The sequence below is a fragment of the Acinetobacter sp. YH12145 genome, from assembly GCF_013418335.1.
Classification (GTDB): domain Bacteria; phylum Pseudomonadota; class Gammaproteobacteria; order Pseudomonadales; family Moraxellaceae; genus Acinetobacter; species Acinetobacter amyesii.
Genome location: NZ_VPCE01000008.1, coordinates 115,344 through 230,686 on the forward strand (window position 1 = coordinate 115,344; position 115,343 = coordinate 230,686).

Consider the following 115,343-nt stretch of genomic DNA (forward strand, 5'->3'; position numbering starts at 1 on the left):
TTCTGCCATTTTCTGAATACGAGCTTGGCTTTCAGCAGAGCGAGCTGCCAATAACTCTTGTAAACTTTTAGCCATGTTAGGAATCTCCTAAACTCTTTAAATGCAAAGTATATTGCTCATCAGCAATTGCCAGCATTTCTGTATAAAAACGCTTTTTACCGCTTTTATCACCAATGCATAACACAATCGCTTGTCTTAATGGATCAAAAGCAAAGAAAGCTCGAATCGGTTTGCCACGGTGTTGCACACGAAGTTCTTTCATATTGGTATATTTAGAATCATATACAGTGTCCACCAAAGGTCGACCTAAGCTTGGCCCTTGTGATTGCAACACCACCAAAGCTGCCAAGACCTTTTCGTGTGTCGAATCGTCTTGCTGAGCAAGCCATTCATTAAATACATCTGTGGTCAATACTGCCCACATAGCACAACCAAAATATAGACTATAAGCTATATCATAATTTAATCGAGTAAACACTGCAAATAAAAAACCGCCCTCACGGACGGTCTTAAAATTGCCTCCTTTTTTAAAGGAGGGTTAGTGAGGATTTTTTATGCCACTGGCGACAACGTAAACAACACTTGCCCTGTTTTCACTGTTTGCCCTTTCTCAATAGTAATTTCAGAAACCATCATCCGCTCAGGTGCAATAATGGGGATTTCGATTTTCATAGCTTCAATTACAGCTAAGGTTGCACCTTCTTCCACAATATCACCTGACTTGCATTCAATTTTCCAAATACTGCCCGGCATGTGCGATTCCACAGCACAGCCACCATCAGGTATTTGAATATCGCTATCATCGGTTACAGCATCTAAGCTTTCAGAAACATATTCTGCAAGTCCGGCTTCATGCCAACGACGACGTTCTTCATCAAAATTGGCTTGTTGGACAGATTTAAATGCAGAGATTGATTCGGCATTTTCAGTCAAAAAGTCATTGTATTCTTTGAGGTTCAGTACACCTTCTTCTACACGCAGTTTTAAGCGACCCGCTTTAAAGTCCTCTCGCATTTGCATAAGTTCAGTTTCAGACACTTCATAGAATTTAATTTGGTCAAAGAAGCGCAATAACCACGGCTTGCCTTGTTCAAAGTCGGCATTTTTACGGTAGCGTGACCACATTTGCGTGGTACGACCAACAAACTGATAGCCCCCCGGACCTTCCATGCCGTAGACACACATATATGCACCGCCAATACCCACGGCATTTTCAGGTGTCCAAGTTCGTGCAGGATTATATTTGGTGGTGACTAAACGCTGACGCGGATCAAGTGGCGTTGCCACAGGTGCGCCTAAGTACACATCGCCCAAGCCCATGACCAAATAACTTGCGTCATAAACCACATCTTTGACCGCTTGTTTGTCTTTTAAACCATTAATACGACGGATAAACTCAATATTATCAGGACACCATGGTGCATCTGGACGTACCGTTTGCATATAACGCTCTGTCGCTAGCTGGGTTTGTGAATCTTCCCAAGCGAGTGGTAAATACACAGTCCGTGACGGTACTTGCATCTCAGTCACATCAGGCAGTTCAGCTTCAGCGACTTGCAGTAAACGAAGTAAATCAATTTGATCAAGCTTGATCGAATCAAAATGAATTTGCAGCGAACGAATCCCCGGTGTGAGATCAATAATCCCTGTGATATTTTGCTTTTGAACCCATTGCATGAGTGCATGAATACGGAAGCGTAAGTTTAGATCAAGCACCAACTCACCATATTCCACCAACATGTAGTTGTTTCCGGCAGGACGATACACCACATCAGGCGCACCATTTTCACCTTTTAAGGTATCAAGCACGGCATTTTTTAAGGTTGCGAGTTCAGGATAGAACGACTCATCAAATGCGACAGCTTGGGTATCTGAAGCTTCTAGTTGCGCATGATATTTTTCATTCAGCATTTTGGCTTGGTAATAGCTCACAGGCACAAATTTAACTTTGTCACCGGCTTTCAATTGACCTAATTTCCATAGCTCAGAATGAATCACCACCGCAGGACAAACGAAACCACCGAGACTTGGACCATCTGGACCCAAGATAATCGGCATATCACCAGTGAAATCAATCGCACCAATGGCATAAGCATTGTCATGAATATTGGATGGATGCAGACCTGCTTCACCACCATCCTCACGTGCCCATTCCGGTTTTGGCCCGATTAAACGAATACCGGTACGGCTTGAGTTAAAGTGAATCTCAAAAGTATTGGCAAAGAAAGTATCAATGTCATTTTTGGTAAAGAAATCAGGCGCACCATGTGGGCCATACATCACCGCAATTTCCCATTCATGGCTAAATGAAGGCACTTGTTCAGGTGCAAGAGCTTTAATTTCATCGCTTGTGAATGCTGTAATTGGGAGCATATCGCCAATCAGTAAGTTACGCCCGGCATGACCACCAAACTGCCCCAAGGTAAAAGTCGCTTGTGAGCCGAGATATTCAGGCACATTCAGACCACCTTTGATGCCGATATAAGTACGGCAACCTGTCGCGATTTTGCCACATTTTAAAATCTGACCTTTACACACATTGACGGTTTGCCACATTGGCACAGACTGACCATCTAAAGTCGACGGCATATCACCGCCGGCAAGTACGATTTGGCTGTCACAATGGAATTTTAAGGTTGGCCCTTGTAGGGTACATTCAAGCCCTGCAGTGTTATAGGCATTACCAAGCAACTGGTTTGCAACATTCAGTGATAATGGATCTATCGCACCTGAGGGTGGCACACCGACATCCCAGTACCCCAAACGACCTGTCACATCTTGCACAGAAGTTTGAATGCCTGATTGCAACACTTCAATTTTTTGAGTTTTCCACTCGAATGTATTTAAGAAACGTGTGGTTTGCGTACCGGCTTTAAATACATCGCAGTCGATAATATTTTGTAGATATTCAAGATTGGTTTCGATGCCTGCAACCGATGTTTTGGCAAGTGTTTCGGTCATGGCTTGAATTGCTGAATCGCGGTCATCTGCCTTGACAATGATTTTGGCAATCATCGGGTCATAAAATGACGATACATTGGAACCTGTTTCCACCCAAGTTTCATTGCGGGCATGGCTATCAAACTCGACATGTGTAAGTAAACCTGCATTTGGCTGGAAGTTCTTGATCGGGTCTTCGGCATATAAACGTACTTGAATCGAATGACCTCTCGATTCAAGTTCTGCTGTTGGTGCAATCCAATCGCCACTACCGAGAGTCACCATCCATTCCACAAGGTCTACACCAAAGACTTGCTCTGTCACACCGTGTTCAACTTGCAGGCGTGTATTCACTTCTAAGAAATAGAATTCCTGTGTGTCGGTATCCATGACAAATTCAACCGTACCCGCAGAACGGTACTTCACCGACTGCATCAATTGAATTGCGACATTTTGGATATAAGCACGTTGTTCATCATTGATATGCGGTGCCGGGGTTTCCTCAATTACTTTTTGGTTACGGCGCTGTACCGAACAATCACGCTCACCCAGTGCAATCACTTGACCTTTGCCATCACCAAAAATTTGTACTTCGATGTGACGGGCATTTTGCACGAATTTTTCGAGGTACAAGCCTGCATCTTTAAAGTTGGCTTGGGCAAGATATGAAACCGTAGAATAAGCATCTTTCAGCTCTTCTTCATTCCACACCAAACGCATGCCAATACCGCCACCGCCTGCGGTACTTTTCAGCATGACTGGATAGCCAATGCGTGCTGCTTCAACTAACGCTTCTGCTTCATCTGCCAAAAGCTGACTGCCCGGCAATAAAGGCACATTGGCTTGAATCGCAAGTTCTCGCGCCGTATGTTTTAAGCCAAAGGATTTCATTTGCGCCGAATTTGGCCCTAAAAATACTATGCCTTGAGCTTCACAGAGATCACAAAATTCTGCATTTTCAGACAAGAAACCATAGCCCGGATGAATCGCTTCTGCACCTGTTTGTTTTGCGACTTCTAAAATTTTATCGACATTTAAATAGCTTTGGCTGGCAGGACTATCACCAATAAATACTGCTTCATCCGCCAAGGTCACATGCAAAGAATCACGGTCTGCTTCGGAATACACAGCAACAGATTGAATGCCTAATTTTTTGAGTGTACGGATCACTCGACACGCGATTGCACCACGGTTGGCAATGAGGACTTTATTGAACATGGTATTACTCCTCACCGTCACGGATGATCAATTGAATTTTTGTTGGGTTATAGGCATTACATGGGTTATTCAGTTGCGGACAATTGGAAATGAGGACAATGAGATCCATTTCAGCTTTAATTTCAACATATTTACCCGGTGCAGAAATACCGTCATCAAATTTCAAATGACCATCCGCAGTCACAGGTACATTCATAAAGAAGTTAATGTTTGGGCCAATATGGCGGACATTTAAGCCATGTTTTTTGGCAATCGGATGCTGAGATAACGCAATCATGAAATTGTTACGGCAACTGTGCATTGGATATTTGTCATTTGCATAACGAACGGTGTTGCTTTCACATGAACATGCACCACCTAAAGTGTCATGACGACCGCAGTTATCATCATGAATGGTGGCAATTTTATTGCCAAAGTTGGTGTATAAAGCTGTGCCTTTTTCTAAATAGATTTGTTGATTAATCGCTAAGGTATCAGTTGCGCTATAACGCTCTTCAGGATTTTGGCTAGAGATAAAAAGCGTATCAACCGCTTGATTGCCTTCGAGGTCAACGATACGGAAATACTGCCCTTTTTTGACTTCGCACATCCATGCTTCACCGGCAGAACATACTTCGCTTAACACTGATTTTTCAGAATGTTGTGTTGGATTTACTAATGCAGTCATAATCATTCCCCTCAAGCCGTTAAAGCGTAATAGCGTTTATTATTTTGAAAAGCACGTTGATTTTGCGGGCAAGAATCACGGCAAAAATCGGTGTCTGCCAAAGGCAACGCCTTAAATAAACTTAGTTGTACGTCAGCAGGGTTATATTCTTCTGCTTGAGATAATCCATGTGGTGCACTGGATAAAAACACCAAACAATCCATTTCAAAGCGCAGTTCAATAATTTGATCGGTGTTATCGGAGTCGATATAAGACAAGTTACCTGTATCATCAGGCGCAACCTTAGAGAAGAGATTAAGTGTTGAACTTAAGTCGGTTGCAGATAAACCAAACTTGGTCATTTCAAGCAATAAGCTATCTTTGCCGTTGCGGTACATATCATTACGGGCATCTTGGAAAGTTTTACTGCCAAATTGGTTTTCAATTTGTGATGCGGTACTTGGTGCACAAAACGCATCATTCCAAGCATGATCGTCTTTGACTATCGAGATCATGGCACGGCCTAAATCCGACGCCAAAATATGCCCTGTACTTAAATACGCCGTGTGTTGCCCTTTGAGGCTATCTGGCATGTTGTAGCGCTCAAGCTTATCTTCACTGTTTACACAGTACAGCGACACATTGGCATTTTGCCCAAGTGATTTAAGCTGTAATACTGCCCCACGCTGAATACGCGCTGACCAGTGGTGTCCACCCGGTAAAAGTTCAGTCCATAGTGCTTTATCATCATGATAATGTGTTGTGCTCATTGCAGCCTCTGCCTAATTCTTAACTGTTTACCTCCCGGGCTTTTATCCCTCCGTGCAGCTTTGCTTTGAATTAAAACGAAGCCGTGAACTCTCGGTCGCGGTCATACATAGAAATGTATCGGAACCCTAGATCACTTTATGATGTATGTAGAAATGCAAAGGCTGTGCCAATTTAGTATTACGGTTTGAATAAAACGTATTACTAAGGTTTTAGGGTTCGTTTTGATCCTTAAGCTACAGTATTGGTTTTAAATTGCGCTATTTTTGAACTGTGCATCTGCTTAGGTATGCATCATCCTTGTGCATGTGCGATCATGGTTAAGTATTTTTGAATTTATCTTTTTTAGATTTCTTCAAAATAAAAAGCCCAATTTTAGTATTGGGCCTTTCCTGTGATGTTTGCAAACAGCTACTTTCGCTTTTAACTTGCTGCTTTATAAAATGGTACCGAGCCATTCACAGTTGCACGATGCATAATGCGGTGCGCATCGCCATAGTCAAACAGCGCTTTGTGCTGCGTACAGCGGTTGTCCCAAATAGCGACATCACCTTCTTGCCATTTCCAGCGTAAGTGAAATTCTTCCTTCACCGCATGTTCAAACAAGAATGTCAGCAGCTTATCGCTCTCATGTGCATTCAGTTCGTTAATCTTCGTCGTAAAACCTTCATTCACAAACAACACTTCAGCACCAGTTTCAGGGTGTGTACGTACGACAGGATGCACCACTGGCGGATTTTTACGGAAACTATTTACAAGGCGTTCGCGGTCTGCTGCTGTTGTGCCAAAGCGCTCTAATGGAAAAGACTTACGTATATCATGTGTCGCTGTCAAACCGCGTAGTTGCTGTTTTAAATCTTCACTGAGCGCATTAAAAGCAGCTGTACCGCTGGCCCAGAGCGTATCCCCACCAAACTCAGGGATTTTAATCGCTTGCAGCACACAGCCCAACGGTGGTGTTTGACTAAAAGTCACATCGGTATGCCAAAGATCATTGTCTCTTAAATCTTGTCTGTGGCTATCCAGTACAATCACTTCCGGTGCATCATCCATCGCAGGGTAAATCGGATGAATATGCAAAGTACCAAAGGTTTTTGCCAACCTCACTTGCGACTGTGCGCTAAGCGCCTGCTTTCTAAAAAAGATCACTTGATGCTGCAATAGTGCTTGTTTTATTTCCAGCAGCACCGGTGTATCGGCATGGTTTAAATCGATACCTTCAATAACGGCGCCAATGTTTGGGTTAATTTGCTTCGCTTGCAATGACATAATTAAATCTTCTTCAATCTCTAAATCTATTTACAGCTGTTGGCCATACCAAGGCGCCAACTGCTTTTGCAGCCAACGTAAAAATAACTCAAAACTTACTGCGACAATCGCGATCACAATAATTCCAAGAATCACAGTATCTGTAATTAAGAACTGAGCAGCTGACTGCACCATAAAACCAATCCCACGATCAGCAGCAACCAGCTCTGCAGCCACCAGTGTTGACCAGCCCACGCCCAAGCCAATGCGCACACCCGTTAATATGTGCGGCAAAGCTGTTGGTAAAATCACATATTGCAAAACCTGCAAGCGCGTTGCGCCTAAAGATAATGCTGCGCGTTCACGGTTTTTTTGGTGGCTGATCACACCATGAGCACTGCTGATAATAATTGGCGCCAAAATAGAAAAGAAAATCAGCAGTACTTTGGTGGTTTCACCAATACCAAACCAAATCACCAATAGCGGTAAGTATGCAAGCGGTGGAATGGGACGGAGCAGCTCCACTAGTGGATCAAATACAGCACGTACCCATTTGTTGAGTCCCATCCATAAACCTAAAGGCACACCAATTACAATAGCAGCAATAAGTGCGCTAAACACACGGCCAATACTTTCAGCCAAATGCTGCCAAAGCGTGGCTTTCATAAAACCTTGCTGGCTGACTTCAATAAACTTCTGCCATACCGCTGCTGGACTTGGTAAAAAAAGCTCAGGAATAATTTTCAAAGTGGTTACGACAAACCAAAGCACCAGCAAGCTCAGCACGCTGCCGATGCTTACAATAAGTGGTAAATTTTTTCTAAATATAGAAGTAGAGGAACTTCTGTTTAATGTTGCTGCTTCTGCACGATTTTCGCTGAGATGAGCCTTATTTAATTTTTGAATTTGCGTATTCATATTAAGACTCCACCGCATGTAATTTTTGCGCTTTTAAGCGTTCAAACAACATTTCACGCAGCTGAATAAACTGCGGATCAGACTTAATCGCTCGTATAGATTCGCCTTTAAGGTAGCGCTCAGCAAAATCCAGCTTGAGCATTTCAACAATCGTACCCGGACGCGCTGTCATCAGTACCAATTGATTGCTTAATAAAAGCGCCTCTTCAATATCATGGGTAATGAGGAAGAAACCTTTTTTCTCTTTAATCCATAAATTGAGCACAAACTCCTGCATACTTTCTCGGGTAAATGCATCGAGTGCTGCAAAGGGTTCATCCAGCAAAATAAATGGTGCATGACTAATCAAGGCACGTGCAATACCAACGCGCTGTTTCATCCCGCCTGAAAGTTCCCAGATATTGGCATTTGACACATGCGAAAGCCCGACGGTATTTAAAATAGATGCAACTTGTGACTTTATCTCCGTACTTTTTAAGCCTTTTAATTTCAAGGAAAATGCCACGTTATCTGACACATTGAGCCAAGGCAGTAAGGCATGTTCTTGGAAGACCACAGCACGTCTTGCATCTGGGCCAGTTAGAACTTCATCATCGATTTTGACGTGGCCAGCGCTCACCGGTTGAAAACCCGCCAGAATATTTAAAAGCGTCGTTTTGCCGCAGCCAGACTCGCCAAGTACAACCGTTAAAGTCGATTCAGGCACGTCCAAATTGATATTTTTTAGTACAGCCACCTCATGTTCAGGATAGGTCAGGCTAATATTTTCCGCTTTTAAGATACTCATTTTCACATCCTTAAGGCTGAACAAATAAGGCTGTTACATTGTCCTTGTAATCAGCTTTAACTTTATCTACTTTGCCTTGGGCTTTTAAAAAGGTCGCTGTATCTAAAATATTCTTGGCAAAATCTGTGCTGAAACTTTGAGCTTGCTGCTGCTGGTTCAAATAAATATTGCCAGATAGCAGCAATGGAATATCTTTCGCATCAGAACCGGTTAATTGCGCAATGCTATTGATATAAGCAGTATTCGCTTCAAACGCTTTCGGATCTTGATTGTATTCATCTATTTTCTTTAAAGAAGTTTGAACGAAAGATTTTAAAAACTCTGGATTTTGCTCTGCAAAGTCTTTACGAACCACCCATACATCAAAGGTTGGTGCGCCCCATTCTGCAACTTGCTTAGAATCGGTCAGAACTTTACCTGTGGCACTCGCCTTGCTTAAAGCGGGTTCCCATACATAAGTCGCGTCAATATCACCACGTTCCCACGCTGCTGAGATTTCAGGCGGGCGCAAATTAATAATTTTGACCTCAGCCTCAGATAAATTCCAATGCTTTAATACAGAAAGCAGGCTGTAATGTGCTGTAGAAACAAAAGGGACAGCAATGGTTTTACCCTTTAAGTCTTCAGGTTTTTGAATGCCTGATTTATTGCTCACCACTAAGGCTTCTGAAGCACCCAGTTTTGCTGCGATAAAAAACACTTCAATAGGTAAATCACGGCTGGCGGCAGCAGCTAAAGGACTGGTACCAATATTGCCAATACTGACATCACCTGATGCCAAAGCATTTACAACGTCTGCGCCCGTATCAAATTTTTTCCACTCAATTTTTTGTTGGCTGTCTTTTTCATAATCGCCATTGGCCTGCGCCACTTTGCTCGGATCAACACCAGTTTGATAGGCAATAACTACCGCTTTCTGATCTTTTTGCGCAATTGCAGCCGTTGAAGTGTCAGGAGTAGATTTTTTAGCTTGGAAATATACGAAAGCAGCGATCGCCACAATGACGATCGCCGTAATAATTAAAGGTTTAGATTTGCCGCTCATATTTTTTTCATAAAAAGTGATAACTAATTCACATACTAATCAGTCAGCTTTATGATGAAAAATAAGTTAATTGACAATATTTATCACAAAATTGCATTTATCGATTAGTGGAATACTTATGCTTTTATTCACTAAACGTCTAGCAATCAATTTTCTACATGAGATCTTTTAATGGTATTTTTTACTTCACTAAGATTTCATGGAACATATGACGTAGCCATTGATGGCTAGTTTTATGATGGCAAGACATATGCCAATATTGCTTTACGCCATAGGTTGGAAATGCAATCGGTGCATCAAATATTTTTAAGTTACCGCGTGAAAGCAATACTTCACTCAAGTAATACGGCACAGTAGCAATCGCATCAGTGTCTTGCACAACCAAGCCCACACCTAAATAACTAGGTAAACGCATCAAAATATCACGTTTTAAATCAAGGTTAAGCAGTTCATTTTCAATATGGTAGTGCCCCATACCTGCATCAATATCAATATGTGACTCTGATAAATATTGCTCAGTTGTAATGGTGTCACCCGTTAATCGTGGATGATCCTTAGCTGCAATCACCACATAATATTGCTCAAACAGTTTTTGCTGATAAAAGCCGCTTTCCAAATGCGGTAAAAACCCCAGTGCTAAATCAATTTCACCATTCGCCATTTGATAACTGGTTTCAGTGGTAATCGGGCGTACATTCAGACGTATTTGTGGCGCGTGTTTTTTTAGATATTGGCTGATTTTAGGCAATAAAACCAAATGCGAAACATCGGTCATGGCCAAAGTAAATTGTTGATCTGAAATGGCTTGATCAAAATTAATCGTAAAATTATTAATGGCTTCAACTTTACTCAAGGCTTCGCTAACTAAAGGAAATAATTGACGCGATAACTCCGTAGGCACCATTTCATTGCCGATACGTAAAAATAAGGGGTCGTTATAATGCTGTCGTATTTTATTTAAAATATTACTGACTGTAGGCTGACTCATCTGCAAGTGTTCAGCAGCTTGTGACACATTTTTGTACTTATAAACATGAAAAAAAATGCTAAGAAGTTTACAGTCCAATTCAAACACGAAAGATTTAATCCCTAATTAAATATTGCAAGTTATGCTGTGCATCATCTGCTGAATTATACAAAAAGCCAATAACGAAATATTACTTTTATTGCAGATGAAACGCCAGTTTAGCCTGCTCAGTTGCATTTGGCTTTTCAACACTCCAATCCGTCCGCATAATAGACACAGCTCGAATTTGGATATCAACATGCTTCAAGGAAAAAAACTGGTTTGTTTTGATTTAGATGGCACACTTATCGACTCTGTTGGCGTGTGGAATCAGGTCGACGCAGATTTGATTCAACAGTTAACTGGACAAACCATCCAACTGGGTTTAATTCAACGTGAACGTGACATTCAGCTGCAATTATTTAAAAATACACCAGACCCTTACTTAATGTACTGTAACTATCTAAAAGATACTTATAAGATTGAACAACACACAGCAGATCAAATCAAACAGCAACGATATGCCATTTCACAGCATTTTTTAGAACATATCATCTTGCTTAAACCACATGCAGCGTTATTTGTTCAACAGCTCATTCAGCAAGGCATTCAGGTGGCAATTACCACCACGACCAGCCTGCAAAATATTTATCGATATCAAAAAAATATTAACATCTATCCAATGCTGCATTTTGAAAATAGCTTTGATCTGATCCTGACCCGTGAAAGTGTCAAAAATATTAAGCCGCATCCTGAAGTCTATTTACAGGCGATTGAACATTTTGCAGTTCGACCTGAAGAATGTTTAATTTTTGAAGATTCACTCATTGGTGTAGAAGCTGCAAATGCAGCAGGCATTGAAGTGGTTGCCGTGTATGATGCATATTCAGAGCACGAAATTGAGCAAATCAAAAATAAAGCGGATTATTTTATCCATGATTTCTCTTCGGTTCTGAACTGAGTTAAAGCAAATAAACATTCGCTTTAAAGTTAAAAAAGCAGCCCAATTTAGAGGCTGCTTTTGATATTTTTGCATCAATAGATAATTGATCTATTTTACTTTTTTATAAATGGATCCAGACCCGACTAAATTTCCCGTTTTTTCGTCAATCGCAAATTCAACAGCACCTGTCCCAGAGTTTACAGCCAGTAACCCAGATTCAGCGACAGATGCAGGTACAGGATTTTTCTTTTCAGATTTACCACTTTTTTTATCTTTTAAAGTATTGGTAATGAAATAGTTTTCACCATTTTTACTAATAATCAGCGCATTTTCAAGTTGCGGATCTACTGCGGTATTTTGCCATGTTCCAGCATAATCAGGCGCTGGACTTTGTTTACATGCAGTGAGGAGAACTGCGAACAACATCGCAGAAAATAATTGAATCTTTTTCAAAATACTGACCTTCTTTGTCAATGAATTTTGCATTATAGAAAGCCTTGAAGAGAACTTTAGACCGTTCGTGTTGTGCAAAAGTTGCAAACCAAGTCCTGCTGTTTTTCTTTTGTCATGTTTTGAAACATTTGTAGTCTTTCATAATAAATAAGCCCACTTGATTGTGGGCTTATTTAAATATTTTCAATCTTTAGATTTATACGATTTGACGCATTGAACCAGTTTCTTCAAAAGTGGCATGCCAAGATAAAGCCTCTTTTAAAATATGCGGCGTTTGACCACCACGCTCACATGCGCGTTCAAAGTAGCTCAACAATGCTGCGCGATAATCTGGATGTGCACAGATTTCAATGACTTTACGTGCACGCTCACGTGGTGAAAGACCACGTAAATCTGCCAAGCCCTGCTCTGTAACTACGATGTCAACGTCGTGGTCAGTGTGGTCGGTATGACTCACCATTGGCACGACAGATGAAATCGCACCACCTTTTGCAATCGACTTAGTCACGAAAATGGCAATGTGCGCATGACGAGTAAAGTCTCCTGAACCACCGATACCGTTCATCATTTTCGTACCCGTCACATGGGTCGAATTTACGTTTCCGTAAATATCAAACTCAAGCGCCGTATTAATCGCAATAATGCCTAAACGTCGAATGATTTCAGGGTTATTAGATAGCTCTTGTGGACGTAACACAATTTTGTCTTTGTACTGATCAAAATTGTTCATCACATGCTGTGCACAAGGCTCAGACAGCGTCATTGAACAGCCTGAGGCAAATTTCATTTTTCCAGAATCAATTAGCTGGAAAGTACAGTCTTGTAGTACTTCTGAATACATTTCCAAATCATGAAAATTCGAATGCTCAAAACCTGCGAATACAGCATTTGCAATCGAACCCACACCTGACTGTAGCGGGCCTAAATTTTCAGGCAAACGCCCTGCTGCCACTTCACCTTCAAAGAAATCAATCAGATGCTGAGCAATCGCTAGGGTTTCAGCATCAGGTTCATCCATTTTAAACTGGGTATCTGGCAGATCATTCAACACAATAGCTGAAATCTTATCGGGGCTGACATTGATCCCAATCGTACCAATACGTTCACCAACCTGAGTCAGTGGAATTGGCCCACGGTTTGGTCGCGCTTTAGGCACATAAATATCATGTACACCTTCGAGCACTGGGTTAATCGTATTATCAATTTCAATAATCACATGATCTGCCATTTCAATGAAATTGGCTGAGTTACCACATGAACCTGTCGGAATAACTTGACCATCTTCTGTAATTGCAGTCGCTGCAATAACGGCCACATTAATGCGCGGTAAATTATGATGACGAATATTATCGGCCATTTCAGACAAGTGTTGGTCAATATACATGACCTCGCCAGCGTTAATGGCTTTACGTAAACCAGGATCTGCTTGATACGGATAACGACGTTCTATCGCATGCGCCGCATTGAGGCGACCATCGATACTATTTCCTAAACTAGCACCCGTTGCCAACGTGATACGAAGAGGATGTGAAACTGCATGATCTGCAAGTGCCAATGGAACCGTCTTTGCCTCACCTGCACCACCAAAACCACTTAAACCAACCACTGAACCATCTTGAATTAACTCAATCGCTTTTTCAGCAGACATTACTTTGTCGCGAAGGGAGAGTAAGCGAATGCGATCTAAACCATTCATAATTAAATCTCAAAAAATAAATATCTCAAAATAAACATCTTTTTTCGCCATCCCAGCGAACTGAGATAGCGTTTGTTATTGCTTATCTAAAAACGTACTTATCTAAAAGCTTACTTATATAAATTGAGGCAAATTAAATCAGTTCAACCGCAATTGCAGTTGCTTCACCGCCACCAATACACAGTGCTGCGACACCTTTTTTACCGCCAGTGCGTTTTAAGGCATGAATCAGCGTCACAATAATACGTGAACCTGATGAACCTAGTGGGTGACCAAGTGAGCAAGCACCACCATGAATGTTCACTTTTGCTTCATCTAAGTTAAATCCATCAATCGCCAGCATTGTAACCATGGCAAATGCTTCATTGACTTCCCACAGGTCAACTTCTTGTGCATCCCAACCGGCTTGTGCAAGTACTTTCTCAATAGCACCGACTGGAGCAATCGTGAACTCTGACGGATGCTGTGAATTTGTAGCATAAGCAACGACTTTTGCCAGTGGTGTTAAACCACGTGCTTGAGCCGTTTCTTCTGATGTAACCACCAAAGCAGATGCACCGTCAGAAATTGAGCTAGCATTGGCAGCTGTGATCGTGCCGTCTTTTTTGAATGCAGGACGCAGTGTTGGGATTTTTTCAGGCTTAGCACTTAATGGCTGTTCATCTGTGTCAACAACGACGTCACCTTTACGGCTTTTAACAGTAACTGGCACGATTTCATTTTTGAAGAAACCGCCTTGAATCGCTGCAACGGCTTTATTGAGTGAGTTGATGGCAAAAGCATCCTGCTGTTCACGGGTATAGCCTTTTTTATCTGCCATATCTTGTGCCAGAATACCCATCGATAAACCTGTCTCAGCATCTTCTAAGCCTTCTTGGAACATGTGGTCTGTGGTTTTACCATGACCCATACGATAGCCTGAACGCGCTTTTTCAAGTAAATATGGCGCATTTGACATCGACTCCATACCACCTGCAACCACAATATTGGCCGAACCGGCTTTAATCGCATCAGCTGCTTGCATCACTGCCTTCATGCCTGAACCACAAATTTTATTAATCGTGGTGGCACCCGTTGTATCTGGTAAGCCTGCTTGACGCATCGCTTGGCGTGCAGGACCTTGTTTAAGACCAGCCGGTAATACACAGCCAAAAATAACTTCGTCAATATCTGTAGGTTCTAAACCTGCACGTGCAACAACAGCCTGAATCGCTGCAGCACCTAAGTCTGGGGCTGTACAAGATGAAAGTGAACCCTGAAAACCACCCATCGCTGTACGTACGCCATCTACAATTACAATCATTTCTTATTTCATCCTGTTTTAAATCTTTTAACCCCAAGGAACCATGACTGGTTCCTCAGATTTTCCATCTTAATGTTTTTCACAGTGGTTTCGATGAAACCTTAAGATTGAGCGGTGAAGTATTCTTCAGATAGCTGCATGATAAGTTCAGAACCTGCTTTAATACGTTGAGCACGGGCAGCAAGGTCAGGTAGAACTTTCTCAACATAGAAATCTGCGAGTACCAGTTTGTTTTGGAAGAAGCTCTCTGGTTTTGCAGCCGCAGCTTTGCTAATACGTGCAAACATATAAACGAAGCTGAGTAAACCAACAGCGTGCAGGTAATCGACTGCCACCGAACTGCTAAAGTCTGGGGTGGTCTTAGATTGTTCTACAATGAATTGCGTTAATGCTTCAACTTCGTCAGAAACTTGCAATGCTGCAGATTTAACTTTTGAATCTGCCATGGTTGCAGCAAAATCACGAATTTCAGCAATGTATTCGGCAATAAATGCACCATTACATTTCGTGGTTTTGCGTCCAATTAAATCAATCGCTTGTACGCCATTTGTGCCTTCGTAAATCTGTGAAATACGTAAGTCACGAATGCATTGCTCCATACCCCATTCACGGATATAGCCATGACCACCAAAGCACATTTGCGCTTCTAAAGTAGCTTGTAGGGCTGTATCTGTTAGGTAGGCTTTTGCAATAGGTGTCAATAAAGCCACGCGGTCATTGGCTTTTTTCACAGCAGCTTCGTCAGTTGAATATTTTGTAATATCCAGTTGCTGGCCAACATACACAGCAAATGCACGAGATGCTTCGTTGTTGGCGCGTACATTCAACAACATACGACGTACATCACCATGTACTAAAATAGAGTCTGCTGGTTTTTCAGGAGATTTCACACCTGTCGCAGAACGACCTTGTAGACGATCAGTCGCATACTGTGCAGCATTTTGGTAAGCAAATTCTGCAGCGCCAATCCCTTGGATACCCATCGATAAACGTTCATAGTTCATCATGACAAACATCGCCGCAAGACCTTCGTTTTCTTTACCAACGATATAACCTTTGGCACCATCAAAGTTCATAACACACGTTGCAGAACCTTTAATACCCATCTTGTGTTCAATTGAACCCGCTGAAACAGCATTACGTTCACCGACTGAGCCATCGGCATTGACATGGAATTTTGGAACGATAAACAATGAAATACCACGTGAACCCGCAGGTGCATTTGGCGTTTTTGCTAACACAAGATGGATGATGTTTTCACACAGATCATGTTCACCACTGGTGATGAAAATTTTCGTGCCTGTAATATTAAATGAACCATCTTCATTCGGCTCTGCTTTGGTTTTAATGATCCCCAAATCAGTCCCTGAATGTGGTTCAGTTAAACACATAGTGCCTGACCATTCACCCGTATAAAATTTTGGAAGATAGGTTTCTTTTTGCTCTTGCGAAGCACGGTCATTAATCGCCATACCTGCACCCACAGTCAGTAGTGGATACAACATAAATGATGGATTGGTACTCCAAATCATTTCGTCAGCAAGTACTGTCAACATTTTCGGCATGTTTTGGCCGCCCCATTCTTCAGAAGCGCCTAAACCAACCCAACCACCTTCAGCGAATTGTTTAAAAGCGTCTTTAAACCCTGTAGGCGTAGTAACAACACCATTACTAAACTGCGCACCACCTTCTTCATCTGCAGTACGGTTCAAGTCTAGAATAACGTTTTTAGAAAACTTAGCCATTTCTTCTAAAATGGCATTTGCAGTCGCCATATCAATATGAGCTAAGTTTTCATTTGACTGCCAGAACTCATCTGCATTGAATACATCATTTAAGATGAAGTCCATGTCCTTTAACGGCGCATTGTATATTGGCATTGTACTTTCCTTTTCTACAGGCTTTGTCAGCGTCTTTGACAAAGTACTTTTTTAAAGTTGCACGCTCCCGCACAAAATCATCAAATCAATTTTGTGTGGATTTTTTAAAGATCTGTTTTTTCAGATAGATATCTAAAATGGATATAGATAATGTGTTTTTACCGACAAGTGGAAAATAACCACCTGATATTTTGAGCAGCATTATTTTATTACAATTAAATAAATTTATTGAATTGACTAAATTTATAATTGGTAATTGATTAAAACCAAACATAATAGTACCTATAATCATGTTTAATTTAGGTTGTATTAATAACATAACAACCAAGACCGTTTTGTTAAATGCTGCTTTTGTTGTAAAAGCGAAAAGACAATAAATTAAAAAAAATAAAAATGGAATTTTATTTCAAAAAAATGACCTCAAGGGTTCAGTTTTATTGACATTAATTTTATGCTATGAATTCTATATGTTTTACGCACTCTACTAATGTGTTTATTTTTAAACCAATTTATGTAATATTTGAGACCATAGTGGAATGTAAGATTCACAAGATTTAGCTTAAGCTAGGCTTGTTCACCCTCAAGATGTTTATGGAACAGTTATCATGAGTTCAGTACGCCAACAAAATTTTATCCTTCGCAAGGAAAAAATTTTAGCCATGGCAGAAACCCTGCTATTAGATAATAATCAAGACATCACCTTAAGTGAGTTAGCTTGTGAACTAGATATTGCCAAAGGCACGATTTATAAACATTTTAAAAGTAAAAACCAATTATATTTAGAACTGATTATCTTAAATGAAAAACGATTATTAGAAATTTCAAAAAAATATAATCATGATATTAAAACTTATGTTTCACAATATATGCTTTATAATATGTTGAATTCTAATAGAACTATATTATTACATGTCATTGAAGAACGCTTAACCAATAATGAACGTAAATTAAAAGAGTTATTTGAAGAGCTCTATCGTGTTCGTGAAGAACGTATTATTGAAATTAAGGATATGACCAGTGATTATCTAAAATCACTTGAAAGCGCAATGTCGATACGTGATTATTTATCTTATATTTGGACGGTCACTTATGGTGCATCCCTACTCCTCAATTCAACGCATTATCAAAAATCAATCGGTTCACGTGAACGCTTAATCAAGCTATATATTAATCAGGCGCTGATGACGCCAGATAAAATTTCAGCCGTATAGAATTGATTTATAAATAAAAAAGCCGAACAATTGTTCGGCTTTTTTTCATTAAACAATATCTAGGTTATGCAATCACAGGTGGGAAGCCATCTTCGGTTAAAGCGCTAATCAATTGCTCTGCACTGGCACTAGATTCAACGTCAACTAATTTTGTAGCTACATCAATAGTGACCGTTGCATTTTCGTCTAAGTCTTTAATCGTTGCTGTTACGCTACGGGCACAACCACCGCATGTCATATTATCAATACGAAATTTCATGATATTCATCCTTCTTTTCTAATAACAACACTATAAACCTTGCCACGATTGTAAGGTCAAGCGGATTTAAATCTTTGCTGTATGGCAGCACTCAGCCATGCCCGTTTCGATTTGATTTAAAATCGTACAATCGGCTTGATCATTACCGGCACAGCCATCTACAGATTGTTGCAAGATCTCAACCATGGCCTGTAAGTCTGCGATTTTTTGATTTAAGGTCTGGATATGTTTTAACGCCAATGCTTTAACTTCTACACTTTGCCGACTTTGATTTTTCCAAAGCCCAAGTAAATCTTTCATTTGTTCAGAAGAAAAACCTAAATCACGCGCATGTCTTAAGAAACTCAAGGTTTTAATATCGGCTTCCGAGTAAATTCGATAGCCTGCATCGGTGCGCTGCGCATTATTTAACAGCCCAATCGATTCATAATAGCGGATCATTTTTGCAGAAATGCCCGATGCTTTCGCTGCTTGTCCAATATTCATCTCAAGACTCCTGAAAAACTGGCCCTTTAAATGCTTTTAAACGTAAGGCATTTGACACAACAAACACCGATGAAAGTGCCATTGCACCTGCGGCGAACATAGGTGAAAGCAATATGCCAAAGAATGGATATAACACACCTGCAGCGACGGGAATCAATGCTGCATTGTAAATAAATGCCCAAAATAGATTTTGGCGAATATTATTCATCGTCGCAGTACTCAGTGCGATTGCTGTCGGTACCATTTGTAAATTACCCGACATAAGCACAACGTCCGCAGCCTCTATCGCCACATCTGTCCCTGTACCAATCGCCATGCCCACATCTGCTTGCGCAAGTGCAGGCGCATCATTAATGCCATCGCCGACAAAACAAACAACACCATGTTCTTTTTGCAATTGTTGTACAGATTGCACTTTTTGGTCTGGCATTACTTCAGCGATCACATGATCAATCTTCAACTGTCGTGCTATGGCAGTGGCAGTATGTCGGTTATCGCCTGTAATCATGGCCACTTTCAGCCCTAAATCATGCAAAGCTTGAATGGCTGCGAAGGTTGTAGCTTTGATCGGGTCGGCTACAGCAACAATGGCAGCAAGCTGTTGATCGATCGATACATAGAGCGGGGTTTTCCCTTCATTGCCCATGCGTTTCGCCAGTGATGAAAAGATTTGTGTATCTAAACCAAGTTTATGCATCAAATGATCTGCACCGATAAAAATGCTTTGTCCTTCAACAACGGCCTGAATCCCAGCACCAGTCACGGAATCAAAATGCTCAACCTCTAAAAGTTGCACTTGCATCTCTTTTGCAGCTTGAACAATGGCATAGGCAATCGGATGCTCAGATTTCTGCTCTACAGAGACCAATAACTGAAATACGCGATCTTTATCAAAAGCTTCAGTGACTTCAAAATCTGTCAGTTTCGGTTTACCTTCCGTCAATGTCCCTGTTTTATCGACTGCAACCACTTGAGTATTTTTGAGTTGTTGTAAGGCTTCACCTTTACGGAACAATACTCCAAGCTCTGCACCTCGCCCTGTACCGACCATAATAGACGTTGGTGTTGCCAAACCCATTGCACATGGACATGCGATAATCAGTACTGCTACAGCATTGACTAAGGCATAGGTTAAACTCGGTTCAGGTCCAACTACATACCAAACTAAAAAGGTGATCAACGCCAACGCCATTACCACCGGTACAAACCATAACGTGACTTTATCCACCAAAGCTTGAATCGGTAATTTTGAACCCTGAGCCTGTTCAACCATATGAATAATTTGTGCCAAAACAGAATCTTGACCTACCGCAGTGGCTAGTATTTTCAATGCCCCATTTTGGTTAATCGTACCACCGACAACTTGATCACCGGCTTTTTTCTCGACAGGAATTGGCTCGCCACTGATCATGGATTCATCAATATAACTGTTCCCAGACACCACGGTGCCATCGACTGGGCAACGTTCACCAGGCCGTATTTCAATCAACATACCTGTTTCAACATCACTAATCGGCAAATCTATATAGCTACTAGATTGCTCAACACGTGCTGTTTTGGGTTGCATGCCGACTAAGTATTGAATAGCTTGCGAGGTTTTACCTTTGGCTTTCGCCTCCATAAAACGACCCAAAAGAATCAACGCCACAATTACTGCGGCTGCTTCAAAGTACACATGAACCGTACCTTGCGGTAATAATTGCGGAGCAAATGTTGCAACACAAGAAAAACTATAAGCAGATAAAGTCCCAACTGCGACCAAAGAATTCATATCTGGGGCAAGTCGCGCAAGTGCTGGTATGCCGTGCTGATAAAAGCGTCTTCCGGGTAGGATTAACACCAAAGTGGTTAATATAAACTGAATATACCAACTATTTTGTGTCCCTAAATTATGTGCAATAAAATGATGAAAAGCTGGAATCATGTGTGATCCCATCTCCAAGATAAAAACAGGAACAGCGAGTACCAATGCGATGATTAAATCACGTTTGAGCAACCGAGCTTCATCGGCTTTTTTTTCTGCCATTGTCGGTTGTAGTTGTGTAGCAACGGTCGCACTGTATCCCGCTTTTTTAACTGCCGCGATCAATTCCTGTGTTTTTGAAACTGGCGCCTGAACAAAAGCTTTTTCACTGGCTAAATTTACAGTTGCTTTACTAACACCGTCTACAGCGTTTAGGGCTTTTTCAACCCGTGCCACACATGAAGCACAGGTCATTCCATCAATATTTAATTCAATATTGGGCTGTGCAATATGAAAACCAGCTTTTTCTACGGACTTCGCCAATGCAGAATTTTCAACAGATGCCAATGCCGTAATCGTAGCTTTTTCAGTTGCCAAATTCACTTTTGCATCGATGACTTCTGGAACTGTTTTTAATGCTTTTTCAACACGTGCCACACACGATGCGCAAGTCATCCCTTCAATTTCAAGTTCAATCTGCTTTTGTGCAACGCCAAAACCTGCCTTTTCAACGGCCTGAATTACAGCAGAATAATCCACATTTTTATCACTCTGAACATGTGCTGTTTCAGTGGCTAAATTCACTTGAGCATCAGTGATGCCATCGACTTTTTTTAAGGCTTTTTCCACCCGTGCCACACAAGAAGCACAGGTCATCCCTTCAATAGCAAGTGTGCCATCAAAAAGTTTGTGTTCTGTCGAATCTGTCATGGCAACATCCCAATCATATGTGCTTGTTTTAGGCTATAGCTTAAACTTTACCACAATGGGAAGGTCAAGTTTTTCTGACTCACAGCAAGGCTTTTTTTTACGATATAAAAAATTGCGAATATTCAAAAATATAATCAATAATATTGAATAATCATTATTCAATTAGTTTGTTTTTCTGATATTAAAACTACACCTTTCCTCATTATTCAGTAAGATAAAGATTCGTGACCACCAAACGAATTACTCTCTTTCGCATGTACAAACTGTCGAACATTTGCTTTAACTGCGCATATTTGTGTGCTTTTTTATTTTTAATTTTAAGTTGGAGTCTAGATCATATTGATGTTTGGCTCACTCAAGTGGTTATCCCTGCTGTCACGATATGCATACTCTTAGGCTTCCTGTTTAAATACATCGCTCGAAAGTTAGGACATGAACCGCCTAAACGAAAAATAAAACAACAAAATCCCAAAAACGATGATCAAGACCCGGCTTAAGATACTTATAAATAACGAAATCATCAATAAAAAAGCCCATTCAATTGAACGGGCTTTTTTTCATGTCTGAATTATTAGTCAGCACTAATATCTTCAAATAAAACTGAAGAAAGATAACGTTCACCACCATCCGGTAAAATGACCACAATGGTTTTGCCTGCATTCTCAGGACGTGCAGCAAGTTTTGCCGCAGCTGCCATTGCCGCGCCACTAGAGATACCCACTAAAATACCGTCATGAGTAGCCGTTTTACGCGCCCACTCAATTGCTTCAGCACTTTCAATACCGATCACTTCATCAACAAGGTCTAGATCTAAGTTACCCGGAATAAAGTTAGCGCCAATCCCCTGAATTTTATGTGGCCCAGGAGTCAGTGTTTCGCCTTTTTTCGCTTGGGCAATAATCGGAGATTCAGCCGGTTCTACCGCAACAGAATAAAGCGGCTGATTTTTCACTTTTTCAAAATAGCTTGAAATGCCTGAAATCGTACCGCCTGTACCTACACCTGAAACTAAAATATCCACTTTACCACCGGTCGCTTCCCAAATTTCTGGGCCAGTGGTCAATTCATGAATTTTAGGGTTTGCAGGGTTTTCAAACTGTTGTGGTAAATAATACGTTTCAGGATGTTCGGCAACGAGGCGCTGTGCTTCTTCGACCGCACCTTTCATGCCTTTAGCAGGTTCAGTCAATACGAGATTTGCACCAAAAGACTTCAACACCTTACGGCGTTCAATACTCATACTTGCTGGCATGGTTAATGTAATTGCATAACCTTTCGCAGCTGCAACAAATGCCAAAGCAATCCCTGTATTACCACTTGTAGGTTCTACAATATGCATACCCGGTTTTAATAAACCTTTTTCTTCTGCATCAGCAATGAGAGCTGCACCTACACGACATTTCACTGAAAATGCTGGGTTACGGCTTTCTACTTTCGCCAAGACCGTTGCTTCTGACTGAATCGCACGATTAATACGAACTAAAGGTGTATTACCAATCGCTTCAGCGTTATTACTATATACTGCGATACCTAAATTACTCGTTGCTGGAAAAGCTGAATCTGTTGTCATGACTATTTATCCCTTGTGTATTTATTGAATACGATCTTTAGATGATACAATTATTTTCAAAGTGTGCATGATTTTTTAAGCTAATGTCTTATATTTATGTGCATTTTGTGAAAGCTTGCACTAAAATCAAGCAATAAATTTAACTGATTAACTAAATTTAAACTTATAAAAATTAATGATATTTGATTTCATAAAAAACCATAGAAATTGTCTTATTTATTCAATGTATTAAGCCGTGATATCCGTATACTTGAGCTGTTGTTAATCGTATGGACATATCCAATGAATACCGATCTGGAAATCACTACTATGCGTGATTCTGCCGAATTAGTCGTGGGCGTTTTAAAGTCGCTGGCAAATACGGATCGTCTACTAATTTTATGTCATCTAGCACAGCAAGAATTGAATGTGTCTCAGATTGAAGAAATCACTAATATTAAACAGCCAACCCTCTCACAACAACTGATGATGTTACGTAAAAGTGATGTTGTGACTACGCGTCGTGATGGTAAGCAAATTTATTATTCAATTAAAGATGCAAATTTAGTTCAAGTTCTCAATACTCTTTACCAATTGTATTGCAACCAATCTTATAAATAACATTCAGTTATTTTAAAATTTCAAGCCAGACATGCTGTTCTTGCACCACTATAGATGAATTATCGCAATGGACAGCAATTCAATACCTTAATTTACCCTCCAGACTTCTTTTAAATATCAATAATTATTTCGAATATCCTAAGCTTTAAAACAGCTTATCCTTTTCATTAATTCATTTAAAATGATGGCTTCTTAAATATCCCCTTAAATTTCCTGCAATATTGTACGGTCAAAATTTATTGCACAAGACTTCTTAGCATTTTTTATGCATAATATATATGAAATTGTGATTTAGATAAATTTATGTCAGATTTAAAACCCCATTTCTTACAGAAATTTCCTGCTTGGCAGTGGTTACAACACTACAGCCCCGTGAAATTTAAATCTGATGTACTTGCTTCGCTGATCGTGATTGCCATGTTGGTTCCTCAAGGTATGGCCTATTCCATGCTGGCAGGTTTACCTCCAATCATGGGTTTATATGCCAGTATTTTACCGATGATTGTTTACGCCCTCATTGGTGGAAGCTCAACCTTATCGATAGGCCCTGTGGCAATCATTTCGATGATGACCTTCGCCACGCTCAATCCGCTGTTTGAAGTCGGTTCGCCTGTTTATATTGAAGCAGCGACACTTTTGGCCTTAATGGTCGGGCTGATTTCTCTGCTGCTAGGTGTATTACGTTTCGGTTTTTTAATTCAGTTGATCAGTCATCCTGTCATTAAAAGCTTCATTATTGCTTCGGCTCTGCTCATTGCACTAGGTCAGTTTAAGTTTCTCGTCGATGTCCCGCTAAAAGCCAACAACATCCCTGAGTTTGTTTTAAGTCTGTGGGAATACCTGAGTTTAACTCACTTTGCTTCACTCATCTTTGGTGTGCTGGCCATACTGTTTTTAATCTATGTACCAAAAATGTTGGCCACTCAATCGATCCAATCTCGATTCGGCTCTACTGCCTTTCTAAGTAAAGCACTTCCATTGATACTAGTGGTGATCTCAATTGCATCGGTGATGTTATTTGACCTGCAAAATGTCGGCATTAAAACCGTCGGTGAAATTCCTTCAGGATTTCCACCCTTAAGCTTTCCACATTGGAACTGGGAACTGGTACAAACCTTACTGCCCGGTGCAACAATGATTGCCATGATCAGTTTTGTTGAGTCACTGTCTATTGCCCAAGCCACTGCCTTACAACAACGCAGCCAACTCAATAGTAACCAAGAGTTGATCGCTTTAGGTTTAGCCAATCTAAGCGCTGGGGTTAGCTCTGCCTTTCCAGTGACGGGTAGCTTATCTCGTACAGTGGTTAACGCAGATGCAGGTGCAAAAACACCGATGGCTGGCGTGTTGTCGTCATTGCTGATTATCGTTGTCAGTCTCTACTTCACTGGTTTTTTCCAAGACTTACCTTTAGTGATCTTGGCGGCCACGATTATTGTTTCCATTTGGAAATTAGTCGACTTTAAACCTTTTGTGGATACATGGCGTTATTCAAAAGCTGACGGGATTGCGATGTGGGTGACCTTTTTCGGTGTGGTGTGTATCGATATTTCTACAGGTCTCATTATTGGCATCATTTCTACTTTTATTCTGTTGTTATGGCGCATCAGTCGTCCACACATTGCGGTGATCGGTTTGGTTGAGGGCACACAGCATTTCCGTAATGTACAGCGCCATCATGTCTATACCGCACCACATATTCTCTCGCTCCGTATAGATGAAAATATCTCGTTTTTAAATGCCAATACGCTTAAAGGTTTCCTGATCAATGAAGTCAGTGAAAATATTGATCTAGAGCATGTTGTTATCAACTGCTCAAGCGTCAGTTCAATTGACCTCAGTGCCTTAGAAATGTTGGAAGATTTAAATGCTGAATTATCAAAATTAGATATTCGACTGCATTTTTCCGAGGTCAAAGGTCCTGTCATGGACAAATTGCAGCACTCAAAATTACTCACGCATTTGAGTGGTCAAATTTTTCTCACCCACTATCAAGCCGTTACTGAGCTTGCGACAGCCAGTTCTGAGTACCAAATTTAAAGGCCTATTAGCTCACTGTTTAATCAATGCGAATTTGATAAACTGTGAGTTTTGAAGGGTTTACATTTTAATACACAAAAATAGATTATAAAAAACAAAGGTTTATTTTTAAATTAAATTATTTTTTAAGCATTCCACATTTTCGTATAAAATACAGGGCTAATTTTCATCATTTTGTCATTGTAATTCTGACAAGGCTCTCCTATGTTTTCAGCATTTACACGCTTGAGTTTAGTAACCCGAATTATTATCGCCATTATTTTAGGTGTATTGGTTGCTGTCGTCGCTCCGGGCGTTGCACCCTATTTAAGTTTGCTTGGTGATTTATTCATTAAGGCATTGAAATCCGTAGCACCGATACTGGTCTTTGTACTTGTACTGTCATCCATTGCAAATTTCAAAGTGGGCAGCAGTAATTCTTACATTAAACCGATTATGTTGATGTACGCTATTGGTATGTTCCTTGCTGCTTTAAGTTCAGTAGTAGCAAGCCTTTTATTCCCAAGTACATTAATTCTTGATGTTGCTGCAGACAACCTTGTGCCGCCAGGCAGTCTTGCTGAAATATTGAAAAACTTATTATTAAGTTTTGTCGCAAACCCTGTTACAGCAATTTCTGAAGCAAATTTCATTGGTATTTTGGCTTGGGCTGTTGCCTTAGGTATTGCATTTCGTCATGCATCAGAGAACACCAAAGTCTTTTTATCTGACGCTGCTGATGCAGTGAATAAAGTGATCCGTTTAGTGATTAACTTTGCACCTATTGGTATCTTCGGTTTGGTTGCTGTTACATTTGCCGACTCAGGTCTAAAAACGCTTGTTAGTTATGCGCACTTACTTGCTGTATTACTCGGTACCATGTTTTTTGTAGCTTTGGTCATTAACCCACTAATGGTGGCATTTATGACTCGCTCAAACCCGTTCCCATTGGTTTTCCAATGCCTACGCGAAAGTGGTATCACTGCATTCTTTACACGTAGTTCAGCTGCAAACATCCCAGTTAACCTAGACCTTGCAAAGCGTCTTGGTGTCCCCGAATCAACTGCAAGTGTAGCAATTCCTTTAGGTGCAACTGTCAATATGGCAGGTGCATCAGTCACAATTACAGTCCTCACTCTAGCAGCAGTTCATACTTTGGGCATTTCTGTTGATTTCAGCACCATGTTGATTTTATCAGTCGTTGCTACCGTTTCTGCATGTGGTGCTTCAGGTGTTGCTGGTGGTTCATTGCTGCTTATTCCAGTGGCTTGTGGCCTGTTTGGTATTTCAAGCGATATCGCGATGCAAGTTGTTGCCATTGGTATGGTCATTAGTGTACTTCAAGATTCAACTGAAACAGCTTTAAACTCTTCGACTGACGTATTATTTACAGCTGCAGTAGACCGTGGTTTAAGATAATATCCTGATATTGGATACTTTTTAAGGCGAGGCCATGCCTTTTCAAACTTTACCGCTTTGGATACAACTGGGTGCTTTTTTTCTCGCAGTGAATGCAGGAATGATTAATGTACTCGGGCTGGTGACGATCTTGCACCAGTCGGTATCTCACATGACGGGTAATGTCAGTATGTTAGCCATGGCCTTCATTGCATGGCAGCCAGCTACGATTATTTATTTGATTTTAGTCTTGCTCTGTTATGTGATTGGCTCATTATATAGTGGGCTTATTCTTGGAAATAGTCACTTTAGCTTAACGCGACGTTATGGCGTCCCATTAAGCTTGGTGGCTTTTTTTATTGTCCTGTGTTGGCTGCTATTACCCTATTTTCCACGTTATGCTTTGCTTTGGGCATGCGTGGCGATGGGGGTACAAAATGCAATGGTCAGCCACTATAAAGGCACCATTATTCGTACCACACACCTCTCTGGTGTTTTGACGGACTTAGGTTTGGCTTTGGGCTATAAAGCTCGCGGATTGCCTGTTGAGTCTAAACGTGTGGTTTTACATGTATTAATTTTGGTTGGATTTATCGTTGGTGGCATACTTGCCAGTTGGCTTTATCCTTATTTAAAATTAAACGCATTCCTAATTCCTGCCGCACTCAGTGTAGTTATGAGCGCAGTATATTGGATCATCTATTTTCATTATCGACATATACACGATTAGTTGGAACGTACTATGGTTAAAAATGCATTACAGGCGCAACTGCTTAAAGCAGGTCTGGTCGATAATAAAAAGGCAAAAAAATTGTCTAAACAAGCCGTACATGAAAAACGTACTGGTGAAAGTAAAGATGCTGAAATCAAAGCGAAAATTGAGCAAGATCAGCAACAGAAAATGGCCAAAGATCAGGCTTTAGAACAAAGTAAAAAAGCGCTATTACATGAAAAAGAATTGAAAGCTGCCATCATGCAAATGATTAATCAGCATAAAATTCGTGATACCGATGGTGAATCGACCTATCAATTTATTGATGATGCGAAGATCAAAAAGCTTTATATCAATCAGCAAATTTATAATGCCCTTGTTGCTGGCAGTTTGGTGATTGCACGTGAAAATGCAAATTATGCCTTTCTTCCAAAAGCTTTAGCCGACCGTATTAATGCAAAAATGGAAGGCTTTATCATTGTGAATAATTCTGAAGTCAATGAGCAAACCACGGATGAAGAAGATCCGTATGCAGCTTATGTGATTCCTGATGATTTAATGTGGTAAGCACTTCAAATCGCCAATGAAGCTCCCAATTTGGGAGCTTTTTTTTAGCTCAACGTTCATCCATTTCAGTCCATGAAATTAGTTATACCTTCAAAAAATCATTCCTTTGCACCCAATAAGTAACATTATGGAATATACATGTCGTAACTCCGTAAAGTTTTCGAGTATAAAATTGCTTAAATAAGCATCATAATTACAATAGTTTGATCATTAACCCTTGCATTTACATCAATAAGAGTAGGACTATTTTGGAAAAAATTCAGTTCATTAAAAATATTCAAGATTGGTCAGATCAATATCCATGGCTAGAAATGCTGACTTCGCTCAGTCTTATTATTATTTTTGCCATTATCGCAAATTTTATCGCCAAGCAAATTGTGGTACGTGGTATTCGTAAACTCGTGTCTAAAATGGCCTTTAGCCACAGTCAAATTTTGTCAGAACATAGCGTAATTAAACGCTTTGCCAACATTGTTCCAGCAATTGTAATCTTAAATGGCATAACCACAGTCCCGCATTTATCTGTGAAATTTATCTCAATCGTGCAAATGGCCTGTCAGGCCTTTATCTTCCTGACCATTGCTTTAGCCATTTCTGAATTACTGAATATTTTTAATCTGATTTATCAACGTAATCCAAAATCTAGAAACAAACCAATTAAAGGCTATTTGCAGTTGGTCAAATTGATCATTTTTTTGGTTTGTGGCCTAATGATCTTGGGTACTTTCCTGAAAAAAGATGTATTTACATTACTCGCAGGCTTTGGTGCTATGGCGGCTGTACTAATGTTGGTCTTCCAAAATACCATTTTGTCACTGGTCGCTTCGGTACAAATTTCTTCTTATGATATGGTGCGAATTGGTGACTGGATTGAAATGCCGTCGCTCAATGCGGATGGCGATGTCATTGATATGTCATTACATACCATTACTGTACAGAACTTTGATAAGACCTTTACCACGATTCCAACCAATAAACTGGTGACAGACACCTTTAAAAACTGGCGTGGTATGGCACAGTCCGGTGTACGCCGCATCAAACGCTCACTTTATATCGATCAAAGCTCTATTCATTTTATGACTCAGGATGAGCAAAACAAACTCAAAGAATTTTTATTATTAGATCAGTACCTTGATCATAAGCATGAAGAGCTTGCTCAGTTTAATCAGCAGCTTTCAAATCAGTCGCAATATAATCAGCGTCGTTTAACCAATTTGGGGACCTTTCGTGCCTACGTAGAATTCTATTTACAACAGCATTCGGGCATTGCCCAACACCAAACGATTTTGGTGCGTCAGTTACAACCCACGAGTGAAGGTATTCCTTTAGAGATTTATGCTTTTAGTAAAACAATTGCATGGAAAGATTATGAAGCGATTCAATCTGATATCTTTGACCATCTGATTGCAATCACACCTGAGTTTGGTCTTAAAATCTATCAAGCCCCTTCTAGTGCCGATTTTAAAGACCTCGTTCAACCAAATGCCGATAAAAGTTAAGAGCTAAACTTTCCTCTCCCCATGTATATTCAAAGAAGAAATTCTGCAAATTAAAAAAGTCACAATGGCTTTTGAATATACATGGGGCTATCGGTTACCCCCCTCTACTTCCGCAATTACTTTAGATCATGCGATATAAGGAATAAAAGCGAATCAGATAAATGCGCTAATCGCTCGATTCCTTAAAAATATAATTCATCCGAAACAACTAAATATAATTAAAAAATCAGAACAAATACTATACAAATGTAGACATTTTTAGATACTATTTGTTAACAGTTGCATAAAAACGCTTCTAAAATAGGAACTTGATCATGGAAGGCCCCAATCAACCTTCTCGGAAATCAGTTAAAAACGAATCACAATTACTCATAGAATCGATGAATCGCACTTCTGCCAAACATACGCTCATACAGGCAGAAGCATGTGACCTAGAGAATCGTGTCCGTATTGAGCGTGCTTTATCCGACCCGATTGCACGTATTCCGGCACAGTTTAAAAATGCTTATTACAAATTTTTGTACTACAACCAGAAAGACTATTTAAAGCAGGTCAACTATTTCGCTCAATTGGCTTTTTTAATCTATTTTTGGGCAGATCGCTATGTCCTGCCAGACGTAGAAATGCTTTCAGGTGTAATTCGTATCATTGCCATTATTGGTGCATTTAGTCTGAATTATATTCTGTTTAAATATATCAAACAGATTAAATTGCTCGATTTAATATTACCACTAGCGACTTGCCTTTCTGCAATCCTCTGGTTTGAGATATTACTTCAGTCGAAAAATGAACTGGTTCATAGCTATCAATATGCTGCCATTATTTTGATTGTATTGGGTAATTTAAGTATTCATGTGCATTTTCGCCCTTCGATCATCACCTCTGCCATGATCTCGGCAGCGATCCTTTTTGGCGCATGGCGCATTAATGATTTTGGTGATTTTACAATATTTTTATTGGTGTACGTTCCTGTGCTGCTGTTCAGTATGTATATCTGCTGGAACTCTACGCTCAACTCTCGTAAAACGTTTCTAAGAGCGCTGCTAGATGACTGGAACTTTCATACCCTGCGCAAAATTGCCCATACGGATGAATTAACCCAGTTAAGCAATCGTCGCCAATTTGTACATGCTGCAAATAAAAAAATCCAAGAAACCCCGATGACGGTCTGTACCAGTCTTTTGATTTTTGATGTCGATCATTTTAAAGCGATTAATGATCAATACGGACATGATGTCGGCGATCAAGTATTATGCCAAATTGCTGAAATTGCACGGAAAGAAATGCGTTTTTACGATATATTGGCGCGTTTCGGGGGGGAAGAATTTATTGTACTTTTGCCTTATACCGTCCCAGAAGATGCATTAAAAATTGCTGAACGGTTAAGACATAAAATGGAACAATACCAGTTTTATATAGATGGTCAATTGCTGAAATTTTCGATCTCCATTGGTGTTTCCAAAATTGACCCTGACCACGCCAAACTTGATCAGTTAATTAAACAGGCCGATATTGCTCTATACGAAGCAAAACGCCAAGGTCGTAATCGGGTTGTACATTTTAATTCTATGAACTTTTGCAGCCAAGCTTTTAAGTAAATAAACAAATCAAAATGGAGAAAAACCAGCGAATCCATTACACTCAGAGCTGAAGAAAGAAAGATTAATTACAGCAAAATTCTCAGGTTATCTGCATGCTTAAATGGTTTGAAAATTTAGTTGACGCTTATCCTGAACAGGACTTGAATAAACCATTGCCGACAAAATTTTTCCCCTTTGTATGGCAAGCTGCGACTGGCGTAAAAAAATACCTATTGTTATTGGTACTCTGTACAGCTGGTGTAGCGAGTTTTGAAGCATTGCTTTATTCCAAAATTGGCGATTTAGTCAATTGGATCAGTAAGTCTCAACCTGAAACCTTTTTACAGCAGCACCAGACCAATCTGAGCATTTTGAGCTTTATTTTATTGGCAAATATCTTCTTTTCTTGCCTTCAAACCATTATTAAACATCAGATTCTATATAGCACCTTTCCAATGCGCCTACGTTGGAGATTTCATAACTTATTACTGAAACAAAGTTTAGATTTCTTCCACAACGACTTTGCAGGTCGTTTATCTGCCAAAGTCATGCAAACTTCACTGGCTGTACGTGAGTTTTGGATTATTCTTGGTGACATGTTGGCCTATGTCTTCATTTACCTGATTTCGATCACCGTGATTTTAGGTGCTATATCGCCACTGTTGATTGTTCCATTATTACTTTGGCTGGCTTTATTTATTGGTTCTGCATGCTATTTCATCCCAAAATTAAGCAAAATTTCAAATGAACAAGCCAATGCACGCGCAGTAATGACTGGTCGTGTCACCGATGCGTACACCAATATTCAAACGGTGAAATTGTTTGCCCATGCAGGACGCGAAAGCCAATATGCTAAAGCCTCTATGAAAGAGTTTATGGTGACGGTGTATAAGCAAATGCGACTTGCTGCAAAATACAACATCGCGACGAATTTGCTGATCATTGTTTTATATGGTGGCGTACTTGGAACAGCCGTTTGGCTCTGGATGGATGGTCAAGCTGAGCTTGGGGTCATTGCAGCAGCGACCGCCATGATTTTAAAACTCAGTAGTATTTCCGAGTTTATGATGTGGCAAACATCTGCCCTATTTGAAAATGTCGGGACCATTCAAGATGGGATGAAAACCATGGGCCGCCCGATTCATATTCAAGACAAAGCTAATGCAACCGACTTAAAAGTACAGCAAGGCGAAATTAAATTTGAAGATGTCAGTTTTGCTTATAATGATAAAAAGGTCATCAATCAATTTAATTTAACCATTCGACCAGGTGAAAAAATCGGTATAGTCGGGCGTTCAGGTGCCGGAAAATCGACATTAATTCAACTTTTACTCCACTTTTACGATATCAACCATGGTCGTATTTCGATTGATGGCCAAAATATAGAAGATATTACCCAAGATAGCTTAAGAAAAAATATTGCTTTGGTGACCCAAGACACCTCGTTATTGCATCGCACGGTTGAAGAAAATATTAAATATGGCCGTCCGAATGCGACTGATGAAGAAATGTATGATGCAGTACGCAAAGCGAAAGCTGATGAATTCATTCCTCAATTGATCGATTTACGTGGTCAACGTGGCTATGACGCATTTGTTGGTGAACGTGGCGTAAAATTATCAGGTGGTCAGCGTCAACGTATTGCGATTGCTCGGGTATTTTTAAAAGATGCACCGATTTTAATTTTAGATGAAGCCACAAGTGCGCTCGATTCAGAAGTCGAAGCCGCGATTCAATCGAGTTTAGATGATTTGATGCAAGGCAAAACTGTGATTGCCATTGCGCATCGACTTTCAACCATTGCGCAAATGGATCGATTGATTGTTTTGGATCAAGGACGTATTGCTGAGCAAGGCACTCATGAAGAGCTTGTCGCTTTGAATGGTATTTATGCACACTTGTGGCAGCGTCAAACCGGCGGATTTTTAATAGAACAACATAAAGTAGAATCAAAGGAAGATGAAAATGCTGTATCTTGAAGACCTTAAAGTTGGTGATCACTTTAGCAGTCGTGAATATGAAATGACCGTTGAAGAAATCAAAAAATTTGCCAACGCTTATGATCCTCAGGAATTTCATACAGATGAAGTCAAAGCCCAACAACACCCGATCTTTCAAGGGCTAGCGGCAAGTGGTTGGCATACTGCTGCTGTAACAATGCGCTTATGGACTGAATGTTTCCCTGTGGCTTATGGCTTAATTGGCTCAGAGTCAAGTCTGCGTTGGCCGCGCCCAACACGTCCGGGGGATAAAATTCGTGTAGAAGTTGAGATATCAGCAATTACTCCATCGAAAAGTAAGACAGACCGCGGCATTGTGACCTATGTTACGCAAGCGCTCAATCAGCACAATGACGTTCTGTATATGTCTACGACCAAAATTGTGGTCTTTTCCAAAGATTTTAAACCGAATTAATCCTTAACGGCCTACTTTACAACGCTAAGGTAGGCCGCTATAAATAGTTGAGCCTAGTCAGTTTGTCCAACAATTTTTGTGGGATACAACACAGAATCATGCCAATATAAGCTTGAACAGAAGAAAAACCCGCATTGCAACGGAACGCTATGAAAACAATTAATTCCCGTCAGGATCAGGGTATTCCCGGAGTATATGGATTGCTCCTTTTAGATGTGGTCTCTCGATGGGGCTACACTGCAGAGACATTATTTAGTCCCTTCGGATTAAACAGCGAACAATTGGCTGAACCAGATTTCCGTATTCCAACACCCATCGCCAATCAATTGGTAGAGCACGCACTACGTTTAACTGGTGAGCCAACATTAGGTTTTCATTTAGGCAACCAAATGCGCATCTCGATACATGGTTTTATTGGCTATGCCATCATGACGGCGAAGGACATAACCGATGCCTTAGTCTTGGCAAACCGTTTTATTCAGTTACGCATGCCCTTTTTACAGCTTTTTTTCTCGACATTTGGAACCAAAGCGACTGTTCAACTACAAACCGACGTTACGATTGAGCCTTTACGTACTGAGATTTCAATTGCCTTAATTTTTGGCATGATCAGCATGGGCAAAGCAATTACCGGTGTGGATTATTCTGCGGGAGAAATTGATTTTGATTTCCCTCAACCTGAAGGTTTTGAGCGGTTTATTGCCAAATATCCACGACACCAATTTAGATTTGATCAGCCACATCTCTTACTTAGTTTTGATAAGCAATATTTAACCAATAAATTGGTCCATGCAGACCCGATTGCCAGTCAAATCGCGATTAATCAATGTGAAGCTGAACTCTCCGCTTTGGGCGAACGTCACCGTATTGCCATGCGCGTTCGTGACATTTTAACCAACTCCGAGCAGCACTATTTAAGTATCGAAAGTGTTGCTGAACGGCTACACATGTCCGATCGAACCCTTAAACGCCAACTTGCTGCTGAAGGGACTTCATTTTCAACTTTGGTCGACGAAGTTCGCTACCGCCATGCTACTTCGCTTCTATCACGGACTGACTTTACCTTAGAGCAAATTGCTGATGAATTGGGCTATAGCGATGTTGCCAATTTCAGCCGTGCATTTAAACGCTGGAGTGGTCGTAGCCCAAGCAATTGGCGTAAAGATCCGTACTTATAAGTCTTTTGTTTTACGTAAAAAGCATGTATAACTCATGCCAAAAATGAATTTAATGGATTTAAGGAGTTATCAATGAATCATCCTTCAGATTTAAAGTACGCAAGTACACATGAATGGGTGCGAATTGAAGGTGACCTTGTTGTTACAGGCATTTCTGATCATGCACAAGACGCATTGGGTGATTTAGTTTATGTTGAAGCACCAGATGTGGGTCAACATATCACAGCTGGCGAACAAGCGGGTGTGGTTGAGTCGGTAAAAACTGCTTCTGATATTCATGCTCCAGTTTCTGGTGTGGTTGTTGAAGTCAATCCGGACCTTGAAGATGATCCTGATTTTGTAAATGATGCACCTTATAGCAAAGGTTGGATTTATAAAATTAAACCAGACAATATGGCTGATGTAGATGCTTTATTGACCAGCGAACAATACGAAGCTGGTCTGTAAATATTTCTAATATCTAAAAAATCAGCCATCAGGCTGATTTTTTTATTTCAATATGATGGCTGAATTGGCTTATATAACATTTGCATGAATATGCAGCTTATATTTCTTCCGAAGCTTCGGTACTTTCAGGTTCTTCTTTCTTTTCTTCAACCATACTAAAGGATTGCGCAGCCGCTGAAGTACCATTTGCACGTGAACTTTTCAGTTTAATTTGCAAACGTAATTCATTAGTTGAATCGGCATTTCTTAAAGCTTCTTCATAAGAAATAGCGCCGTCATTATATAAATCAAATAAAGCTTGGTCGAAAGTTTGCATCCCAAGTTCTCGAGATTTTGCCATGATCGCTTTTAGTTCATGAAACTCACCTTTCAAAATCAAATCTGAAATGAGCGGTGTGTTTAACATAATTTCAACGGCTGCACGGCGTCCTTTACCATCTTCAGTCCGGATTAAACGCTGCGAAACAATCGCTTTCATATTGCTCGATAAATCCATAAGCAATTGATTTCTTCGCTCTTCTGGGAAGAAGTTAATGATTCGATCTAGGGTTTGATTGGCGTTATTTGAATGTAGCGTACCTAAACATAAATGTCCTGTTTCAGCAAAGGCAATTGCATGTTCCATAGTCTCGGTGTCACGAATTTCACCAATTAAAATCACGTCTGGTGCTTGTCGCAAGGTATTTTTTAAAGCGTTATGCCACGAATGACTGTCTACACCGACTTCACGATGCGTAATCATTGATTTTTTATGCTTATGCACATATTCCACTGGGTCTTCAACAGTGATGATATGCCCTGCGCTGTTTTCATTTCGATAATCAATCAGCGCCGCTAAAGAGGTTGATTTTCCTGAACCTGTACCTCCAACCACTAAAACTAAACCACGTTTTTCCATAATCACGTGCTTAAGCGAAGCCGGTAATTTAAGCTTTTCAAAATTTGGAATTTCTGCCGTAATGGTACGAATGACCATACCCACATGTAACTGTTGCTGAAATACATTGACACGAAAACGCGAAACGTTTGGCACACTAATCGCAAAGTTACATTCTAGTTCTGTTTCAAACTCTTTGCGCTGCTTCTCATTCATCAAACTATAGGCGAAAAGCTTTGTTTTCTCAGCATCAAGTTCTTGCTGCCCAAAGGGTTTCATCATGCCTTGATGTTTAATACTTGGTGGAAAATCTGCCGTAATAAATAAATCAGAACCACCATATTCAACCACTTTGGTTAACATGTGGAACATAAAACGGCGTGCTTCTTCCAGCAATTCAGCAGTGTACATCAACTTCCCCAATATAAAATTTCAAACACCCAAGCACAGATTGTCATTATTTCTGGCGCTGTATTGAGCTTAGACATTATTGTGCATAAAAAATTTGATTCACTCAAACATAAAACACTGAATTATCAGTATATATTTTAAAATATAGGCCATATTTCAATTTTTATATTGAAGTAAGCAACAAAGGATTTTTCAAAATAAAAGCCTTAGAACAATCAATGTTCTAAGGCTTAGCGGTTAATCAATTCAGACTAAGTATGCTGTTGATTGTTAAGCACTACGTTTGATTTGTGATGCACGAAGCTCATTCGCAACCTGTTGAATCAAATCAATGGTTTTGTCCCAACCTAAGCATCCATCTGTTACAGATTGACCATAAGTCATGTCACAACTAATTTTTTGATTACCGTCCACCAAATGACTTTCCAACATCACGCCACGCACTTGGGTATGCTCACGCTCTGCTACAATTGTGCGTAATACTTCAGGTTGCTTCATTGGGTCTTTATGGCTATTGCCATGACTACAATCGATCACTAAAGCTGGTAAATCGCCTTTTGCTTTGCTGCGAATTTTGTCTATTTCAGCCAAACTATAATTTGGACCTGTATTTGAGCCACGTAAAATTAAATGTGCTTGCGGGTTGCCAACAGATTCTAAAATACACGGTAAGCCGGCTTGACTCATACCTAAGAACTGGTGTGGATGGGATGCAGATTGAATGGCATCTAGAGCAATTTGGATTGAGCCATCTGTTCCGTTTTTGAAACCAATACTGTATGGCATATGACTCGAGATTTCACGATGAATTTGTGATTCGCTGGTACGCGCACCGATTGCACCCCAAGCCAAAAGGTCATCAAAATAACCCGTCGCCATTGGGCTTAAAATTTCAGAGGCAATTGGCAAACCCATTTCAATAATTTGTAAGTACAGCTCACGTGATTTTTCTAAGCCCAACTGCATATTAGATAAACCATCTAAACTTGGGTCATACATATAGCCTTTCCAGCCCACTGTAGTACGTGGTTTCTCAATGTATGCGCGCATCACAAGAAAAATTTGATCTGAAACTTGTGTCTGTAATTGTTTTAATTTTTCGGCATATTCCAAAGCAGCAATTGGATCATGAATTGAACATGGGCCTGTAATAATCATTAGACGCGGATCTTGACCCGTCAAAATATTTTGAATCGTTACACGATGTGCAGCAATTTGTTCCGCTGATTGAGCAGATAAAGGTAATTGTTGTTTCAGTTGATGAGGCAAGCTCAAAAGTATTTCTTTCGACTGCGTAGATTTCTGTTGAATTTCTGAATTTTGAGTTTGTTGTAAAGCTGTATTTAGCGCATTCATTGGTTTTATTCCTTTGGACTGTGTACACAAACAGTCCGATCTTTTATCTGAGCGTTATGGGACTTTGGGACTTCAAGGCTTTAGACATAGACTGACTAAAGTAAAACCAATAACCGTTGCTAAAATATGAATTTTTTACTGTAAACATGAGATTTCTCCAAAAATATTATAAAAATCAAGACATAAAAAAACCTGATCAGGGTTGCCGATCAGGTATAAACTTGGTGGGCAACCTTTTTCATGCCCGAACGCGTTCAGGCAATTATCTAAACTGCCAAAAGTAATAATATGCGTTTGAGATTAAAGGTTGCTTTAACATCTTGATTTCATCAAAAAGTATCTATCTGAAAACCAAAATACGCTGTATTCATCGGTTTGACAATAGTTTTTTGCTATTTTGTTGTATTAAATAACTCTGCTGTCAATTATTGCGACCTATTTTTAAAATTTGATGTATTGATTAATAAATAAACATTTATTAGACTGCACAACATTAGGCTGTCTTAAGATTTTTTCCATTTATTTTTAATTCGAGTATTTGCCAATGAAGTAAGCCCTGTTTTTTTCATCATCAAATCCATTTTTTGATGTGCAAACACATGGCTAATGACTTCGACTGCATTTTCTCAAATATTGTCTTTTTTATAGAATAAAATTAGTTATTTGTATTGCGCATCTTTGCTATCGCAAGGTGCATCTATGACTCAAACAGCTTGTACAATTTCCAAACTAAGCTTGGAATTTCCTTCTAAAACACTTTTTAAAAACCTGAAATTTAACCTCAATCAACAACAGCTTTCGGCATGTATTGGTCGCAATGGGTTAGGAAAGTCCTGCCTCCTTAAAATCTTACATGAGCAAAATCTGAAAGATCTCCCCTATGAAGGTGAAATTTTATGGAATGTACCACATGCTTATTTATCACAATTTTCTCGACTTGAAGCTGACACGATTGCTTCTGCACTCAGTGTGGAAGATTTATATAACGCATTTCAACGTATCGAAATAGGCAATGCCAGTTTTGAAGACTTTGAGCTGACTGAAAACCAATGGCACCGTCCTGCACTATGGCAGCAACAACTTAAGCAGGCTTCACTTCCAACAGATTTAAATTTCCCAGTCGCTCAGCTGAGTGAAGGTCAAAAAACCAAATTGGCTTTGTGTGCATTATTTTTAAAAACTGGCCATTATTTACTTTTGGATGAACCTAGTAACCATTTAGATGCATCCTCACGCTTATGGCTCATCGATCGTTTAAAAAACCATCCTGCGGGTGCATTCGTCGTCAGTCATGATCGAGAGTTGCTGCAACATGTAGAGCATATCTATGCTTTAAATGAGTTTGGACTCAGTCGTGTTACTGGCAACTATAAAGACTACGTTCAACAAAATGATCTGCAAAATAAAGCCTTACAGCGTAATGCTTTACAGCAGCAGCGTGAGTTAAAACAACTCAAATTACAACAACACGAAACACAAATGAAAGCACAAAAACGAGAACAACAAGGTCATGCACTACGCAAGTCAGGCTCCCAAGCTAAAGTTTTACTCGATTTTAAAAAAGAGCAAGCCGGTCAAAGCCTCGCGACAGTTCAAACGCAACAGCAGAAGCAATTGGAAGAAAAGAGAACCCAACTGCTTCAATCACAGCAACAACTTGAGCATATCAAAGAGCAGCAATTTGTTTTTCAACATCGCACTGAAAAAACAGGAGAAATCTTAAGAGTTAAAGATTTTCATAGCAAAACATCTCAGCACCTACCTTTCGACTTGGCCTTACAAGCAGGTGACAAAATTCATTTAAAAGGAAAAAATGGTATTGGTAAATCTACATTTCTAAAGTATCTGAGTCAGACCACATCACAGTCTAGCCATGAAATATTTTTGTCTGTGAATACCCTGTATTTAGACCAAAACTTGAGTGATTTATCACCTGAACTGAGTGTTTTGGACAATCTAGCAAAGTTTAATCGTGATGTTTCCTCAACGGAATGGCGTAATCAACTTGGTCAACTTAGAATCCGTGGTCAAAAAGCGGAACTGCCATTTCACTGTTTAAGTGGTGGTGAACGTTTAAAAGTGACCTTGTTAGGCTTAAATTATTTAACGCCAAATATAGAGCTTTTATTGTTAGATGAACCTGAAAATCACTTAGATATAGAATCTAGAGCGTTATTGGCTCAAGCCATTCAGCATTATACAGGTGCGGTGATCCTCGTTTCACATGATGCTTATTTTGTAGAATCTTGTGGCATTCAGAGTAGCGTCCAATTAGTTGAATAGCTCTTACTCTTTAGAAAGATCTAAAAAAGCCAAAGTAGATGAACGCTACTTTGGCGAATTTACTGCTTTAGAAATCGTTCTTATTTAACTGATATTACGCACGTAAAAGTAATTTCGCATTTTTAAAATGCTTTTTCAGTCTATTCGACGGAGTCTTACATCTAGGGTTTAGATAAAGAGATTAGCCTTCGGCTGGAGGTACTCTTACGAAACGATGTTTCTCATTAGGCAAAATGAGAAGCAAAGCTTCGCAAGGAAACCATCTTGCGGTGCAATGCACCTCACCGACTAAACTCGTTCACTAGCGTCAAATTATTCAAAGTATCGCAAAAACATTTTTGATGAGAAGTAGTCCTGTCTCAAACAGTTGCGGATGACATTACCGTGTATCGTTCTTTTATTTGAATCAAATTACGTTTCTGATGTTAATACGTAGCTTCAGCTTCTAATTTAAGATCTCTTAGGACAATATTGCTAAACAATACTGTGTTTTAACGCCCGATTTTCTTCATGATTTTTTGTTTAACATGCTGTTGAAGTGATGCTGAACGTTCCTTGATTTCGGCTCTCCAGTCATTCGGCACTGAGCATTTCGCGAGGCGAACCCAAACGCTTGCAAATTGTTTGATAAAACTGGCTTCGTTATAGTGAATACCATATTCGTCACAAAGTGCTTTAATTTTAGGTGCGGCTTCTGCATAGCGATTCGCAGGCATATCTGGAAATAAATGGTGTTCAATTTGGTGACTCAAATTACCACTGAGTATATGCAACCATTGTGTTCCACTAAAATTACTTGAGCCACGAATTTGACGGAGATACCACTCTGCTCGAGTTTCGTTTTCGGTATTGTCCATTTCGAAGTTTTCCGCATCTTCAGTAAAATGGCCATTAAAGATGACAGCGGAAGCCCATAAGCTACGAATCACGTTGGCTACAGCATTTCCTGCAAAGACAGGAATCGCATTGGGACCTGCAATAAGCGGAAAAAACACATAATCTTTAATCACTTGGCGCTTAATTTTCTGACGTACATCGGCCGCTTCATGCCATACATCTTTCCAAGTTTTGGTTTTATACGCAATAACATCTTCTAAATGTAAACGTTGAATGCCGACATACCACTCAAAGAAAACCATGAGTTGAGCAGCCAGTGGAATATTAAATAGGAAGCGTGGCTCCCACTTTTGCGATTCGCTCACACGGATCAAACCATAACCGACATCATGGTCCATACCCACAATATTGGTATAGGTATGATGCACATAGTTATGGGTATATTTCCAGTCTTGACCCGTGGCAATAGTATCCCAGTCATAGTTAGCACCATTTAAACTCGGGTCATTTAACCAATCAAACTGACCATGCATCACATTGTGTCCGAGTTCCATGTTCTCTACGATTTTAGAAATACCCAATAAGCCTGTGCCGAGTAACCACACTGGTGGAATCCAGCCTGCAAACATCAACATGCCACGAGATGCGATCTCGCTATAACGGACAAAATTGCGAATTTTATAAATATACGCTGCATCTTTTTCACCCACACTCTGGATGATTTCACGGCGAATTTGCTCAACTTTTTCGCCAAATTCAGCAGTTTGTTCGGGTGATAAATAACGTGACTTACTATTCGGACTAATATATATCGATTGATTCATGATGACGCCCCTGATTTGTTTTTATGCGGCTTGGGTTAGAGTTGAATGCGTACGGGTGAAATTGCCTGAGAGACACATAATTTGATTTGTGTGTTATTCGCATGATCCATTTCGCCAGTGAGTAAGTTTTTCACTGAACCCTGTAATTTGGTACACGAACAGGTATTACAAATACCCATCCGACAGCCATGCGCAGGTTTTAAACCGGCTTTTTCAGCACTTTCCAGTAAATTTCCCTCTGCCAAAAAATCTTGCTGGGCTAAACTAAAAGTAACAGGTTGAGCAGGTACTGAATCATCAGCAATCATCTGAAAATATTCAGTATTTAAATATTCTGAAAGCCTTAACTCACGATACAATTGCTCAATGCTTTGCATCATTTGCGTTGCACCACAGGCATAGCAATCTCGCAGCTTAAAATCAGGAACCATGTGATTTAGCACCTCTGGTGAGATATGCAATTTGGTTTTCAGCGTATTAATCGCATGTAAATGTACATGGTTAGATTGCTTCGCTAGTTGAATCAATTCATCCAAATAAGCATCATCTCGATTGAAGTAAATCAGGTCAACTGTACGTCCAAGCTGAATGGCTTGTTTAAACAAAGCCATGATTGAGGTAATACCACTCCCTGAAGCAAGCAGTAAAATTGGGCGATCCGAATTTAGCTTTAGGCCAAACTCACCTTGCGGTTGCGATAATTCAACAACATCACCTGTTTTTAATTGCGTCAGGCAATTGGACACTTTGCCTTGCTGTTTAACTGCAATCACCACATGACCAGATGTATTAATTTCGACGACGCTATAGCTACGTTGATGACGTACACCATCTTTGACAACTGTCACCAGAACACATTGGCCTGGTCGATAATTTGCTGCTTTAAAGTTGTGATTCGCTAAAAAACTCAGTTCATAAAACCCGATCCCCACACAACGTGATTTGACCAATTGTGCTTTTACACGTTTGTAAGCCCAAATTGCATCAAATTTTTCTGCAATAAAATCAATAAAATCTTCCCGAATCCACTCAGGCTTGTAACTTGTAGTTGTCATTTTTTGCCTCGGATAATGCATTAATATACATTTGTTTTTAAATTATGCTTACCTTATGTTTAGTGCTAATTTCCCACCATGTGAATTCGGGACAAAATCTATCATTTGGCATTTTTTATCATTTTATGTCTAACAATCTGTCACTTTTTGCAAATCCTAATTTGAAGTTTTGATTTGTTATAACGACACAAAAAAAACTAGGCCGAAGCCTAGTTTTAAAACAGTGAAAATTAACGTATTAATATTTACATCAATGCTTAATCTTCAAAATGTACAACAGAGCGAATTGATTTACCTTCATGCATTAAATCAAAAGCTTCATTGATTTTATCTAGCCCCATGGTGTGGGTCACGAATGGTTCAAGTTTAATCTCGCCTGACATGGCTTCTTCTACCATACCCGGTAATTGTGAACGACCTTTAACACCACCGAAAGCAGTGCCTTTCCAAGTACGACCAGTAACCAATTGGAATGGACGGGTTGAAATTTCTTGACCTGCACCTGCCACACCAATAATCACAGATTGACCCCAACCACGGTGAGCACATTCCAAAGCAGAGCGCATCACATTGGTATTGCCAATACATTCAAATGAATGGTCGACGCCCCAACCCGTCATTTCTACAATCACTTCTTGAACTGGACGATCATAATCTTTTGGATTAACAAAATCTGTAGCGCCAAATTCTTCAGCCAATTTGAATTTGTCAGGATTGGTATCTACCGCAATGATACGACCTGCTTTAGCTTTTTTAGCACCTTGTACTACAGCCAAACCAATACCACCTAAACCAAAGACTGCAACTGAATCACCTTCCTGAACTTTAGCGGTATTTTTAACTGCACCAAGGCCTGTTGTTACGCCGCACCCCAACAAACACACATGCTCATGGTTCGCTTCAGGGTTAATTTTTGCCAAAGACACTTCTGCAACCACAGTATATTCAGAGAATGTTGAACAGCCCATATAGTGATAAATCGGCTGACCATTATAAGAAAAACGTGTTGTACCATCCGGCATTAAACCTTTCCCTTGTGTTGCTCGTACAGATACACAAAGATTCGTTTTACCCGATTTACAGAATAAACATTCACCACATTCTGCGGTATAAAGCGGAATAACATGATCACCTGGTTGCACTGAAGTCACACCTTCACCGACTTCAACCACAACACCTGCACCTTCATGCCCTAAAATTGCTGGAAATACGCCTTCAGGATCATCACCCGACAATGTAAATGCATCTGTATGACACACACCTGTATGGCTAATTTTGACTAAAACCTCACCTGCTTTAGGTGGTTCCACATCAATTTCAACAATTTCTAAAGGCTGACCCGGTCCAAAAGCAACGGCTGCACGTGATTTCATGTCTAAAAACATCCTGTATGGCTTATATTAACAGATGAGTTACAGTAACCTCTTTTTAAGCCTAGATACAACCTTAAAACATGATGTTATGATGAATTTTTAAAGGAATGATTAATGCTATTCGAATGATACAATTACGTGAAATAAGTTGTACTGTCGGTTTAACTGTTTCCATCAGCCTATTAACTGGATGCAGCTTACCTAGCAATCAGTCAAAAAAAGATGTCCCTATACAATCACATGCAGAAAAATGGATTACGTCTGCTACGGATTTAGAAAAATTACAACAAAAACAAACGGCTTATTTAGCCTTAGATGATGCCTTCTTAAGCATTGCTTCTCGCCTACATTTGATTCGAAATGCAAAATACACCATCGATTTGCAATATTACATTTGGGAAAATGATGCTATTGGGCATCTGATGTTTCAAGAATTACTGCATGCCGCTGACCGTGGAGTAAAAGTAAGGTTATTAATTGATGATCAAAACGGGACAAAACTCGATCCGACCTTACAATCCCTTTCAGCTCATCCCAACATTTCAATCAAACTGTTTAATCCCTATAAATTTAGAAAATTACGTGTCATTGATTATGCATTTCGCTTAAAGCATATTAACCATCGTATGCATAATAAATTAATTATTGCTGATGGTTTTATGGGCGTAACTGGCGGTCGTAACATCAGTAATGAATATTTTGATGCCAGTGAAAGTTTTCAATTTACAGATTTGGACATCCTTTTCTATGGGGAAGCCATTCAGCAAGCCAATCAGGTGTTTTTGAACTTTTGGAATGATGATTTAAGTTATTCTGTTCAGCAATGGATTGGTGCAGGTACAAAAGAAGACTTAAATCAATTAAGACAAACGTACCAAGAAAACTCTACAACGTTGACTAAAGATCAACAGCGCATTAACTATGCACAGCAACAACTGGCGGCTCAGCTTAAACTAAGACCGGTGAATTGGGCCGAAGCACATTTCATTGCGGATAGTCCGAATAAAATTCGTGGTGAGGCTAAAGAGCAAGAATTAATTTATAACCAATTTTCTACTTTGATGGGACAGCCCAAAGAACGCATGGAATTGGTTTCGGCTTATTTTGTTCCCACGCAACAAGGAACTGACTTTCTGATGGGCCTTGCAGGTAAAAATGTAGAAGTTCGCGTCTTAACCAATTCATTTTTAGCCAATGACGTCGCTGTCGTTCATGCGTTTTATCAAAAATATCGCAAAGACTTACTCGAAAATGGCGTGAAACTATATGAATTTAAACCTTATATAGAGCGTTCAAAACGCACATGGTATGAGGTCATAACTGGAAATATCATCCCTGCAAAAGGCAAAAATGCCTCTAGTTTGCATGCAAAATTTTTCGATATTGACGGTATGGTGTTTATTGGATCATTTAACTTTGATCCACGTTCCGCAAATTTAAATTCGGAAGTTGGCCTTGTCGTTAAGTCTGATCGATTACAAAACGATATTTCTGCCGCATTAAACCAATATTTACCGCAAATTGCGTATGAATTAAAACTGGATGAAAACGGCGAAATCATTTGGTTAGAGCATCAAAAAAATGGAAAAACCAAAACCTATACCCATGAACCTGAAACAACTCGATTCCAACGATTTAGTATAAAAGCAGTGTCATACCTCCCGATTGAATGGATGATGTAATGACAATGTACTGCTAAATGATTAAATTGCCCTCGTCGAGGCTATTTATTGAAATAATCTGATAAGTTCGATCAAGTCAAAAACGGTCTTAGTCAGTCTCGTTCATATGAGTGCTGGCTTTTGAAAAGAACCAAACCATTGACTTCACCCAGACATTCCACTTGGCCATAATTGGCTGCTTTCAGCGCGGCTAAATGTTCCTCAACAGACATATACAACTCATGATTTTGCTGTGCATGTGGTGCATATAAATGATCACATACAAAATACACGCCTTGTGTGTTTAACAACGTTTTTACAGTCCGATGAAACTCTGCTGCATACGCCTTATGCCTCAATTCATGTAAGGCCTGATGAATAATAATCACATCAAAGGTGCTGTTTTGATTGAAGTGAAGTGATTCTTCCCAAGCAGATTGTTTGAAATCCCCTGTTATAAAATTGCATTTTAAGCGTTGCGCTGCACTTAATTTTTCTTTTGCCAAGTCATGCATAGCTTCGGAAAAATCAAATGCTGTGTAATCTATATTTGGACAATGATTGATTAAAAAATCAGCCAAATAACCTGGACCTGAACCCAGTTCAAGTACACGGGCATTCGGGTTGAAAGCCAAAATAGAGTCAACATACATTTGAAAGATGTCATAACGCCACGGTCGTTTTAGATTCACTTCAGCTGCCCACTGTTTAGCTTCGATTGGATCTTTTAAGTCTATAGGGCTGGGCACATCGTTTATGTGTATATTATTTTCGCAATGCATTTTTCTTAGACTTAATTTAGATAGATTGAATGCTATTTATACATAAAATATCTCAATAAAAGCAAAGGTTTTACTCACACTTGATGATGCTTTAACATCCACCTCTTATTTTGTTTTATCTCCCTCTAAAGTTTTCTAATGCAATTTTTTGATTTAAGCCGCCAATTTAATTTAAGTGATATTTTAACGCCTTTTACAACGCTCTCTGACCTTGGTCATCAAGAATGGTTTTTGTCGAAAGTTCGGGTTGAGCATGACTGCTTATCTGACAATGACATGATTGAAGGCCAAGCTGTACTTAAATCTAATCACAATATCCAAATTGAGTTGGAATGGTTAATTCAAGATACAGGTCATGAATTACAGCTTTTATTTAAAGGCATTGAAACTGCAGCTAGCGAAGAAACTTTGGTGATCGTGAAAGGTGCGCAAATTGTAGATGATGCAAACAAAAAAGTTTCATCTGAGACACTGAGTTTATGGATCGATGGCACTTTACTACCTATGCTGCCTCATATTCGCAAAGAAATTAAAGCGCGTTTAAACCTTTGGGATTATGTTGAATATGATGGCTAAGGAATTGGTGTTTATCCATTATTAAGATGCCACCTTTTAATCATTGAATGTTTGCCTGTTTAAATGAGACAAAAATTTCAAGGTATCTCACAATAACGCAAACTTCCCTAAAGTAAGCCTATATCTTTAAATAAGCTTTGATAGGCTTCGGCTTTTTTTTCCAGTGCTAGTGGATAAGCTCTAGATGATGATGGCATACGGTATAAAGTCAAATCGCTGCCTGCAAATTCGGTATGAACAGCATGCCCAATGTGTGGTTTTTCCGTATTTTCTGGCATAGAGAGCATTAAAGTATCAGTCGCTTTGTCTCCTGTCGTCATAATACTATGGCAATTAGGCATCTGCGTAAGAAGCTTCGCAATATCGGTTTGCTGATGGATCTGTAAAAACTTGTCTGACGCATTGCCTTTCAAACGAATCACTTGATAGGCCGTATCAAAAATGCCTATGCCTATTTCATTTAAAAAATCTCGAATGAGCTGTTCTTTAAAAGTTTTGCTCTCTAGATTGAGAAAATGATTTTTATCCTGAAAAAAACATAGGCCAAAGATTTTCCACATGTCATTTTGAAAATTTGGATAGTAAAAATCCATCTTCCAGCGTGTTTTAGGTGGCGGAAAACTCCCTAGCATCAAGAGTTTCCCATTTGCTGGCAAAAATGGCGCTAATGGATGCGTTTCGATTTGCGGACTCGCGTCGGAAATGTCTTTGCTCATGTAGATTTAACTTCACCAAGTGATTGAATCATATATTATCTATGAAAATTGTTCAGTGATTTGTTTTGCTATTTTTTCAGCCCATAACTGATAAATTTCTTTACTCGGGTGAAAGCTGTCTTTGGCCATTTTTAATTTTTTTTCACGATACTCGTGTAAATCGTATTGAATTAATCTCATATTCGCTTGAGTATTAACATAATTTTTTAAAAGCGCATTCATCTTTTGCGAATATTGTCCAAACAACCATGACAATGGAAACGGCAAAGCTGGAAACGCATTCATTGGTGGCACACCTGAAATGATCAATAGCTGTGGATGAAACCTTTCCTCGACAGCTTGATATAAACGCTGCTGGAGCTTCAACCATTGGTCTGGCTGTTTTAAAGCTGTGACATCATTGACACCAACAGAGCTGATCACGACATTAAAGTTCTGCGTAGTGACATTGTCCAAAGCATTGATGATTTGCTGGCTGTTATGTCCCGTTGTGGCTTCAAGGCAAAAGTGAACTTGATAATCAGGCGATAAAATTTTAAGCAATTGTCCCAATAGCGCATCTGACTGATGCTCGACGCCGACACCTGCTGCTGCTGAATCACCTAGTATTAATAGCGATAATGGTCGATTACCTTGACCACTCATCCCACAACGTTCTCCCATCGGTTCTGCTAAACGTGGGGTATTTTTTTTCACACGGTAACCTTGGATCAGTAACGCAGGTAACAGCAGCAGTGTTGATACTTTGAGTAGCATAATATTTGGGTAATGATTTAAAGCTTATCGTATTCATTATTTTAAATAGTTTAAGAAACAAAGCATTGACTCTATTGTTATTTTTCTACATTTTCTTTTATTAAAAGCATCATTCTGGGGCATATTGCTAGTTTTTTATATTAATAATGATTATCATTTATTAGTTTTCATCCTACCTATTTTATTATTTCAATGAAAGAACTTTCCCCACTTTTTTTAGCTTGCTCAATTAGCTTTGCTGTTACTTCTGCTTTTGCCCAAACTCAAAATTCACCCGCTTTAACCTATACAATAGAAAAAAAACATTTTCCCTATGCTGCTGCATGTGAAGATGTCAAAGCGCAAAGCCAAATATTATTAAACCTACAACATCAGTTAAATCAAAATCCAAAACAACATGCTCAAATTATTGAAGATTTTTGGAAGCGTATAGAGCTTATAGGTACACCAATCATTGAAAACTATGATGAAAAACATGACCGTATAATTTTTTTATGGAAAGGTGCGCAGCATAATGTACGCCTTATTGGTGGCCCGAGTAATGACCATGAATGGTTAACACGCCTACCAAATACCGATATTTGGTTTAAAGAATCGATTATTGATCATCGTTATATTGGCAGTTATAGCTTTGCTGTCGACTTACCGAACTTAGAAGGTTATCTGTCAAATTATTGTCCGCATCTGAATCCTAAACTTAAAGAATCAAGAACGCAGCGTCGTGCTGTGATACAAGTACAACGCATCGATCCTTTCAACAAAAACACTTATCTCGCAAGTGATGACACATCAGGCTTACGTAATGAAAATTTTGTGGCGCTTAAAGATGCCCCGCCATTTATTGATCCAAAACAATATCCAAATGTAAAACAACCCCAATTACAAAAGTTTGTTATACACAGCAAAATTTTGAATAACTCACGTAAAATCCAAATTTACCAATCTAAAGCTAAGAAAAATCAAAGCTATATCACCGCTATATTTTTTGATGGTCAGCAATATAACGAGTTGCTGAATGTTCCAAAGGCATTAGATATATTAGTTGAGCAAGGTCAGTTACCGCCAATTCAAGCCATTTTTGTTTCTCCACCGAACGATCAGGAACGACCGAAAGAATTAACACCAAATACTAAATTTTCAGCATTTTTTAGTGATGAACTGATGCCTTGGATTCAAAAAAATGCACCTGCAAAAGTCGATTCGAAGAAAACGGTACTACTTGGGTCAAGTCTTGGCGGTTTAAGTTCAGCTTATTTAGCCTTAGAAAATCCAAATCAAATTAGTCATGTCGTACCGTTATCTGGATCATTTTGGTGGCAAAATGCGCCGACAGACCTCCCTAATGGCATGAGTAAAATCATTCGTGATAAAACCTCACAACCTAAACAGCATTGGTTTATTACTGCTAATAGTTATGAAAGCTCACGCAATAATAATGAACTGAGTATTTTAGAGACTTCGCCTATTGTTGCAGCCGACTTAAAAAATAAAGGTCATGATGTACATTACCAATCGTATATAGGCGGACATTCCTACGCGGTATGGCAAGTTGCCTTGCAAGATGCGCTCAAGCATTTTTTTGCACACAAGTAATTTATAAAAGTTTAGATCATAAAAAAGCCCTCAATTGAGGGCTTTTTTTGAAGCTAGTATTGATTTAATTCCAGCGATTTATGCGTTTAAAGGTTCCAAAATCATTGAAACGTACACCAACCTCACGCATGACTTGGTGTGCAGTTTTTGCGGTTAGATGACGAATATAAAACGGCTCTTTGACCACAAAATGGTGGATGGCATGGGTCGAACCAAAGTTAAAGCAAAATAATTGCATTGGGAACAACCACCACGGATTTAACACCTGAGTTTGTTTAATGACATCGCGTGGGTCAATATCACCAAAATAATGCATATTTGAGCTGATAAATTGTAAGCAGAAAGAACGTATAAAGTTCGGAATAATCCAAACCACAGCTAGAAAATTAATCGTTGGAATTAACTTTACTAAATTGACTGACCAACTAATACTTTGCCCTAACATTGGAGCAATACCATTCACCACATGATAAATGACAAATACATACCAAATGCCGTAATAAACAAAACTTAAGGGGAAAAATCCAGTCAATTGAGAGAACAATGCCGTTTTACGTTCTTTTTCAGGTTGTTTTTCAATGAATGTCCTAATCATCTTGAACATTTGAAATGGGCGCAAATAAACCGTCATCAATTGATCGCTAATGACCAATATACGACGTAAACCCCACGGCATGCCATTACTAATGCCCCGTTCTTCCAAATCGTATTCTGAACCTGAATACTTATGATGATTGAGGTGCAAACGACGACGTGCCCAAGGACTAATAGTATTCGGACGTGCTAACCACACCAAGGCCAACATGAGATGGTGAGCCCACGGCGTCTTTTTAAAATACATATAATGAATCAGGTCATGTTCTAATTCATGTGTCAGTGAAGCAAACATCGCCACTAAAATCACACAAGCCCATGCCGGTAAAATGCCAACAGCAAACGCCCAAGCTGAACCCAACATTCCCAGTAGCGCAAAAATAAGGATGGCTGCGCCTATAAAGTTTTGATGTTTTAAAATGGGATATTGCTGACGTAAGTCTTCACCAGCTTTCGTTACGACAGTTCTGACTTTGTTAATTCGCTGTTGATCTGTCATATCGGAAGACATAGACATAGTACAAACCTAAAAATTAATGAACAGTTGTACATTAAAGCAAAATAAAAAAAAGGAAATCGCTATTTTGAGAACAAATCATCGTCTGTTCAAATATTCAACATTTTATTTATTTTCAATATCTTATTTATAAATAATCTGAGTAATTACTCCATTTTTTCTTTGCAAAATCGGTTGCTTTTAATGTCTTTTCATCACAGGTTTTATGTATTCCTTTTTAACCTACAGAGGATGGCGAATATCATTTGAGAATAAAAAAGCCCCAATATTGGAGCTTTTTTATTATATAAAGAATTAACCTAATTTATTCACGATCTTCAACGGCAATACTTTCATCGCAAGACCTAAAGGCAACCACGGCCATTGTGGTACATAAGCTTTAACTGGTGCTTTCTCAATGGCTTTTGCTAAAAGATGTGAACCCGTTTTTTCATCGACTTCAAATGGTAGTTTTTTCGCACCTTCATTGATCTCCGTACGAATATAACCAGGGAAAATAGTCGTTACTTTAATTGGGGTATCAATCAGCTCTGCACGAATACCTTCAGCTAGAGCAGCAACACCTGCTTTACTTGCACCATAAGCCGTTAAATGTTTAGGCATGCCGCGCATAGCACTCATTGAAGAAATCACCACCAAATGCCCTGCATTTTGGCTACGGAAAATTTCAACTGCAGCTTCGCATTGCGCCAAAGCAGAGATAAAGTTGGTTTCAACTGTGGCGCGGTTAATTTCAAAATTACCTTTACCAATACGACGGCCTTCACCAACACCTGCGTTGACAATAACACGGTCAATACTGCCAAAATCTGCTTTAAAGGCACGGAACACTTCAAACACTTGATCGTAATTTGTGACATCGAGGGTTTTCGCAATCACTTTGATGCCATATTGGCTTTCCAGTTCATTTTTTAGCGTTTCTAGACGCTCTAAACGACGTGCACAAATGGCTAAGTTGTAGCCTTTTTGTGCAAACTCGCGTGCCATTCCTGCACCAATCCCTGAGCTTGCACCTGTAATTAAAATTGTTTTAGCCATGATAATTCCTTTGTTTATCTTAGATCCAAGTTAATAAATTTGGATCAACTGCTTTTATAAAATGATGTTCATTTAAACTGAGTAATTGCGGTTCATTTCCAACCAAACGCAGTGTTGTCATACTGGTATTGGCAATGGCCCAATTAAGTGCAAATGTTTTTTCAGGACTCAGCCCTAAAATTTTACCGACTGCAACCGAGATCACTCCACCTGAACTAAACACAACGGCATAACGTGGTTTGGTTTCAGCCAGTTGAGTGCATAACTTTTCTAGCGCTGTTTCGACTCGATTTTTAAAATGTGGCCAAGATTCATCGTATTCATGATGAAATTCTCCGCGTGTCCAACGTTCAATGGCACCTTCAAAAATTTTAGATAAATAAGCACGCGGGTTTTCATGCTTAGATACATCTTCTTTTAATAAATGCGGCTGGTTAAATCGAGGTTCATACTGAGCAAAAACTTGCTGATGATTAAATTCATTCCATGCGTTATCTGTATCAACTTGTGCTTCTGGAAAGCATTCAGCCAATGCAAGATTGGCTGTTTGTTGATGACGTTGCATGGAGCCTGCAACTACATAAGGACTTTCTTTTAAAATACGGTCGAAATACTGTCCCAGCACCTTAGCCTGTAGCTCGCCGTTGGGAGAAAGCTTGTCATAGCTTTCTGCACCAAAAGAAGCCTGACCGTGCCGAATTAAATATATCGTGGTCATTTCCCTAAAATATCCTTCATTTTTTCAATATATTTTTGTGCCACGTCATTGGCTTCAAGTTTTTGCAAACCAATAAGTTTTAATGCACGAATATGTAAAGCATGGATCACAATCCAAAAATCTTTAAATGCCGGATTATTGGTTTGTTTGTGGTAAAAGCGATAATAAATTTGCTGTGCAATTACCGCTAAACGGAAAATACCGAACACTTCATAAAAGGTCCAATTGTCCGTTTGAAGACCAGTTTTTTCTAAGTAATATTCAACGACTTCTTTACGGCTAAACATTCCTTTCAAGTTGGTCGGCTGACGGCGTGTGGCTTTAAAAATTGCGTTATCACCACTTTCAACCCAATACGCCAAAGCCGAACCTAAGTCCATCAATGGATCACCAAGCGTTGCCATTTCCCAATCCAATACGCCAATCACTTGGGTAGGATCATTTGGATCTAATATCACGTTATCAAAACGCCAATCGTTATGAATTACACAGGTTTTAGAGTCAGCAGGAATATTGTCTTTAAGCCAATTCCGAACATATTTAAAAGAAGGAACATTTAAGGTTTTGGCTTTTTCATAACGCGCGTCCCAACCTTCCACTTGACGACGACAGTATCCGTCGCCCTTACCTATTTTTTCTAAAGCGGTGCCTTCATAAGGCACTTGATGCAGTTCAATTAACTTATCGATGACGTTGGTACACAACGCTCGAACTTGAGTTTCATCAAAATTAATTTCTTTGGGTAAGTTTGCACGTGGAATGATGCCTTCTACACGCTTCATTACGTAGAAATCACAGCCAATCACTGATTCGTCCTGACATAGCGCCACCATCTCAGGGAGTACAGGATAAAATTCAGATAATGCCTTCTGTACATTATATTCACGTGCCATATCATGTGCAGACTTGGCTTTGGTGCCTTTTGGAGGACGACGTAAGATTAAATCAGCATTGTCGTATTTTAAGCGATAAGTCCAATTTGACGCGCCACCTGAATATTGAGTGACTTCTACAGGCCCTTCTATTTCAACGCCATGTTCAATCAACCAATTTCCTACAGCACGGACATCCAGTTCTTCACCCTCACGAACTGAACCGCCTACATCGATCACTGACATGCTTTTCTTCCTAAACTTGAATCTATCATGATGATAAAAATATAATTTTCTATAGTTTTATAGCATGGACAACTCGGGGTTGCCATGCCAAATATGTGACTACAACTTGTTTATTTTTTACGGCGGCTGCTGTAACCGCGTTTCGCCAACTCTAATTTTGCAATCATGCCTTTATGCACTTCATCAGGGCCATCGGCCAAACGCAGTGAACGTGCTTGCGCAAAGAAACCTGTGAGCGGTGTATCTCGAGAAACTCCAGCACCACCGTGGATTTGAATCGCCATATCGACAACTTTTTCTAAGACACTCGGCGCAACTACTTTAATTGCAGAAATCTCGGTTAATGCAGCCATATTCCCTAGAGTATCCATTTTATATGCTGCATAAAGGGTCAGTAAACGTGCCTGATCAATCGCAACACGTGCTTCTGCTACGCGTTCTAAATTGCCACCGAGTTTTAAAATTTCTTTACCAAAAGCAGTACGGCTCATACCGCGGTCAATCATCAGTTCTAGCGATTTTTCGGCAGCACCAATACAACGCATACAATGATGAATACGGCCTGGGCCTAAACGACCTTGTGCAATTTCAAAACCTTGACCTGCGCCGCCAATGAAGTTTGCAACAGGAACACGAACATTTGTGAAGCTAATTTCACCATGTCCATGTGGCGCATCATAGTCGCCAAACACAGGTAACATACGTTCGATTTTGACTCCAGCAGTTTCAACAGGTACTAAAACCATAGAATGCTGATGGTGACGGTCTTTGCTTTCATCAGGTGTATGCGCCATAAAAATAATGATTTTGGCATTTGGATCACCTAAACCTGAAGACCACCATTTACGGCCATTTAACACAATTTCGTCGCCTTCAACGACAGCTGTAGCTTCCATATTGGTGGCATCACTTGAAGCAACAGCAGGTTCTGTCATACAAAATACTGAACGGATTTTGCCGTCCAGTAATGGTGTTAACCATTGCTGCTTTTGTTGTTCCGTGCCATAACGCCAAATCACTTCCATATTGCCGCTGTCAGGTGCATTGCAATTGAATACCGTAGGTGCAAGTAAGCTACGGCCTGAAAGTTCTGCGATGTGCGCATATTCTTGTACAGATAAGCCTTGCCCAAGTTCAGAACAAGGTAAGAACATATTCCATAAGCCCGCAGCTTTGGCTTTATCTTTTAAGACCTCTAACTGTGCCGGCCATTGCCATTTGGTCCAATCGCCACCTTGGTTCAGCTCATGAACTTCTGCCCAAAACTCAGTTTCTACAGGCTCAATTTCATCTTTAATAAATTTTTTTGTTCTTTCAATATAATCTTGTGCACGTGCAGAAAGTTCAAACATGACAACATCCTTTAAATATTATGTTCTTTACGCTTTACAACACCATAACCTGAAATCTAATATGAACAAAATGATTTAATTCAATAGATGAACATGAATAGTATTCATAAAAATACCGTCATCGATATGGGTGTTTTCCACCGTATGGATATCAATTTATATCCACTGTATATCGCAATTTATGAACAAAAAAGCATTTCAAAAGCTGCAAAAATTTTGTGTATTACTCAGTCTGCAGCGAGTCATGCACTTCAACGGTTAAGACAACATTTACAAGATGACTTATTTGTACGTGCTGGAGCAAAAATGCTTCCGACGCCATTTGCCGAGCAGATTTATCCTGTAATTAAAAATGCGCTTATTGCGATTCAAAGTATTTCTATCCAAAAACAACAATTTACTCCTTCAATGGTACAGAGCTTGAAAATTGCGGTACATGATGAAATTGAACCGATCATTTTTCCCAAGTTAGTTGAACACTTTCAACAGCAACAGTTTCAGATCCAATTTTCCAGTATCAAATTAGATCGCAAAACCATTGTGGCTGATCTTGCTGCACAGCAAATCGATTTTGCGATTGACCTTGAGCAAAACTTTGGTGAAAAGATCAATTTTCAAACCTTGGTTGAAGACCAATTCGTGATTTGTAGTCAACACCCTAAGATGGATGAGTCTATTTATCTTTCTGCTCCTCACATTGGGGTTTCTTCCCGACGTGCAGGTGTATTAGTCGAGGATATTTATTTAAACCGTAAAAAACACTCCAGAGAGATTTTTTTACGCTGTCAGCATTACTCTACTGCGCTACAAATTTTGGCACAGCAACCCAAGGCAATATTGACGATTCCACAAAATATTTTGACGCACTTACAGGTTGCTCCCGAACTGAATATTTTTGATGTACCTGTAGACTTGCCGAAAATTAAACTAGGGATGTATTGGCATAATGATTTGGAATTAAATTCACGGCATGTTTTTTTGCGAAGCGAAATTTCTAAAATTTTTTCTTAGGCTATTTTTATGATGATATATCATCTTGCTTAGGCTATTTACATGGATTTAGATTGAATTTTGCGTGATGAAACGTGCTGTATATTTATAGATCAAATGTTGATTATTTAAGGTATTTTTAACTGACCGTCGGTTTATTCGACAGCCATAAATCATGAGTTCTTATAAAATCTAAACTCCTGTTTTTATGCGATATGACCTCGTTCATATCAATGTGTATGCTTTCAAATCTCTCCGCGAATTGGCTCATGGGTTTAGGTGCAGTACTGTGCCTGATCACAGTCTATGTTCTTTATAAAGTCACCATTTTCTTAAAGGATTTTTTTCAACCCTTTAAGAAAGGAAAATCTTACCTCTGCCGTGTATCCGATATTAGTGATGGCGATACCCTCACCTGCTATCGGATGAATCTGAGACGTTCTAAAACCAAACTTCGCTTTGCTTATGTGGATGCGCCAGAATCGACACAAGCCTACGGTAAAGAGTCAGCCCGCCTGATCAAATCTATGGTTTACAAGAAATTTGTCCGCGTAAAAATCACTGATGTAGACCGTTATGGCCGCTGCGTTGGGGTTATTTATCGCTATCGTAAATGCATGAATGAAGAAATGGTAAAACGTGGTGCTGCGTGGGTGTACGAAGAATACATCCGTGACCAAAAGCATTTGCACTATATGATGAATTTACAAAGTAAAGCACGTAAACAAAAGAAAGGTTTGTGGAAAGCCAGTCGTCCAATGCGCCCTAAAGAGTATCGTAAATTACATAAATAACAGACCACAGTGCAGCATGGCTAAGGAATATTTGATGACTTAGCCATGTCTAATATTTGACCTTTTTTTAGTTCGCTATACAATAATGCTGCCCTTTGGGGCATAGAAAATACATTAGATAATTAAAATTGGAATAATAATGACTGAACTTACTTCAAGCGAATTGAATCCGTTTCAACAAGATCAAAATATTCAGCCTCAAATTCAAAAAGCCGATCATCCACTGTCTCCTGAAGGACGTTTTGGCCGCTTGTCCTATTTAGCGTGGTTATTTATCATTAGTATGATTTATACCTGCCTATTGGGCATCAGCGTCGCGCTAGGTCTTTTTGCATTTTTCAATTCAGCAGAACGTAGTATTGAAGCACTTTTTAATTCATTTTTAGGACTCAGTGCGATCGCTCTCATTGTCGTTTCCATTATTGCAATGTTTGTCGCAATGATCTGCATTACGATTCGTCGTTTACATGATCTAAATAAAAGCGGTTGGCTCTGTTTAATTTTTCTCATCCCACTGGTCGGAACCATCTTTAGCATTTATGTGATGGCTGCAAAAGGCACCGAAGGTGAAAATAAATATGGCATAAAACGTCCAACGGAACAAACAGAGAAAGTTATTGGGTCATTGTATCTGATCTTGATGATTGTTTATTTATTGGTCATGATCCCATTGATGTTCAATATGCAAAGTATGATGAACAATTTAGAACAAGCGCAATTACAAGAACAAGCGATGATGTCTGAAGGTGAACCTGAATTAACGGATGAACAAATTGCGGCTTATTTAGAGCAAGCTGAATCAGAAGGTGAAGAACTTGCTTATGCAGATGGTGAAAGTGTAGAAATTTCAGAAAATGCAGACAGTTCAGCGGAAGATGCTGCAATTGCAGCTGCAGAAGCTTCTGTAGAATAAACACGTATTATTTAAGGTATCATTCAACGATATGCATTGAACGATAAGCTTTAAATGAAATGTTATGCAAAAAAACCTGTGTGCGCACAGGTTTTTTTATACCTGTTATTTATGCTTTAAGTTGTTCACTTGAATTCAAAATAAATTAGACGTAAAGTTGCGATAATTTAGTTACCCTAGTTAACTATAATGAATACCTCATTAGGTTTCCGCTCTTCACTTCTACGCTGTGCGCGTTTGATGAGTGATGAAATCAACACAATTTTATTGCCCTATCAATTGAACTATTCGCTTTGGCAAGTCATGTTTGTCATCCGTGAAAAAAACGCTTGTACATCTATTGAAATGGCTGAATATTTAAACGTATCCAAGCCATCCATCACTAAGCGTGTCAAAATTCTTGCGCAGATGGATATTTTGAGTCATGTACAAACTGACGATAAACGTCAAAAGAAAATGATGCTCAGCGAGACTGGACGTGAGTTATTTCAGCAATGTGCAAAAGACATAGATGCCTTTGAGCAGCGCCTGATCGCGCCATTAGCTAGCCAAGATATCCAACACTCCATTCAAATTTTACACCGTGTCATGCAAGAACTTGAACACAGAAATGTAGGTGATGATCATGCAAGATAAAGCACCACTTTGGACTCGAAATTTTATTTTAGTCAGCGCCATTAACTTCCAATTGGTTTTAACCTTTTATCTCTTGGTTGTGGTGATCGTGGGCTATGCGGTGGCTGAATTGGGTGCGACTACAGCCCAAGCAGGTTTAGTTTCAGGCTTGTTCATTGTCGGCACATTGGTCGGGCGTTTATTGGTGGGTAAGTTCCTAGAACGTTTTGGTCGTAAAACAACACTGATCGTTGGTTTAATTGGCTTTTTAGTCTTTTCTGGTTTTTACTTCATTCAGTTTGGCGTCGGCATGTTGCTTTTCATACGCTTTATGCATGGCTTTATGATGGGTATTGCATCAACAGTGCTGGGTACCTTAATTGCCCAAATCTTACCAGCGACACGTCGCGGTGAAGGCATTGGCTACTACAGCATGAGTAGTACTTTAGGTACAGCTATTGGGCCATTTCTTGCCATTTGGATGATGTTACACATTGGTTATCACGCGATTTTTATCGTTTCTACGATTATCGCATTGAGCTGCCTATTGGTTGCCTTGCTGATTCAAGTGCCCGATTTACCCAAAATCAATAAACCCCTCGATACTGTTGAAGCCGTCAAAAAACCGAGTTGGATTGCTCAATTTGTAGAACCTAAAGCATTACCGATATCATTCATCATGCTTTTCGCTTCAATCTGCTATTCAGGTGTTTTATCTTTCATTAACTTCTATGCCAAAGAAATCGATTTAGTTGAAACAGCCTCGTTTTTCTTTTTGATGTATGCCATTGCGATTTTAATTTCTCGCCCATTTACCGGCCCGTTGATGGATCGTAAAGGTGAAAATATTGTGATCTACCCTGCTTTTGTGATTATGGGCGTAGCATTGGTACTGCTCAGTATCACACAGAGTTCATGGATGCTTTTACTTTGTGCCGGCTTACTTGGACTCGGTTATGGCAATATTCAGTCGGTCTGCCAAACAGTTGCCGTGAAAAGTGCACCGCTTGAACGTATGGGCTTTGCCACTTCGACTTTCTTTATCTTTTTGGATGCAGGCTTAGGCTTTGGACCATACTTTATCGGTAAATTGCTCGACCATATTGGTTACTCACAATTGTATTTGTATAGCGCATTTGCTGCCTTTGCATGTATGGGTGCCTACTACATTTTACATGGTCGTTATGCCGTTCGAACCGCTTAAACTGTATTTAAACATCAAATCGTCGGCTGAAACGTCGACGATATTCTAAGGGGCTCAGCCCCGTTTTTTTCTGAAATAACCGTCGAAATGAGCTTGGGTCACTATAGCCAACCTCTCGCATAATCAGATCTAAAGCATGTCCCGTTTCTTCTAAACGCTTTCGTGCAGCTTCAATCCGTATCGATTGTAAGTATTGATTCGGTGGAATATCCAAAGCCGTTTTAAAATGTCGAATCAATGTCCTCGTTGTCACATTAAACTGCGCTGCAAGTTCATCTAAGACAATATTTTCATGATAATGCTGTTCTAACCAATCTTGAACTTTTTGCACCAAACCATCCTGATGCGGTTTAGATATTTTCAATAATGAATAGGACAACTGACTATCACGACGATAATCCAGTACAAATGATTTTGCCGTATGGATTGCCGTTTCAAAACCATAAAAACGTTCTATTAGGTGTAGTCCCAAATCAAACCATGCTAAGCCGCCGCCTGCACAGTAAATATTTTGGTCATGGCTAATGAGCTGATCTGCATTCAGTTTGACCAAAGGATAGCGTTCACGAAACATTTGCTGAAAGCCCCAATGCGTCGTTGCCTGCTTACCATCTAAAAGCCCTGCTTCCGCCAGAAAAAAATTACCCGTACAATTTCCTGCGATCATTCCGCTCTGCACTTGCTGAGTTTTTAATAACTCGATCAGCGCTGAATTTTGCGCTAAAACATCTAAAATCGCCGCGCCTATCGTTGGAACAATGATGATATCTGCATCTGTTATTTCAGAAAATGCTAAATCTGCATAAAGCTTGATGCCATTAATACATTGCACAGCTTGACCATGTTGTGAGGCGATTTTAACCTGAAATAGCCGCTGCACATTTTGTTTTTGAATCCGGTTCCAACTGACTCCCGCCATTGCGAAGAGATCAACAACCCCAGTAATCGCGGAAGCCAAAGCACCATCAAATGCTAAAATTATGATTTTCTTCATTTAAAGTTCAAATTATCAAAATGTCATTTTTAACTTATTAAGTGTCATTATTGACAATTCTATATCTAAAAATCAACTGCTAGGCTTAAGCCATAAAATTCGACCCGATTAGAGATTGATCAATGGCGCAGTTAATCAATGACAAAGATTTAAATTTTTTGCTATTTGACGTGTTTAAAGCGCAAGACTTAACGCATTACCCACGTTTTGCTGAGCATGATGCTGAAACCTTCAAAAGCATCCTAGAAACTGCACAAGGTATTGCTCAAGACTTTTTTGCACCACATAACGCAACAGCCGATCAAAACGAACCTACGTTTGATGGTCAACAGGTTAAAACCATTGCAGAAGTCAAAACGGCATGGAAGCAATTTGCAGATGCCGGTCTACTTTGTGCACAGCATGATTATGATGCAGGCGGTATGCAACTTCCGACTTTGATTAACATGGCTGCAAATGCTTATTTCATGTCAGCAAATCCATCGTCAGTGGCTTATTCATTTCTAACCGCTGCGGCTGCAAATGTGATTCAAGCTTTCGGTACGACTGAACAAAAAGATATGTTTGTACCACATATGTTCAATGGTCGTTTTGCAGGAACGATGGCCATGACTGAACCTGATGTGGGTTCATCTTTAGGTGATTTGACCACAAAAGCTATACCGCAAGCCGATGGTACCTACCTCATCAAAGGCCAAAAGATGTTTATTTCAGGGGGTGACCAAGACATCACTGAAAATATCGTCCATTTGGTCCTTGCTCGCATCCAAGATGCACCTCAGGGCGTAAAAGGTATATCTCTGTTTATTGTTCCGAAGTTTAAAACCCTGAGCGATGGTTCACTTGCAGGCGCCAATGACGTTCAACTGGCTGGCTTATTACATAAAATGGGCTACAGAGGTACAACATCGACAGTACTGAGCTTTGGTGAAAAAGACCAATGTACAGGCTATCTGATTGGTGAAGCAGGTGCTGGTCTTAAATATATGTTTAAGATGATGAATGAAGCACGAGTCGGTGTCGGCTTAGGTGCAGCCATGATTGGATACCGTGGCTATTTAGAGTCACTCGAATATGCCAAAAACCGTCCACAAGGTCGCTTAGTATCAGATAAAAATCCTGCCTCAAAACCTGTCAATATTATTCAACATACAGATGTTAAACGGATGCTTTTGGCACAAAAATCCTATGTGGAAGGCGCACTCGCATTATGCCTATTTGCTGCACGATTAATTGATGAACATCAAGCCGCTAACAATGAAGACAGCGCGTTGTTATTAGATTTGATTATCCCTGTCGTCAAATCATTCCCTTCCGCCTATGGACCAAAAGCCAATGATTTAGCCATTCAAGTTTTAGGTGGTGCGGGCTATACCCGTGAATATCCACTTGAACAATGCTATCGCGACAATCGCTTAAATCCGATCCATGAAGGTACATTTGGGATTCAGTCTTTGGATTTATTGGGTCGTAAGCTTTGGCAGCACAACAGCAAAGGTTTGATGCTGTTACTACAACGTATGCAAAATACGATTGATCAAGCTCAACATCCAAAAACGGAAGCGCTTGCAGCGATTTTTTCAGCGCATTTAAACACGGTGAAGAAAACCACACAAAGTTTGGGACAAGTCCTCGCCCAAGGTCGTGTCGATCAGGCGCTGGGTAATTCTGCATTGTATCTAGACATGATGGGCAAAGTCATCATTTCATGGCTATGGCTTGAAATGGCTAATCAAGCTCTAGTGAAATTTGAACATTCAGATTTAGCTGAAGATCAACAATTCTTAGCCGGTAAATTACAAGCCGCGCAATATTTTATCCGCTGGGAATTACCTGAAATAGAGCACCAAGCCAAGTTATTGCTAGAACTTGATGATACTTGCCTCAACATGCAAGAAAGTTGGTTCTAGTCACCCGTTTAGCTCAGTCCTCAATGGGCTAATCTGGACAAGGTTTTCACGGATGAAAATCTTGTCCAACCCTATCTATCTCAATAAAACTGCAATAAAAAAAGGAACTTAGATTTCGTTCCTTTTTTATCAGGATTGAGTGCTATACGCTGCAATTATTGGAAGACTTTAAAACGAGCAGCATCATCCATATAACCTTTTTCTTTCGCTTCACCTTCCACTGAACCAAAAACCAATTGAGCACGAAGTTTCCAATGCGCAGGAATGTCCCATTCAGCATGCACTTGTTCATCCACAATTGGGTTGTAATGCTGTAGTGATGCGCCTAAACCTTCGGTATGCAATGCGGTCCAAGTCGCAAATTGGGCAATGGCAGTTGAATGTTCGGCCCAAATCGGAAAGTTTTCTGCATAAGAAGGAAACTGTGCTTGTAGGCCACTGACCACATCCAAATCTTCAAAGAACAGAACTGTACCTAAACCTGCTGCAAAACTTGCCATTTTAGCCGTCGTCTTCGCAGCATTTTCTTCATCTTTCGCATAAGATTTTAATTTGTCAGCGACTAAGCCCCAAAATTTTTCGCTTTCAGCATTAAATAAAATAACAGCACGAGAAGATTGTGAGTTAAATGAAGATGGGCTTTGTTTAATCGCTGTTTGGATCAAATCAGTTAAATATTCTGTGCTTTGGCTTACATTGTCCCCAATAGCATAAATAGTGCGACGTTTGCTTATCAGGTCAATAAACTGATTTGACATATAAAATGGTCCTTTAAAATAAAATGTGCAGATGAGTCAGAAACATTTGGAATGATAAGTATCGCGACTTTCCAAATGTTGGAATGCTTCTATTGCTTGATGGGTCACTATGAAACAGTCACTTGTCGAAGTAAATCTGAAGTTCTGCTGTACATATAAAAAATCCTCCTAAGCGGAGGATTTTTCGACTAAAACCTTATGAAGTTTAGAATTTTGCTTCTAGCACATTCGCTGACACTTTGTTTTTCCAAAGCTCACGTAAAGTCGGTAGATAGAATTTTTCACCTAGCTCAACCAACTCTGCATCAATCAAACCATGAACTTCGTGCATGAATAGATAATCTAGTTCAACAGTTTGTAATTTTGACTGTGCTTTTTTATATTCTTTGCGCTTTTGCTGTGCTTTTTTTACCAAGTTATCTGCATAAGCACGGTCTTTATATTGGGCAATAGCATTCAAACGTAGTTCGATTACGCCCCAACCACTGAGTAGCAATTTAAATTTTTCAAAATCTGTCGTTGTCGATTCCCAGCTCATTTCTTCTAGATTTTCATTTTCAGGCAAAACTGGTAGCAAAAGCTCCATAACACTTGGGAAAATCTTTTTAAAATTCAAAACAAATTTAACAGGATGCTCGCCCGGATAGTCTTTAAATTGAACGTTCTTTTGGACATCTGTCAAATAGATGGTGAGCATTAGGGGAAATCCTTAAATAAAACACTGTCTTGCAAATATTTATTCAAACAAATGTCAAATAGCAACGAAAACAGAAAAAGAAAGGCATTTTAACAAGTGTGCCAATGAATTCAAAGCCCAATCCAATGAATTGCTCGCTTAATCATCAGGCCTTTCTTCATTTTGTTCGTTCCCCTATTTTTAATAAATCGTCTGGTTTCTATACATACATTTCAAGATGAATATGAATCCAAAGAATCTGTGTTAGGCAATAACTAGTTGAAAAATAATTCAATCATATATCCAATAAAAAGAGAGGCTGAATATGAATCAGCCCCTCTTTTTATTTTCAAACACTCTAGATGAATGATCTCAAAACAATTTATTTGGTATTGGGTGAAACCATTTGCTCAGGACGAACCACTTCATCAAATTGCTCTGCAGTGACTAAACCGAGTTCTACCGCAACTTGTTTTAGAGTTTTACCTTCTTTATATGCAGTTTTAGCAACTTTTGCAGCATTTTCATAACCAATTACAGGATTGAGTGCCGTAACTAACATTAATGAATCATGTAAGAAATGATCGATTTTTTCACGGTTTGGCTCAATGCCTACTGCACAGTGGTCATTAAAGCTATTACATGCATCGCCGAGGAGTTGAATAGATTGCAATAAGTTAAAGGCAATAACAGGCATAAACACGTTTAATTCAAAGTTACCCGATGCACCGGCAACATTAATGGTTGTGTCATTTCCAAGTACTTGAGCAACCACCATTGTCATGGCTTCACTTTGAGTTGGATTGACCTTACCTGGCATGATGCTTGAGCCTGGCTCATTTTCTGGAATGCGTAGCTCACCAAAACCACAGCGTGGGCCACTGGCTAACCAACGCACATCATTAGCGATTTTATTTAAACTTGCAGCGAGTGTTTTTAACGCACCCGACGCAAATACAGCTGCATCACGTCCTGCAAGTGCTTCAAATTTATTGGGCGCAGTTACAAATGGCAGACCCGTTTGTTTCGCAAGTTCTGCTGCTGCTTTTACAGCATATTCAGGATGTGCGTTGAGACCTGTACCCACCGCTGTTCCGCCTAGTGGTAATTCATACAGCCCTTCTAAAGCTTGATTTAAACGCTTCAAACCATGATCGAGCTGTGAAACATAGCCGCTAAACTCTTGGCCTAATGTTAAAGGCGTTGCATCCTGTAAATGTGTACGGCCAATTTTAACAATATCTTTAAAATCGTTAGATTTAGCTTCTAAGGTATTACGCAGTTTTGTTACTGCAGGAATTAAAAGCTCATTGATTTGTAGACTTGCAGCCACATGAATTGCGGTTGGGAATGAATCGTTGGTCGATTGCGCACGATTGACATGATCATTTGGATGGACAGGTTTTTGTGAGCCCAACGGATTACCCAGTTTTTGATTGGCAATATTGGCAATTACCTCATTACAGTTCATGTTACTTTGCGTACCTGAACCCGTTTGCCAAACTACCAGTGGAAATTGTGCATCCCACTGCCCTGAGATCACTTCTTCGGCTGCATTGACGATATAACCAGAAAGTTCCTGAGGGATTTGACCCAATGCTGCGTTAGTAATCGCTGCTGATTTTTTGACGAGACCCATTGCACGAATCATTGGACGTGGTAAACGTTCACCACCAATTTTAAAGTTTTGCAAACTACGCTGTGTTTGTGCACCCCACATCGCATCGCTAGGTACTTCAACATCGCCCATTGTGTCATGTTCAATACGTGTTTGCATAAATGACCTCATATCCTTATCTATAAAACTTGAACGTCTATGCAGAATTAAACTCTGCTGATAAATACAGTTTAGGTAACTTGTTTAGTCTTGTAAATAATAACCATTATCAACTATAAGTGTTTTATTTGATAATCTTTATCGTGATTTTATAAAGAAAATCATGCACGACGATTAAATTTACCCAATACAAGACGAGTTAATTCCCTCTTAATGTTTGTTGATAGAAACGCCATTCATCTTCTAGCATTTTCTTTAAATCTTGTTCAGGCTGCCAATCAAAAGTACTTTTCGCTTTCTGTGTACTTGCCCCAAGCTGGTCATATTCATGGCTTGGGTAAAAACTAGATTCGACCGTCTTAATCTCGGCCTTTGTCACTTCTGAAAGCGTATCTAATAGTTGCTGTATCGAAACCAACTCACCTGAAATATTAAAGGCCTCACAGGCGAATTGCTGCTGCGACAACCATTGCAAACATTGCCACACCGCCTTACAGCAGTCGAGTACATGCAAGAAACTCCGTTCCACAGTACCATCTTCAGTTTTAGCTTGTTTGCGAAGTTCAATAAAGTCTCGTTGTAAAGCCCCGACTTGCATCGCAAGCGGCACAATATTTTTTGGCAATGGCGCAACAAACTCACCTAAAACTGCATGTTCGAATGCACCTGCGACGTTTCCTAAACGCAAAATCGCAATTTTCCACTCATTATCAGTACGTGCCGTATCCCGTATAATTTCTTCCACCATTTGTTGAGATTTCACATAGGGATTTGGATAAGTAAAATTGATTTCTGTGTCTTCTGTTAAATCTGCCGAAGACTGACCATATACCGCCAAACTTGATAAATGGATCAGTGTTCGTACACCTGTTCGCTGCATTGCACGCAGCAAACTCATGATACAACTGACATTATCATTATAATATTCAAGTGGTTTAAGGACGGATTCTTCCAATGACTTAAAGCCTGCCGTATGAATGACAGCATCGACGGTATATTGTTCAAATACTTTATTGAGTGCGGGAGTATTGCGAATATCGAGTTTGACAAAAGGCACATACATGCCTGAAATAAATTCTAGTCGTTCAAGTGTTTGTAAATTTGCATTGGATAAATTATCCACAATAATGACTTCTTGACCTTGAGCCATTAAACTCAAGGCTATATGTGAACCTATAAAGCCTAAACCACCAGTCACTAAAATCATTGTTTAGATACTCCTTATAGTTATCAAGCTTTTACAACTCTTTGGCATCATCTTGGTGTCGTCACCAACTTATCTACAGATCTAAATTTTGAAACTTCGCCTCAGCATTTTTCATGAGCCGAACAATCTGCAAGAGCATTCTAGTTTTATCTTACTGCTTTAGAATTTTGACTGTGTTGCAGTTATGGATATTAACTGTATTTGATTTACGACAAATGACCTCGCTAGCGATTCATTTTGAAGACAACACAATTATTCGTGGCATTTGAGTGAACGCGTTTAGAAGAAGATATTTAAAAATAATCGCACTAGAAAGCATATTTCACAGCAATAAAAAGTATTAGAAGTAATCTACTCGAATGAGCAAATGGAATTGAGCAGTCTGACTATTTTTGAGGTCGAGAAGCAGGATGTGAACGCCAGATGAATCATCATAAATATTCATCTGGCAAGATGTTGGCAATGTAACTGTAACAGCAGCAAAAGTTTGTAATCGCAAATATCTAGCAAACTTAATTTAGCGGATATAGCCTTTTTTAATCATGGCTGAGAATAGGAACTCGTAAACTTTTAAGATCATGCTCACCAAATAAGACCCATATTTTCGCCATAAAGACAGTCCAACAAAATTCAGCAAAACCGCAATGATCAGCGCTCCCGCCATATCCATTGGATAATGCACACCTAAATAGACTCTCGACCACGCCACAAGAAAAGCGAAAGCTAGAAATACATAGCCGACAGCTTTTTGCTTTGAAAAAATATAAGAAAATGCAATCGTACTAAAAAACAGCATGTGATCACTCGGGAATGATCCATTCGGTGAATGTTCTATAATCGTGCGTCCAACATCCAAGACAAATGGTCTAGGATAGTAAAAGAAACTTGAAATCACTTGGCTGATTAGAAATGCGACAATTGTAAAAACAGTGGCTTTAACGATTTGTTTTTTGGTGTCAAAACTGCCTTTAAACCAAGCCAAAAACATCAAAAGAATCACGATATAAAATAGATCATTGGCTATAAATATGGCAAAAGAAATAGTGAAATCTAAAGCATTGTCCGAAGCATTGATTGAATTAAATAAACTTAAATTAAATTTCTCTATATTCATGAGATGGTTTAAAAAATGAAAAGATCATAGCACTCTGCAAAATCAAAAATTGCGTTTTATTCATATAAAGATTTTTCAGTATGTAACCGCACAGTTTATTTATGAAAAGTGTTAGCTTGAGGCTGAATCCAAAATAAACCAAAAGTTATATTTGAAGAAAAATTGGCAATGACTTCGCTGCCTAAATAAGCAAAACTTTGCAAATATTCAGATCATTGAGTAAATCATTGTATACTAGCTTTTTCTTCTGAACTCAGAACAAACTGTCGATCTAGACCGTTTATTCATTTAGTGAATTTCGATGAGTACTCTATTACTAATTACCTCCTCACCCACTTCGATATTGGCTTGGCATGCTTTGGGTCTTGCCCAAGCGCTGAAGCAGAAAGGCGAAAACTTTCGGGTTTTTTTCTATCAAGATGGTGTAAATGTCGCAAATGCCTTGCAATGGGTGCCAGATGATCAACGCAATTTCAGTAGTGAATGGCAAAAACTCGGCATTCGTTTACCTGTTTGCGTAAGTGCAGCTCTCGCACGTGGGATCACAGATCAGGAAAATGCACACCGTCACAATATTCAGCAACATAATCTAGCTGAGCAATTTGAACTTGTGGGCCTAGGCGAACTTGCCGATGCCGTACAAGCTGCTGACCGTTTATTGCAATTCTAAAAATTTTATTGCCGCGCATTTGTAGCATTGAAAAGGAAAATTACGTGAAATCTGTACTGGTTGTTTTAACCCATGCAAATCTTGCAAGCTTACAAGTACATGAAAGTCTTTCTGCGACCATGGTGCTTGCAACCTTCGGTTGTAACGTAAAAGTGTTGCTCAAAGATGCTGCGCTAAGCTTACTTCAAGCCGAACAAGAGTTTAGTCAACTCAAGCATGCATTTAAACTCGCATCCAACATGGTTGATAGCTTTGAGTTTTATGATCTCACCCCGATTTATATTGAACAAAAAAATTCACAGCATCCATTTGTGATCAACAGTGAGCAAGAGCTTGAGTTTGTTCAATTCAATACTGAATTAATTCAACAATTTGATCATGTGTTGTATTGGTAAAAGAGGAATGATGATGTCAAATTCTACGCTGTATTTAGTCCAAGCCAGCTATGCCAATACCCTACAGCACATCCAGCATTTAGCCAGTTTAATCAACCCTGAAGATGCGATCATCTTGATGGGTGAAGCAGTCTTACATATTGCAGATGAACGAATTCAGCAATTTGGCACATGTTATGTACTTGAAAATGATGCTGAAATTTTAGGTAAAAGTATGAATTATAGTCATATGAAAGTGATCGACTATGCCGCTTTTGCTGATCTATGCCTGAAATTTAAACGATGTATTTCACTCAAATAATTTGAGTAAAAGCGACCTATTTTTACAATCTTCTCTTTTGGAATGAATATGAATCTTGAATTAGACCAAGATGGCCATTTGGTGGATTACACTATTTGGAATGAAACTGTTGCCCAAGAACTGGCTAAAAGTTTAGAACTTGAGTTAAGCCCTTGGCATTTTGAAGTTTTACAAGCTGTGCGACAGTTTTATCAACAGTTTGGTCACTCGCCGGCAACTCGCCCACTCATTAAATTTTTAATGAAAACGGTGAGCGCTGATATTAATAATGCGGTGTTACAAGACAAATTTAACACAGGTTTGGTCGCTCGGCATTTAAGTCGTTTAGCGGGAATCCCTAAGCCTGCAAATTGTTTGTAATTTTAAAGCAATCTAAATACCGCTTAGGCTATTTTAGCAAGATGGATGCAAATCAGCATCTTGAAGAAAGCCATAAAACAGCTTAGGCAGGTTTTAATTGATTTAGAGCGATGTAATAGGCTTGGGTAAATATCGGTTTGACCTGTTTGGCTTGGATCGGTTCGGCACAACATGAGCACACTAAAACCGGTTTAAATTTTTGCCCACATGCCTGATGTACATATTCAACTGGAGATCCCAAGCCCTGATCCATATATTGATCGGCCCAATGGGTCATAGCTAAAAGGATTGGATACAAGTCTAAGCCTTTTTGCGTCAGTCGATATTCAAAACGTTCCTGACGCTCGACATAAGCAACTTTTGTTAAAATACCTTCTTCAACCAAACGCTTTAATCGGTCAGATAACACATGACGCGTCACACCGAGATTTTGTTGAAAGTCATCAAAACGTCGAATGCCCATAAATGCATTACGGATAATCAACATGGTCCAACGATCCCCTAGCACTGAAAGTGCACGAGCGATTGAACACGGTTGTTGACCAATATCATCCCATTTCATTTTATGAACCATCAAAAATAACGACCAACACCCAATTTAATTCATGCCTGTTGATTTTGCAAAATCCTTTTCAATAATCTTTGATGTACAAATCATAAATCCACCATCGTTTCAACGCATTCATTTTATCTGCTTGATCTGTAAATGAACTAAAAATGTATTTTGTCTTTATTGTCCTCAATTATTTCTAGCCATGCACGCGTTGCGGGACTCATGGCAACAGTGGTATTCCAGGCCATACTGAGTTTCCATTCTAGGTTTGGATTTTCTAATTCAGCCATATGGTATTTTGCCGCATCAAGTTGTTCACAATAAATTTTAGGCAGGAGTGCAATCCCGACATTTGAATCTACCATTTTGGCGATGAAGTCCCACTGGCTACTTTTACACACTACATTTGGCTCAAATCCGACGTAATTTGCCGCCTGTATAATGATGTCATTGAGTGTGAAGGTATCGTCATACAATAAAAAAGATTCTTCTTTTAATTCAATCAACGAAACGGTTTTTCGCTTACGCCACTGTGAGTTTTTTTTAGATAATAAACATAAAGGTGACTCCATCACCGGAATACCGCTCAACACCGGTTTCAAGTGACCCAAAATAATTCCCACATCGACCTGTTTTTTTAAAATGGCACTTTCAATACCTGTCGCCCCAACCTCAAAAAAGCTCAGTTCAATATTGGGGTATTTTTTATGAAACAGCGCAATTAACTGACTGAACAATACCGATGCCAATGGCGGTAAACCTAGAGTCAATTTACCTTGTTTTAAGGCGCGAACTTGGGTGACAGTATCAAGCATCCGTTGTTGTTCATTCAAAATCACTAAAGCATGCTGATAAATCTGCTCTCCCATATAGGTAAGCTGTGCTTCCCTTTTTCGACCTGCTTCTCCTTTATGAAATAAAGGCACTCCGATCTCGTCTTCTAACTGACGAATTAATTTACTAATGGTCGGCTGAGTGACAAAAAGCGCTTCTGCTGCATGACTAAAACTCTGTTTTTGTACGATGGTCACAAAGACTTTTAGGCTTTTAATGTCCATTATTATTCCATTTAAGCATAATTAATAATTAATTATTCATAATTATACAGGGTATGCACTTTTAAAATAGCGTCATCTCCTATTCTACTGTCGTCTCATGGATACGTTTCCACAATCTACTTCCAAATTTACCCAGTTTCTTAAAACTTTAGCGCAGATAAGTTTATTGATATTGATCTGGTGGATCGGCTCTTGCATTCAATCATGGTTTAACTTGCCGATCTCTGCTGGCGTAATTGGTTTATTACTGCTATTAGCCGCATTATTGAGTGGTTTATTTAAAATGCAGTGGGTCAAACAAGGCTCAGAATTTATTTTGGCTGAACTGGTTCTATTCTTTATCCCCTGTGTAGTTGGATTAATTAAATATCAAGATTTATTACTCAGCTCTGGCTGGCAGTTAATTTTAGCCGTGGTACTGGGTACTGTCTGTGTCATGGTGTTTACAGCATTTACGGTTTATTGGGGCTTTAAACTCGAGGCAAAACTTAAAGCGAAACACCAAACTGCGACAGATCATGATGTCAACACAGCAGGAAAAACCTTATGAACGATTTTGGGTTGAACAGCATCTCTGTATTGTTTTTCGTCCTGACCCTAATCGGTTATATTTTGGCGAAAAAGCTACATCGTAAGTTACCGTATATGGTTCTTTCCCCTGCACTATTCGTCCCATTTGTGCTGATTATACTCATGCTTTGCTTTCATATTTCATATGACACCTATATGCAAGAAAGCCAATGGATTGTATGGATGCTCGGCCCTGCCACTGTGGCCTTTGCTATTCCCATCTATGAATATCGGCGAATTATCCGTCAGCATGCGCTGAGCATTAGTTTAGGCATCGTGATCGGCATGTTAGCAGGAATTGTCAGTGCTTTTTATTTGGCACAGTTGTTTCAATTTGATCAAGAAACGTCTTATAGCTTAATGGCACGTTCCATTTCTACGCCCTTTGCCATGGAACTTACCTCAAATATTGGGGGTTCAGTCGAATTGGTGATTCTATTTACCATGATTACTGGGATTGCTGGCGTGGCTTTGGCTGACCTAGTTTTGGCTGGGCTTAAATTGCATTCACGCTTTGCGCAAGGTGCGGCTCTTGGCAATGCCGCACACGGATTTGGTACAAGTAAGGCGTTATCACGTCATAAAGAAGAAGGTGTTGCAGCCTGCCTGAGCATGGTACTTGCTGGAGTATTTATGGTATTGCTTGGGCCATCACTTATTCATTTGGTCATTTATCTATTGGGATAAAAGAAAAGCCCAGTGCATTAGCTGGGCTTTTTAAATGATGATTTAAACTGTTTCATCTGTAAAACTATGCAGCTAAATAATGTAGTGCTATGACAAACGCTAAAAGACTCGACACCTCTGTGATTTCAATCGCAGCACCAATTGTATCTCCAGTCACACCACCTATACGCTGAATAAATTTCCATCGCAAATACAATAAAGTACAAATAAATGTAAGAATACTGACCACTCCAAGCCAGCTAAAATACAAACATGCACTTAGGCAGAGTATAAAGACCAGATATGCCGACTTTCGTGGAATAGTTGCTGCTATCGATGAGCCTAAGCCTTTTTCACGGACATACTGAGTTGTTAAAAACAAAAATAAAGGGACTAAACGACCCAACATTGGAAATACAATCAATGCCAAATACATTTGCTGTTGTAGCAAAACATAAAGTGCCGACCATTTGAGTAAGCAAATCACGACGAGGCTCAACACACCAATCGGCCCACATGCAGGGTCTTTCATGATGTTAAGTGTACGCTCGGCATCACCAAAGCCACCGACCCATGCATCTGCCGTATCGGCTAAACCATCTAGATGTAATCCACCTGTGAGCCAAATCCAGACTACAAGCAAAACACTAGTGAGTAAGACGATCGGCAGGCTGTGAAATATAAAAGCAAGCAAGGCGAGAATGCCACCGATCAGCAATCCCACCGCAGGATAAAACAGTAAAGACTGTCCATTTTGCTGTTTCGATGGCATCGCTTTAAGTTGAATAGGGAAAGTCGTGAGAAACTGTAGAGCAATCCAAAAAGGTGTCATTCACTTTGCTCCAAAAGACGAATATTTGTACGATTTTGCACAATGAATGAATTTAATTGTCCCAATTCGGCAGTCATTTTTAATAAATCATCTAAGTGACTTTGCTGTGCCATACATTTCAATAATTTAATCACGCCGCCATGGGAAACCAATAAAACGCGGTGCCAATGATGCTGTTGAGCCTGCAAGACTAACTCATCTAGACCGCTTAATATCCGATGTTGAAATTGCTGAAGACTTTCTGCATTCGGTGGCGTAAATGTGCTGGGACTTTGCCAAAACTGTGCGAGTAACTCTGGAGTGTTTTCATAGATATGCTTGGTTGATACCGCTTCCCAGTCGCCAAAATGCATTTCTTGAAACTTCGCATTTTCAAACATTGGACATTTGAGTTGTTGAGATAAATCTAAAGCAAATAAACGGCAGCGCTGTAAGTCAGAAGTAATGATGACATCCCAGCTCGCTAAACCGTGTGTATGTATGACGTTCAATACATCATCTATGGTCTGCTGCATCTGCTGCCAACCTTTTTGCGTCAAAGTATCATCTGTAGAGCCACGTAAGGTATGGCTCAGTTCAGTCTCACCATGACGCAATATATCTAAACGGAAATGTTCCATTTAAACTTTTTCACCAATCACAGCAGCTTGCGCGAAAGTTGCCATGTTGTTATGTAAACGACATGCCAAACGAATTAAACCCAATGCCGCACCGGCACCGCTACCTTCACCTAAACGTAAATTCAACTTCAAAAGTGGTTCAGCTTCAAGGGCTTGAAGTAAACGTTGGTGCCCATATTCAGCCGATTGATGACCAAAAAGCATCCATTCACGTACAGCAGGATTTAAACGAACAGCGACCAAGGCAGAAACCGTACTAATAAATCCATCAACGACCATTGCCAGACCCAATTGCGCACAGCGAATGTATGCTCCAACCATCGCGGCAATTTCCAAACCACCTACGGCACATAGGGCTTTAAAGACATCTTGGCCGACATAGTCCTGATGTAAAGCCAAGGCCTGATCAATCACTTGTTTCTTATGTGCCAATTGTTCAGCACGAATACCTGTACCAACACCTGTCAATTTTTCGGCCGGCTCATTAAATAAAAAACATGCAACAGCAGAAGCAGAACAGGTATTGCCAATGCCCATTTCCCCTGCGACATAAATTGACGCACCTGCAGCGATAGCATCTTCAACACTTTTACGGCCGAGATTCATCGCTTCAATACATTGTGATTCGGTCATCGCAACAGTTTTAGCAAAATTTGCTGTACCCGCTGCAATACAGTAGCGCTCTACCCCTGCATATTCATAAGCATCACCCACAGAACCACAGTCAATCACTTGTAGTTTGGCTTGATACTCACGTGCAATGACACTAATACATGCACCACCTGTAGTGAAGTTTTGTAGCATTTGGCGTGTGACAGCTTGAGGATAGGCCGAAATATTTTCTTCCATCACACCATGATCACCAGCAAAGATGGTAATCCACGGAAAATCGATATTGGGCTGATCCGTGTTTTGTAATGATGCAAGTTGCACCGCTACATTTTCAAGTTCTGAAAGCGAGCCCGTAGGTTTAGTTAGCTGTAACTGGTGATTTACCGCCTGTTGCTTAGCTTCGATACTCGGATTTTGACAGGGTTCTTGCCACCAGTTCATGCTTTATCTCCTTTTAAGATCATTGGAAAACCTGCAACACAAAACACCACATGGCCAGCAATTTGACCAATTTGTTGATGTAAGCGCCCAGATTCATCGACGAATTTTCGACTGATTTGTCCCATGGGAACAACGCCTAGTCCAGTTTCGTTACTGACTAAAATAATGTCTGACTTTAATGTCGGTAGCACCTTAAGTAATTTTTGGCATTGTTGCTGTTGAAAGTCTGCTTGTTCATGCAGCAATAAATTACTCATCCACAGCGTTAAACAATCGATAAGAATGGTTTGATGCGCTTGGTCTATTTCAAATAAGCGGTCGGCTAAATACAAAGGTTCTTCAATCAGGCCCCAATGCTCTGGGCGGTCGGCTTGATGATGCTGAATTCGCTCCTGCATTTCCTCATCATATGCTTGTGCTGTAGCCACATAGATGACGGCTTGAGCACTTTCTTTAGCTTTTTGTTCTGCAAATCGGCTCTTACCTGAACGTGCCCCACCCAAAATGAAATGAATCATGACTGTGCCATCTCTATATTTTGTCTAAACGGATGTTGATAATAAGGACTCAACGCCCCTTGTAGTACTTGAGCCTGATAATGACCAAAAGTCAGCTGCTCGCTTTCAAAATCAAAGCTGTGCTGTTCAATTTGTTGGATTCTTTCAAAAATATCATCGCTATTCCATGCCTGTTTATACAAGCCCAATGTGATATGCGGACAATATTCGATTGGTACAATTTCATTCGAAGTTAAATTCAAAGCTTGACGGAGATGGTCTAACTTACGATCTACATCCACAATTTCAATAAACAGCGCGCTTTGAAAGCTATTGATCTGACCTGTACATAACCGAATATTAGATAGCGATAACTGTCGAAGTTGTTGTTGGTGCAGTGCCAATTCATCTGCTGAGAAATTATCATTCCATCGTTGTTCAGAATGATCGAATAATTGGGTTTTATTCAGCTCTTGAAAAAAACCACAAATAAACACGGTAATATGAAATTGGCGCGTATTCGGCGTGTATAAAAGATCTGAAAACTGCGCTCGAAGTGCTGTGAGATATGCCAATAATTCAGGATCCTGTATTTCTATATACCACAAAGCATAGTGCTGACGACCTTGATGCCAATCGGGATAATCCTGATTGAGCGTAGGTACGACTTGCGTTGAAGGTTTTAGAAACACAGATAAATCACTTTAAATTCAATCTGCTTTATTAAAGCATGAATCAAAACAGACTTTGCCCAATTTTGATTTAGTAATATTCAGTTAGAACTGAAATTCATTCATCTAAAGCTTCTTTGTAAGAAAAAAATGCCGAGTCATACTCAGCATTTTGATTCAATATACATTGCGCACAGATATGCATTATATTTTAGGCAAATTTCGCAGTATCTTTCTGATCTTGCGTTACAGCATGGTTTTTCCAAGATGTAAACTGCTCTGTGGACTGATCAGAAAAATGCTGCAACTGTATCATTACATTGGCCTCAATCTGTTCAATACGTTCCAGTTGTTCAAGCTCGTTGGTCTTTTTCAGTTCTGAAAATTGCAACTGGATAAAGTTGATAACCTGATCCATCGTACATTGATTTACACTCACGGCATACATCAAACCATAGACAATCCCTTGTTGTAGATGTGTTGTCTCCAGTCCATATTTCACATTGTTCGCCAACGAGCCCAACACTCGTTCATTAATTGCAAGTTTACGTAAAGGATCTCGTGCCACACGCGCACATGGGTCTTTATACGCATGTTCACAAGAGTTTATAAAGCTTTCTGCCAGTCGTGTTAAATCAAAAGCACGATTAGGTAAGCATCGTGCTAAACCAGCCTGCACCTCGTCAATGAGTTCATGCATAAATTGATCAACACGATGATCTGCAAGTGCCACACCTATGGTTTGATGATTGAACAGTGCAGATTGCCAAGCCAACATGGCATGTACGCCATTCCATAAGCGATTTTTGATTAGCTGAATATCTTCAATATGATCGACCAAAATCATTTGACGCATTTTTTCTAACAAAGGACTGTTATTTTCTACATAGATCGGCATGTCAGATTCTGCGTTAAATAAAATTAAATCCATGCTTTGCAATATATGACTTGGGTGGAAATTTCGGCGCATATCCTCAACATATAAAGTGGCTTGACGTTCCTGATCAGGATTTAATTTCGTCGCATCTTCTAAGTCTAATTGAGCATTCACTTCAACTTCATCTAATTGAAATTGTTTGAAGATATTATATTTTATACGGAGCTGACGATATAAGTTTTGGTCACTTAACTTAGATACCATGCGGTTGACCACGGTATCGCAAAAATAGTGTTGTTGCATGATTTTCTCTGCAACAACCGCTCCAGCAAGCTCAGTTAAAGCCTGTTTTAAATGTGACATTAATAATTGTTTTGCTCCGACTTTGTTCAAAATGATCAGCATCGTTAGTGGTTCGATGGCTTTCTCATCATGTGCAATATGTCGTGCATACAGGCCTTGTGCAATGGTTTTGGCCTCTTCTGCAATCGCTTTTTCAGGCAAACAGATGGCAACCAAACTTGACTCTGTGTACATCTCTTGCATCTGCTGAATATTTTCAGCATCAATGACTGCCATGTTTTCAATGCGTTCGTCATAAGACAATTGACCATAGCGAATACAATAGGTACCAAATGCATTGACCGCAGAACGATATAAAGGGTTACGAGTCGATGCATAAATTTTTTTCGGGCGTGTATAACCATCCCAATGCGACAAAATTTGTGCTAAATAACCACCACCAATCGCCCCAAAACCATGAATACCAACAGTGAGCTGATTAAGGGTTTGTGGAAAAGCCTCTTGCACATGCGGCATCTCTAAATGCGCAATGAACGGGTCAAGTTCCGTCAAACAGTCATACATACATTCATAATAATATTTGGCTTTGGACAGCATGTTTTGATTGGGCGATTTAATATCTTTAAACAGTACGGTAATACCGCCAGCCTCAAAGGCCGAAGTCACACCATTTTCCGAGTCTTCAAACATCAAACAATCAGCAGGATTTAAATTCAGCTTTGCGGCAGCACGCATGAATATTTCAGGATGTGGCTTACCATTTTCAACTTCATCGCCACAGACTAAGACATCAAAGAACTTATACACATTGGCATTGATGAGATATTCTTCTGCGATTGCACGGCGACTCGATGTTGCCACGGCCATCCTCAGTCCTGACTTGCGTAAGCGTTCTAATACTTGAACCAAGCCTTTTTTGATCGGTACACCAAACTGACGAACATGCTCCAGCTCTAATTCATCTGCGCGTTTGCGAATATCTGCGTATGGAATGTTTTCATCATATTCGGCTTGGGCCAATCGATGCGCGCTTTGTGCACTTAGCCCCAAACAATTCATCAGATATGATTCGGAAAACTCAACACCGGTCAATTCAAGAGATGCCTGTTTCAATGTTTGAAACCGTAAACGTTCAGTATCAAACATTGTTCCATCCATATCAAAAATGGCGCCCAGAACCAAATCATTATTAAATTTAAGCATTTAACCTCCGTTATTTTTTATGTGAAAAGAATAACGGAGAAAACTATTGATTCAGTACTTTGAGAATTAATGAAACAATTGTGATTATTTTTTAATCAAAGTGCTTGCTTTAAACATCTATTTTGTAAGATCAATCACCGATCAAGTAACATCATGTAATCAAAACTCACGATTGTCAGGATGGTACGGTCTACACAGTGATCTATTGCTGTAAATATACAATTCACTGCAATTTCACTCAGTCACTCGCTTCACGGTTTGAGTTTTGGCTTGAAATAAAAAGAATACGATTAAACCAAGCATCACTAAAAATAAAAAATAATACGGAAATTCTTTGTGCCACTGGTATAAACCCGTACTAATCAGTGGCCCGACAACAAAGCTCAAAGCCTGAGTGGCTGTACACCAACTTGCCACCTTAGTCTGTAACGCACTGGGCGCCGTTTGCGCTGCACCCGTTGTAAATGCAGGGATTAAACATGCTACCGATATACCATATAAAAGATATGTAGCTTGAAATATCCGTAATTCAGTGGTGAAAACCGAAATCAGCAAGGCTGCTACCATGCTAAACAGCCCAACCCACAGTAAGCGATATACGGACCAATTTAAATACTTAGAAATCAGCGTTTGCATAACCACCAAAGCGATACCCACGACGAGAGAACACTCTGCAAAATGCACTGCACCTTCTGCAGCAGTCATATTAAAGCGGTCTTGAATATAAAACCCTGCCGTTAAATTTACAGTCACGATAGCAAGATAGAGACTGAATCCCAACATTAACCATGGATAGCATTGCTGAATGCTCAAAACCGTAGATGCTGCCTCATGCTTTTCAGTTACTGACTTTTCAATGCTATGCTGTTCTGTATGTCGGTCAAAGCTGAATACCAAGACCACAGAAATCAACGCTAAAATAATAATTGCAGCCCACAGTGGCGTCATAATTCCACCAAAGCCCAACAGTAAGGTTGTTAGAAATGGCCCTATGATTACGCCTGCACTGTTTAATGCACCAAATTTTGACATCGCTTGTGAACGCTGCTGCTCATTGTTAAAACGAGTCATCACATAAGTTTGCAAGGCAATCTGTGGCATCGCCATAAATACCCCAGTGGCTGCGCGTGACAACATTAATAAACTAAACAGCAACAACATCCCTATCTGAACAGAAAGGCCATACATCAACACTGCAGTAAATAGCCCCCATGTCACAGCCATGCCCACAAAACCGATACTCAAGAGTTGATAAATCGAAAACTTGGATTGATTTTTTGAAATGTAAATGGCACCAACAGCCATCAGCAGCGCACCGACGGAAACCATCGCACCGCCTTGTAGTTCAGAAAGTTTTAACTCACGAACCAATGGCGCCAACAGCGGCAATATCATCGAGAAACTTGCACCATTGGCAAGACTGGCAGCAATAAACAGTTTGTTATTTCGATCCATTATTTTTGTTATCCATTTTTAATGGCTACGTTATAAACAATAGAGGTGACTTAAGCCACCTCTATTTTGTAAGTCACGATACCGTGCTTTAAACCCGATTCAGGATTTAAATCAGTATTTCACTGTATAACTTAAACCGTAGGTACGACCTTGAGCAGCTAGACTAGAAATTGGGCCATAGACAGTTTCAACAGACTGACTGTATACCGACTTATAATCCGTATTCCACACGTTGTAGACACCAAAGCCCACATTACCCGGTCCTACTTTTGCATTGGCAATAACGTCCATCGTTGCAAAGCCTTTAATTGCAGCTGCTGGAGCAGATCCATATTTCACAGCGTCTTTTTGGGCTTTGTCAGTACCGCCAATCGCTAAAGCTTGAACACGTAGGCTCATGTCATTATCAAATTGCCACTCTGAAAATGCTGTACCTTTTAAAGGTGCTACACGAATGGCATCCAATTCTTGCCAATCACCTTGGGTATTTTTAAATTGGCCCGTGGTATATGCAACTGTGCCTCCAACCGTCCAATTCGGTTGAACTTCATAACTGGCATTGGCTTCGACACCATAGATACGTTCATCGGTATCAATAACATCAATGGTGTAATTCGGCGCACCGAATTTCAGGCTCTTGTCTGAGTCATTATAAAAAGCCGTCACACCGGCATTTAAACCACCGGCATTTTGTACACGCCAACCGAGCTCATAGTTATTGACTTTAATCGGGTCAATGGTTTGGCTATTAATCACAGAATTTGCTGGCACATCACGCAGCATACGTTGCACATCGGGCAAGTTTGAACCTTGTGAGAAATTGGCAAACACTTGCTGTGCATCTGTTAAGTGATACACCGCGCCAACATTAAACAGCGTTGCATCATGTTTTACTTTGCCGCCATTCAGTGTTTTCGCCACATAGCCTGGGGTTAAATCTGCAGTAATGGCTTCCATATAAGGCACAGATGAATCGACATCACTCTCTACCCGCTCATGGCGAATGCCGGCTTGTAAGCCAAGACGGTCGGTTAATTCATATTGCGCTTGGGCAAATACGCCAAGTTTTTCTGTTTCAACATCTGGGCCAAAGGCATAGTAGTTAAACGGCTGATAACTCAGACCATTACTTTGAATAAATGTAGCACTGTCATACATTTGGATATTTTGTTGATCTTTTTCATTTTCATAGTCCACACCATAGGTTAGCCCCAGTTCACGACCATTTAAGTTAAGATCTTTTTGTAGTGCAACACGTGCGCCTAAAACATCGATATCGGTTTCTGACTGATACACCAAGAAGAGTTCAGGTGCCATTTGACGTGCAGATGGGAACCACCGTGCTTTTTCATTTCGATAATAGGTTTCAGCATTTAGACGGTGGCCTAAAATATCTTGATTTTCATATTGTGCGTTGACGCTATAACGTTCAGTTTGTGGTTGTTCGGCAAGTTGTAAGCCTTTTACCGCATTTAAAGACAACGGCAGCTTTCTACCCACGGGCTGTGAGCGCAGCGCATTTAAATTTGGACCATAGTCTGGACCATAGTCACTATCTTGCTCATCATTATAATATTGCGCACCGAAACTCAGCGTTTGACCATCGGCAATTTTCCAACTGACACGACCATTTAGATCTAAAGTGTCGGTATCTTGACGGTCTGTTTGCGCAATCTCAGGCCCAATACGATTGCCATGACTATCTTGTATTTCACCACGTTTGGTATAGCTTGCACCTAAAGTTCCGCGTAAATTGCCTTGATTAAAATTCATGGTTTGTGCAGCTTCATAAGCCAGCGCATCAGACTTAAAGTTATTACCAGAAGTGACACCGACTTTTGTTTCAAAACTCAGCGGCTCTGATCCACCTCGTTTGGTGATGATATTGATAATACCGCCTGTTGCACCTGAACCATAAATACTACTTGCACCTGAGACCACTTCAATTCGTTCAATCATCGACGGGCTAATACTTGCCAGTTGTCGAGATCCATCACGATATCCCGTTTGCGGCACACCATCGATCATGTATTGCACCACACGTCCACGCATGGTCATCCCATAGTTAGACGTTGTACCACTCGATGGAGTCAGTGATGGCACCAATAAACCGACAATATCGGCTGTGCTTTTACCTGCATTGGCTTGTTTTTCAATTTCTTCTTTAGGAATGCTGTACACCGTACCCGCAATATCGGCAATGCTTTTCGCAGAACGGGTTGCCGTCACAACAATCGGTGCCATTTTAGTAGCTTCTGTAGTTTGTGTTTCAACTGCTGTATTTTGTGCAGTGTCTGTCGTGACGTCTTGCGCATAAAGCTGAGTGCAAATTGCTAAGCTGAGACAAGTCAGTTGCATCGGTAGAGCTAAACGTTTCATATTCTTTTCCATTTCTTAGAGTTCCGATTGAGTCGGAAGAGTTTGAGTTTTTAAATTTTGTGTTTTTAAAACAATGCGTTGACTAAGTAAGACACTGATTACTGAGCCGATTGCCAATACCAAGTAAAAATGTCCATAGCCTAATGATTTTGCGAGAAAACCTGAAAATGCGCCGCCAATGAAGTACACAAGCAATTCAAAGCAAACTAATATAGTGAAATCGGTACCCGCCTGTTCTTTAGAACTGGTCTGCATGAAATAAGCATAGAGTGATGTCATGGCGATATAACGAATGGCTAGCATCAACACGACAAATACACCTAAAAGCAGATGCCATTGATTCAACCATCCCAATACAACGGCTGCCCCAATGACGGCATATAGCAATGTACGTAACCATCCTGCCCAGACCAACAATTGCGTCGCTTTGATTTTTTTCAGCAATACAGCTGCACTAACAGCTGCAATCAGGCCGACACCGGCACCGACCACAGACATCAACACCCCGATCTGAGACAGTGACCATTTTTGATCGATCAACATGGGATTCAGCATTGCCATAGCGGGTGCTTCCACCACGCGATAACAAACAATGAGCAGCAAGGCCCAACGAATCTCAGGTCGTTTAAACGCTTGTCGTAGGCTTGGTTTGGCTTTGGCAAGTTGAGTTTCTGGTTCTTCTTGAATAAAAAACACCGCAAACATGGTTACAAATGTCAGCAGCGCTAAAGTTGTGAGCGCGGACTGCCAACCCCAATATTGGTAAATCCATAAAGTCGCAGCGCCACCGAGCATACTACCGACGGCCACCCCAATACTTTGTGCCATACTGCCCAGACGGTAATTGCCTTCGGTAAATTTCTCTACCGTATAACCATCAATCGCAATATCTTGCGTTGCCGCAAACGTTGAAATCCATAAACCAACGATGACAAATAAAGTCAGCCCATAAGAAAACTGCGTAAAGGCTAAAACCAGTACCCCCAGTACCAATGCGATTTGCGTAAACAACAACCATGTTTTACGTTTACCGAGTTTTTTGACATAGAGCTGATCGATCCAAGGCGCCCAAAAAAACTTGAATGCCCATGGAATATAAAGCAGCGATAACATGCCGATCCAGCGTAAATCTACCCCTTGATGTCGTAAAATGGCAGGCAAAGCCACATTGTAAAAATACAAAGGCAATGCATGTGCTAAGTACAAAATGATCACGACGCTCAAACTCAGGACTGAAATTTGAGATGGTGAAATTGCATGATTTAATTTTCTTGAGTGTTGTTGCATATCCACCTCTGCACTGCCCATTGCAGCGCATCAGACTGTTCTAATGAAACGTAATAAGGCACACGCCACGCTGCATGCAGCGCGGGTGTATTTAAACGTTTGAAGTCGTCTGGATCTTGCGCAATACGCACCAGACCCAAACAATATTGAAAAAAGAGATGTTTAAACTTCTTGTACCAAACGGCCTGTATTTGCCGATATTCTTCAGGAAATGTCGTTCCCTCAGCCGTTTGCATTACCAAAACAAAGGGCTGACTCTTTAAAAAAAAGCGCTCAACTTGAGTCAACCATTGTTCAAACTCTTCCATTGAAACATGCGCTGAAAAGCGCATGTCCAGTATGTGCATGTGGGTGCAGCTGTAACTCATGACACCGCCTTAGCTAGTTGCTGATGCTGAAATGCCTTGGAGTCTTTTAAGTAATGACCGAATTTTGCATAAAAAGTTTCTCTAAAGCAGTAATACAACATGGCAGTCTTTTCAGGCATTGGGATTAGGCGCTGCGCTTCATAGCACATGTCTTCAACCACAACGGCATAAGGCTTCACACTATGATCAGGTTCTCCCACAATCTTGGCTGATGCGGCATTTTCAAAGATATAAAAACTCAATAAACGCATGACGGGACGTAAATAGCCTTTACCAAAAACGGACTTTTCACCAAATAACAAATGCCAACCTAGATCTAGCTCGTCACCGTCGTAGTACAAACCTAATCGATCCCGTTTTCCCTCGTAAATCTCTGTGTAGCCCACATCTTTACCGTTTACCCCTACGATCAAAATTCGGTGATGATCATCTGCCAGCATTTTTTCGTAATACACTTTTAGTTCAGTTTCTGACTTATTGAGTTGCCACTGTGGAATCACATGCGGTTCATGCATCCATTTATGAACCAAAGCCATATCTTCTGGATATTGCATTTGTCGTAAGTAGTATTGCGTCTCATTCTCATAGTATTCATAAAAATCAGGTAGTTGTCGTGATAACGTTGTCATGATCTCGTCCTTTAAGTTTATTTAATCTTTTCTGTTCTTAGCTCAAAAATCTGCTTATGACGCAATACGGTTGGTTGTCGTTTTCTGTTCGGCGGTATGCTGTTGTTTCGCCCACTGATTTAAAGTGCTTGGACTCACAGGATTTGCAATTGGATCTAAAAATACAGGTACTGGTCGTTCTGCTTCGTCGTTATAACTGGTGGTAAACAGCCGAACGCGGTTCAGACAAATTTTCTCGAAATTTGGACGGAACATACTGAATTTTTCAATACGATCTGCCAATTCAGGATGTGCTTGATGAAATTCGTCGATCACGCTGGAGATGGTTTGCCAAAACTCAAGTTCTGTATGCTCTGGATAATCTTCAAGGAAGACATTACAGATATAGCGGTAATGCACCATGAATAAACCTGTAAAGATAAAGTGACTAAGTTCTTCAGCAGGATGGCGCAGTAAAATTTGCGCTTCGGGTGGTAAATTTTCGAGTTCTGGAAAATCTTCATCAACTAAATTGACATCATCAATAAAGTCCTTCAGCACCATTTTTTTCGGTAAGCCATTTTCATGGATCAACATGGTGTTTTCACCGTGCGGAGAAAAAGCTAAACCATATTTGTATAAGCAAATCAGTAGTGGTGTTACGCAGACTTCAGCAAAACGCTTCAGCCATTGCAAAGGCGTCAAACCTGAAGCCTGAATCAACACATATAAAATAGACTGACCATTTAGATCTCGATGTAACAATGCGGCTTGGGAAAGTGCCATCTCATGTTCACCAATACATGGCTCTACACTTTCACGCCATAAGCACCCAAACAATTCTTTAAATTGGTAAGGCGCACCGTCTATCTGATCAAAACACGGCTGTTGTAATGTGAGACTTGCAACTTCGCCTAAAAATGCTACCTGTGTTTTTTGCAGGTCTACATCTTGACGTTGTAAGTCCTTCAGCCAAGCGGTCACCGCAGGTGCAGCCAAATTTCGTTTTGAAGGCAAACCTCGATAGACCGCCGTATTAAAGATACTGACAGGTAACTTCACATAATGACGTTCAGGATGACTGGTATTGCATAAAGTACGAATGGATTGCATTGGCACATAATCATCTTGTCCAATGTCCAGCTCTACAATGCGCTGATCGACGATTTCATTGGCATAGGTCGGGATTAACCACTGATGCCACTGCCATGCATGTACAGGAATAAAGTAATACTCAGCAGCATCTAAGGCTTTGTCCGCTAATTGCTGTTGAAAATCATGTAATTGTCCTGAGTCTAATTCATGGCGATATAAGCTTTGCGCATCCCAAGCCTCGGTAGAACGAAACTTAGCTAAATCACGATGAACAGCTAACCACAGAACTTTAACCGTTGGAGAAATCTCTGGTGCTGAGCTTAAATAATCATCATAGCCAAAGCCCATACGGCCTTTACTCATAATAAGCCATGGGTGTCCACGTAACATGCCTTCAATTTGATAGTGTGGCGCTGACAAGACAGCATGACTCAGCAATCGCTGTTCATCAAAAACATGGGCTTCTGCTAACCATGTATTGTTCATTTCTTTAATCAAATAGGCCTTGGTAAATGGTTTCACCTCAGCTTGATTTGAAAAGGCACGAATAAATTCATGCAGATTCCATGCAGGATGTTCTGTCGATTCACTTAATTCGCGAACGCTCCCTTCAACAATACGCCAATGCCCAAGCAGAAACTGTGTCGCTTCAAATTGATAGGTTTTGTCATCCAGTTTAAGTTGCCAAGTGTTATTTTCCACTGGCTGAATCTGAATAATTTCTTCATATAAAAATTCAGCAATCGCCATTTCAATCAGTCTTTGCCCTGCACGGCGCCACTGCGTTTGATTTATCTGTAATTTTGCAAATGTCATTATAATTTCTCGAGTTTAACCGTATTCTGTTCTTGCTTATTCGGCATGGTCGTATTGCGGTTCATTGCATAGTTGGCAATGGTTTTTTTTACGGATAAAGGTCTTTGGATATTGGTTGGCGCTGATTTTTTCACAACACCCATACTGTGCATTTCAGTATTTTCACTGGGTGAAAAATGTTGGAAACTTTGTGCTTGATCGCCTAAATCGTATAAGTCAAAACCCAATAATTGATTGGCAATGATCGCTGCACGGTGAGCACCCAAGCCTAAATCAGGAGTCCCGACACCGTGACTGTGCATTTCCTGATTTTGAACAAAAATTCCACCGACAGCGTCATGCTGTGCGCGGTAGTCCTCACTAATTTTCCAGCGACCGAATTCATCACATTGAATCAGTGGTTTTAGATATTTGAGATATTGCCACTCTGGACTGTGATATCCCGTTGAAGCCACGACAAAGTCCGCATCCAGATAGAATTGTTCTGCCGTGACTTTATGCTGAAACTGCAAACGGATGCCCGCACCATGAGGCTCGGCATCGACCAAACCCACCTGAGCATGTAAATGCGTCTGTTGAATATTTTGACCAATGCTCCGGTGATATAGTTTTTGGTAAATATCACGGATGGTTTTTGCACTGATGCCCTTATATAACAAACCTTGTTGTTTCAGTTGTTTGGCTTTATTTTCAGGGCTCAGTTGATAAAAATGCGCAGTATAATCCGGACTAAAATGCTCTAAACCAAGCGGCGCATATTCCATCGGGAAAAACCCATTAGAACGGGTCAGCCAATGCAATTTAAACTGCGCTGTTGTGGTTTGATCCTGCAAATATTGACGATCAAACAGATCCATAAAAACTTCGGCCGAAGACTGGCCTGATCCCAGTACAACCACATTCCCTTTCAAGTGATTTAACGCTGCATTGCAATAATTTGCAGAATGTAAGCAGCGCTCCGGATATTGCTGTTGTATGTCTTTTAGACACTGTGGTAAATGCGGAACATTACCCGAACCAATGACCAAATTTCGGCATTGATAACGTCTAAAACGTCCATCTTGCTCAACCATGACTTCAAAGCCTTGCTCTTGGGCATAAATGGCTTTTACGGTTGATTGATATTGAATATGCTCTAGTTGGTCTGCAACCCATTGACAATAATGGTTATATTCACGTCTAGGAATCTGAGCTTGTTCTAAAAAATAGAATTTATATAAACGCTGCTGCGCCTTTAAGTAATTTAAAAAACTAAAAGGACTGGTTGGATCGACCATGGAAACCAGATCGGCCATAAACGGCACTTGCAGTACTGTATTGGGCAATTGCATACCCGCATGCCAGTCGAACTGTGGTTTCTTTTCAAAAAATTGATACTGCAAATGATTTTGCTTATGTAGCAAACTCGCCAAACTAAGGTTAAATGGCCCTAAGCCTATCCCAATAAAATCAAGCATATTGCACATCCTTCTGTTCCACACATAAAGGATTTGGCAACTGTACATAAACCGATTGCTGATGGACTGGAGCAATCAATTCATCCAGCTCATACAAGCGCGTCAACAGATTACCTTTATACGGTAAGGTTGGCTGATACAGTAATGAATGAATCAATGAACTTTCTGGATAAGCCTGATGCAAGGCCAACAGTTCATTTTGCAATATCGATATCAACACTTGTTCTGTGACATATCCAGTTGCACCAATTGCATTGATAATGCCGAATAAAGTATTACCAAAGAAATAATAGCTAAAGCGCTCATCGACAAAGGCTTTGGAACCCACGGCTTGCGCTTTTTCTTGCAACTCTGGAAATGCGCTTAAGACCTCACCTGCAAGTTCTTCGATATAGTAAAAGCCTTGATTGTCACGCAGCCATAGATATTTAGGCATTGCATTTTCAAGCTCAAGTAAGACATTTTGCTGATGTGATTCAAAGGCCATTCCGTATTGATGGTACAAATACATTAATTGTTTTAGACTGATAGCTAAGAATTGTTTAAACCAATTGATCGCAATGGCGCTTTGATCAAGTTCAGGTTGTTGTTTTTCGATTTGTTCAAATAAGGCATTAAAACGGCTTTTCGGCTGTGCAGGATGCTCTTGGCACAATGACGCAATACAACTCACCTGCTGCTTTTCACTGAAAGGCTGATCACGGAAGATGCAAATAGTTTCTTCGACGATTTCATCATCTATGCTCAATGCCATCCACGCAGGGTCATTCACCGCTTTGAGCGTTGGGCATTGTTGTAAAATACGTTCACCGAGACTTGAATGCCAAAGTCGATGGGTCATTTCACCACGGTGGCATTCTTTGGCAAGGTTGACTCGGATTGAATTGGTGATCATTACAGATAGTGATGGTTTTAACATCCACGGCGCTGCAAAACTTGCCATAGTCCGTACCGAAGTTGTTGGTGAAAATGTCCAACCTTTCTCGCCAAAATCGATAATTTTTAATTTGGTTTTTAAACTTTTAAACCATGCTTTTGACTGTAAATAACGTGCTTGCCAAGGATGCAAAGGCAATAACTTATAATGCGAATAAGCATTCAGTAGTGCTTGATCTGTTTCTGATAAATGCCATTGCAATTCGCTTTTCAATTGCGCTGATACTGATTGATCTAAAGCTGAACCTTCTTGAATATATTCTGGAGCCACCAACCAATAATGCAGTTGGCTGAGACCTTTGGCTTCTGGCGAATACCTTTCCCAATCTTCATGCACAAAACCGACCCGACTTTTCGGTGCAGGATGCATGCTGTGCCCTAAAATTAAAGCTTGTTCCGATTCAATGAAACTTTGTTCCGCTTGGACCAAAGCCTCAAAATCATGTTCACGTAGTGTCAAAAATTGAATAAGCGCTTCACGACTTTCGATCCAACGCTCTAATAATGATGAAGCATCCAGTGTATGACCTGACTCTTGTACGAGCTGTTCAAGTAATAAACTCGCTATCGCGGTGATACTAAATGATTGTTTCTGTCCTTTATTAAAAACGTATGGGAGATCTGCAAGACGATGTCTACCAACAAGGCTGACATAAGATAGTGGTACAAATAACTGTGATTGTATGCAATCTAAAGGGATGCATAACAACGTCAAGCCTTGGCTAAACGTCAATTGTGATGAATTCTGTTGATACTTTTCCAGTAAAATACCTTTACCGGTTTCTTGTGAGTATGCATTGACAAGATGCTGCATCGCCAAGCGATTTGCAAGCTCTTTCATCTGACCATATCCTCTATTTTTAAGCTTTTTCAAGCTTTGTCATGTAATTATGTTTCTTTAACTGTGCAAGTAATGCTTAGTACACTGGCCAGCGTGAAACAATGTTAATGATAATCATTATTATTAATAATTGCATTTTTGTGAAGATTTGCTACAGGATTGCAAATTTGGTCTTATGTCTATGTATTTAAAAATTAATTTTTTTGATATGAACTTTTCTGTTTTTACTTATACAATTTTCTGAAATGGAACTAAATGATAATTTTCTCATTTAGCATAGAACAAATAAATCATGTTGCTTATTTTTTAGCCGTATTATCACATTGTGCAATTTAAACTAAAAAACCCCATGTCTATTACATGGGTTTTTATATTCTGCATCCAACCGAGCTTTTTTTTTTAAATCAAGGTACAAAATGTGCAGTTAAATTTTAATCATTGAAGACTTTACTAACACCATACTGGCCATACATCCTTATTGCCAATAAGCATGTATTTCATAACAAACACCTACTGATTTCTGATCTATATCTTCTATTCAGACTGGTTATACAGCATGAATTATGTACTCCAACGATTTGGTTGAAATCAATCAATTGATTTAACAACCCAATCCAAAAACTTGTGCTTATCAAAAAAGTCAGGTGCAGCATTTGCAAATATACTTTTTTCTTTGTTGTTAAAGATTCCTTTGTAATAAAAAGACCTATCTGCGGTAAATTTTGAGTCATCCCCTTCATGCAATTCTCTAAAGAAGATCGATAACTGCATAAATCGACTTTTAGATGCTAAACTGTGTTTTTCTAATACAAAATTATAGATTTGCTCAATAATCGCTTTCGAATTTGAATAAGGCATTTTGTTGTCTCTTTATTAGATCGCTCTTTCAAATTACAGCTTTTAAATTAAAATACAACTGTTTTAGTCTGATTTTAAATACCTATTTTTTATAGGTATTTTTACATTTAAATATAATTAAGCACTATTAATAAATTAACCTCTAACATGAAGTTTTACTAAATTCTACTTCTGCGACTACATACATTCTCGTTATTCAAAGCTAAAAATAAACCCACATTTGGCGAGCATTTTGTACTACTGAATTAAGACAATTTCGTCCACTATTACAGAAACATCTTAGATACCCTGATCTAGGTCTAATTCTCAATTTGCAATTCTAACTTTGCTTTAATACTATTCACCTAAGCAATTAAAAAAGCATATAAGCTGATCCAAGAAACATTACATATGAAATTTAACTTCAGTTTTGATATAGCCCTCTTTACAACAATATTTACTATTTACTTATTTGTTTGCGGTTACTTTTACTACGATGGTTTAATCAGCTACTACGGATTTAATCAAGTTTCACTTGGCATATCTATTCAAGACTATCTAATGTATGGATGGGTAAACGGTATGTCAGGGCTAGTAGTAGGCTTCTTAATACTTTTACTCGCTGCTTTGGTACATACTGTCTACCAAAATAATTTATATGAAGTGATGATAAAATTTATATTTGTCTTTATTACATTTATCCTTCTCTTTATTTTCAACCTGATTTTTAAAAGGATCTTAGTAAAATTTTGGCAAATTTTACTAACTATTTTTATCTATACCATTAATAGCAAAATACAAAAACCTTTATCAGTTGTAGGCTTATTTTGGATTTCTCTTGGGCAATTTACGCTCAATATCATAAAACCTGCAGCTAAAGACGCCATTGATTCATCAGAGAAATTTCATAATTTTGAAGTCATAGAACACAGTGAAAAAATTGATAAAATTGTTCAAAGTGGTGGAATTTACTATGCATATTTAGTTGGTTTTTATATTTTATTTTTCACATTTACTTTTTATGTTATTAGTATTGGTAAAGATGCCCGTAAAGAAGCTGAAAATGAATTTAGTAGCACAAAACATAATCAAATTATCATTGACGATGCCCTCATTACTGATTGGCTCGAAGCTAAAAAACTAACTATTACATATCCAGCTAAAGCTAAAGTTATCCATTGTGGCACACAAAAATGTCTAATTGCCCTGCATACATCAAATTTAAAAGATGCGAATGGGCTCACTTTAAATACAAAACAAAACTACTTGATAAAGCTTGTAAAGACTGAAAGTTATGTTGAATTAAAATAAAGTTATCTCTCGTGATTTTGTGCATAATTAATAAACTTGTACCTGAAATATTATGCAGAAAATTAAGTATCGAACATTTAATCAACACCCCAGACAGCAGCTGAAAATCTAATAGATTCCTAAGCATCTCTTCCGTACACTTGATGCTTCATCGAACCAAAAAGCCGCTCAATGCGGCTTCTGTTATTTTATAGATTATAAGTGGGAGGTATTCCCTCTAAATTCACTTAAATTTAAGTAGGCAAAAACGCATTTAGACATCAATCACATCAGCAAAGTTTGCACCCAAAACTTTTGCTAAATCTTCGGGTTTTAAACCAATATCCAAACCACGCTTACCGCCACTCACATAGATTTTAGCTAAGTTCTGTGCAGAAGCATCGATCACAGTTTTTAAGCGTTTTTTCTGTCCAACTGGACTAATACCACCAACCAAATAACCGGTTAAACGCTCTGCATCTTTTGGGTCAGCCATTTTGAGTTTTTTACAGCCAAATGCTGTGGCTACTTTTTTCAAATTTAGCTGATATTCAACTGGCAATACGGCAACAAAGTAATTTTTATCGTCCGTAACCATCAAGGTTTTAAAGACTTCTTCGACCGTTAAACCAAGTTTTTCCGCAGCTTCCAAACCAAAACTTTTTGCTTCTGGGTCATGGTCATATTCATGAATTGTAAAGTCGATTTTATTAGATTTTAAGAGTTTACATGCAGGTGTCATTGCTTTTTCGTCATTCCATTCGGACAACTAAGAAAACTCGATTATAAGCCCATTCTCGAAAGACCGGCGAAGACTTTTATATTTTTCATGAACACGACTTGTGCAATAAGTTTGAGTTGAATACATTTAAACAAAGCAAAAATTTTAAAAAAATATGACAACGCTGACTCAAGACCTCATCCAATTATTATCTGTAGTGCCCAAAGATCAGGGCTACTTTTTGGCACAGAGCAAACCTCTGTTTGGTGACCATATTTTTGGTGGGCAATTACTTGCTCAGAGCATAATCAGTGCATCCTTTACCTGTACACTCCCACTCCACTCTTTACATGCCAACTTTATTTCTGCGGGTCTTGCAAATCAGCCTGTATTATTTAAAGTCGAAAATTTACGTGATAGTCATAGTTTTTCTACACGACAAGTGACCGCAATACAGCATGGCAAACCAATATATATGGTGATGTTGTCCTATATGAATAACGAAATGGGTATGGAATATCAAATACCTGAACCAGATCTGATCCCACAGTTTCCACCAATTATGCTCAAAGAGGAGCAATTCTATAAATCGCAAATCCAATCATCTATTTCACCTGAATATCTGGCCACATTTTTACAGCCTTTTCAGCTTATATCTAAACCAATTGAATACGTGCTGACAGATTTGCCACCGTCCGGTCAAGCTTCTGTCTTAAATCAAAATCAATATGCAGAATATTTAAAACTCCATGATGCCTTGGATGCACAATTTGACCAACTTCATATACATCAGGCCATTGCAGCATATTATTCAGACTATAATTTATATTCTGCGGCGCTCAAAACACATGGTTTAAATTATCTGTCTCCTGAACTCATCGCAACTAGTCTTGATCATTCGATGTATTTTCATCATACCTTTAGGGTAGATAATTGGGTATTCTATGACATGAATACTACCCGAACCTCTCAATCACGTGGGCTTACTCATGGGCAAATGTGGCAAGATGGAAAATTAGTCGCAAGTACTACACAAGAAAATTTAATGCGTTATACAGGCGAATCGTGAGGCCTGTGACAATCTTTAACATTCAAATTCTTGTTAAGTTAAGCATCCAGCGTATAAAATTCATGCAAATCATACCGCTATAACAATAATATGCCTTCGATCTACCAACTTAAGCCTGCATTTCAAAACTTACTTCGACCTTTGGTTAAATCACTTCAGCATCTTGGTATTACAGCAAATCAAGTAACACTACTAGCAATGTTCATTTCGCTTGCTGTGGCATTTTTTATTTATATCTATTTCTCTCACAACGGTATTGGCATTTTACTGTTGATTTTCCCCGTGTGGATGCTTATTCGAATGGGCTTCAATGCCATTGATGGCATGCTGGCACGTGAGTTCAACCAACAATCCAAACTCGGTGCTTTTTATAATGAATTATGTGATGTGATTTCTGACTCAGCACTCTATTTTAGTTTAATTTGTTTTGCTTTTATTCAAGCCGAACTGCTAATTTTGACCTGTTTTCTCGCCATACTTGCTGAATATACAGGTGTGATGGCGCCATTAGTGGGTCAAGAACGTCGCTACGATGGTCCAATGGGAAAAAGTGACCGTGCTTTTGTATTTAGCATCATCTGTATCGTGATCGTGACTTCTTCTATATTTAACTTCGGTTTAAACACATTGTCTATTATCTGCAATAGTATTTTGATTATTATCATTTTTTTATTATTTATCACGATTTATAACCGCATTAAAAATAGCATTATCAACCCACAATAAATTTCAGTTTAGATCGTCAGTCGATTCATTATTTTGAGAACAACACAATGTATAACAATACTCAGCATACCTTTACGAGCCATGATGGAACATCTTTGTTTTATCAACATTGGGAAAATAGCAATTTAAAAAGTAACCGTAAGAAAAAAGCGGTGATCTTATTTCATCGTGGCCATGAACATTCGGGACGAATGGCGCATTTGGTCAATGAATTGAATTTGCCAGATTTTGATTTTTTCGCTTGGGATGCGCGAGGTCACGGCAATACCCCAGGTCAACGTGGTGATGCACCGAGCTTTTCTGCATGCGTTCAGGACATTCAATATTTTATTCAGCATATTGAACAAACTTACCAAATCCGATCAGAAAATATAGCAATTGTAGCTCAAAGCGTTGGCGCTGTTTTAGCCGCGACATGGGTGCATGATTATGCCCCTAAAATCCGTGCTTTATGCCTTGCCTCGCCTGCATTTGACATCAAACTCTATGTGCCTTTTGCAAAACCCGGCTTAACACTCCTCAACAAATTCGCTGGCAACTTTTTTATTAATAGTTATGTCAAAGCCAAAATGCTGACGCACGATACTGCACGTGCACAGAGTTATGACACTGACCCGAAAATCGCTCGGGCCATTTCAGTCCGGATGCTGCTGGGGCTATACGCAGCTTCAGATCGACTCGTTAAAGATGCACAAAATATTTTTGTTCCTACACAGATTTTATGTTCGGGATCTGACTACGTGGTGCATCAAAAACCGCAATTGGCGTTTTATCAAAAACTCCCTCATCCAATGAAGGAATTTCACGTCTTAGATGGTTTTTATCATGATACCTTGGGTGAAAAACATCGCAAAATCGCCACAGATAAAATCCATCGCTTTATTCAACAATGTTTTAAACAACCCTATTTCGCACCTAAACTTTTAGATGCCGATAAAATTGGCCCAAGCTGTGCTGTTGCTGAAACTTTAAGTTCAACGCTTCCAAAACATTCTTTAAAACATGCATTTTGGAGCTTAACCAAACAAAATCTTAAAATTGGTAGTCTCTTTTCCAAGGGCTTAAAAATTGGTGAAGAGACAGGATATGACTCTGGCAGCACCTTAGATTTTGTCTACAGAGATCAATCAGAAAGCCAAAACGCACTGGGTAAAATCATCGATCGACAATATTTAAATGCAATTGGTTGGCGTGGTATTCGCGTTAGAAAACAAAATATTGAAGCGCTATTAACGAAATATGCTTCTAAGTTAAATGATGCCCAACACGCGGTACGGATTATGGATATTGCAGCAGGCCATGGCCGATATATTTTAGATGCTGTACAAAAACTGCCTGAGCAGCCTGAATCTATTCTGCTCAGAGACTACAGTTCAATCAATGTACAAGCGGGTCAAGCAATGATTGAGCAAAGAGGTTTAAGCCAGATTGCCAAGTTTGTAGAAGCGGATGCCTTTGATACCACTTCTTTAGCCAGTGTTGAACCTAAACCTACTCTAGCCGTGGTCTCAGGTTTATACGAATTATTTAGTGATAATGATTTACTTAGACAGTCCTTATCCGGCTTAAGCCAGGCCATTGAGAAAGATGGTTATCTCATCTACACGGGTCAAATTTGGCATCCGCAACAAGAGTTTATCGCCCGTGCCCTGACCTCACATCGCCAAGGAGATGCATGGGTCATGCGTTTGCGCTCACAAGCCGAGATGGATGCCTTGGTTGAGCAAGCAGGATTCAAGAAAATCGATCAAGTTATTGATGAGTTTGGTATTTTCACCGTTTCCGTTGCACAAAAAATTTAAGCTTGGATGGTCAATCTTATGCATAAACTGGATACGGAAACAGGAACTTGGAAATACGGCCTACTGTGTTTGGCATTTCTGGCACCTTTTTTCTTCTTAAGTTATGGTTTTGCCAATCAATACGCTGCAGGCTTAGCTTCCGTACCTGTTATCGTCTTTAAATGGGAAAAATATATTCCACTTTGGCCATGGAGTATTGTGCCTTATTGGTCGATTGATCTGTTCTATGGTTTGTCTTTATTACTTTGTTGGAATAAGTTTGAATTAAAACAACATGTCCTGCGACTATTTTCGGCACAAATCCTTTCAATCAGCTGCTTTTTAATTTTCCCGCTACGTTTTAGCTTTGAACGCCCCGAACTCACAGGTTTTTTCGGCCTATGGTTTGATGTCTTGATGGGCTTTGATAAACCGTTTAATCAAGCACCTTCCCTGCACATTGTGCTACTGGTGATACTTTGGGATTTTTTCCGTCGGCATAGCACAGGCAAACTAAAATATCTGGTAGATGGTTGGTCCTTTTTGATTGGTCTCTCAGTTCTAACCACTTGGCAGCACCATTTTATAGATATTCCAACAGGTTTATTGGTCGGTGCCTTATGTTTATGGCTATTCCCGATGGCTGGCTCTGCGCCATGGGTTCAAAATAAACAAAGTCGGCTAAGCTTAAAGCACATTAAAATCGGGATCCTTTATCTGTTTGCTGCCTTATTTTGTAGCGCAATCGCACATGCAAAAGGTTGGTGGCTTTGGCTGCTCTATCCTGCAAGCAGTCTGCTTTTAGTTTCGTTTGCATATTTATTCAATCGACCGCATTTTTTTCAAAAACTCAGTCATGGTGATATGACCATTGCTGCAAAAATATTGTTTGCGCCTTACTTTGTATTTGCTTGGATCAATAGCCGAATCTGGACTTATCGCCATCCTGAAGATTCTAAAATCATCAAAATCAATCAGAGTTATATTTATTTAGGTCGCTATCCGTCCAAACAGGTCATGCAACAATATGATGCTTTACTCGATTGTTGCGCAGAATTGCCCACTTATCCAAAGTGCTCTTATGCCCAAAACTTGAGTTTAGACCTGATTCCTTTACAGGCCAATCAGCTACATAATGCTGTAGAGTCTTTAGAACTATTCTTGAAATCTAATAACAATGATGAAGCACAAAACATCTTGGTCTTCTGTGCTTTGGGATATTCACGAAGTAGTGCTGTAGTTGCCGCATTATTATTGAAACAACATCCTGAATATTCAGTCGAAGATGTTTTACGGATTATTCGCCATAACCGTCCTTGGGTCGTGCTTAAAGCACCTCAAATAAAACATTTAAATACTTATCGTTTAAAACTTAAAGGACTTGCACCATGAATTTACAACTTGTGGTGCTATCAAAGTTGTTACAATCCACCACTGGATTGCTCATTTCAGCTTATGTAGCAGCGATCCTCACGCTCTGGCTCATTATCCAGTTTGGTAATGTGCTGCTATTCGATTTGCTATATATATTAATTTGTCTAGTTTTGCTCGGAATACAACATTATTTAAGCCTGAGAATCAAATTTGATTCGGCACTTTTAGCCACTGTCGCTGAATACAGCCAAACTCAAAACCTTGAACAAACCACCAAGGAGCTGGACTTAAGTTTAATCAACTTAAAATTAATGCCTGCAAATAAATGTGGTCGCGCATGGGAGCTGCGTGAATTAGGTTGTCTGGCTTTATTTAAATGGCAGATATTTGTGCTTTGCTTGCAATACATCGCATTCATCTGCATATTTTTACTGTATAAATAATTCACAATAATTTGAAGCCATGCCAAATCCAATAGACACTTCAGGGAATGCTCACTCACCAATGAAAGGTAATTTTTTAAGCCGTTCAATTGCTCGATATATTGCCTTTCTCACTCGTCGTGGGGCGCGGCTGCTCACGGGCGCGCGGAGTCTATGGGTCGGGTGCAAACCGGTTATGAAACAGCGTATTTATTATGCAAATCATAATAGCCATATCGACTTTATTTTGCTTTGGTCATCACTGCCGACAGATCTCAGACGGAAGACGCGTCCTGTAGCGGCTTCGGATTATTGGCTAAAAGATGGCTTTCGACGTTTTCTCATTCAAGATACGTTTACTGGTGTCACTATTCAGCGAAATCGAGAGCAAAATCAAGATCCATTAGAACCGATCAAAACCGTATTAGCTCAAGGTGACTCGATTATTTTCTTTCCTGAGGGTACTCGAAATTTAAATGATGACGTTGAATTATTAGAGTTTAAAAGCGGCTTATTTCATCTCAAAAATCAATTTCCTGATGTTGAAATCGTACCGGTATGGATCTCAAATTTAAAACGTGTCATGCCTAAAGGCGCGCTTATACCACTCCCCCTATTATCTACCATTATATTTGGTAAGCCTTTAGAAGCCCATAATGAACAGAGTAAAACTGAATTTTTAAACTACGCTCAGGATGAATTACTCAAATTAAAAGCATTGGAGTATCAATAATGGAATTCACCAATGCGCAAATGACCTATGTATTGTTTGGTATTTTTGCAGTTATTTTGATTATTGCCTCAACCATTGGCTCAATACTAAAATTTAAAGCGGGTTATGCACCTGCACCCGTTATCGACAATTTAAATGCACGGATCAATGCATGGTGGGTCATGCTGTTGGTACTTGGTGTAGCAATTTCATTAGGCAAAATTGCCTTTGTGATCCTTTTTGCGTTGATTTCACTCTTTGCTTTACGCGAATTTATCAGTTTACTGCCAACCCGTCGCGGTGATTATCTTCCGTTGCTGATCGCTTTTTATTTTGTCATTCCATACCAATATTACTTGGTGTATATCGACTGGTACGGGCTATATTCTATTTTTATTCCGCTGTATGTATTTCTTCTTATCCCTATTGCTACACTTAAAGCCGAAGATACCACGCGATTTTTAGAGCGTAGTTCAAAAATTCAATGGGGTCTGATGATCAGCGTATTCTGTATTTCGCATGTGCCTGCGCTATTAAATCTTAAACTTCCCGGATTTGAAGGTGAAAAAATTTGGCTAGCGATCTGGCTGATCATGGTGGTACAAGCCTCCGATGTCTTACAATATATCTGTGGCAAGCTATTTGGAAAACACAAAGTCGCACCGATACTTTCACCATCTAAGACCGTAGAAGGATTAATCGGAGGCATTGCTTTAGCCACTGCATTAGGCGTTGCTATGTCATGGCTTACACCCTTCAGCTATCTACAGGCTGCATGTATTGGTTTTATTGTTTGTATATTTGGTTTCTTTGGTGGACTTGTCATGTCAGCCATTAAACGCGATCGTGGTGTAAAAGATTGGGGACAACTCATCCAAGGCCATGGTGGCATGCTCGACCGAATTGATTCCATCTGCTTTTCTGCACCGATTTTTTTCCATATTTTGCGCTATTGGTGGTCTTAAAAAGTGACTAAGTTTCAAATAGAAAATTTGGGATTTTAATTGATGTTACGTATGTAGAATTAATTTCACATTTTAAAAATGCTTTTTAAGTTTATGCGATGGTGTCTTACATCTAAAGATTGAATAAAGATCTTAGCCTTCGGCTGGAGATACTCTTACGAAACGTTGTTTCTCATTCGGCAAAATGAGAAGCGAAGCTTCGCAAGGAAACCATCTTGCGGTGCAATGCACCTCACCGACAAAACGCGTTTACTAGCGTCAAATTATTCAAAGTATCGCAGAAACATTTTTGATTACAATTAGTCCTGTCTCAAACAGTTGCGGATGATGTTACCGTATATCGTTCTTTTATTTGAATCAACGTGCGCTTCTGATGTTACTTTGTAACATCAGTTAATAATACGCACAATAAAAAATCCCAAGCAAACAAGCTTGGGATTATTCTCATCAGGTATTCGATTTAAACGTCTGAAACCGCAAACTTTTTAAAAAGGCTTACGCGACGTTTAGGATGAACATTGGCTTTAGTTAAATCACCTTGATAGTGATTATAGACCCGTTTATCCATCATCTTAAACCAAATAGAGGGGACTAAAGCAGGAATTAGCATAGTGGCATAGCCGCTAGGCAACTCTGGCGCTTCATCAAAATGTCTTAATGCCTGAAATGGACGAGTCGGATATGCATGATGGTCTGAATGTCGCTGTAATTGATACAAAAATAGATTGGTCACAATATTATTGTTATTCCAACTATGTTCAGGCATGGTTCGCGCATAACTTCCATCCGGTTTTTGCTCACGCTTCAGGCCATAATGTTCAATATAATTAATAATTTCAAAAAGGCTGATTCCATAAAAGGCCTGTGTAACTAAATACGGTGTCACTCCTTTACCAAATATTTTCAGCATCGAGGCATGAAAACCTGCACTCATCGCCCAACCATGAAACAGTTCATTTTCCTTCGAAAAGAAACTTAAACCTTTACGTTTTAAACGTTGTTTCTCAATCTGCACCGCCGATTTAATTCCACCAAATACAGTGCGTGGCCAAAACTCATAAAAAGTTTCGCCCATTTTTGAAGATGCAGGATCTTCAGGCGTTGCCGCACGTTTATGGTGCCCATAAGGATGTTCAATGCGGAAATGGCTATAACCTAATGGTGCGAGAGTCGCATGTGCCCAATAATGGTCTTTTTTATGTGGTCGATGGCAAAGTTCATGTGCTGTATTTACACCGACGCCATTGATGGCACCCATCGAAATCCCAAGTAGAACTTGATCTAATATTGAAACATCTTTACGGGTAACCACATAGCCAGCAAAAGCATTCGCTGCCATTTGCAGTGGAATAAATAATTTGACGATACGATCATAATAGGGATCATTCACTAAAACTTTGATGTCATCATCTGTCGGGTTATTGGCATCATCACCGATCAGTGCATCCAGTGCAGGAATAATGACATGCAGTAGAAGCGGCCCGCCCATGGCAAATAGTTTTTTTGTCGGTTTGGGACCAAAATGATAACCCGCCAAGATCCCCATACCAATGACTGGTAAACCTGGACTCAATAGCCAACCATAACGTTTTTTATCTAAAACACTACCGATTTTGCTTTCTAACTGAGCGAGCTGCTGTTCATTTAATTTTACTGGTGCATTCATGCGCTAGACTTCCCTATTTACTTCTTCTGTGTTTATATTCGTAAAATATGGGCAGCCAGAACAGTTTTAAGCGTCCAAAAAAACTATGTGATCGTCTTTGGCATTTAAGGATATATGTTGACCTTTAAGCACATAGTGACCATCTATAAATACAAAATTAATATGAGTAAATATTTGAAATATGGATGCTTTAAGTAAAATTTTTGATGATATTCATCTCCACCGATCTGAATATATTTATTTGAGATCAAAGCATCCTTGGGCTTTTCATTTTCAAGATCACAATGCCATGGTTGCGTATGTGGTGATTCAAGGTCAGTGTGTTGTGCATATAGATCAAGAGCAGGTCTTACTTGAAGCTGGCGATCTTTGCCTTATTCCCTCAGGGCAAAATCATTACTGCAAATCTATACAGTCTGATGTCTTGGTTGAGTCAATAAACATCACACCACTTTTTCAAGAGCAAAGAAATAAAACCATTGAATTAAATTCTGCCGAATCTCATAAAGCAGAGGAATTATTTGTACTAGCGATCCGTGGGCATGTCGACAGCATTATGGCAAAGCCCTTAGTGAATGCACTCCCCACGCTATTGTATACACCACACATCATGAGCAGTACCGCACCTGAATGGTTGCAAATTGGCTTACATTTTCTGGCCGTTGAAGCGCATCAGATCCGTCCAGGCCGCGACAAAATTTTGGATCATCTGGTGAGTATTTTATTTATCGAATGTGTGCGTGATTATATTGCAGCCTTATCAGATTCAAGCAGTTGGTTGCATGCCTTGAGTCATCCTGAATTATCCAACGCTTTGGCCGCGATTCATGAAAAACCGCAGCATGCTTGGACCGTCGAAAGTTTGGCAGAACAATGTTGTATGTCGCGTTCTAAATTTGCCAGTTTATTTACTCAAATGCTCGGTGAATCACCACTCGCCTATTTGCAGCAACATCGTTTGCGACTGGCAACACAGCACTTACAAACGGGGCAACTGACTATTCAGCAAATTGCCCATCGTATCGGTTACTCATCTGAAACGGCATTTAGCCAAACTTTTAAAAAGTTTTATGATCTAACACCGAGCCAGTATCGACAGCAGCATCAACTCGCAAAAACTGAGTCACCTTAAAGGTTTAATCTAAAAGCTTTAAAATCGCTTCCACAGGGTTTTCACTGTTGCCTGAAAGCAGTTGTTTATGCATGGTGATGTGCTGCATCACTTGAATTTGCGATTTTTCAACATCCATCAAGCTTTCAATTTCTGCTGCTAATTTTTCAGGCGTTGCATCATGTTGGATGAGTTCCTGAATCACCTTTTTGCCCGCAATAATATTTGGCAATGAATAATACGGAATTTTGATCAGCAATTTCACCACATGATAGGTCAGCCAATTTAACTTATAAAAGGTTACCATTGGGCGGTGTAAAAGCATCGCTTCTAAAGTCGCTGTACCCGAAGCCAAAGCGACAATATTCGATGCGTTCATAACCTGACGGCCAATTTTAGATTCGGTATCGGTGTTTTCCATCAAGCGAACTTTGGCTTGTAATGCTTCAGGGTACTGCTTGAGCAACAATTCGATTTGCTGTTTACGTGCATCATTAATTGCAGGAATCAGGAACACATAGTCTGGATGCTGCTCCGTCAAAATCTGTGCGGCAGACAGTACCAAAGGCCCCAAACGCTCAATTTCACCGCGACGGCTGCCCGGAAGTAATGCAATATGTTTTTGATGCTCATCTAAGCCTAACTCGTGTTTAGCCGCAACAAGTGGATTATCTAAAGGCAACTGACTTGCCAATGGGTGTCCGACAAATGCAGCCGGAACTTGCCATTTTTGGAAAAACGCTTTTTCGAAAGGAAATAAACAAAGGACTAAATCAATACTCGCCTTGATGCCATGCACACGGCCTTGGCGCCACGCCCACACTGAAGGACTAACATATTGCACTGTTTTAATTGGTAGCTGTTTTTGCTTCATGCTCTTAGATAAACGCAAATTAAAATCCGGTGCATCTATCCCTACAAAAACATCGACAGGGTTTTCAGTCCATTTTTCAACCAGACCATCACGTACAGCAAAGAGTTTTTTAATATCTTTTAAGACTTCAACGATCCCCATCACCGATAAAATATCCATCGGATAATAGCTGTTAAAGCCTTCTGCAATCATTTGCGGACCACCAATGCCTTCAAATTCCGCATCAATCCCTTGCTCTCGAAAACTACGGATAAGCTTGGCGCCTAATGTATCCCCGGATACTTCCCCAACCACGATGCCAATTTTAAGTTTCCGATTTTGCAAAAGTCTGTCCTTTTAACTCAATTTTCTTTAGCTATAGATTCTATACGAGTCCTTCACAAAGTTAATAGATTTCCTGAAAAAAGCTGCACAGCTTTAATTCACCATTTTAGAAATATTCCTCACTGTGCTTAGCTACTAACTAAAAATTTTTATACCAATGGTTCTGATTTCTACCGTATTTACTCTTAAACAATTTACGAAATAGTACTGCGGTTTTAAAACCCATGCTTTCCGCAAGTTTATCAACTGAATAATCTGTCAATTCGAGCAATTCAGCCCCACATCGCAGTCTTTAATTATTTGACCAAGTGACAATAGGTAGTTCTGACGCATGTTTAAAATGTCTAGTTAGTGTCCTTCTACTCATATTCGAATAATGGCGAAACCTTATCTTTTTAAGGAGTATAGATTTTGCAGGAATGGACTTTAAGTTCACAGTCGCATATATCGATAAATAACTAATTAAAGACTAGGAAAATAAACCTACGGTGCGTTTTTTGGTATTAGATATGCATTTCAGATAGTCATCACCTTATATTCTAAATACATGATTTCACTGCAGCATAATCTCCATTTGAACTATTAACTACTTGAGAAAACCGAAATCAATAACTTAGTTTAGATAAAATTCATTTATTTCAAAATTAAAATCATTCTTTATCTATTTTTTTCACAAGCAAATCACTAATCGAGACAACGACTTATATCAATTAGTCATAAGATATGCACGTTTTTTGATATTTGGCATTCAGCGATGGTCGGTCCTTTAGAGTTCATTCTGGCAGGTGTAATTGTAGGTTTCTGCGTAGGTATTACCGGTGTTGGTGGTGGCTCTCTCATGACCCCAATATTAATTAGCCTATATAAAATTGAGCCTCACATTGCAATTGGTACGGACTTGCTTTATGCCGCAATTTCAAAATTTTGTGGTTCTTTAGTCCATGCCCGTAAAATGAATATCGTTTGGACCATTGTTATTTGGCTTGCAGTCGGCAGTATCCCTGCGTCTTTTGCGACCCATTGGGTACTGGAAAACTATCTCAGCCAATCGACACATTACAAAACCGTGTTAACCATGTTTTTAGGTTTTATGCTGACGATTACAGGGATCTCAATTATTTTCCGTGGTCATATCGAAAAATTCTTTAATAAATTTCGAAAAACTGATCAGTTGGATGATATGAGTGCGGATCTTGAACGTATCAATTTCCAAGCTAAAAATAAGCGTGCATATATCATCATCATGGGGATTATTTTAGGCGTATTCGTTACCCTATCGTCTGTTGGTGCAGGTGCCTTCGGTATTATGGCTTTGGTACTTATGTTCCCGAACTTACCGATGATTCGTATTATCGGCTCTGACGTCGTACATGCCGTGCTTCTTACACTGGTTGCAGGCTTGGGTCATATGAGCTCAGGTAATGTCGATTTTCATTTATTGGGTTGGTTATTGGTTGGTTCTATTCCTGCAATTGTGGTCGGAACTTTAATCAGCTCACGTTTACCTGAAAAAGTCATTCGTAAAGTCTTAGGCATTACCTTGTTTGTTTTAGGCATGAATTTCATCATTAATCCAGTAAAATCAAAACCTGTCGAAAAACCAACAACTGCAATGTTGATCGCACCGACGGTGAATAGTCAGCAGGTTTAAATTAACTGCCCGATTCATCACTTTTTTTTCAGAGACTTATTGATCTTTTTTATAACATTTGAATGCTATATTCATGTTATATTCGGCTCACGAAACAACCTTTTGTATAATCAAACCAGTGACGGCAATGAATACTTTACAGTCAAATTCTATTACCCAAAACGACATTGATGACGTGAATGTAAAAAGCATTCAGCCTCTTGTTACTCCTGCAGAACTAAAAAAAGAGCTACCTCTGACTGAAACTGCCTATCAAACAGTCCTTAAGGGCCGTGAAACTGTACGTAATATTTTAGATGGAAATGACAAACGTCTTTTTGTTGTCATTGGTCCATGTTCAATTCACGACACAGTCGCTGCACATGATTATGCTGACCGTTTAAAAGTTTTAAGTGACAAAATCCAAGATACGATTTATGTCGTGATGCGTGTGTATTTTGAAAAACCACGTACCACGGTGGGTTGGAAAGGTCTGATTAATGACCCAGACATGAACGATTCTTTCAACATCGAAAAAGGCTTACGTATTGGTCGTAAACTTTTACTTGAATTGAATGAAAAAGGTTTGCCTTGTGCAACTGAAGCACTCGATCCAAACTCACCACAGTACTACCAAGATCTTATCTCTTGGTCAGCGATTGGTGCTCGTACCACTGAAAGCCAAACACATCGTGAAATGTCTTCTGGCCTTTCTTCACCTGTGGGCTTTAAAAATGGTACAGATGGTGGTTTAACCGTTGCGACCAATGCCATGCAATCTGTTAAACATGGTCATAGCTTCTTGGGCTTAAGCGACCAAGGTCAAGTTTCTGTTATTCGTACCAGTGGTAACCCTTATGCACACGTTGTACTCCGTGGCGGTAACGGTAAACCAAACTACGACGCAGGTTCTGTTGCAGATGCAGAGGCGGCATTAGCCAAAGCAAAAGTTAGTGGCAAAATCATGATTGATACCAGTCATGCAAACTCAAACAAAGACCCGTACCTACAACCCCTTGTTCTGAAAAATATTACTGAACAAATCCTTGACGGAAACAAGTCAATCGTGGGTATTATGGTAGAAAGTCACTTAAAAGGTGGTCGTCAGGATATTCCTGCCAACCTCTGTGACCTCGAATATGGTAAATCAGTGACTGATGGCTGTATCGATTGGGATACGACTGAAAAAGTCTTGTTAGAGATGCATGAAGCACTTAAAGACGTGTTACCGACACGCTAAGTGAATGAAAAACGCCATCTTCGAGATGGCGTTTTACTTTGAAGGATTATTTGTCAGATGAATGAAATCGAAAATGCGTTAAGTCACATTGAAAACTTCCAATATATACATGAACACTTATTAACGTCCGGTCAACCATCTCCTTCTGAGCTTCAAACGATCAAAGAATATGGTGTTTCAACAGTTATTAATTTAGCACTGACTGATGCATCCAATCATATCGAGCATGAAGACCGTATTTGCCTAGATCTAGGCCTGAACTATATCCAAGTTCCAATCTCTTGGGATACCCCTTCAGATGATCAATGCCTTCTAGTACTCGATATGATTGACCATTTGGTTCAAGGTCAAACGGTTTGGCTGCACTGTGCAAAAAACTTCCGTGTCAGCAGTTTGATGTATTTATATCGTCAATACTATATGGATGTTGATATGCCAAAGGCTCAAGATTTGATGCATCAAATTTGGGAACCCAATGAAACATGGACAGGTTTAATCCATGCGGTTGCCTTACAACTTCAAGGCCGTAAAGCAACTCAAGATTTACAACATGCACTGATCCATCCAGATCATTTTGCGTGAGAAATCAGTACTGTTGCAGTAGAAAGAATACCTTCTTGGCGACCAGTAAACCCTAATTTTTCGGTGGTGGTCGCTTTGATGCTAATTTGTGTAACTTCAACGTCCATAACATTTGCGATACTTTGACGCATTTCTAAATTATGTTTTGCTAGTTTAGGGCGCTCACAAGCCACGGTAATATCAGCATTATTAAGTACATATCCACGATCTAAAATCATTTGGTAGACGTGTTTTAAAAGTACTCGACTATCGGCACCTTTAAATTTTGGATCTGTATCTGGAAAATGCTGACCAATATCTCCAAGTGCCAAAGCACCTAATAATGCATCACAAAGCGCATGCAGTACCACATCACCATCTGAATGTGCTTTGAGTCCATGTGTATGTGGAATTTGAACACCAGCAAGCGTTACAAAGTCACCTTCTTCAAATGCATGCACATCCATGCCCTGACCGATACGAATTTGAGCTATCATGCTTGAGTTCCTTGAGAAAATAATGATTGAAATCTTGTATTCACGCTTTCTATTTCGCTATAGTGTGGGCAAGCGCAACATAGTGAAAGTATAAGCGATCATGCTGTTGAAAACTGAAATAAATATCATCAAAAAATTCGGACTGGTTCTGCTAATAGGTTCTGGCCTAGCGACGTTTACGCATGCAGAAAAAATAGACTGTGATCAGGCCAATACTCAGGCAAAAAAAAATTACTGTTCTGACGGTTTTGAAGAACAGCGTGAAAAGTTAGATGGGCTTTTTTTAACAGCGCAGTTAATTACCGATGCCCCAATACGCTTACTGATAGATACGCAAAAATTATGGTATAGCCGAGTTCAGCAATGCAAAAACTTGGAGTGTTTTAAACAACAGTTTGAACTTCGCCATGAAGATTTGAATATTTATACCTCGATGAACCAAAGTTTAACGCAGCATTATCTGAAATTTGAAAATGGTCATTTTGCGACATCACCTGTACATTTAAAGGTACATCAACTGGGCAAAGACAGCATCAAAATTGAAGGCATTGCCTATCGTAATCCGAACAATCGAGTTGAAACACAAACCATTCCATTTTTAGCTTACACAACACCCGAACAAAAAAATCAAATCACCGATAATGAACACGACTGCAAATATCAGTTCAATTACAGTAAAGCCTTACTCTCAGTAAAAACTGAACAAAAAGGCTGTGAACGTTTTGCAGGGATTTATCGTTTATATGATTAAGATCAAATTCGAATGACTTAGATACATCAAAAAAGCCTCAACATTGAGGCTTTTTTGATGTCTACAATATGTCAGTTAAATCGGATGTGTTTGCTGCACTTGCTGGCTAATCATCGCAGCTGTTGCCGCAGATAAGGTCCATCCGAGGTGACCATGCCCAGTATTATAGAAAATATGATCTCGCTTACCAGCATGTACCACTGGCATCATATTGGGCATCATTGGTCGTAAACCCGCCCATGGCACCACATGTTCTGTTGATAGATTAAAATTACGATTTGACCAATCAATTAAGGGCTGAATCCGATCTGCACGAATATCTCGGTTATAGCCATTAAACTCTGCCGTGCCTGCAACACGTAGTCGATTTGCACCTAAGCGTGAAGTCACAATTTTGGCACTTTCATCCAACAGACTTACCCAAGGCGCATTGGCCTGACTTTGTTCATCATTTAAATTTATGGTGATTGAATATCCTTTGACTGGATAGACATTTACGCGGTCACCGAGTTTATGCGCAAGTTCATAACTACCTACGCCACCACAGACCACCACAGCATCTGCTTCAAGTATGGTATCAGCATCAGGATGTTCCATATTTTCATCACTGGCTTTTAACTGAACATTGACACCTTTTGCATGATGTTCAAAGTCAGTCACCTCAAAACCCCACATATATTTCACTTCAAAGCGTTCTGTTACTTTAGCAAGCTGCGTCGTAAATTTATGGATGTCGCCCGTGGCATCCCCCGGACAATAAAAACCACCATAGTATTCACCTGTCAGACTAGGCTCGATATCACGGATTTCAGCTAATGTCACAGGATGACGCTCTAAGCCACCCTCACAGAGCATATTATTAACTTGAGTCGCTACCTCATAATCATGTTGATTATGAAAGAAATGTAAAATGCCGCGTTTTTCTAAATCAAACTGTAAGTTTTCATGCTCAGCAATTTCAAATAAACGCTGACGTGCCATCAATGCGAGACGGACGGTTTCGTGAGTATTTTCACGATAATCTTTAATATGTCCCATAAACTCAAAGAGCCATGAATATTTGTGTAGATTAAAACTTGGATTTAATAATAATGGCGCGGTTTTTTGTGACATCCATTTGATGCCTTTCACTACCGTTGCTTTTTGGTTCCAGACTTCAGCATTACATGCTGATAATTGACCACCATTGGCAAAAGAAGTTTCCATCGCTGGATAAAGGTGTTTATCGACCACGGTGACACGATAGCCGAGTAATCCGAGTTCGTAAGCTGTCGTTACCCCAGTAATACCTGCACCAATCACAACAATATGACACATATAGGCTCCTTGGAAATTATATTTCCTATGCTCGCCCCATCTGTCATTGGTACCTGAGAGCTTTGGTTCCTTGCGAAGCAATGTGAACCTTCCCCTTCGGTGAGTAGATCCGGCCTACTTCTCTCCAGATTTTTTATATGATTACAGTCCTTTTGCCTGAGAGTTTCCTGGGGGAACTTGCTCCTTCGGCGAGCACGATCTGTGCTTCTCTCCTGCAATCATCCATTCGTTTTTATTCGGCATTCATCTTGGTATTGCCTTAGTTAGATATGAGCAACATTTGTACCAAATCTCAAGTCCTATTTGGGTCAATATTGTTAAATATTATTTTTATATCGATTTAAGTTGTTAGGTTATAAATTTAAAATCATTCTTTCTAAACCTAAATACTTCATCTTTAAAATAAAGGTTTAAAATATTAAATGAAATTTATAACTAGAAAGATTGAAGTTTTATGTCGGATTCTACGCTTTTCTCTCGCTTTGCATCTGTGATCAAAACACATTCTATTGAAGAATTAACCCAAAGTGATTTACTCCTTCTTAAGACTCTGGGGCCTGTTCAAAGTTTTTATGCACCATTCGAGGCCATAAATCATGATGCAAAAGTGGTCATCGTCGGCATCTGCCCAGGCCAACAACAATGGCGTAATTCATTAATCGCAGCGAAGGACGGCTTAGAACAGCAATTATCTGAGGAAAACATTCTTAAACTTGCCAAGAATAGTGGTGCTTTTAGTGGCCCTATTCGCGAAAATTTAACTCAACTGCTAGATCATATTGGATTACACAATCAATTAGGCATACAGACCACTGCTGAGCTATTTAGCATTCATCAAGATAAGGTGCAAATGTGCTCGGTTTTACAGCAATGCATTTTGGTCAATGGAAAAAATTATGCTGGCTCAACACCCGCAATGCTAAAAAATGAATTATTAAAACAACATATTGATGATTATTTTACTCCTATGGTCCAACAGCTTCCTAACGCAATTTATATCCCACTAGGCAAAGGTGTAGATGAGGTTTTAAATTATGTAAGCAGCTTAGGCTATTTAAATGATCAACAGATTTTAGCTGGACTTCCCCATCCATCAGGTGCAAATGCCGAACGGATCAAATATTTTTTAGGTGAAAAACCACGTGAACAATTATCTCGACAAACCAATCCCGAGCAGATTGATAGCGCGAAATCACAGATTTTGCTTAAGATATCTAAATTTCTATGAAGTTCGCTTAACATCACTGAAAAATATTATTTATTTGAATATCCACTACTTATATCAAAGCAGTGCTCGAACAAAACTAGAAAAGTGTGATGTATTTTACTTTTTTGTTTTTCTGTGTGAATATGCGCCAAAATAAATATTGCTCATAAAAATAACACTAACATGGAAAAACACATGAAAAATTATTTAGTTCTAGGATTTACACTCCTACTACTCACAGGTTGTATTACCGTACCTAAAAATAAACCTGAAACAAGAACCTTGAAGCTAAATGGTGTGAATACCGTTGAAAACAGCAAAGTGATCCAACGAACCATTACTCGGGGTCAGTTACTATGTGAAGCTGGGCAAAAATGTCCTGAACTTGCAATTGATTGGCAAAAAAACAAAGGTGAGTATGCACTTTCACTGCATTCTTATGATCAACAGCAGCTTGATATGAGTGAAATATCTTTTGTGATTGACGGCAAAGTTTTGTCTTATCCTGCAATTGGTCAAACAAATTATCGTCGCTTAGATAATTCAAATGTGATTGATTCTTCTAATACCGTGATGATCCCAGATGCTGTGCTTAAACAATTTCGGGACGCAAAAAATATTGCTGTGATTATGAATACCAACCAAGGTGAAATCGCACACTATATGTTAAAAAACCAAAAATCTTCAGATGCCTATCGTCTATTTTTACGTGCTTATTCTTAAGACCAAATAGTCTAAAATAAAAATCCCAGAAGTTAGTGTATGTTTTCTTTTGGGATTTTTTATTCATCTCGCTTTATAAATTGATCAAATACATCATATGATCTTTATTTTATTCGTTTAATTAATTGTTTAATTGTAAGTTCACAAATCGGTTGACCTACCTCTAGATGAAGAGGATAGGCTTGATTTTCATTTGTTAGCTTATAGCCACGTCGTTGATAATATTTTATTAATTCTAAACGCTGATCAATCACATACATGACAAATTCTTCAACATTGGGTTCAATCAACATCGCTTGTTGTTCTGCAAATTGCAATAATTTTTTTCCTAATCCCTGAGCTTGCTCATCTGGGTGAATTGCAAAATGACCAATTTCACAGCTCATTCCCTGCATTTGAATACCAATACACCCCTTGATCTGTGTATTTTCCGACTCAATCACATATAGATGAAAATCCTTTTTTTTTAAGAGTTGACTGAGTTGAGAGACATTTATTCGATTTCCTCGAACAATATGATGTTCCGTGGTCCAACTCTTGGGATGATTCTCCCGATAGGCTATATTTATTAAGCTTTCGAGCTGCTGAATATCACCAAGTAAAGCATGTCTTATATTCATATTTTTTAGCTATTTATTTTCATAGGCCTATTTTACTGAAATAAAAAAACCAGACAATTGTCTGGTTTTTTTAAAGCAATGTGCTCATCAGTGTAGCTCGCTAGCGCTATTCACCAACCGCATCGGAACAAAAAGCAGTGCTTTGTTATTTATCCTCTGTGACTCGCTAACGTTACTCACCAAATCGCGTTCGGAACAAAGCAGTGCTTTGTTATTTATCCTCTGTGACTTGCTAACGCTATTCACTAACCGCGTTCGGAACAAAGCAGCGCTTTGTTATTTATCCACTGTGACTCGCTAACGCTACTCACCAACCGCGTTCGAAACAAAGCAGCGCTTTGTTATTTATCCTCTGTGACTCGCTAACGCTACTCACCGAACCGCGTTCGGAACAAAGCGGCGCTTTGTTATTTATCCACTGTGACTCGCTAAACGCGACTCACCAACCGCGTTCGGAACAAAGCAGCGCTTTGTTTCCTCACTTGGGTTCAATTGGAGCAAATGGTGCAACAACGTCTGCATTTTGTGCACGGTTACGCATGAAGTGATCCATGAGCACAATTGCCAACATCGCCTCTGCAATTGGTGTTGCACGAACACCGACACAAGGATCATGACGACCTTTGGTCAACACATCAGTATCTTCACGATTAATCGTAATGGTTTTACCCGGCGTAGTAATGGATGCTGTAGGTTTCAAGGCGATCGCAACACGAATGTCTTGACCACTCGAAATACCGCCCAAAATGCCGCCAGCATGGTTTGCCAAGAAACCATCCGTAGTTAACTCATCACGGGTTTCATGACCAAACTGCTCGGCAACACCAAAGCCATCACCAATTTCCACACCTTTTACGGCATTGATGGACATCATGGCATGTGCAATATCTGCATCTAAACGATCAAATACAGGCTCGCCCCAACCTACTGGCACTTGCGTCGCAATAATTTCCAGTTTTGCGCCACAGCTCGTTCCTTGTGCACGAAGTGAAGTTACGAGAGCTTCAAAACGTGGGACAGCATCTGCATCACCACAGAAAAATGGGTTATTCGGAACTTCATTCCAGTCCAATTTCTCTGCTTTTTCGGTACCAATTTGGGTTACATGACCACGAATTTCGATGCCAAATTTCTCAAACAAGTATTTTTTAGCAATCGCACCCGCAGCAACACGCATCGCAGTTTCACGAGCACTCGAGCGACCACCACCACGATAATCACGGAAACCATACTTATGTGTATACGTATAGTCTGCATGACCCGGACGGAAGGTTTGCGCGATGTTGCCATAATCTTTTGATTTTTGATCTGTGTTACGGATCAATAGACCAATCGATGTACCGGTTGTTTTGCCTTCAAATACGCCTGAAATAATTTCAACTTCATCGGGTTCTTTACGTTGAGTCGCAAACTTAGATGTACCCGGCTTACGACGATCCAGATCCTTTTGCAAATCGGCTTCAGTCAGTTCAATACCCGGTGGAACCCCATCCACAATGGCCATCAGACCAACGCCATGAGATTCACCACAAGTCGTTACACGGAAGAGTTGCCCTATACTATTACCTGCCATGTCAAACGACTCCTTATGCTTGAACAGATTGAATGAATAAATCTCGGTATTCGCGGCATTGAGCAGCAGTCAATGCAAAGATACCTGTACCGCCTTTTTGGAACTGTAACCAATAAAAATCAACGGTATTGAAGTTTTGACGCATTGCCCATTCTGAGTTACCCACTTCGATCACAATTAAGCCATCTTCAGTCAGGTAATCTGCAGCTTGTGCCAACATTTTACGGACAAGATCCAAACCATCTTGACCCGCAGCAAGCGCCATTTCAGGTTCATGGTGGAATTCTTCTGGTAAATCTGCCATGTCTTCAGCATCCACATACGGTGGATTCGACACGATTAAATCATATTGATTCTCTGCTGGAATTTTGGCGAATAAATCAGACTCAAGTAAAGCCACTTGATATTGTTTATTGTGGTGTTCACAGTTAATTTGCGCCACTTCAAGTGCATCTTTAGATAAATCTGTTGCATCAACTTCAGCGTCTGGGAATGCATATGCTAAAGCAATCGCGATACAACCCGAACCCGTACACATATCTAAAATGCGCTGAGGAGTTTTTGGATTGGCATTTTCAGGTAGATTATTAACTGCAGAACCCATCTCGCCATTTTCGCCTAAACAA

The 115,343-nt window shown here is 39.7% G+C and carries 106 protein-coding genes, 1 pseudogene and 2 riboswitches (2 of these 109 cut by a window edge); of the genes and pseudogenes, 44 read left to right on the top strand and 63 right to left on the bottom strand.

Annotated elements, in window-relative coordinates; all coding sequences use genetic code 11:
- From FTU80_RS10595 to FTU80_RS10640, 10 genes are all read right to left on the bottom strand, one after another.
- Positions 1 to 75, bottom strand: the beginning of a protein-coding gene (locus FTU80_RS10595) for a helix-turn-helix domain-containing protein (protein ID WP_180085010.1). The gene continues 228 nt to the left of window position 1, outside the view; the window shows 75 of its 303 coding nt (coding positions 1–75); its start codon is at positions 73 to 75; its stop codon lies off the left edge, out of view.
- Between the two features lies 1 nt (position 76).
- Positions 77 to 424: a type II toxin-antitoxin system RelE/ParE family toxin gene (locus tag FTU80_RS10600; RefSeq protein ID WP_180085011.1), complete on the bottom strand. Its 348-nt coding sequence runs from the start codon at positions 422 to 424 to the stop codon at positions 77 to 79.
- A gap of 128 nt (positions 425 to 552) precedes the next feature.
- The gene (gene uca, locus FTU80_RS10605) at positions 553 to 4,158 is read right to left on the bottom strand and encodes an urea carboxylase (protein ID WP_180085012.1); all 3,606 of its coding nucleotides are present in this window, start codon (positions 4,156 to 4,158) and stop codon (positions 553 to 555) included.
- Positions 4,159 to 4,162: 4 nt separating this feature from the next.
- Positions 4,163 to 4,825, bottom strand: coding sequence for an urea amidolyase associated protein UAAP2 (locus FTU80_RS10610; protein ID WP_180085013.1), 663 nt, complete (start codon positions 4,823 to 4,825; stop codon positions 4,163 to 4,165).
- A gap of 11 nt (positions 4,826 to 4,836) precedes the next feature.
- The gene (locus FTU80_RS10615; RefSeq protein ID WP_180085014.1) at positions 4,837 to 5,574 is read right to left on the bottom strand and encodes an urea amidolyase associated protein UAAP1; all 738 of its coding nucleotides are present in this window, start codon (positions 5,572 to 5,574) and stop codon (positions 4,837 to 4,839) included.
- Between the two features lie 29 nt (positions 5,575 to 5,603).
- A riboswitch (guanidine-I (ykkC/yxkD leader) is annotated at positions 5,604 to 5,715 on the bottom strand.
- Positions 5,716 to 5,995: 280 nt separating this feature from the next.
- A complete protein-coding gene (tauD, locus tag FTU80_RS10620; protein WP_180085015.1) occupies positions 5,996 to 6,841 on the bottom strand; it encodes a taurine dioxygenase in 846 nt (281 codons plus the stop codon).
- Between the two features lie 30 nt (positions 6,842 to 6,871).
- Positions 6,872 to 7,738: a taurine ABC transporter permease TauC gene (gene tauC, locus FTU80_RS10625; protein ID WP_180085016.1), complete on the bottom strand. Its 867-nt coding sequence runs from the start codon at positions 7,736 to 7,738 to the stop codon at positions 6,872 to 6,874.
- Position 7,739: 1 nt separating this feature from the next.
- On the bottom strand, positions 7,740 to 8,525 hold the full coding sequence (locus FTU80_RS10630) for a taurine ABC transporter ATP-binding protein (protein ID WP_180085017.1): 786 nt from the start codon (positions 8,523 to 8,525) through the stop codon (positions 7,740 to 7,742).
- 10 nt (positions 8,526 to 8,535) lie between these two features.
- Positions 8,536 to 9,570, bottom strand: a complete 1,035-nt coding sequence (gene tauA, locus FTU80_RS10635) for a taurine ABC transporter substrate-binding protein (RefSeq protein ID WP_180085018.1) — start codon at positions 9,568 to 9,570, stop codon at positions 8,536 to 8,538.
- Between the two features lie 181 nt (positions 9,571 to 9,751).
- Positions 9,752 to 10,645: a LysR substrate-binding domain-containing protein gene (locus FTU80_RS10640; protein WP_078190935.1), complete on the bottom strand. Its 894-nt coding sequence runs from the start codon at positions 10,643 to 10,645 to the stop codon at positions 9,752 to 9,754.
- Positions 10,646 to 10,835: 190 nt separating this feature from the next.
- On the opposite strand from FTU80_RS10640, the gene FTU80_RS10645 reads away from it, so the two are divergent.
- On the top strand, positions 10,836 to 11,537 hold the full coding sequence (locus FTU80_RS10645) for an HAD family phosphatase (RefSeq protein WP_180041495.1): 702 nt from the start codon (positions 10,836 to 10,838) through the stop codon (positions 11,535 to 11,537).
- A 90-nt stretch (positions 11,538 to 11,627) separates the two neighbouring features.
- On the opposite strand, the gene FTU80_RS10650 is transcribed toward FTU80_RS10645, so the two are convergent.
- The 4 genes from FTU80_RS10650 to FTU80_RS10665 form a co-directional block, all read right to left on the bottom strand.
- Positions 11,628 to 11,945: a hypothetical protein gene (locus tag FTU80_RS10650; RefSeq protein ID WP_372491152.1), complete on the bottom strand. Its 318-nt coding sequence runs from the start codon at positions 11,943 to 11,945 to the stop codon at positions 11,628 to 11,630.
- Positions 11,946 to 12,168: 223 nt separating this feature from the next.
- On the bottom strand, positions 12,169 to 13,668 hold the full coding sequence (locus FTU80_RS10655) for a succinate CoA transferase (protein WP_180054798.1): 1,500 nt from the start codon (positions 13,666 to 13,668) through the stop codon (positions 12,169 to 12,171).
- 133 nt (positions 13,669 to 13,801) lie between these two features.
- Complete coding sequence (locus tag FTU80_RS10660) at positions 13,802 to 14,971, bottom strand: thiolase family protein (protein WP_078193795.1); 1,170 nt, start codon at positions 14,969 to 14,971, stop codon at positions 13,802 to 13,804.
- A 101-nt stretch (positions 14,972 to 15,072) separates the two neighbouring features.
- Positions 15,073 to 16,851, bottom strand: a complete 1,779-nt coding sequence (locus FTU80_RS10665; protein ID WP_180041492.1) for an acyl-CoA dehydrogenase C-terminal domain-containing protein — start codon at positions 16,849 to 16,851, stop codon at positions 15,073 to 15,075.
- A gap of 605 nt (positions 16,852 to 17,456) precedes the next feature.
- Between FTU80_RS10665 and FTU80_RS10670 the strand changes: the two genes are divergently transcribed.
- Positions 17,457 to 18,062 (top strand): TetR/AcrR family transcriptional regulator, encoded by a 606-nt coding sequence (locus FTU80_RS10670; RefSeq protein WP_078190941.1) that lies wholly within the window; start codon positions 17,457 to 17,459, stop codon positions 18,060 to 18,062.
- Positions 18,063 to 18,126: 64 nt separating this feature from the next.
- Here the strand turns inward: FTU80_RS10670 and FTU80_RS10675 are convergent, their stop codons facing one another.
- From FTU80_RS10675 to cysK, 5 genes and pseudogenes are all read right to left on the bottom strand, one after another.
- Entirely contained in the window at positions 18,127 to 18,321 is a 195-nt protein-coding gene (locus tag FTU80_RS10675) for a heavy-metal-associated domain-containing protein (RefSeq protein WP_078190942.1), read from the bottom strand.
- A 66-nt stretch (positions 18,322 to 18,387) separates the two neighbouring features.
- Complete coding sequence (gene cueR / locus FTU80_RS10680) at positions 18,388 to 18,807, bottom strand: Cu(I)-responsive transcriptional regulator (protein WP_180003682.1); 420 nt, start codon at positions 18,805 to 18,807, stop codon at positions 18,388 to 18,390.
- Between the two features lies 1 nt (position 18,808).
- On the bottom strand, positions 18,809 to 21,247 hold the full coding sequence (locus FTU80_RS10685; protein ID WP_373685211.1) for a copper-translocating P-type ATPase: 2,439 nt from the start codon (positions 21,245 to 21,247) through the stop codon (positions 18,809 to 18,811).
- Positions 21,248 to 21,271: 24 nt separating this feature from the next.
- A pseudogene (locus tag FTU80_RS16525) lies at positions 21,272 to 21,481 on the bottom strand (cation transporter); the annotation flags it as partial.
- 571 nt (positions 21,482 to 22,052) lie between these two features.
- Positions 22,053 to 23,051 carry a cysteine synthase A gene (gene cysK / locus FTU80_RS10690; protein WP_111884368.1) on the bottom strand — a complete coding sequence of 333 codons (999 nt, stop codon included), beginning with the start codon at positions 23,049 to 23,051 and terminating at the stop codon, positions 22,053 to 22,055.
- A gap of 282 nt (positions 23,052 to 23,333) precedes the next feature.
- On the opposite strand from cysK, the gene FTU80_RS10695 reads away from it, so the two are divergent.
- From FTU80_RS10695 to gcvH, 11 genes are all read left to right on the top strand, one after another.
- The gene (locus tag FTU80_RS10695) at positions 23,334 to 23,651 is read left to right on the top strand and encodes a helix-turn-helix transcriptional regulator (RefSeq protein ID WP_180085020.1); all 318 of its coding nucleotides are present in this window, start codon (positions 23,334 to 23,336) and stop codon (positions 23,649 to 23,651) included.
- A gap of 303 nt (positions 23,652 to 23,954) precedes the next feature.
- Positions 23,955 to 25,691 carry a SulP family inorganic anion transporter gene (locus FTU80_RS10700; RefSeq protein WP_180085021.1) on the top strand — a complete coding sequence of 579 codons (1,737 nt, stop codon included), beginning with the start codon at positions 23,955 to 23,957 and terminating at the stop codon, positions 25,689 to 25,691.
- Between the two features lie 204 nt (positions 25,692 to 25,895).
- Positions 25,896 to 27,089 (top strand): serine/threonine transporter SstT, encoded by a 1,194-nt coding sequence (sstT, locus tag FTU80_RS10705; protein WP_180085022.1) that lies wholly within the window; start codon positions 25,896 to 25,898, stop codon positions 27,087 to 27,089.
- A gap of 34 nt (positions 27,090 to 27,123) precedes the next feature.
- Complete coding sequence (locus FTU80_RS10710) at positions 27,124 to 27,798, top strand: YoaK family protein (protein WP_180085023.1); 675 nt, start codon at positions 27,124 to 27,126, stop codon at positions 27,796 to 27,798.
- A 12-nt stretch (positions 27,799 to 27,810) separates the two neighbouring features.
- Positions 27,811 to 28,347 (top strand): DUF2058 domain-containing protein, encoded by a 537-nt coding sequence (locus tag FTU80_RS10715; RefSeq protein ID WP_180085024.1) that lies wholly within the window; start codon positions 27,811 to 27,813, stop codon positions 28,345 to 28,347.
- Positions 28,348 to 28,595: 248 nt separating this feature from the next.
- On the top strand, positions 28,596 to 29,846 hold the full coding sequence (locus tag FTU80_RS10720; protein WP_180085025.1) for a mechanosensitive ion channel family protein: 1,251 nt from the start codon (positions 28,596 to 28,598) through the stop codon (positions 29,844 to 29,846).
- 314 nt (positions 29,847 to 30,160) lie between these two features.
- Positions 30,161 to 31,444, top strand: coding sequence for a GGDEF domain-containing protein (locus tag FTU80_RS10725; protein ID WP_257221492.1), 1,284 nt, complete (start codon positions 30,161 to 30,163; stop codon positions 31,442 to 31,444).
- 95 nt (positions 31,445 to 31,539) lie between these two features.
- On the top strand, positions 31,540 to 33,405 hold the full coding sequence (locus FTU80_RS10730; protein ID WP_180085026.1) for an ABC transporter ATP-binding protein: 1,866 nt from the start codon (positions 31,540 to 31,542) through the stop codon (positions 33,403 to 33,405).
- A complete protein-coding gene (locus FTU80_RS10735) occupies positions 33,392 to 33,841 on the top strand; it encodes a MaoC family dehydratase (protein ID WP_180085027.1) in 450 nt (149 codons plus the stop codon). The genes FTU80_RS10730 and FTU80_RS10735 overlap by 14 nt, the downstream gene beginning before the upstream one ends.
- A 149-nt stretch (positions 33,842 to 33,990) precedes the next feature.
- Positions 33,991 to 35,019: an AraC family transcriptional regulator gene (locus FTU80_RS10740; RefSeq protein ID WP_078190954.1), complete on the top strand. Its 1,029-nt coding sequence runs from the start codon at positions 33,991 to 33,993 to the stop codon at positions 35,017 to 35,019.
- 72 nt (positions 35,020 to 35,091) lie between these two features.
- Complete coding sequence (gene gcvH / locus FTU80_RS10745) at positions 35,092 to 35,466, top strand: glycine cleavage system protein GcvH (RefSeq protein ID WP_078193810.1); 375 nt, start codon at positions 35,092 to 35,094, stop codon at positions 35,464 to 35,466.
- 97 nt (positions 35,467 to 35,563) lie between these two features.
- Here gcvH and FTU80_RS10750 read toward each other — a convergent pair whose 3' ends face one another.
- Together FTU80_RS10750 and FTU80_RS10755 are read right to left on the bottom strand one after the other, a co-directional pair.
- Positions 35,564 to 36,754: a PilT/PilU family type 4a pilus ATPase gene (locus FTU80_RS10750; RefSeq protein ID WP_078190956.1), complete on the bottom strand. Its 1,191-nt coding sequence runs from the start codon at positions 36,752 to 36,754 to the stop codon at positions 35,564 to 35,566.
- 270 nt (positions 36,755 to 37,024) lie between these two features.
- A complete protein-coding gene (locus tag FTU80_RS10755) occupies positions 37,025 to 38,110 on the bottom strand; it encodes a 3-deoxy-7-phosphoheptulonate synthase (protein WP_180085028.1) in 1,086 nt (361 codons plus the stop codon).
- Between the two features lie 699 nt (positions 38,111 to 38,809).
- Here FTU80_RS10755 and FTU80_RS10760 point away from each other — a divergent pair.
- Positions 38,810 to 40,393: an ATP-binding cassette domain-containing protein gene (locus FTU80_RS10760; protein ID WP_180085029.1), complete on the top strand. Its 1,584-nt coding sequence runs from the start codon at positions 38,810 to 38,812 to the stop codon at positions 40,391 to 40,393.
- A 491-nt stretch (positions 40,394 to 40,884) separates the two neighbouring features.
- Here the strand turns inward: FTU80_RS10760 and FTU80_RS10765 are convergent, their stop codons facing one another.
- From FTU80_RS10765 to FTU80_RS10775, 3 genes are all read right to left on the bottom strand, one after another.
- Positions 40,885 to 42,054 (bottom strand): acyl-CoA desaturase, encoded by a 1,170-nt coding sequence (locus FTU80_RS10765; protein WP_180048929.1) that lies wholly within the window; start codon positions 42,052 to 42,054, stop codon positions 40,885 to 40,887.
- 35 nt (positions 42,055 to 42,089) lie between these two features.
- Positions 42,090 to 43,109 (bottom strand): flavin reductase family protein, encoded by a 1,020-nt coding sequence (locus FTU80_RS10770; RefSeq protein WP_180085030.1) that lies wholly within the window; start codon positions 43,107 to 43,109, stop codon positions 42,090 to 42,092.
- A gap of 257 nt (positions 43,110 to 43,366) precedes the next feature.
- Positions 43,367 to 44,482 (bottom strand): S-(hydroxymethyl)glutathione dehydrogenase/class III alcohol dehydrogenase, encoded by a 1,116-nt coding sequence (locus FTU80_RS10775; protein WP_180085031.1) that lies wholly within the window; start codon positions 44,480 to 44,482, stop codon positions 43,367 to 43,369.
- A 125-nt stretch (positions 44,483 to 44,607) separates the two neighbouring features.
- Here FTU80_RS10775 and FTU80_RS10780 point away from each other — a divergent pair, with 125 nt between their 5' ends.
- Positions 44,608 to 46,164, top strand: a complete 1,557-nt coding sequence (locus tag FTU80_RS10780) for a phospholipase D family protein (RefSeq protein WP_180085032.1) — start codon at positions 44,608 to 44,610, stop codon at positions 46,162 to 46,164.
- 92 nt (positions 46,165 to 46,256) lie between these two features.
- Here the strand turns inward: FTU80_RS10780 and FTU80_RS10785 are convergent, their stop codons facing one another.
- Entirely contained in the window at positions 46,257 to 46,925 is a 669-nt protein-coding gene (locus FTU80_RS10785) for a class I SAM-dependent methyltransferase (RefSeq protein ID WP_180085033.1), read from the bottom strand.
- A 138-nt stretch (positions 46,926 to 47,063) separates the two neighbouring features.
- Here FTU80_RS10785 and FTU80_RS10790 point away from each other — a divergent pair, with 138 nt between their 5' ends.
- Positions 47,064 to 47,501 (top strand): hypothetical protein, encoded by a 438-nt coding sequence (locus FTU80_RS10790; RefSeq protein WP_180085034.1) that lies wholly within the window; start codon positions 47,064 to 47,066, stop codon positions 47,499 to 47,501.
- 107 nt (positions 47,502 to 47,608) lie between these two features.
- Here FTU80_RS10790 and FTU80_RS10795 read toward each other — a convergent pair whose 3' ends face one another.
- A complete protein-coding gene (locus FTU80_RS10795) occupies positions 47,609 to 48,217 on the bottom strand; it encodes a uracil-DNA glycosylase family protein (protein ID WP_180085035.1) in 609 nt (202 codons plus the stop codon).
- Between the two features lie 39 nt (positions 48,218 to 48,256).
- Entirely contained in the window at positions 48,257 to 48,973 is a 717-nt protein-coding gene (locus FTU80_RS10800) for an SGNH/GDSL hydrolase family protein (protein WP_180085036.1), read from the bottom strand.
- 192 nt (positions 48,974 to 49,165) lie between these two features.
- Between FTU80_RS10800 and FTU80_RS10805 the strand changes: the two genes are divergently transcribed.
- Entirely contained in the window at positions 49,166 to 50,566 is a 1,401-nt protein-coding gene (locus FTU80_RS10805; RefSeq protein WP_180085037.1) for an alpha/beta hydrolase-fold protein, read from the top strand.
- A 64-nt stretch (positions 50,567 to 50,630) separates the two neighbouring features.
- On the opposite strand, the gene FTU80_RS10810 is transcribed toward FTU80_RS10805, so the two are convergent.
- The 5 genes from FTU80_RS10810 to FTU80_RS10830 all read right to left on the bottom strand — a co-directional run bounded on the left by FTU80_RS10810 (position 50,631) and on the right by FTU80_RS10830 (position 55,903).
- Positions 50,631 to 51,677: a fatty acid desaturase gene (locus FTU80_RS10810; RefSeq protein ID WP_180085038.1), complete on the bottom strand. Its 1,047-nt coding sequence runs from the start codon at positions 51,675 to 51,677 to the stop codon at positions 50,631 to 50,633.
- A 294-nt stretch (positions 51,678 to 51,971) separates the two neighbouring features.
- A complete protein-coding gene (locus FTU80_RS10815; protein WP_078193819.1) occupies positions 51,972 to 52,715 on the bottom strand; it encodes an SDR family oxidoreductase in 744 nt (247 codons plus the stop codon).
- Positions 52,716 to 52,734: 19 nt separating this feature from the next.
- The gene (locus FTU80_RS10820) at positions 52,735 to 53,433 is read right to left on the bottom strand and encodes a histidine phosphatase family protein (RefSeq protein ID WP_180085039.1); all 699 of its coding nucleotides are present in this window, start codon (positions 53,431 to 53,433) and stop codon (positions 52,735 to 52,737) included.
- Positions 53,430 to 54,551 carry a phosphotransferase family protein gene (locus FTU80_RS10825; protein WP_078193821.1) on the bottom strand — a complete coding sequence of 374 codons (1,122 nt, stop codon included), beginning with the start codon at positions 54,549 to 54,551 and terminating at the stop codon, positions 53,430 to 53,432. The genes FTU80_RS10820 and FTU80_RS10825 overlap by 4 nt, the downstream gene beginning before the upstream one ends.
- Positions 54,552 to 54,661: 110 nt before the next feature.
- A complete protein-coding gene (locus FTU80_RS10830; RefSeq protein ID WP_180085040.1) occupies positions 54,662 to 55,903 on the bottom strand; it encodes an acyl-CoA dehydrogenase family protein in 1,242 nt (413 codons plus the stop codon).
- Between the two features lie 93 nt (positions 55,904 to 55,996).
- On the opposite strand from FTU80_RS10830, the gene FTU80_RS10835 reads away from it, so the two are divergent.
- The 5 genes from FTU80_RS10835 (at position 55,997) to FTU80_RS10855 (ending at position 60,419) form a co-directional block, all read left to right on the top strand.
- Positions 55,997 to 56,914: a LysR family transcriptional regulator gene (locus FTU80_RS10835; protein WP_180085041.1), complete on the top strand. Its 918-nt coding sequence runs from the start codon at positions 55,997 to 55,999 to the stop codon at positions 56,912 to 56,914.
- 218 nt (positions 56,915 to 57,132) lie between these two features.
- Entirely contained in the window at positions 57,133 to 57,687 is a 555-nt protein-coding gene (locus FTU80_RS10840) for a thermonuclease family protein (protein ID WP_180085042.1), read from the top strand.
- A gap of 139 nt (positions 57,688 to 57,826) precedes the next feature.
- Entirely contained in the window at positions 57,827 to 58,600 is a 774-nt protein-coding gene (locus tag FTU80_RS10845) for a DUF805 domain-containing protein (RefSeq protein WP_180085043.1), read from the top strand.
- Positions 58,601 to 58,789: 189 nt separating this feature from the next.
- The gene (locus tag FTU80_RS10850; RefSeq protein ID WP_180085044.1) at positions 58,790 to 59,236 is read left to right on the top strand and encodes a MarR family winged helix-turn-helix transcriptional regulator; all 447 of its coding nucleotides are present in this window, start codon (positions 58,790 to 58,792) and stop codon (positions 59,234 to 59,236) included.
- Positions 59,220 to 60,419 (top strand): MFS transporter, encoded by a 1,200-nt coding sequence (locus FTU80_RS10855; protein ID WP_180085045.1) that lies wholly within the window; start codon positions 59,220 to 59,222, stop codon positions 60,417 to 60,419. Before FTU80_RS10850 ends, FTU80_RS10855 begins: the two co-directional genes overlap by 17 nt.
- A gap of 7 nt (positions 60,420 to 60,426) precedes the next feature.
- On the opposite strand, the gene FTU80_RS10860 is transcribed toward FTU80_RS10855, so the two are convergent.
- The gene (locus tag FTU80_RS10860) at positions 60,427 to 61,413 is read right to left on the bottom strand and encodes a GlxA family transcriptional regulator (protein ID WP_180040312.1); all 987 of its coding nucleotides are present in this window, start codon (positions 61,411 to 61,413) and stop codon (positions 60,427 to 60,429) included.
- Between the two features lie 122 nt (positions 61,414 to 61,535).
- On the opposite strand from FTU80_RS10860, the gene FTU80_RS10865 reads away from it, so the two are divergent.
- Positions 61,536 to 63,323 (top strand): acyl-CoA dehydrogenase, encoded by a 1,788-nt coding sequence (locus FTU80_RS10865; protein WP_180085046.1) that lies wholly within the window; start codon positions 61,536 to 61,538, stop codon positions 63,321 to 63,323.
- A 155-nt stretch (positions 63,324 to 63,478) separates the two neighbouring features.
- On the opposite strand, the gene FTU80_RS10870 is transcribed toward FTU80_RS10865, so the two are convergent.
- From FTU80_RS10870 to FTU80_RS10890, 5 genes are all read right to left on the bottom strand, one after another.
- Positions 63,479 to 64,081 (bottom strand): nitroreductase family protein, encoded by a 603-nt coding sequence (locus FTU80_RS10870; protein WP_180085047.1) that lies wholly within the window; start codon positions 64,079 to 64,081, stop codon positions 63,479 to 63,481.
- 205 nt (positions 64,082 to 64,286) lie between these two features.
- Positions 64,287 to 64,778: a hypothetical protein gene (locus FTU80_RS10875; protein WP_180059608.1), complete on the bottom strand. Its 492-nt coding sequence runs from the start codon at positions 64,776 to 64,778 to the stop codon at positions 64,287 to 64,289.
- Positions 64,779 to 65,139: 361 nt separating this feature from the next.
- The gene (gene fumC, locus FTU80_RS10880) at positions 65,140 to 66,534 is read right to left on the bottom strand and encodes a class II fumarate hydratase (RefSeq protein WP_111884341.1); all 1,395 of its coding nucleotides are present in this window, start codon (positions 66,532 to 66,534) and stop codon (positions 65,140 to 65,142) included.
- 199 nt (positions 66,535 to 66,733) lie between these two features.
- Complete coding sequence (locus FTU80_RS10885; protein ID WP_180085048.1) at positions 66,734 to 67,741, bottom strand: SDR family NAD(P)-dependent oxidoreductase; 1,008 nt, start codon at positions 67,739 to 67,741, stop codon at positions 66,734 to 66,736.
- A 517-nt stretch (positions 67,742 to 68,258) separates the two neighbouring features.
- Positions 68,259 to 68,855, bottom strand: a complete 597-nt coding sequence (locus FTU80_RS10890) for a phosphatase PAP2 family protein (RefSeq protein ID WP_078193832.1) — start codon at positions 68,853 to 68,855, stop codon at positions 68,259 to 68,261.
- Positions 68,856 to 69,156: 301 nt separating this feature from the next.
- Between FTU80_RS10890 and tusD the strand changes: the two genes are divergently transcribed.
- From tusD to FTU80_RS10910, 4 genes are read left to right on the top strand one after another with little or no spacing between them, the layout of a single operon-like run.
- On the top strand, positions 69,157 to 69,525 hold the full coding sequence (tusD, locus tag FTU80_RS10895; RefSeq protein ID WP_180085049.1) for a sulfurtransferase complex subunit TusD: 369 nt from the start codon (positions 69,157 to 69,159) through the stop codon (positions 69,523 to 69,525).
- Positions 69,526 to 69,569: 44 nt separating this feature from the next.
- Positions 69,570 to 69,920 (top strand): hypothetical protein, encoded by a 351-nt coding sequence (locus tag FTU80_RS10900; RefSeq protein WP_111884337.1) that lies wholly within the window; start codon positions 69,570 to 69,572, stop codon positions 69,918 to 69,920.
- Positions 69,921 to 69,933: 13 nt separating this feature from the next.
- The gene (locus tag FTU80_RS10905; protein WP_180085050.1) at positions 69,934 to 70,221 is read left to right on the top strand and encodes a DsrH/TusB family sulfur metabolism protein; all 288 of its coding nucleotides are present in this window, start codon (positions 69,934 to 69,936) and stop codon (positions 70,219 to 70,221) included.
- A 48-nt stretch (positions 70,222 to 70,269) separates the two neighbouring features.
- Positions 70,270 to 70,581: a TusE/DsrC/DsvC family sulfur relay protein gene (locus tag FTU80_RS10910; RefSeq protein WP_078190987.1), complete on the top strand. Its 312-nt coding sequence runs from the start codon at positions 70,270 to 70,272 to the stop codon at positions 70,579 to 70,581.
- 82 nt (positions 70,582 to 70,663) lie between these two features.
- Here the strand turns inward: FTU80_RS10910 and FTU80_RS10915 are convergent, their stop codons facing one another.
- A complete protein-coding gene (locus FTU80_RS10915; protein WP_078191046.1) occupies positions 70,664 to 71,143 on the bottom strand; it encodes a helix-turn-helix domain-containing protein in 480 nt (159 codons plus the stop codon).
- Positions 71,144 to 71,292: 149 nt separating this feature from the next.
- On the bottom strand, positions 71,293 to 72,192 hold the full coding sequence (locus FTU80_RS10920) for a LysR family transcriptional regulator (protein ID WP_180085051.1): 900 nt from the start codon (positions 72,190 to 72,192) through the stop codon (positions 71,293 to 71,295).
- A gap of 97 nt (positions 72,193 to 72,289) precedes the next feature.
- On the opposite strand from FTU80_RS10920, the gene FTU80_RS10925 reads away from it, so the two are divergent.
- Positions 72,290 to 72,742 carry a CidA/LrgA family protein gene (locus FTU80_RS10925; RefSeq protein ID WP_180085052.1) on the top strand — a complete coding sequence of 151 codons (453 nt, stop codon included), beginning with the start codon at positions 72,290 to 72,292 and terminating at the stop codon, positions 72,740 to 72,742.
- Positions 72,739 to 73,449: an LrgB family protein gene (locus tag FTU80_RS10930; protein ID WP_180085053.1), complete on the top strand. Its 711-nt coding sequence runs from the start codon at positions 72,739 to 72,741 to the stop codon at positions 73,447 to 73,449. The genes FTU80_RS10925 and FTU80_RS10930 overlap by 4 nt, the downstream gene beginning before the upstream one ends.
- Positions 73,450 to 73,513: 64 nt before the next feature.
- Here FTU80_RS10930 and FTU80_RS10935 read toward each other — a convergent pair whose 3' ends face one another.
- From FTU80_RS10935 to FTU80_RS11005, 15 genes are all read right to left on the bottom strand, one after another.
- On the bottom strand, positions 73,514 to 74,260 hold the full coding sequence (locus tag FTU80_RS10935) for an adenosylcobinamide-GDP ribazoletransferase (RefSeq protein WP_180085054.1): 747 nt from the start codon (positions 74,258 to 74,260) through the stop codon (positions 73,514 to 73,516).
- Positions 74,257 to 74,880 carry a histidine phosphatase family protein gene (locus FTU80_RS10940; protein ID WP_180085055.1) on the bottom strand — a complete coding sequence of 208 codons (624 nt, stop codon included), beginning with the start codon at positions 74,878 to 74,880 and terminating at the stop codon, positions 74,257 to 74,259. Before FTU80_RS10940 ends, FTU80_RS10935 begins: the two co-directional genes overlap by 4 nt.
- A complete protein-coding gene (cobT, locus tag FTU80_RS10945; protein ID WP_180085056.1) occupies positions 74,881 to 75,933 on the bottom strand; it encodes a nicotinate-nucleotide--dimethylbenzimidazole phosphoribosyltransferase in 1,053 nt (350 codons plus the stop codon).
- Complete coding sequence (gene cobU / locus FTU80_RS10950) at positions 75,930 to 76,451, bottom strand: bifunctional adenosylcobinamide kinase/adenosylcobinamide-phosphate guanylyltransferase (RefSeq protein ID WP_180085057.1); 522 nt, start codon at positions 76,449 to 76,451, stop codon at positions 75,930 to 75,932. Before cobU ends, cobT begins: the two co-directional genes overlap by 4 nt.
- Positions 76,448 to 77,122 carry a 2'-5' RNA ligase family protein gene (locus FTU80_RS10955; protein WP_180085058.1) on the bottom strand — a complete coding sequence of 225 codons (675 nt, stop codon included), beginning with the start codon at positions 77,120 to 77,122 and terminating at the stop codon, positions 76,448 to 76,450. Before FTU80_RS10955 ends, cobU begins: the two co-directional genes overlap by 4 nt.
- A 190-nt stretch (positions 77,123 to 77,312) precedes the next feature.
- Entirely contained in the window at positions 77,313 to 79,484 is a 2,172-nt protein-coding gene (gene mtlD / locus FTU80_RS10960) for a bifunctional mannitol-1-phosphate dehydrogenase/phosphatase (RefSeq protein WP_180085059.1), read from the bottom strand.
- Positions 79,485 to 79,718: 234 nt separating this feature from the next.
- On the bottom strand, positions 79,719 to 80,939 hold the full coding sequence (locus FTU80_RS10965; protein ID WP_180085060.1) for an MFS transporter: 1,221 nt from the start codon (positions 80,937 to 80,939) through the stop codon (positions 79,719 to 79,721).
- 111 nt (positions 80,940 to 81,050) lie between these two features.
- Positions 81,051 to 83,318 (bottom strand): TonB-dependent receptor, encoded by a 2,268-nt coding sequence (locus tag FTU80_RS10970; protein WP_180085061.1) that lies wholly within the window; start codon positions 83,316 to 83,318, stop codon positions 81,051 to 81,053.
- 15 nt (positions 83,319 to 83,333) lie between these two features.
- The gene (locus FTU80_RS10975; RefSeq protein WP_257221495.1) at positions 83,334 to 84,605 is read right to left on the bottom strand and encodes an MFS transporter; all 1,272 of its coding nucleotides are present in this window, start codon (positions 84,603 to 84,605) and stop codon (positions 83,334 to 83,336) included.
- On the bottom strand, positions 84,581 to 84,973 hold the full coding sequence (locus FTU80_RS10980; RefSeq protein ID WP_180085063.1) for a hypothetical protein: 393 nt from the start codon (positions 84,971 to 84,973) through the stop codon (positions 84,581 to 84,583). The genes FTU80_RS10975 and FTU80_RS10980 overlap by 25 nt, the downstream gene beginning before the upstream one ends.
- Positions 84,970 to 85,602 (bottom strand): GNAT family N-acetyltransferase, encoded by a 633-nt coding sequence (locus FTU80_RS10985; protein ID WP_180023596.1) that lies wholly within the window; start codon positions 85,600 to 85,602, stop codon positions 84,970 to 84,972. The genes FTU80_RS10980 and FTU80_RS10985 overlap by 4 nt, the downstream gene beginning before the upstream one ends.
- Positions 85,603 to 85,656: 54 nt before the next feature.
- Positions 85,657 to 87,492: an IucA/IucC family siderophore biosynthesis protein gene (locus FTU80_RS10990; RefSeq protein WP_180085064.1), complete on the bottom strand. Its 1,836-nt coding sequence runs from the start codon at positions 87,490 to 87,492 to the stop codon at positions 85,657 to 85,659.
- A complete protein-coding gene (locus tag FTU80_RS10995) occupies positions 87,492 to 88,949 on the bottom strand; it encodes a lysine N(6)-hydroxylase/L-ornithine N(5)-oxygenase family protein (protein WP_180085065.1) in 1,458 nt (485 codons plus the stop codon). The genes FTU80_RS10990 and FTU80_RS10995 overlap by 1 nt, the downstream gene beginning before the upstream one ends.
- Positions 88,942 to 90,726: an IucA/IucC family siderophore biosynthesis protein gene (locus tag FTU80_RS11000; protein ID WP_180085066.1), complete on the bottom strand. Its 1,785-nt coding sequence runs from the start codon at positions 90,724 to 90,726 to the stop codon at positions 88,942 to 88,944. The genes FTU80_RS10995 and FTU80_RS11000 overlap by 8 nt, the downstream gene beginning before the upstream one ends.
- 588 nt (positions 90,727 to 91,314) lie before the next feature.
- Positions 91,315 to 91,584, bottom strand: coding sequence for a hypothetical protein (locus tag FTU80_RS11005; RefSeq protein ID WP_180085067.1), 270 nt, complete (start codon positions 91,582 to 91,584; stop codon positions 91,315 to 91,317).
- A gap of 390 nt (positions 91,585 to 91,974) precedes the next feature.
- On the opposite strand from FTU80_RS11005, the gene FTU80_RS11010 reads away from it, so the two are divergent.
- Positions 91,975 to 92,874: a hypothetical protein gene (locus FTU80_RS11010; RefSeq protein WP_180085068.1), complete on the top strand. Its 900-nt coding sequence runs from the start codon at positions 91,975 to 91,977 to the stop codon at positions 92,872 to 92,874.
- A gap of 253 nt (positions 92,875 to 93,127) precedes the next feature.
- Here the strand turns inward: FTU80_RS11010 and ybaK are convergent, their stop codons facing one another.
- Positions 93,128 to 93,595 (bottom strand): Cys-tRNA(Pro) deacylase, encoded by a 468-nt coding sequence (gene ybaK / locus FTU80_RS11015; RefSeq protein ID WP_180022788.1) that lies wholly within the window; start codon positions 93,593 to 93,595, stop codon positions 93,128 to 93,130.
- 154 nt (positions 93,596 to 93,749) lie between these two features.
- Between ybaK and FTU80_RS11020 the strand changes: the two genes are divergently transcribed.
- From FTU80_RS11020 to FTU80_RS11050, 7 genes are all read left to right on the top strand, one after another.
- Complete coding sequence (locus FTU80_RS11020) at positions 93,750 to 94,643, top strand: acyl-CoA thioesterase II (protein WP_180085069.1); 894 nt, start codon at positions 93,750 to 93,752, stop codon at positions 94,641 to 94,643.
- A 90-nt stretch (positions 94,644 to 94,733) separates the two neighbouring features.
- Positions 94,734 to 95,369 (top strand): CDP-alcohol phosphatidyltransferase family protein, encoded by a 636-nt coding sequence (locus FTU80_RS11025; RefSeq protein ID WP_180085070.1) that lies wholly within the window; start codon positions 94,734 to 94,736, stop codon positions 95,367 to 95,369.
- 47 nt (positions 95,370 to 95,416) lie between these two features.
- Complete coding sequence (locus FTU80_RS11030) at positions 95,417 to 97,171, top strand: bifunctional alpha/beta hydrolase/class I SAM-dependent methyltransferase (protein WP_180085071.1); 1,755 nt, start codon at positions 95,417 to 95,419, stop codon at positions 97,169 to 97,171.
- Between the two features lie 18 nt (positions 97,172 to 97,189).
- Positions 97,190 to 98,542, top strand: coding sequence for a phosphatase PAP2/dual specificity phosphatase family protein (locus tag FTU80_RS11035; protein ID WP_373685208.1), 1,353 nt, complete (start codon positions 97,190 to 97,192; stop codon positions 98,540 to 98,542).
- Positions 98,539 to 98,967: a hypothetical protein gene (locus FTU80_RS11040; RefSeq protein WP_180085073.1), complete on the top strand. Its 429-nt coding sequence runs from the start codon at positions 98,539 to 98,541 to the stop codon at positions 98,965 to 98,967. The genes FTU80_RS11035 and FTU80_RS11040 overlap by 4 nt, the downstream gene beginning before the upstream one ends.
- Positions 98,968 to 99,028: 61 nt before the next feature.
- Positions 99,029 to 99,679: a 1-acyl-sn-glycerol-3-phosphate acyltransferase gene (locus FTU80_RS11045; RefSeq protein ID WP_180085095.1), complete on the top strand. Its 651-nt coding sequence runs from the start codon at positions 99,029 to 99,031 to the stop codon at positions 99,677 to 99,679.
- Positions 99,679 to 100,623 (top strand): phosphatidate cytidylyltransferase, encoded by a 945-nt coding sequence (locus FTU80_RS11050; RefSeq protein ID WP_180085074.1) that lies wholly within the window; start codon positions 99,679 to 99,681, stop codon positions 100,621 to 100,623. Before FTU80_RS11045 ends, FTU80_RS11050 begins: the two co-directional genes overlap by 1 nt.
- A gap of 460 nt (positions 100,624 to 101,083) precedes the next feature.
- Here the strand turns inward: FTU80_RS11050 and FTU80_RS11055 are convergent, their stop codons facing one another.
- Positions 101,084 to 102,289 carry an alkane 1-monooxygenase gene (locus FTU80_RS11055; protein ID WP_180085075.1) on the bottom strand — a complete coding sequence of 402 codons (1,206 nt, stop codon included), beginning with the start codon at positions 102,287 to 102,289 and terminating at the stop codon, positions 101,084 to 101,086.
- A gap of 181 nt (positions 102,290 to 102,470) precedes the next feature.
- Here FTU80_RS11055 and FTU80_RS11060 point away from each other — a divergent pair, with 181 nt between their 5' ends.
- Positions 102,471 to 103,421, top strand: coding sequence for an AraC family transcriptional regulator (locus FTU80_RS11060; protein ID WP_180085076.1), 951 nt, complete (start codon positions 102,471 to 102,473; stop codon positions 103,419 to 103,421).
- A 4-nt stretch (positions 103,422 to 103,425) separates the two neighbouring features.
- Here the strand turns inward: FTU80_RS11060 and lpxB are convergent, their stop codons facing one another.
- Positions 103,426 to 104,598 (bottom strand): lipid-A-disaccharide synthase, encoded by a 1,173-nt coding sequence (gene lpxB / locus FTU80_RS11065; RefSeq protein WP_078193861.1) that lies wholly within the window; start codon positions 104,596 to 104,598, stop codon positions 103,426 to 103,428.
- Between the two features lie 754 nt (positions 104,599 to 105,352).
- Here lpxB and FTU80_RS11070 point away from each other — a divergent pair.
- From FTU80_RS11070 to FTU80_RS11080, 3 genes are all read left to right on the top strand, one after another.
- Positions 105,353 to 106,249, top strand: a complete 897-nt coding sequence (locus tag FTU80_RS11070) for a sulfite exporter TauE/SafE family protein (protein ID WP_078193863.1) — start codon at positions 105,353 to 105,355, stop codon at positions 106,247 to 106,249.
- Between the two features lie 127 nt (positions 106,250 to 106,376).
- A complete protein-coding gene (locus FTU80_RS11075) occupies positions 106,377 to 107,468 on the top strand; it encodes a 3-deoxy-7-phosphoheptulonate synthase (protein WP_143221612.1) in 1,092 nt (363 codons plus the stop codon).
- Between the two features lie 57 nt (positions 107,469 to 107,525).
- Positions 107,526 to 108,050 (top strand): protein tyrosine phosphatase family protein, encoded by a 525-nt coding sequence (locus tag FTU80_RS11080; protein WP_078191020.1) that lies wholly within the window; start codon positions 107,526 to 107,528, stop codon positions 108,048 to 108,050.
- On the opposite strand, the gene ispF is transcribed toward FTU80_RS11080, so the two are convergent.
- Positions 108,038 to 108,526, bottom strand: a complete 489-nt coding sequence (gene ispF, locus FTU80_RS11085; RefSeq protein WP_078193864.1) for a 2-C-methyl-D-erythritol 2,4-cyclodiphosphate synthase — start codon at positions 108,524 to 108,526, stop codon at positions 108,038 to 108,040. The genes FTU80_RS11080 and ispF overlap by 13 nt on opposite strands.
- A gap of 100 nt (positions 108,527 to 108,626) precedes the next feature.
- Between ispF and FTU80_RS11090 the strand changes: the two genes are divergently transcribed.
- A complete protein-coding gene (locus tag FTU80_RS11090; protein WP_180085077.1) occupies positions 108,627 to 109,277 on the top strand; it encodes a hypothetical protein in 651 nt (216 codons plus the stop codon).
- 75 nt (positions 109,278 to 109,352) lie between these two features.
- Here the strand turns inward: FTU80_RS11090 and FTU80_RS11095 are convergent, their stop codons facing one another.
- Positions 109,353 to 110,594, bottom strand: coding sequence for a D-amino acid dehydrogenase (locus FTU80_RS11095; RefSeq protein ID WP_180085078.1), 1,242 nt, complete (start codon positions 110,592 to 110,594; stop codon positions 109,353 to 109,355).
- Positions 110,595 to 110,728: 134 nt separating this feature from the next.
- Positions 110,729 to 110,819: riboswitch (glycine riboswitch) on the bottom strand.
- A gap of 229 nt (positions 110,820 to 111,048) precedes the next feature.
- On the opposite strand from FTU80_RS11095, the gene FTU80_RS11100 reads away from it, so the two are divergent.
- Together FTU80_RS11100 and FTU80_RS11105 are read left to right on the top strand one after the other, a co-directional pair.
- A complete protein-coding gene (locus tag FTU80_RS11100) occupies positions 111,049 to 111,822 on the top strand; it encodes a hypothetical protein (protein ID WP_180085079.1) in 774 nt (257 codons plus the stop codon).
- 174 nt (positions 111,823 to 111,996) lie between these two features.
- Positions 111,997 to 112,524, top strand: coding sequence for a hypothetical protein (locus tag FTU80_RS11105; protein WP_180023579.1), 528 nt, complete (start codon positions 111,997 to 111,999; stop codon positions 112,522 to 112,524).
- Positions 112,525 to 112,628: 104 nt separating this feature from the next.
- On the opposite strand, the gene FTU80_RS11110 is transcribed toward FTU80_RS11105, so the two are convergent.
- From FTU80_RS11110 to prmB, 3 genes are all read right to left on the bottom strand, one after another.
- Positions 112,629 to 113,144, bottom strand: a complete 516-nt coding sequence (locus FTU80_RS11110) for a GNAT family N-acetyltransferase (protein ID WP_180085080.1) — start codon at positions 113,142 to 113,144, stop codon at positions 112,629 to 112,631.
- Positions 113,145 to 113,622: 478 nt separating this feature from the next.
- Positions 113,623 to 114,717: a chorismate synthase gene (gene aroC, locus FTU80_RS11115; RefSeq protein WP_180085081.1), complete on the bottom strand. Its 1,095-nt coding sequence runs from the start codon at positions 114,715 to 114,717 to the stop codon at positions 113,623 to 113,625.
- Between the two features lie 13 nt (positions 114,718 to 114,730).
- Positions 114,731 to 115,343 carry the 3' portion of a 50S ribosomal protein L3 N(5)-glutamine methyltransferase gene (prmB, locus tag FTU80_RS11120; RefSeq protein WP_180085082.1) on the bottom strand. 398 nt of this gene lie beyond the right edge of the window, so the window shows 613 of its 1,011 coding nt (coding positions 399–1,011); its start codon lies beyond the right edge, outside the window — the gene reads right to left on this strand; it ends in the stop codon at positions 114,731 to 114,733.

Excerpts from the sequence above, each read along its gene's own strand:
- tauA (WP_180085018.1), bottom strand. The coding sequence starts at position 9,570 with ATGAGCGGCAAATCTAAACCTTTAATTATTACGGCGATCGTCATTGTG.
- FTU80_RS10925 (WP_180085052.1), top strand. The coding sequence starts at position 72,290 with ATGGATACGTTTCCACAATCTACTTCCAAATTTACCCAGTTTCTTAAA.
- FTU80_RS10795 (WP_180085035.1), bottom strand. The coding sequence starts at position 48,217 with ATGAGCAAAGACATTTCCGACGCGAGTCCGCAAATCGAAACGCATCCA.
- fumC (WP_111884341.1), bottom strand. The coding sequence starts at position 66,534 with ATGCAAACACGTATTGAACATGACACAATGGGCGATGTTGAAGTACCT.
- FTU80_RS10825 (WP_078193821.1), bottom strand. The coding sequence starts at position 54,551 with ATGTCAGTGATCGATGTAGGCGGTTCAGTTCGTGAGGGTGAAGAACTG.
- FTU80_RS10835 (WP_180085041.1), top strand. The coding sequence starts at position 55,997 with ATGAATAGTATTCATAAAAATACCGTCATCGATATGGGTGTTTTCCAC.
- FTU80_RS10905 (WP_180085050.1), top strand. The coding sequence starts at position 69,934 with ATGTCAAATTCTACGCTGTATTTAGTCCAAGCCAGCTATGCCAATACC.
- ispF (WP_078193864.1), bottom strand. The coding sequence starts at position 108,526 with ATGATAGCTCAAATTCGTATCGGTCAGGGCATGGATGTGCATGCATTT.
- FTU80_RS10800 (WP_180085036.1), bottom strand. The coding sequence starts at position 48,973 with ATGCTACTCAAAGTATCAACACTGCTGCTGTTACCTGCGTTACTGATC.
- FTU80_RS10675 (WP_078190942.1), bottom strand. The coding sequence starts at position 18,321 with ATGAAATTTCGTATTGATAATATGACATGCGGTGGTTGTGCCCGTAGC.
- FTU80_RS10610 (WP_180085013.1), bottom strand. The coding sequence starts at position 4,825 with ATGACTGCATTAGTAAATCCAACACAACATTCTGAAAAATCAGTGTTA.
- FTU80_RS10790 (WP_180085034.1), top strand. The coding sequence starts at position 47,064 with ATGCAATTTTTTGATTTAAGCCGCCAATTTAATTTAAGTGATATTTTA.
- FTU80_RS10815 (WP_078193819.1), bottom strand. The coding sequence starts at position 52,715 with ATGGCTAAAACAATTTTAATTACAGGTGCAAGCTCAGGGATTGGTGCA.
- FTU80_RS10820 (WP_180085039.1), bottom strand. The coding sequence starts at position 53,433 with ATGACCACGATATATTTAATTCGGCACGGTCAGGCTTCTTTTGGTGCA.
- FTU80_RS10615 (WP_180085014.1), bottom strand. The coding sequence starts at position 5,574 with ATGAGCACAACACATTATCATGATGATAAAGCACTATGGACTGAACTT.
- FTU80_RS10730 (WP_180085026.1), top strand. The coding sequence starts at position 31,540 with ATGCTTAAATGGTTTGAAAATTTAGTTGACGCTTATCCTGAACAGGAC.
- FTU80_RS10930 (WP_180085053.1), top strand. The coding sequence starts at position 72,739 with ATGAACGATTTTGGGTTGAACAGCATCTCTGTATTGTTTTTCGTCCTG.
- sstT (WP_180085022.1), top strand. The coding sequence starts at position 25,896 with ATGTTTTCAGCATTTACACGCTTGAGTTTAGTAACCCGAATTATTATC.
- FTU80_RS10870 (WP_180085047.1), bottom strand. The coding sequence starts at position 64,081 with ATGTCAAATCAGTTTATTGACCTGATAAGCAAACGTCGCACTATTTAT.
- FTU80_RS10975 (WP_257221495.1), bottom strand. The coding sequence starts at position 84,605 with ATGCAACAACACTCAAGAAAATTAAATCATGCAATTTCACCATCTCAA.
- tauD (WP_180085015.1), bottom strand. The coding sequence starts at position 6,841 with ATGTCATTGCAAGCGAAGCAAATTAACCCAAACATTGGCGCCGTTATT.
- FTU80_RS11090 (WP_180085077.1), top strand. The coding sequence starts at position 108,627 with ATGCTGTTGAAAACTGAAATAAATATCATCAAAAAATTCGGACTGGTT.
- FTU80_RS11110 (WP_180085080.1), bottom strand. The coding sequence starts at position 113,144 with ATGAATATAAGACATGCTTTACTTGGTGATATTCAGCAGCTCGAAAGC.
- FTU80_RS10600 (WP_180085011.1), bottom strand. The coding sequence starts at position 424 with ATGTGGGCAGTATTGACCACAGATGTATTTAATGAATGGCTTGCTCAG.
- FTU80_RS10765 (WP_180048929.1), bottom strand. The coding sequence starts at position 42,054 with ATGAATCAATCGATATATATTAGTCCGAATAGTAAGTCACGTTATTTA.
- FTU80_RS10750 (WP_078190956.1), bottom strand. The coding sequence starts at position 36,754 with ATGTACACTGCTGAATTGCTGGAAGAAGCACGCCGTTTTATGTTCCAC.
- FTU80_RS10780 (WP_180085032.1), top strand. The coding sequence starts at position 44,608 with ATGATACAATTACGTGAAATAAGTTGTACTGTCGGTTTAACTGTTTCC.
- FTU80_RS10890 (WP_078193832.1), bottom strand. The coding sequence starts at position 68,855 with ATGAATATAGAGAAATTTAATTTAAGTTTATTTAATTCAATCAATGCT.
- FTU80_RS10725 (WP_257221492.1), top strand. The coding sequence starts at position 30,161 with ATGGAAGGCCCCAATCAACCTTCTCGGAAATCAGTTAAAAACGAATCA.
- FTU80_RS10715 (WP_180085024.1), top strand. The coding sequence starts at position 27,811 with ATGGTTAAAAATGCATTACAGGCGCAACTGCTTAAAGCAGGTCTGGTC.
- mtlD (WP_180085059.1), bottom strand. The coding sequence starts at position 79,484 with ATGCTTAAATTTAATAATGATTTGGTTCTGGGCGCCATTTTTGATATG.
- cueR (WP_180003682.1), bottom strand. The coding sequence starts at position 18,807 with ATGAATATTGGACAAGCAGCGAAAGCATCGGGCATTTCTGCAAAAATG.
- FTU80_RS10670 (WP_078190941.1), top strand. The coding sequence starts at position 17,457 with ATGAGTTCAGTACGCCAACAAAATTTTATCCTTCGCAAGGAAAAAATT.
- FTU80_RS10630 (WP_180085017.1), bottom strand. The coding sequence starts at position 8,525 with ATGAGTATCTTAAAAGCGGAAAATATTAGCCTGACCTATCCTGAACAT.
- FTU80_RS10660 (WP_078193795.1), bottom strand. The coding sequence starts at position 14,971 with ATGATTGTAATTGTAGATGGCGTACGTACAGCGATGGGTGGTTTTCAG.
- cysK (WP_111884368.1), bottom strand. The coding sequence starts at position 23,051 with ATGACAACAGATTCAGCTTTTCCAGCAACGAGTAATTTAGGTATCGCA.
- FTU80_RS10735 (WP_180085027.1), top strand. The coding sequence starts at position 33,392 with ATGCTGTATCTTGAAGACCTTAAAGTTGGTGATCACTTTAGCAGTCGT.
- FTU80_RS10775 (WP_180085031.1), bottom strand. The coding sequence starts at position 44,482 with ATGAAATCACGTGCAGCCGTTGCTTTTGGACCGGGTCAGCCTTTAGAA.
- gcvH (WP_078193810.1), top strand. The coding sequence starts at position 35,092 with ATGAATCATCCTTCAGATTTAAAGTACGCAAGTACACATGAATGGGTG.
- FTU80_RS10710 (WP_180085023.1), top strand. The coding sequence starts at position 27,124 with ATGCCTTTTCAAACTTTACCGCTTTGGATACAACTGGGTGCTTTTTTT.
- aroC (WP_180085081.1), bottom strand. The coding sequence starts at position 114,717 with ATGGCAGGTAATAGTATAGGGCAACTCTTCCGTGTAACGACTTGTGGT.
- FTU80_RS10920 (WP_180085051.1), bottom strand. The coding sequence starts at position 72,192 with ATGGACATTAAAAGCCTAAAAGTCTTTGTGACCATCGTACAAAAACAG.
- FTU80_RS11005 (WP_180085067.1), bottom strand. The coding sequence starts at position 91,584 with ATGCCTTATTCAAATTCGAAAGCGATTATTGAGCAAATCTATAATTTT.
- FTU80_RS10760 (WP_180085029.1), top strand. The coding sequence starts at position 38,810 with ATGACTCAAACAGCTTGTACAATTTCCAAACTAAGCTTGGAATTTCCT.
- FTU80_RS10650 (WP_372491152.1), bottom strand. The coding sequence starts at position 11,945 with ATGTTGTTCGCAGTTCTCCTCACTGCATGTAAACAAAGTCCAGCGCCT.
- FTU80_RS10785 (WP_180085033.1), bottom strand. The coding sequence starts at position 46,925 with ATGCATTGCGAAAATAATATACACATAAACGATGTGCCCAGCCCTATA.
- FTU80_RS10770 (WP_180085030.1), bottom strand. The coding sequence starts at position 43,109 with ATGACAACTACAAGTTACAAGCCTGAGTGGATTCGGGAAGATTTTATT.
- FTU80_RS10980 (WP_180085063.1), bottom strand. The coding sequence starts at position 84,973 with ATGAGTTACAGCTGCACCCACATGCACATACTGGACATGCGCTTTTCA.
- FTU80_RS10855 (WP_180085045.1), top strand. The coding sequence starts at position 59,220 with ATGATCATGCAAGATAAAGCACCACTTTGGACTCGAAATTTTATTTTA.
- FTU80_RS10805 (WP_180085037.1), top strand. The coding sequence starts at position 49,166 with ATGAAAGAACTTTCCCCACTTTTTTTAGCTTGCTCAATTAGCTTTGCT.
- ybaK (WP_180022788.1), bottom strand. The coding sequence starts at position 93,595 with ATGACACCTGCATGTAAACTCTTAAAATCTAATAAAATCGACTTTACA.
- FTU80_RS10915 (WP_078191046.1), bottom strand. The coding sequence starts at position 71,143 with ATGAAATGGGATGATATTGGTCAACAACCGTGTTCAATCGCTCGTGCA.
- cobT (WP_180085056.1), bottom strand. The coding sequence starts at position 75,933 with ATGAACTGGTGGCAAGAACCCTGTCAAAATCCGAGTATCGAAGCTAAG.
- tusD (WP_180085049.1), top strand. The coding sequence starts at position 69,157 with ATGAGTACTCTATTACTAATTACCTCCTCACCCACTTCGATATTGGCT.
- FTU80_RS10885 (WP_180085048.1), bottom strand. The coding sequence starts at position 67,741 with ATGATTTTAGTGACTGGTGGTTTAGGCTTTATAGGTTCACATATAGCC.
- FTU80_RS11025 (WP_180085070.1), top strand. The coding sequence starts at position 94,734 with ATGCCTTCGATCTACCAACTTAAGCCTGCATTTCAAAACTTACTTCGA.
- FTU80_RS10875 (WP_180059608.1), bottom strand. The coding sequence starts at position 64,778 with ATGCTCACCATCTATTTGACAGATGTCCAAAAGAACGTTCAATTTAAA.
- FTU80_RS10840 (WP_180085042.1), top strand. The coding sequence starts at position 57,133 with ATGCTTTCAAATCTCTCCGCGAATTGGCTCATGGGTTTAGGTGCAGTA.
- FTU80_RS11075 (WP_143221612.1), top strand. The coding sequence starts at position 106,377 with ATGAATACTTTACAGTCAAATTCTATTACCCAAAACGACATTGATGAC.
- FTU80_RS11105 (WP_180023579.1), top strand. The coding sequence starts at position 111,997 with ATGAAAAATTATTTAGTTCTAGGATTTACACTCCTACTACTCACAGGT.
- FTU80_RS10665 (WP_180041492.1), bottom strand. The coding sequence starts at position 16,851 with ATGCCAATATACAATGCGCCGTTAAAGGACATGGACTTCATCTTAAAT.
- FTU80_RS10990 (WP_180085064.1), bottom strand. The coding sequence starts at position 87,492 with ATGACATTTGCAAAATTACAGATAAATCAAACGCAGTGGCGCCGTGCA.
- FTU80_RS11060 (WP_180085076.1), top strand. The coding sequence starts at position 102,471 with ATGGATGCTTTAAGTAAAATTTTTGATGATATTCATCTCCACCGATCT.
- FTU80_RS11010 (WP_180085068.1), top strand. The coding sequence starts at position 91,975 with ATGAAATTTAACTTCAGTTTTGATATAGCCCTCTTTACAACAATATTT.
- FTU80_RS11000 (WP_180085066.1), bottom strand. The coding sequence starts at position 90,726 with ATGAAAGAGCTTGCAAATCGCTTGGCGATGCAGCATCTTGTCAATGCA.
- FTU80_RS11055 (WP_180085075.1), bottom strand. The coding sequence starts at position 102,289 with ATGAATGCACCAGTAAAATTAAATGAACAGCAGCTCGCTCAGTTAGAA.
- FTU80_RS10830 (WP_180085040.1), bottom strand. The coding sequence starts at position 55,903 with ATGTTTGAACTTTCTGCACGTGCACAAGATTATATTGAAAGAACAAAA.
- FTU80_RS11040 (WP_180085073.1), top strand. The coding sequence starts at position 98,539 with ATGAATTTACAACTTGTGGTGCTATCAAAGTTGTTACAATCCACCACT.
- FTU80_RS10970 (WP_180085061.1), bottom strand. The coding sequence starts at position 83,318 with ATGAAACGTTTAGCTCTACCGATGCAACTGACTTGTCTCAGCTTAGCA.
- FTU80_RS11020 (WP_180085069.1), top strand. The coding sequence starts at position 93,750 with ATGACAACGCTGACTCAAGACCTCATCCAATTATTATCTGTAGTGCCC.
- cobU (WP_180085057.1), bottom strand. The coding sequence starts at position 76,451 with ATGATTCATTTCATTTTGGGTGGGGCACGTTCAGGTAAGAGCCGATTT.
- FTU80_RS10965 (WP_180085060.1), bottom strand. The coding sequence starts at position 80,939 with ATGGATCGAAATAACAAACTGTTTATTGCTGCCAGTCTTGCCAATGGT.
- FTU80_RS10700 (WP_180085021.1), top strand. The coding sequence starts at position 23,955 with ATGTCAGATTTAAAACCCCATTTCTTACAGAAATTTCCTGCTTGGCAG.
- FTU80_RS10850 (WP_180085044.1), top strand. The coding sequence starts at position 58,790 with ATGAATACCTCATTAGGTTTCCGCTCTTCACTTCTACGCTGTGCGCGT.
- FTU80_RS10935 (WP_180085054.1), bottom strand. The coding sequence starts at position 74,260 with ATGACACCTTTTTGGATTGCTCTACAGTTTCTCACGACTTTCCCTATT.
- uca (WP_180085012.1), bottom strand. The coding sequence starts at position 4,158 with ATGTTCAATAAAGTCCTCATTGCCAACCGTGGTGCAATCGCGTGTCGA.
- FTU80_RS10810 (WP_180085038.1), bottom strand. The coding sequence starts at position 51,677 with ATGTCTATGTCTTCCGATATGACAGATCAACAGCGAATTAACAAAGTC.
- FTU80_RS11050 (WP_180085074.1), top strand. The coding sequence starts at position 99,679 with ATGGAATTCACCAATGCGCAAATGACCTATGTATTGTTTGGTATTTTT.
- FTU80_RS11035 (WP_373685208.1), top strand. The coding sequence starts at position 97,190 with ATGCATAAACTGGATACGGAAACAGGAACTTGGAAATACGGCCTACTG.
- FTU80_RS10645 (WP_180041495.1), top strand. The coding sequence starts at position 10,836 with ATGCTTCAAGGAAAAAAACTGGTTTGTTTTGATTTAGATGGCACACTT.
- FTU80_RS11095 (WP_180085078.1), bottom strand. The coding sequence starts at position 110,594 with ATGTGTCATATTGTTGTGATTGGTGCAGGTATTACTGGGGTAACGACA.
- FTU80_RS10860 (WP_180040312.1), bottom strand. The coding sequence starts at position 61,413 with ATGAAGAAAATCATAATTTTAGCATTTGATGGTGCTTTGGCTTCCGCG.
- FTU80_RS10995 (WP_180085065.1), bottom strand. The coding sequence starts at position 88,949 with ATGCTTGATTTTATTGGGATAGGCTTAGGGCCATTTAACCTTAGTTTG.
- FTU80_RS11070 (WP_078193863.1), top strand. The coding sequence starts at position 105,353 with ATGGTCGGTCCTTTAGAGTTCATTCTGGCAGGTGTAATTGTAGGTTTC.
- FTU80_RS11100 (WP_180085079.1), top strand. The coding sequence starts at position 111,049 with ATGTCGGATTCTACGCTTTTCTCTCGCTTTGCATCTGTGATCAAAACA.
- FTU80_RS11080 (WP_078191020.1), top strand. The coding sequence starts at position 107,526 with ATGAATGAAATCGAAAATGCGTTAAGTCACATTGAAAACTTCCAATAT.
- FTU80_RS10655 (WP_180054798.1), bottom strand. The coding sequence starts at position 13,668 with ATGAATGGTTTAGATCGCATTCGCTTACTCTCCCTTCGCGACAAAGTA.
- FTU80_RS10845 (WP_180085043.1), top strand. The coding sequence starts at position 57,827 with ATGACTGAACTTACTTCAAGCGAATTGAATCCGTTTCAACAAGATCAA.
- FTU80_RS10865 (WP_180085046.1), top strand. The coding sequence starts at position 61,536 with ATGGCGCAGTTAATCAATGACAAAGATTTAAATTTTTTGCTATTTGAC.
- FTU80_RS10755 (WP_180085028.1), bottom strand. The coding sequence starts at position 38,110 with ATGAATGCGCTAAATACAGCTTTACAACAAACTCAAAATTCAGAAATT.
- FTU80_RS10910 (WP_078190987.1), top strand. The coding sequence starts at position 70,270 with ATGAATCTTGAATTAGACCAAGATGGCCATTTGGTGGATTACACTATT.
- FTU80_RS11030 (WP_180085071.1), top strand. The coding sequence starts at position 95,417 with ATGTATAACAATACTCAGCATACCTTTACGAGCCATGATGGAACATCT.
- FTU80_RS10695 (WP_180085020.1), top strand. The coding sequence starts at position 23,334 with ATGAATACCGATCTGGAAATCACTACTATGCGTGATTCTGCCGAATTA.
- FTU80_RS10740 (WP_078190954.1), top strand. The coding sequence starts at position 33,991 with ATGAAAACAATTAATTCCCGTCAGGATCAGGGTATTCCCGGAGTATAT.
- tauC (WP_180085016.1), bottom strand. The coding sequence starts at position 7,738 with ATGAATACGCAAATTCAAAAATTAAATAAGGCTCATCTCAGCGAAAAT.
- FTU80_RS10985 (WP_180023596.1), bottom strand. The coding sequence starts at position 85,602 with ATGACAACGTTATCACGACAACTACCTGATTTTTATGAATACTATGAG.
- FTU80_RS10940 (WP_180085055.1), bottom strand. The coding sequence starts at position 74,880 with ATGGAACATTTCCGTTTAGATATATTGCGTCATGGTGAGACTGAACTG.
- FTU80_RS11045 (WP_180085095.1), top strand. The coding sequence starts at position 99,029 with ATGAAAGGTAATTTTTTAAGCCGTTCAATTGCTCGATATATTGCCTTT.